This is a genomic window from Pseudoflavonifractor sp. BSD2780061688st1 E11 (assembly GCF_005844125.1).
Lineage (GTDB): Bacteria > Bacillota > Clostridia > Lachnospirales > Lachnospiraceae > Sellimonas > Sellimonas catena.
Genome location: NZ_SPHM01000012.1, coordinates 1 through 90,154 on the forward strand (window position 1 = coordinate 1; position 90,154 = coordinate 90,154).

87 protein-coding genes and 2 tRNA genes are annotated in these 90,154 nt (G+C 47.0%); 82 read left to right on the forward strand and 7 right to left on the reverse strand.

The genetic code is table 11. The annotated features are described in order from the left end of the window. Nucleotides 1–154 precede the first annotated feature (154 nt). The 23 genes from FGQ85_RS07100 to FGQ85_RS18325 all read left to right on the forward strand — a co-directional run bounded on the left by FGQ85_RS07100 (nt 155) and on the right by FGQ85_RS18325 (nt 19,487). Complete coding sequence (locus tag FGQ85_RS07100) at nt 155–646, forward strand: VanZ family protein (RefSeq protein WP_243128503.1); 492 nt, start codon at nt 155–157, stop codon at nt 644–646. Beyond that, nucleotides 636–1,544, forward strand: coding sequence for a 4-hydroxy-3-methylbut-2-enyl diphosphate reductase (gene ispH / locus FGQ85_RS07105; RefSeq protein WP_087169245.1), 909 nt, complete (start codon nt 636–638; stop codon nt 1,542–1,544). The genes FGQ85_RS07100 and ispH overlap by 11 nt, the downstream gene beginning before the upstream one ends. Then, nucleotides 1,525–2,616 carry a 30S ribosomal protein S1 gene (gene rpsA / locus FGQ85_RS07110; protein WP_087169244.1) on the forward strand — a complete coding sequence of 364 codons (1,092 nt, stop codon included), beginning with the start codon at nt 1,525–1,527 and terminating at the stop codon, nt 2,614–2,616. The genes ispH and rpsA overlap by 20 nt, the downstream gene beginning before the upstream one ends. A gap of 118 nt (nt 2,617–2,734) precedes the next feature. Continuing rightward, on the forward strand, nt 2,735–4,054 hold the full coding sequence (rsxC, locus tag FGQ85_RS07115; protein ID WP_138373055.1) for an electron transport complex subunit RsxC: 1,320 nt from the start codon (nt 2,735–2,737) through the stop codon (nt 4,052–4,054). Between the two features lie 19 nt (nt 4,055–4,073). Further along, complete coding sequence (locus FGQ85_RS07120; RefSeq protein ID WP_118635661.1) at nt 4,074–5,015, forward strand: RnfABCDGE type electron transport complex subunit D; 942 nt, start codon at nt 4,074–4,076, stop codon at nt 5,013–5,015. Continuing rightward, entirely contained in the window at nt 5,015–5,623 is a 609-nt protein-coding gene (locus tag FGQ85_RS07125) for an RnfABCDGE type electron transport complex subunit G (RefSeq protein ID WP_087169241.1), read from the forward strand. Before FGQ85_RS07120 ends, FGQ85_RS07125 begins: the two co-directional genes overlap by 1 nt. Next, nucleotides 5,616–6,317: an electron transport complex subunit E gene (locus FGQ85_RS07130; protein ID WP_087252077.1), complete on the forward strand. Its 702-nt coding sequence runs from the start codon at nt 5,616–5,618 to the stop codon at nt 6,315–6,317. Before FGQ85_RS07125 ends, FGQ85_RS07130 begins: the two co-directional genes overlap by 8 nt. Nucleotides 6,318–6,329: 12 nt before the next feature. After that, entirely contained in the window at nt 6,330–6,905 is a 576-nt protein-coding gene (gene rsxA, locus FGQ85_RS07135; protein ID WP_087169239.1) for an electron transport complex subunit RsxA, read from the forward strand. A 13-nt stretch (nt 6,906–6,918) separates the two neighbouring features. Continuing rightward, the gene (locus FGQ85_RS07140) at nt 6,919–7,707 is read left to right on the forward strand and encodes an RnfABCDGE type electron transport complex subunit B (protein ID WP_347563062.1); all 789 of its coding nucleotides are present in this window, start codon (nt 6,919–6,921) and stop codon (nt 7,705–7,707) included. Between the two features lie 73 nt (nt 7,708–7,780). Continuing rightward, the gene (locus FGQ85_RS07145; RefSeq protein ID WP_087252076.1) at nt 7,781–8,239 is read left to right on the forward strand and encodes a DUF2752 domain-containing protein; all 459 of its coding nucleotides are present in this window, start codon (nt 7,781–7,783) and stop codon (nt 8,237–8,239) included. 192 nt (nt 8,240–8,431) lie between these two features. After that, complete coding sequence (locus FGQ85_RS07150; RefSeq protein ID WP_138373057.1) at nt 8,432–8,965, forward strand: hypothetical protein; 534 nt, start codon at nt 8,432–8,434, stop codon at nt 8,963–8,965. Between the two features lie 120 nt (nt 8,966–9,085). Continuing rightward, nucleotides 9,086–9,445 (forward strand): NusG domain II-containing protein, encoded by a 360-nt coding sequence (locus tag FGQ85_RS07155; protein ID WP_087169235.1) that lies wholly within the window; start codon nt 9,086–9,088, stop codon nt 9,443–9,445. 12 nt (nt 9,446–9,457) lie between these two features. Continuing rightward, nucleotides 9,458–9,958 carry a Gx transporter family protein gene (locus tag FGQ85_RS07160; protein WP_242958881.1) on the forward strand — a complete coding sequence of 167 codons (501 nt, stop codon included), beginning with the start codon at nt 9,458–9,460 and terminating at the stop codon, nt 9,956–9,958. Between the two features lie 17 nt (nt 9,959–9,975). Beyond that, a complete protein-coding gene (ruvA, locus tag FGQ85_RS07165) occupies nt 9,976–10,590 on the forward strand; it encodes a Holliday junction branch migration protein RuvA (protein ID WP_087252074.1) in 615 nt (204 codons plus the stop codon). Between the two features lie 62 nt (nt 10,591–10,652). Beyond that, nucleotides 10,653–11,657, forward strand: a complete 1,005-nt coding sequence (ruvB, locus tag FGQ85_RS07170) for a Holliday junction branch migration DNA helicase RuvB (RefSeq protein ID WP_087169233.1) — start codon at nt 10,653–10,655, stop codon at nt 11,655–11,657. A 103-nt stretch (nt 11,658–11,760) separates the two neighbouring features. After that, nucleotides 11,761–12,174, forward strand: coding sequence for a cell division protein ZapA (locus tag FGQ85_RS07175; protein ID WP_087169232.1), 414 nt, complete (start codon nt 11,761–11,763; stop codon nt 12,172–12,174). 49 nt (nt 12,175–12,223) lie between these two features. Next, nucleotides 12,224–14,623 carry a U32 family peptidase gene (locus FGQ85_RS07180; protein ID WP_087252072.1) on the forward strand — a complete coding sequence of 800 codons (2,400 nt, stop codon included), beginning with the start codon at nt 12,224–12,226 and terminating at the stop codon, nt 14,621–14,623. 8 nt (nt 14,624–14,631) lie between these two features. Beyond that, complete coding sequence (locus FGQ85_RS07185; RefSeq protein WP_138373058.1) at nt 14,632–16,104, forward strand: FtsW/RodA/SpoVE family cell cycle protein; 1,473 nt, start codon at nt 14,632–14,634, stop codon at nt 16,102–16,104. A 208-nt stretch (nt 16,105–16,312) separates the two neighbouring features. Further along, nucleotides 16,313–17,581 carry a penicillin-binding transpeptidase domain-containing protein gene (locus FGQ85_RS07190; protein ID WP_330616842.1) on the forward strand — a complete coding sequence of 423 codons (1,269 nt, stop codon included), beginning with the start codon at nt 16,313–16,315 and terminating at the stop codon, nt 17,579–17,581. A 12-nt stretch (nt 17,582–17,593) separates the two neighbouring features. Beyond that, nucleotides 17,594–17,914 carry a hypothetical protein gene (locus FGQ85_RS07195; protein WP_087169229.1) on the forward strand — a complete coding sequence of 107 codons (321 nt, stop codon included), beginning with the start codon at nt 17,594–17,596 and terminating at the stop codon, nt 17,912–17,914. Between the two features lies 1 nt (nt 17,915). Further along, a complete protein-coding gene (locus tag FGQ85_RS07200; protein WP_087169228.1) occupies nt 17,916–18,896 on the forward strand; it encodes a DUF2953 domain-containing protein in 981 nt (326 codons plus the stop codon). Beyond that, nucleotides 18,897–19,295: a GerW family sporulation protein gene (locus tag FGQ85_RS07205; RefSeq protein ID WP_087169227.1), complete on the forward strand. Its 399-nt coding sequence runs from the start codon at nt 18,897–18,899 to the stop codon at nt 19,293–19,295. Nucleotides 19,296–19,349: 54 nt separating this feature from the next. Next, a complete protein-coding gene (locus FGQ85_RS18325) occupies nt 19,350–19,487 on the forward strand; it encodes a hypothetical protein (RefSeq protein ID WP_171027907.1) in 138 nt (45 codons plus the stop codon). Between the two features lie 61 nt (nt 19,488–19,548). On the opposite strand, the gene rpmB is transcribed toward FGQ85_RS18325, so the two are convergent. After that, nucleotides 19,549–19,734 carry a 50S ribosomal protein L28 gene (gene rpmB, locus FGQ85_RS07210; RefSeq protein WP_024732358.1) on the reverse strand — a complete coding sequence of 62 codons (186 nt, stop codon included), beginning with the start codon at nt 19,732–19,734 and terminating at the stop codon, nt 19,549–19,551. A gap of 240 nt (nt 19,735–19,974) precedes the next feature. On the opposite strand from rpmB, the gene FGQ85_RS07215 reads away from it, so the two are divergent. From FGQ85_RS07215 to recG, 3 genes are all read left to right on the forward strand, one after another. Beyond that, nucleotides 19,975–20,334 (forward strand): Asp23/Gls24 family envelope stress response protein, encoded by a 360-nt coding sequence (locus tag FGQ85_RS07215; protein WP_087169226.1) that lies wholly within the window; start codon nt 19,975–19,977, stop codon nt 20,332–20,334. A gap of 18 nt (nt 20,335–20,352) precedes the next feature. After that, nucleotides 20,353–22,023: a DAK2 domain-containing protein gene (locus tag FGQ85_RS07220; RefSeq protein ID WP_138373059.1), complete on the forward strand. Its 1,671-nt coding sequence runs from the start codon at nt 20,353–20,355 to the stop codon at nt 22,021–22,023. Between the two features lie 75 nt (nt 22,024–22,098). Further along, on the forward strand, nt 22,099–24,120 hold the full coding sequence (recG, locus tag FGQ85_RS07225) for an ATP-dependent DNA helicase RecG (protein ID WP_138373060.1): 2,022 nt from the start codon (nt 22,099–22,101) through the stop codon (nt 24,118–24,120). A 39-nt stretch (nt 24,121–24,159) separates the two neighbouring features. On the opposite strand, the gene FGQ85_RS07230 is transcribed toward recG, so the two are convergent. Next, nucleotides 24,160–24,438: a type II toxin-antitoxin system HicB family antitoxin gene (locus FGQ85_RS07230; protein ID WP_087169223.1), complete on the reverse strand. Its 279-nt coding sequence runs from the start codon at nt 24,436–24,438 to the stop codon at nt 24,160–24,162. A 181-nt stretch (nt 24,439–24,619) separates the two neighbouring features. Between FGQ85_RS07230 and FGQ85_RS07235 the strand changes: the two genes are divergently transcribed. From FGQ85_RS07235 to FGQ85_RS07250, 4 genes are all read left to right on the forward strand, one after another. After that, the gene (locus tag FGQ85_RS07235; RefSeq protein ID WP_087169222.1) at nt 24,620–24,826 is read left to right on the forward strand and encodes an alpha/beta-type small acid-soluble spore protein; all 207 of its coding nucleotides are present in this window, start codon (nt 24,620–24,622) and stop codon (nt 24,824–24,826) included. Between the two features lie 216 nt (nt 24,827–25,042). After that, nucleotides 25,043–25,115: transfer RNA gene (locus tag FGQ85_RS07240), tRNA-Thr, on the forward strand. A gap of 105 nt (nt 25,116–25,220) precedes the next feature. Continuing rightward, complete coding sequence (locus FGQ85_RS07245) at nt 25,221–25,451, forward strand: hypothetical protein (RefSeq protein ID WP_087169221.1); 231 nt, start codon at nt 25,221–25,223, stop codon at nt 25,449–25,451. Between the two features lie 145 nt (nt 25,452–25,596). Further along, nucleotides 25,597–28,119, forward strand: coding sequence for a GH25 family lysozyme (locus tag FGQ85_RS07250; RefSeq protein WP_171027908.1), 2,523 nt, complete (start codon nt 25,597–25,599; stop codon nt 28,117–28,119). A 65-nt stretch (nt 28,120–28,184) separates the two neighbouring features. Here FGQ85_RS07250 and FGQ85_RS07255 read toward each other — a convergent pair whose 3' ends face one another. Then, a complete protein-coding gene (locus tag FGQ85_RS07255; RefSeq protein WP_087169219.1) occupies nt 28,185–28,994 on the reverse strand; it encodes an ABC transporter permease in 810 nt (269 codons plus the stop codon). Next, nucleotides 28,975–29,763, reverse strand: a complete 789-nt coding sequence (locus FGQ85_RS07260; protein ID WP_087169218.1) for an ABC transporter ATP-binding protein — start codon at nt 29,761–29,763, stop codon at nt 28,975–28,977. The genes FGQ85_RS07255 and FGQ85_RS07260 overlap by 20 nt, the downstream gene beginning before the upstream one ends. A 98-nt stretch (nt 29,764–29,861) precedes the next feature. Here FGQ85_RS07260 and FGQ85_RS07265 point away from each other — a divergent pair, with 98 nt between their 5' ends. The 12 genes from FGQ85_RS07265 to FGQ85_RS07320 all read left to right on the forward strand — a co-directional run bounded on the left by FGQ85_RS07265 (nt 29,862) and on the right by FGQ85_RS07320 (nt 43,430). After that, nucleotides 29,862–30,509: an epoxyqueuosine reductase QueH gene (locus tag FGQ85_RS07265; RefSeq protein ID WP_138373062.1), complete on the forward strand. Its 648-nt coding sequence runs from the start codon at nt 29,862–29,864 to the stop codon at nt 30,507–30,509. A 63-nt stretch (nt 30,510–30,572) separates the two neighbouring features. Beyond that, the gene (argH, locus tag FGQ85_RS07270; protein WP_087169216.1) at nt 30,573–31,952 is read left to right on the forward strand and encodes an argininosuccinate lyase; all 1,380 of its coding nucleotides are present in this window, start codon (nt 30,573–30,575) and stop codon (nt 31,950–31,952) included. 12 nt (nt 31,953–31,964) lie between these two features. Continuing rightward, nucleotides 31,965–33,050, forward strand: a complete 1,086-nt coding sequence (gene asd / locus FGQ85_RS07275; RefSeq protein WP_087169215.1) for an aspartate-semialdehyde dehydrogenase — start codon at nt 31,965–31,967, stop codon at nt 33,048–33,050. 142 nt (nt 33,051–33,192) lie between these two features. Then, on the forward strand, nt 33,193–35,301 hold the full coding sequence (gene ppk1 / locus FGQ85_RS07280) for a polyphosphate kinase 1 (RefSeq protein ID WP_138373063.1): 2,109 nt from the start codon (nt 33,193–33,195) through the stop codon (nt 35,299–35,301). Nucleotides 35,302–35,319: 18 nt separating this feature from the next. After that, on the forward strand, nt 35,320–37,320 hold the full coding sequence (locus tag FGQ85_RS07285) for a DNA topoisomerase (RefSeq protein ID WP_138373064.1): 2,001 nt from the start codon (nt 35,320–35,322) through the stop codon (nt 37,318–37,320). 13 nt (nt 37,321–37,333) lie between these two features. Then, nucleotides 37,334–37,999: a UDP-N-acetylglucosamine pyrophosphorylase gene (locus FGQ85_RS07290; protein WP_138373065.1), complete on the forward strand. Its 666-nt coding sequence runs from the start codon at nt 37,334–37,336 to the stop codon at nt 37,997–37,999. 110 nt (nt 38,000–38,109) lie between these two features. After that, on the forward strand, nt 38,110–38,583 hold the full coding sequence (locus FGQ85_RS07295; protein WP_087169211.1) for a methylglyoxal synthase: 474 nt from the start codon (nt 38,110–38,112) through the stop codon (nt 38,581–38,583). Between the two features lie 180 nt (nt 38,584–38,763). Then, nucleotides 38,764–39,825: a recombinase RecA gene (gene recA, locus FGQ85_RS07300; RefSeq protein WP_087169210.1), complete on the forward strand. Its 1,062-nt coding sequence runs from the start codon at nt 38,764–38,766 to the stop codon at nt 39,823–39,825. A gap of 3 nt (nt 39,826–39,828) precedes the next feature. Then, nucleotides 39,829–40,443 (forward strand): regulatory protein RecX, encoded by a 615-nt coding sequence (locus FGQ85_RS07305; protein ID WP_087169209.1) that lies wholly within the window; start codon nt 39,829–39,831, stop codon nt 40,441–40,443. 152 nt (nt 40,444–40,595) lie between these two features. Then, nucleotides 40,596–42,149, forward strand: a complete 1,554-nt coding sequence (gene rny / locus FGQ85_RS07310) for a ribonuclease Y (RefSeq protein ID WP_087169208.1) — start codon at nt 40,596–40,598, stop codon at nt 42,147–42,149. A gap of 87 nt (nt 42,150–42,236) precedes the next feature. After that, entirely contained in the window at nt 42,237–42,776 is a 540-nt protein-coding gene (locus FGQ85_RS07315) for an NUDIX hydrolase (RefSeq protein ID WP_118635620.1), read from the forward strand. A 114-nt stretch (nt 42,777–42,890) separates the two neighbouring features. Beyond that, on the forward strand, nt 42,891–43,430 hold the full coding sequence (locus FGQ85_RS07320) for a stage II sporulation protein M (protein WP_138373066.1): 540 nt from the start codon (nt 42,891–42,893) through the stop codon (nt 43,428–43,430). A gap of 94 nt (nt 43,431–43,524) precedes the next feature. On the opposite strand, the gene FGQ85_RS07325 is transcribed toward FGQ85_RS07320, so the two are convergent. After that, the gene (locus FGQ85_RS07325) at nt 43,525–44,859 is read right to left on the reverse strand and encodes a polysaccharide biosynthesis protein (RefSeq protein ID WP_138373067.1); all 1,335 of its coding nucleotides are present in this window, start codon (nt 44,857–44,859) and stop codon (nt 43,525–43,527) included. Between the two features lie 123 nt (nt 44,860–44,982). Here FGQ85_RS07325 and FGQ85_RS07330 point away from each other — a divergent pair, with 123 nt between their 5' ends. The 11 genes from FGQ85_RS07330 to FGQ85_RS07380 all read left to right on the forward strand — a co-directional run bounded on the left by FGQ85_RS07330 (nt 44,983) and on the right by FGQ85_RS07380 (nt 56,627). Further along, nucleotides 44,983–45,486, forward strand: coding sequence for an Rrf2 family transcriptional regulator (locus FGQ85_RS07330; protein ID WP_087169204.1), 504 nt, complete (start codon nt 44,983–44,985; stop codon nt 45,484–45,486). After that, nucleotides 45,479–46,663, forward strand: a complete 1,185-nt coding sequence (gene nifS / locus FGQ85_RS07335) for a cysteine desulfurase NifS (RefSeq protein ID WP_087252059.1) — start codon at nt 45,479–45,481, stop codon at nt 46,661–46,663. The genes FGQ85_RS07330 and nifS overlap by 8 nt, the downstream gene beginning before the upstream one ends. Before the next feature lie 31 nt (nt 46,664–46,694). Then, entirely contained in the window at nt 46,695–47,138 is a 444-nt protein-coding gene (gene nifU / locus FGQ85_RS07340) for a Fe-S cluster assembly scaffold protein NifU (RefSeq protein WP_087169202.1), read from the forward strand. Nucleotides 47,139–47,159: 21 nt separating this feature from the next. After that, nucleotides 47,160–48,212 carry a tRNA 2-thiouridine(34) synthase MnmA gene (gene mnmA / locus FGQ85_RS07345; RefSeq protein WP_138373068.1) on the forward strand — a complete coding sequence of 351 codons (1,053 nt, stop codon included), beginning with the start codon at nt 47,160–47,162 and terminating at the stop codon, nt 48,210–48,212. A 17-nt stretch (nt 48,213–48,229) separates the two neighbouring features. Further along, the gene (locus FGQ85_RS07350) at nt 48,230–49,036 is read left to right on the forward strand and encodes a histidinol-phosphatase HisJ family protein (RefSeq protein ID WP_087169200.1); all 807 of its coding nucleotides are present in this window, start codon (nt 48,230–48,232) and stop codon (nt 49,034–49,036) included. 208 nt (nt 49,037–49,244) lie between these two features. Then, nucleotides 49,245–50,258 (forward strand): type I glyceraldehyde-3-phosphate dehydrogenase, encoded by a 1,014-nt coding sequence (gene gap, locus FGQ85_RS07355; RefSeq protein ID WP_087169199.1) that lies wholly within the window; start codon nt 49,245–49,247, stop codon nt 50,256–50,258. Nucleotides 50,259–50,377: 119 nt separating this feature from the next. Beyond that, nucleotides 50,378–51,571 carry a phosphoglycerate kinase gene (locus FGQ85_RS07360; RefSeq protein ID WP_118635614.1) on the forward strand — a complete coding sequence of 398 codons (1,194 nt, stop codon included), beginning with the start codon at nt 50,378–50,380 and terminating at the stop codon, nt 51,569–51,571. 24 nt (nt 51,572–51,595) lie between these two features. After that, the gene (gene tpiA / locus FGQ85_RS07365; RefSeq protein WP_138373069.1) at nt 51,596–52,345 is read left to right on the forward strand and encodes a triose-phosphate isomerase; all 750 of its coding nucleotides are present in this window, start codon (nt 51,596–51,598) and stop codon (nt 52,343–52,345) included. A 158-nt stretch (nt 52,346–52,503) separates the two neighbouring features. Then, entirely contained in the window at nt 52,504–53,538 is a 1,035-nt protein-coding gene (locus FGQ85_RS07370; protein WP_118635612.1) for a LacI family DNA-binding transcriptional regulator, read from the forward strand. Nucleotides 53,539–53,556: 18 nt separating this feature from the next. Further along, the gene (gpmI, locus tag FGQ85_RS07375) at nt 53,557–55,098 is read left to right on the forward strand and encodes a 2,3-bisphosphoglycerate-independent phosphoglycerate mutase (protein ID WP_087169195.1); all 1,542 of its coding nucleotides are present in this window, start codon (nt 53,557–53,559) and stop codon (nt 55,096–55,098) included. Between the two features lie 239 nt (nt 55,099–55,337). Next, nucleotides 55,338–56,627 carry an aminotransferase gene (locus FGQ85_RS07380; protein WP_138373070.1) on the forward strand — a complete coding sequence of 430 codons (1,290 nt, stop codon included), beginning with the start codon at nt 55,338–55,340 and terminating at the stop codon, nt 56,625–56,627. Nucleotides 56,628–57,111: 484 nt separating this feature from the next. Here the strand turns inward: FGQ85_RS07380 and FGQ85_RS07385 are convergent, their stop codons facing one another. Continuing rightward, the gene (locus FGQ85_RS07385) at nt 57,112–61,377 is read right to left on the reverse strand and encodes a 2-hydroxyacyl-CoA dehydratase (RefSeq protein ID WP_138373071.1); all 4,266 of its coding nucleotides are present in this window, start codon (nt 61,375–61,377) and stop codon (nt 57,112–57,114) included. A gap of 235 nt (nt 61,378–61,612) precedes the next feature. On the opposite strand from FGQ85_RS07385, the gene FGQ85_RS07390 reads away from it, so the two are divergent. From FGQ85_RS07390 to FGQ85_RS07495, 22 genes are all read left to right on the forward strand, one after another. Then, a complete protein-coding gene (locus tag FGQ85_RS07390; protein WP_087168071.1) occupies nt 61,613–62,485 on the forward strand; it encodes a rhomboid family intramembrane serine protease in 873 nt (290 codons plus the stop codon). A 43-nt stretch (nt 62,486–62,528) separates the two neighbouring features. Beyond that, a complete protein-coding gene (gene pyk / locus FGQ85_RS07395; RefSeq protein ID WP_138373072.1) occupies nt 62,529–63,971 on the forward strand; it encodes a pyruvate kinase in 1,443 nt (480 codons plus the stop codon). A 101-nt stretch (nt 63,972–64,072) separates the two neighbouring features. Next, entirely contained in the window at nt 64,073–64,786 is a 714-nt protein-coding gene (locus FGQ85_RS07400; protein WP_138373073.1) for a TrmB family transcriptional regulator, read from the forward strand. Further along, on the forward strand, nt 64,786–66,078 hold the full coding sequence (locus FGQ85_RS07405; RefSeq protein ID WP_087168053.1) for a diaminopimelate decarboxylase: 1,293 nt from the start codon (nt 64,786–64,788) through the stop codon (nt 66,076–66,078). Before FGQ85_RS07400 ends, FGQ85_RS07405 begins: the two co-directional genes overlap by 1 nt. 60 nt (nt 66,079–66,138) lie before the next feature. Continuing rightward, nucleotides 66,139–66,221: transfer RNA gene (locus tag FGQ85_RS07410), tRNA-Leu, on the forward strand. Nucleotides 66,222–66,305: 84 nt separating this feature from the next. Next, a complete protein-coding gene (locus FGQ85_RS07415) occupies nt 66,306–66,512 on the forward strand; it encodes a DUF3990 domain-containing protein (RefSeq protein WP_279233654.1) in 207 nt (68 codons plus the stop codon). After that, on the forward strand, nt 66,509–66,748 hold the full coding sequence (locus tag FGQ85_RS07420; protein ID WP_138373074.1) for a hypothetical protein: 240 nt from the start codon (nt 66,509–66,511) through the stop codon (nt 66,746–66,748). Before FGQ85_RS07415 ends, FGQ85_RS07420 begins: the two co-directional genes overlap by 4 nt. A gap of 4 nt (nt 66,749–66,752) precedes the next feature. Further along, the gene (locus tag FGQ85_RS07425) at nt 66,753–66,962 is read left to right on the forward strand and encodes a DUF3791 domain-containing protein (protein WP_138373075.1); all 210 of its coding nucleotides are present in this window, start codon (nt 66,753–66,755) and stop codon (nt 66,960–66,962) included. 361 nt (nt 66,963–67,323) lie between these two features. After that, complete coding sequence (locus tag FGQ85_RS07430; protein ID WP_138373076.1) at nt 67,324–68,004, forward strand: GntR family transcriptional regulator; 681 nt, start codon at nt 67,324–67,326, stop codon at nt 68,002–68,004. 25 nt (nt 68,005–68,029) lie between these two features. After that, complete coding sequence (locus tag FGQ85_RS07435) at nt 68,030–68,965, forward strand: ABC transporter permease (protein WP_138373077.1); 936 nt, start codon at nt 68,030–68,032, stop codon at nt 68,963–68,965. 18 nt (nt 68,966–68,983) lie between these two features. Next, a complete protein-coding gene (locus FGQ85_RS07440) occupies nt 68,984–69,934 on the forward strand; it encodes an ABC transporter permease (protein WP_138373078.1) in 951 nt (316 codons plus the stop codon). Between the two features lie 12 nt (nt 69,935–69,946). Next, a complete protein-coding gene (locus FGQ85_RS07445) occupies nt 69,947–70,981 on the forward strand; it encodes an ABC transporter ATP-binding protein (RefSeq protein WP_087168048.1) in 1,035 nt (344 codons plus the stop codon). Then, nucleotides 70,981–71,949, forward strand: a complete 969-nt coding sequence (locus tag FGQ85_RS07450) for an oligopeptide/dipeptide ABC transporter ATP-binding protein (RefSeq protein ID WP_087168047.1) — start codon at nt 70,981–70,983, stop codon at nt 71,947–71,949. Before FGQ85_RS07445 ends, FGQ85_RS07450 begins: the two co-directional genes overlap by 1 nt. A 58-nt stretch (nt 71,950–72,007) precedes the next feature. After that, complete coding sequence (locus FGQ85_RS07455; protein ID WP_087168046.1) at nt 72,008–73,690, forward strand: peptide ABC transporter substrate-binding protein; 1,683 nt, start codon at nt 72,008–72,010, stop codon at nt 73,688–73,690. Between the two features lie 72 nt (nt 73,691–73,762). Then, entirely contained in the window at nt 73,763–74,869 is a 1,107-nt protein-coding gene (locus tag FGQ85_RS07460) for an amidohydrolase family protein (protein WP_087168045.1), read from the forward strand. Further along, nucleotides 74,869–76,035, forward strand: a complete 1,167-nt coding sequence (locus FGQ85_RS07465; protein ID WP_138373079.1) for an amidohydrolase family protein — start codon at nt 74,869–74,871, stop codon at nt 76,033–76,035. The genes FGQ85_RS07460 and FGQ85_RS07465 overlap by 1 nt, the downstream gene beginning before the upstream one ends. 87 nt (nt 76,036–76,122) lie before the next feature. Then, a complete protein-coding gene (locus tag FGQ85_RS07470; RefSeq protein WP_087252051.1) occupies nt 76,123–76,761 on the forward strand; it encodes an orotate phosphoribosyltransferase in 639 nt (212 codons plus the stop codon). Between the two features lie 468 nt (nt 76,762–77,229). Beyond that, the gene (locus FGQ85_RS07475; protein WP_138373080.1) at nt 77,230–77,787 is read left to right on the forward strand and encodes a manganese efflux pump MntP family protein; all 558 of its coding nucleotides are present in this window, start codon (nt 77,230–77,232) and stop codon (nt 77,785–77,787) included. Nucleotides 77,788–77,835: 48 nt separating this feature from the next. Then, nucleotides 77,836–80,496: a DNA polymerase I gene (gene polA, locus FGQ85_RS07480; RefSeq protein ID WP_242958877.1), complete on the forward strand. Its 2,661-nt coding sequence runs from the start codon at nt 77,836–77,838 to the stop codon at nt 80,494–80,496. Nucleotides 80,497–80,515: 19 nt separating this feature from the next. Next, complete coding sequence (gene coaE / locus FGQ85_RS07485) at nt 80,516–81,106, forward strand: dephospho-CoA kinase (protein ID WP_138373081.1); 591 nt, start codon at nt 80,516–80,518, stop codon at nt 81,104–81,106. A 24-nt stretch (nt 81,107–81,130) separates the two neighbouring features. Further along, nucleotides 81,131–81,928, forward strand: coding sequence for an MBL fold metallo-hydrolase (locus FGQ85_RS07490; RefSeq protein WP_087252049.1), 798 nt, complete (start codon nt 81,131–81,133; stop codon nt 81,926–81,928). Between the two features lie 29 nt (nt 81,929–81,957). Beyond that, on the forward strand, nt 81,958–82,815 hold the full coding sequence (locus FGQ85_RS07495; RefSeq protein WP_087168039.1) for a DegV family protein: 858 nt from the start codon (nt 81,958–81,960) through the stop codon (nt 82,813–82,815). Nucleotides 82,816–82,896: 81 nt separating this feature from the next. Here FGQ85_RS07495 and FGQ85_RS07500 read toward each other — a convergent pair whose 3' ends face one another. Next, on the reverse strand, nt 82,897–84,186 hold the full coding sequence (locus tag FGQ85_RS07500) for a nucleotidyltransferase (protein ID WP_138373082.1): 1,290 nt from the start codon (nt 84,184–84,186) through the stop codon (nt 82,897–82,899). Between the two features lie 89 nt (nt 84,187–84,275). Here FGQ85_RS07500 and mgtE point away from each other — a divergent pair, with 89 nt between their 5' ends. From mgtE to FGQ85_RS07535, 7 genes are all read left to right on the forward strand, one after another. Beyond that, nucleotides 84,276–85,607, forward strand: coding sequence for a magnesium transporter (gene mgtE / locus FGQ85_RS07505; RefSeq protein WP_087168037.1), 1,332 nt, complete (start codon nt 84,276–84,278; stop codon nt 85,605–85,607). A 113-nt stretch (nt 85,608–85,720) separates the two neighbouring features. Then, complete coding sequence (gene pta / locus FGQ85_RS07510; RefSeq protein WP_087168036.1) at nt 85,721–86,716, forward strand: phosphate acetyltransferase; 996 nt, start codon at nt 85,721–85,723, stop codon at nt 86,714–86,716. A gap of 17 nt (nt 86,717–86,733) precedes the next feature. Further along, nucleotides 86,734–87,921: an acetate kinase gene (locus FGQ85_RS07515; protein ID WP_087168035.1), complete on the forward strand. Its 1,188-nt coding sequence runs from the start codon at nt 86,734–86,736 to the stop codon at nt 87,919–87,921. An 80-nt stretch (nt 87,922–88,001) separates the two neighbouring features. Next, nucleotides 88,002–88,520, forward strand: coding sequence for a DUF177 domain-containing protein (locus tag FGQ85_RS07520; protein WP_087168034.1), 519 nt, complete (start codon nt 88,002–88,004; stop codon nt 88,518–88,520). 3 nt (nt 88,521–88,523) lie between these two features. After that, nucleotides 88,524–88,706, forward strand: a complete 183-nt coding sequence (gene rpmF / locus FGQ85_RS07525; RefSeq protein WP_087168033.1) for a 50S ribosomal protein L32 — start codon at nt 88,524–88,526, stop codon at nt 88,704–88,706. Nucleotides 88,707–88,937: 231 nt separating this feature from the next. After that, nucleotides 88,938–89,327, forward strand: coding sequence for a GrdX family protein (locus FGQ85_RS07530; protein ID WP_087168032.1), 390 nt, complete (start codon nt 88,938–88,940; stop codon nt 89,325–89,327). A gap of 12 nt (nt 89,328–89,339) precedes the next feature. Continuing rightward, on the forward strand, nt 89,340–90,032 hold the full coding sequence (locus FGQ85_RS07535; RefSeq protein ID WP_138373083.1) for a TetR/AcrR family transcriptional regulator: 693 nt from the start codon (nt 89,340–89,342) through the stop codon (nt 90,030–90,032). The last annotated feature ends 122 nt before the right edge of the window (nt 90,033–90,154 follow it).

A 90,154-nucleotide genomic window follows, 5' to 3' on the forward strand; every position in this document is an offset into this window, starting at 1 on the left:
TGAATTGTCTGAAAATAAAAGAAATAAACTGATATCAAAAAAAGAAGAAAAAGTGCCAACGATTACTTGACACATACTCCATGCACCCATTACTTGACTTCCGGATATGCTTTTCGATATAATACACGAAGAAAAACATAAAGGGGAGCAGGGTGTGAAAGAAAAGAAACGGATGTGGACAATCCTCGTGGCTGTCTGGATGGTCGTGATCTTTTTGTTCTCGGCACAGCCGTCTGATGAGTCTTCCAAAGAAAGCCTTTTCGTGGGCAGGATGGTGGGCCAGATCTTCGTAAAAGATTTTGAAGAATGGCCGGAAGAGAAGCAGGAGGCATTTGCAGAGGCAATTAATTATCCGGTCAGGAAGACGGCTCATGCGACGGAGTATGCCATTCTTGGCATTCTTGTGTTTATGAGATGCCGTTGCCAGGACACATGGAGCAGAAAGCGGATGATTGCGACTGCGTGGGGAATCAGTACGGCTTATGCGGCGACAGATGAGTTTCATCAGATTTTTGTCCCGGGACGGGCAGGAATGGTGACGGATGTGATGATTGATTCATCCGGAGCACTGGCGGGAATTCTGCTGGCGGCTTTGGCTGGATTTATTATAATAGGTAGAAACAGGAGAACAGAGTATGGAAGTTAAACTCGCAAAAACGGCGGGGTTCTGTTTTGGGGTAAAACGTGCTGTAGACACGGTTTACGAGCAGGCCCGGCAGCGAAAGGAACGGCTGGACGCCGGCGAAGAAAATGTGCCGGATATTTATACATTCGGTCCGGTCATTCACAATGAAGAGGTCGTAAAAGATCTGGAAAAGAAAGGGGTCAAAGTGCTCCGGTCAGAAGAAGAGCTGATGGAGCTCCGGGAAGGACATGTCATTATCCGTTCTCACGGAGTCGGAAAAACCGTTTATGATATTCTGGAAAAAAATAACATCGGGTACACGGACATGACCTGTCCGTTCGTGAAAAAAATCCACGATATTGTGAAGCGGGAAAGCGAAGCAGGAAAGTACATTATTATCATCGGAAATCCGGAACATCCGGAGGTGAAAGGGATCCGCGGATGGGCCGGAAACCGGGTGAGCGTGATCGAAAGTGAGGCGGAAGCAAGGGAATTTTGCCTTGGGAATACAGAATTAAAAGATGAGTCAGACAATAAAATCTGTATTGTCTCGCAGACGACATTTAATTACAATAAATTCAAATATTTAGTTGAAATTCTTATGAAAACGAGGTATGATATAAGTGTTTTAAATACAATCTGCAATGCCACAAAAGAGCGTCAGACAGAGGCTGAACATATTGCAAACGAAGTGGACGCGATGATTGTGATCGGTGACAAACACAGTTCCAATACCCAGAAATTGTTTGAAATATGTAAGAAGGCATGTGAAAATACGTACTACATACAGACTCTTGACGATTTGAATATGAATCAATTAAAGTTAAAGTCCGTGGAAGCAGTAGGTATTACAGCAGGGGCATCCACGCCCAATAATATAATTGAGGAGGTTCAAAATAATGTCAGACTTAACTTTTGAACAAATGTTAGAGGAATCTTTTAAGACAATACACAATGGAGAGGTTGTAGAAGGTACAGTAATCGATGTGAAACCGGATGAGATCATCTTAAACATCGGATACAAAGCAGACGGAATTATTTCCAGAAGCGAATATACAAACGAACCGAACGTAGACCTGACAACCATTGTATCTGTTGGAGATTCCATGACAGCGAAAGTTTTAAAAGTAAACGACGGGGAAGGCCAGGTATTACTGACCTACAAGAGACTCGCAGCTGAAAAAGGAAATGAAAGACTCAGGGAAGCATTCGAAAATAAAGAAGTACTCAAAGCGCCGGTTACACAGATTCTTGGCGGCGGCCTGAGTGTTGTTGTTGAAGAAGCACGAGTATTTATCCCGGCAAGTCTTGTATCAGATACATATGAGAAAGACCTGAGCAAATATCAGGGACAGGAGATTGAATTTGTAATCAGCGAGTTCAATCCGAGAAGAAACCGTATCATCGGTGACAGAAGACAGCTTCTTGTTGCTGAGAAAGCAGAAAAACAGAAAGAGATTTTTGCAAACCTGCATGCAGGTGATACAGTAGAAGGTGTTGTAAAGAATATTACAGATTTCGGTGCATTTATCGATCTCGGCGGAGTAGACGGACTGCTTCATATTTCCGAGATGTCCTGGGGACGTGTCGATAATCCGAAGAAACTGTTCCATGTAGGAGAGACAGTAAAAGTACTTGTAAAAGATGTTCACGATACAAAGATCGCATTATCTTTGAAATTCCCGGAGACAAATCCATGGCTTCACGCAGCTGAGGATTATGCAGTGGGAAATGTCGTAACAGGAAAAGTAGCCAGAATGACAGATTTTGGTGCTTTCGTAGAGCTGGTACCGGGTGTTGACGCACTCCTTCATGTATCTCAGATTTCAAGAGCGCATGTTGAGAAACCTGCGGACGTTCTGAAAGTCGGACAGGAAATCACAGCGAAAGTCGTTGATTTAAACGAAGAAGAAAAGAAGATCAGTTTAAGCATGAAAGCGTTAGAGCCGGCTGCTGAGGAAGCAAAAGAGGAAGTTGCAGAGGCAGAGTAGTACTACCGGTTGTGATGCATATATAAATGCTGCAGAGTAAAAATAGAGGCTACTTGCTTTAGTCTCTATTTTTTCATGTTTTTACATATGTTAAAAAAAGAACGAGGAGGAAAAAAAGATGGGACTTTTAACTTTCAAGGGTGGAATACATCCGAATGATGGAAAAAGTCTGGCCAAGGACAAGGCGATTGTCGAAGTCCTGCCTGAAGGAGATCTGGTCTTTCCGCTTTCGCAGCACATTGGTGCTCCGGCAGCCCCGATTGTCAAGGTCGGAGATCAGGTTCTGAAAGGACAAAAGATTGCAGAGGCCGGGGGGTTTGTCTCTGCCCCGGTCTATTCATCTGTTTCCGGAAAGGTGAAGGCGGTTGCTCCGTACTTTACACCGACCGGGGGAAAGGTTTCGTCCATTATTATTGAGAATGACGGGACCTATACGGAAGCTGAAAGGCTGAATACCAGATCGCTGGATCTGATTACCAAAGAAGAGATTCTGAATCTGATTTCAGAGGCCGGAATTGTCGGAATGGGCGGTGCCGGATTCCCTACAAGGGTGAAGCTTTCACCGAAGGAGCCGGAGAAAATCGAATACGTCATTGCAAACTGTGCGGAGTGCGAGCCGTACATTACAGCCGACTACCGCAGAATGCTGGAAAATCCGGAAGAGCTTGTAGAGGGGATGCGCGTGATTCTGAAGCTTTTCGATAATGCAAAGGGTATCTTTGCGGTGGAGGATAACAAGCCGGACTGTATCGCGAAGCTGGAACAGCTGACAAGCGGTGAGCCGAGGATGGAAGTGGTCAGACTGATGACCAAATATCCGCAGGGCGGTGAGCGCCAGCTGATCTATGCAGTGACAAAAAGAGCCATCAATTCTTCCATGCTTCCGGCGGATGTTGGATGTGTCGTAGATAATGTGGAGACAATCATTCACATTTACGATGCGGTAGTCAACGGAAGACCATGTATTGACCGTGTTGTGACAGTCAGTGGAGATGGAATTGCCGAACCGGGCAACTTTAAGGTTCCGCTTGGCATCAATCAGCAGGAGCTGATCAAGGCGGCAGGCGGATTGAAAGGGGCTCCTGAGAAAGTGATTTCCGGAGGACCGATGATGGGATTTGCCATGTTTACTCTGGATGTTCCTGTCACGAAAACTTCTTCATCGATTTTATGCCTGACAAAGGATGAGGTGGCAATGTATGAGCCGTCAGCATGTATCAACTGCGGCAGATGTATTGACGCATGTCCGAGCCGTCTGATCCCGTCCAGACTTGCAGATTATGCAGAGCGTCATGACGAGGCGGCATTTGAAAAAGAATTCGGTGTGGAATGTATGGAATGTGGTTCCTGCAGCTATGTCTGCCCGGCAAAACGGCAGCTGAAGCAGGCGATCAGCTCCATGAGAAAGACCGTTCTGGCGAACAGGAAGAAAAAGTAGAAAGTGAGAGGTGGACAAAGTGAACGAACAGTTTAATATTTCGGCATCTCCGCACATACGGGCCAAAGACACTACAGAAAATATCATGCTGTGGGTGATCATCGCGCTTCTGCCGACAACCCTTTTTGGAATCTGGAATTTCCGTGATCAGAATGCGTGGATTCTTGTCGTGGTGACAGTGGCAGCGGCTGTGCTTACGGAGTATCTTTATGAGAAGCTGATGCATAAAAAAGTGACAATCAAAGACATGAGTGCGGCAGTCACAGGACTTCTGCTGGCACTGAACCTTCCGGCGTCCGCTCCATGGTGGATGGGCGTTCTGGGAGCCGTATTTGCGATTCTGATTGTCAAGCAGCTCTTCGGAGGCCTGGGACAGAACTTTATGAACCCGGCTCTTGCTGCAAGATGTTTCCTCCTGATTTCTTTCACAGGAAGAATGACATCCTTTACATATGACGGTGTAACCGGGGCAACTCCGCTTGCAACCATGCGTGCGGACGGCTCCATTGCCAACGTAGACACAATGAAAATGTTCATCGGCCAGATCCCGGGAACAATCGGTGAGACATCCGTTATCGCGATCATGATCGGTGCGATTATCCTTCTTCTGAAAGGAATCATTGATCTGAGAATTCCGGGATCCTATCTTGTGACATTTGTGATCTTCATCACAATTTTCGGCGGCCACGGATTTGACTGGAGCTTCATCACCGCGCACCTTTGCGGCGGCGGTATCATGCTTGGCGCATGGTTCATGGCAACAGACTACGTGACAAGCCCGATCACGAAGAAAGGTCAGATTATTTATGGTATCCTTCTTGGTATCCTGACAGGACTGTTCCGTCTTTTCGGAGGATCTGCAGAGGGAGTTTCCTATGCGATCATCATCGGCAATATCCTTGTTCCGCTGATCGAGAAGGTTACTCTTCCAAAACCATTTGGTAAAGGAGGAGAGAAATAATGAACAAGATTATTAAAAATACAATTATCCTGACAATTATCACACTTGTTTCCGGAGTGGCCCTCGGCGCTGTATATGAGATTACAAAGGCTCCGATTGCCAACGCACAGGAACAGGCAAAGCAGGAAGCATACAAACAGGTATTCGAGGATGCGGATTCCTTTGATGACCTGGAGGTAGATGCCAAAGAGGCGGCGGAAGCTGTCAAGGCGGCAGGCGTGGATGACGGTGCAGAGATCAATGAAGCAGTCGAAGCAAAACAGGGCGGCGAAACGATCGGATACGTGATCACAGCTACCGACCCGAACGGATACGGCGGGGATATTCAGGTGTCCGTTGGAATCCAGAATGATGGAACAGTAAACGGAATCGCGATTCTTTCCATCAATGAGACTGCAGGACTTGGTATGAAAGCTTCCGAACCGGAATTCTACGAGCAGTATTCCGGCAAGCAGACCGATCATTTCTATGTCTCAAAAGACGGAGGCGAGGGAGAACAGATCGATGCCATCAGCGGTGCTACAATCACTACCAGAGCGGTGACAGGAGCGGTCAATGCGTCTCTTGGATATTATCAGAATGTGTTAGGAGGCAGTGCAGATGAATAGATGTGTCGAACGTTTATATAATGGTATTATCAAAGAGAACCCGACTTTCGTCATGATGCTCGGAATGTGTCCGACACTTGCGGTAACGACTTCCGCCATCAACGGAATCGGAATGGGACTCTCCACAACGGTGGTACTGGTACTGTCCAATATGATGATTTCCGCACTTCGGAAAATTATCCCGGATTCAGTCCGTATCCCGGCGTTTATCGTAGTCGTTGCATCTTTCGTAACGATTGTACAGTTCCTTCTTCAGGGATTTGTGCCAAGCCTTTATGATTCACTTGGGCTTTACATTCCTCTGATCGTTGTAAACTGTATCATTCTTGGACGTGCGGAAAGCTACGCGTCCAAAAACCCGATTATTCCGTCTCTGTTCGACGGCCTTGGAATGGGACTTGGATTTACATTTGGACTTACCTGCATCGGTATCGTAAGAGAAATTCTGGGAGCGGGACAGGTATTCGGTTTCCAGATTATGCCGTCATCCTATGAACCGATTACGATCTTTATCCTGGCGCCGGGCGCGTTTATCGTGTTATCCATGCTGGTAGCCACAAGAAACAAGATCATGAACAATATGGAAAAGAAAGGCAAGAAAGTTGTGAAGCCTCAGGGCGGCTGCGCGGAAGGCGGATGCGCTTCCTGCGGCGGATGTGCTTCTTCACTTTCTTCCGGTCAGGACAAGGAATAGGAGGGGGAACAGATGAAAGAATTATTTATCATTGCAGTAGGTTCTGCACTTGTTAATAACGTCGTGCTGAGCCAGTTCCTTGGAATCTGCCCGTTCCTTGGAGTATCAAAGAAGATTGAAACAGCGGCCGGTATGGGCGGAGCGGTTATTTTCGTTATTACGATCGCATCCTTCTGTACAAGTGTTGTATATGAATTTATCCTGCAGCCGTTGAATATCGAATATCTGCAGACGATTGTATTTATTCTTGTGATCGCCGCGCTGGTACAGTTCGTGGAAATGTTCCTGAAAAAGTCCATGCCGTCGCTTTATCAGGCGCTGGGTGTGTACCTGCCGCTGATCACTACAAACTGTGCAGTACTTGGTGTGGCTTTGAACAACGTACAGTATGAATACAACATTTTAAGCAGTGTGGTAAATGGATTTGCGACAGCGGTCGGATTCACAATCGCAATCGTAATCATGGCAGGAATCCGTGAGAAGACAGAACATAATGACGTGCCGGAATCATTTAAAGGAACGCCGATTGTTCTGCTTACGGCAGCGCTGATGTCCATTGCGTTTTTTGGATTTTCAGGTTTGATTTAAGGGAGGAAAATGGATTATGACAGGTATACTCATTGCTGCCGCGATTGTCGGCGGTGTAGGTTTGTTCATCGGTGTCTTCCTGGGAGTCGCAGAAAAGCAGTTCGCAGTGGAAGTTGATGAGCGTGAAGAGGCAATTATCGGGGTGCTTCCGGGAAACAACTGTGGTGGCTGCGGTTACGCAGGATGTTCCGGGCTTGCGGCGGCGATTGTCAAAGGAGAGGCTCCGGTCAATGCCTGCCCGGTAGGGGGCGCGTCGGTTGCCGCGAAAGTAGGAGCGATCATGGGTCAGGACGCAGGAGAGATGACAAAGATGGTTGCTTTTGTGAAATGTGCCGGTACATGCGAAAAGGCAAAAGAAAATTATAAGTACACCGGAACAAAGGACTGTGTCATGGTCAACATGATGCAGAACGGAGGACCGAAAGCATGTACATTCGGATGTCTTGGAGAAGGAAGCTGCGTGGCAGCATGTCCGTTTGACGCGATTCATATTCAGGATGGAATCGCGGTTGTAGATAAGGAAGCATGTAAGGCCTGCGGAAAATGTGTGGCAGCATGTCCGCGGCATCTGATTGAGCTTGTACCGTATGAGCAGAAACATCTTGTACAGTGCAGTTCCCTTGACAAGGGAAAAGATGTAATGAGTGTATGTTCTGTAGGATGTATTGGATGTAAGATGTGTGAAAAAGTCTGCGAATTTGACGCGGTGACTGTTACAAATAATGTGGCACACATTGATCCGGAAAAGTGTACAAACTGCGGAAAATGCGCGGAAAAATGTCCGAAGAAGATTATCAGCTGATGACTACGGTCTGGCGATAGCCGGGACGGAAAAGAGTCACTGATCCCATGAGGGCAGGAAGAGGAAAGAATCAATGAGCAGAAAGAAACGGCTAATGGAAAGCATCAGGATGATAAAAGCGGATCTTTGGAGTATCCGGTATGTCATCCTTGTGCTGGCGGTTTACTTTTTTCTTGCGTGGAACTTCTTTTACTCTTCTTGCCCTTTTGTCATGGTCACCGGCCTGCCATGCCCGGGATGCGGGCTTTCCAGAGCAGGGTTCTGTCTCCTTCGGGGTGAATTCGCGGACGCATGGTATCTGAACCCGTTTATATACGGCATTGCGTTTCTTGCGGCGGCATTTGTAATCCGGAGATACGTGCTTCAAAAAGAGGTCCGGTCTCTTCAAAAATGGCTGATTCTGCTTCTGGCAGGCATGCTTGTATTTTACATTTACCGGATGAGCCGATACTTCCCGGGAGAACCTCCTATGAGCTACTATCCGGGAAATCTGCTGAACCGGATTTATCAGGCCCTGGGACGGATCATGTAAAGTTTACGCTGCTCACACCGAACTGCCGCCTGCATGCACACTCGTCGCGCTGTCTCGCTTCAGTTCCGCACTACGTTCTAAGACTGCTTATACGGGCGTCAAGTTATGCAGATTCTGTGAAATCGGGGATTTCTGTTGTGCTGACGAAAAAAGCATGATAAAATGAAACAAGCGAAAGGGGTAGTCAGACACATGGAAGAGAATAAGAATAATTTTGAAAATACAGAAGAAGTAATGACAGAGCAGACCGGTGCAGGTGATGCTCCGGTGACTCAGCAGCCGGAGGAGCAGCAGGCGGTTCCTATGCAGGAAGAGACAATGCCGAAACAGCCATATACTGCGCTTGATCAGGAACAGCGGGAACAAACTCAGGCTCCGAAGGAAGATATTTCCTATTCTTATGGGGAACAGACGAGAGACGGTATGCCGTACCAGACACAGGGGAATCAGTATCAGGAAGAGTGGGATACGACGCCGCTGACAATGGGTGACTGGCTGTTGACTTTGCTGGCGGCATTTATTCCATGCTGCGGAGGGATTATTCTGTACTGTTACTGGGCGTTTGCCAGAAAGGGAAATATTCACAGGAGAAACTTCTGCCGTGCGGCACTGATAGTAGAGGCGGTACTTATTGTATTACTGATTATTTTCCTGATCCTGGTGGTGATCATCGGAAGTGTATCCTACGGTGAGACAATGAGTGACTATTATTATTACGGATATTAGAAGATGAAAACGGGGCGGCCATTTCGGAAGCTCCGTTTTTCAATGCGGGTTTCACTATCGAACATACGGTTGCAGTGCCGGGGCGGATGTGCTAAAATAAACCGGAAGAAGGAGGTCCCCATGAAAAAGGGAGATATCATTTTGATTCTTTTGATTTTGCTTGTAGCAGGATCGGCATTTGGAATATACAGAGCCTTTACCGGAAGCGGAGGCGGCGAAGCGGTCGTCTATGTAGACGGCGAAGAGGAGGGCAGATACAGTCTGAATGAAGATCAGACGATCGAGATCAATGGAGGGACAAATACACTTGTTATCGAAAATGGAAGCGCCAGTATGGAGAAGGCGGACTGTCCGGATCAGGTCTGTGTCCGTCACAGCGCAATTTCGAGAAATGGAGAAAGTATTATTTGTCTGCCTCACGAGGTTGTTGTATCGATTGAAGATGGAGAATCATCCGGAGCGGATGCGGTCGTGCAGTAAAAGAGGTGCAGTGTGGAAAGAAGAGGAGCGGGCCTGGCGTCATTTGGAGTGTTTGTGGCGCTGGCATTGATTTTCAGTTATATTGAGACGTTGATACCGTTTCAGATCGGGATTCCGGGGGTCAAGCTTGGACTTGCCAATATTGTGATTGTGATAGCACTTTACAGGATGCCTGTCAAAGAGGCATATCTCCTTTCCGTTGTGCGGGTGGTTCTGTCAGGATTTCTGTTCGGTAATCTGATGAGTATTCTTTACAGTCTGGCAGGAGGACTGTTGAGTCTGACTGTGATGTGGGGATTGAAGCATGTGAAATCAGTCAGTGTTCTGGGAGTGAGCATTGCCGGTGGTGTGTTCCACAATATCGGGCAGCTTCTGGCAGCGGCCCTTGTGGTGGAGACCTATGGCGTGTTTTCGTATGTTCCGGTGCTTCTGGTTTCCGGTCTGGTTACAGGACTTGTGATCGGGCTTGCATCCGGGGAAATGCTGAAAAGGATCAGGGGGATCCAGTTTTAATTGACGGAGGAAGAAAGATGATTTCATATATACGAGGGGAGCTTGCGGAGATTGGCGAGAACCATGTGGTTATTGATGTAGGAGGCGTCGGATACGGGATTTTCATGTCCGGAAGTGACATGTCCAGCCTTCCGAAGACTGGACAGGAAGTGAAGATCCATACGTATCTGCATGTGAAAGAAGATCTGATGCAGCTTTTTGGATTCCTGACAAAGGACGGACTGGAGGTCTTTAAGCTGATCATCGGGGTCAGCGGGATCGGCCCGAAGGGAGGTCTCAGCATCCTGACGCAGATGACACCGAATGATCTGCGGTTCGCAGTGATGGCGGGGGACGCAAAGGCCATTTCAAAGGCTCAGGGAATCGGAAAGAAGACAGCGGAAAAGTTGATTTTAGAGCTGAAAGACAAGCTGAAGCTTTCTGATACCATCGGACAGGAGACGGATGCGCCGTCTGTTCCGGGAAATGAAGAAGGAGCAGGGCGGATTCAGAACGAGGCAGTGGAAGCGCTGACAGCGCTGGGATATGGAAGTACCGAAGCATTCCAGGCAGTCAGAAACGTGGAGATCCATGAGGACAGTACCGTAGAAGATGTGCTGAAACAGGCCCTGCGGCAGATGGCACTGTTTTAATGGAGGAGGGCCGGGCAAAAGGGCGCGGTTCATTCAAATAACTATCCGGAAGGCAGAGAAGCATGAAGAAACGAATTATTACGACAGAAACACTGGAGGAAGACCAGAAGATTGAAGGCAGCCTCCGGCCTCAGTATCTGGAAGATTATATCGGACAGACAAAGGCGAAAGAAACGTTAAAGATTTATATAGAAGCGGCAAAGGCAAGAGGGGAAGCACTGGACCATGTGCTCTTTTACGGACCTCCGGGGCTGGGAAAGACGACTCTTGCCGGGATCATTGCCAATGAGATGGGAGTCAATATGAAAGTGACCTCCGGTCCGGCGATCGAAAAGCCTGGGGAGATGGCTGCGATTTTGAATAACCTGCAGGAGCGGGATGTGCTGTTTGTGGATGAGATCCACAGACTTAACCGGCAGGTGGAAGAGGTGCTGTATCCGGCCATGGAGGATTTTGCCATCGATATTGTGATCGGAAAAGGAGCAGGGGCAAGATCCATCCGTCTGGATCTCCCGAAGTTTACGCTTGTGGGGGCGACGACGAGAGCAGGAATGCTGACGGCGCCGCTTCGGGACCGGTTTGGTGTGGTGAACCGGCTGGAGTTTTATACGGCTGAGGATTTGCAGACGATTGTCCTGCGTTCCGCCCAGGTGCTCGGAGTTGAGATTGACCCGAAAGGAGCGCTTGAGATTGCGAGACGTTCCAGAGGGACGCCGCGTCTGGCCAACCGCCTTTTAAAACGGGTGCGGGATTTTGCGCAGGTTAAATATAATGGTGTGATTACCGAGGAAGTAGCAGTTTTTGCGCTGGATCTTCTGGAAGTGGACCGGTTCGGTCTGGATTATGCGGACCGGACGATTCTGACGACCATGATCGAAAAATTCGGAGGCGGGCCGGTAGGACTGGATACACTTGCAGCTGCCATCGGCGAGGATTCCGGTACGCTGGAGGATGTATATGAGCCTTTTCTCCTGAAAAACGGCTTTATTCAGAGGACTCCGAAAGGGAGGACGGCTACGGCTCTTGCATATCAGCATCTTGGATTTTCCATGGGAAAGGAAGAGTAAAATTCCCTTCTACGGAGAATATCAAAGAAAAAGGTTGGTTTTTCCAACCAGATCGTTTATAATGAATAACAGAGACTTCATATAGGAGGAGGAAGCACCGGCTATGGCAGCATCAAGAAATTATACCGAAGTTATCATTGATGGCAGGGTATTTACGCTGAGCGGCTTTGAGAGCGAGGAGTATCTTCAGAAAGTATCAAATTATCTGAATCACAAGATTGCAGAATGCAGTGAGAATGAAAGCTACAAAAAGCAGAGCAGCGACACAAAAAGCATCCTTCTTGCACTGAACATTGCGGACGATTATTTTAAAGCAAAGGAGCAGGGCTCGTCTCTTGAAATTGATATGGAATCGAAAGATAAAGAGATGTATGACTTAAAGCACGAATTGATCTCTGCGCAGATCAAGCTGGAAAATGCGGACAGGGCAATGGATAAGCTGAAGGAAGAAAATCAGGAGCTGCAGATGAAGATTGTGCAGTTGGAAACAGAAATGAAAAATCACCGAAAGAATTAGGGCTGTCGAAGGACAGCCTTTTTTCGAAGTAAGGCAGGAATAGAAAGAGATGAATAATAAGAAACAGAATAAAGAAGTGGAAATTCTCGCACCCGCGGGCACTTATGAAGCCTTTCAGGCGGCGATCCGTTCCGGAGCGGATGCAGTCTATGCAGGAGGGGACCTGTTTGGAGCCAGAGCGTATGCCGGGAATTTTGACCGGGAGACATTGATCCGGGCTATCCGAGAGGCACACCTTTACGGAAAGAAGCTGTATCTGACCGTCAACACACTGATCAAAGAGCGGGAGATGGAAGAACGTCTCTTTTCGTTTTTGAAGCCGTTTTATGAAAACGGTCTGGATGCGGTTCTGGTACAGGATCTGGGAGCGCTTTCCTTTATCCGGGAGCATTTCCCGGATCTTGCGCTTCATGCGAGCACCCAGATGTCTGTGGCAGGGGCTTCCGGAGCAGGATTTTTAAAGAAATACGGTGTGGAGCGGATTGTTCCGGCAAGGGAGCTTTCCCTTTCGGAGATCCGGAAGATGAAAGAGGAGACCGGGCTGGAGATCGAGTGCTTTGTCCACGGCGCGCTCTGCTATTCTTATTCCGGACAGTGCCTGTTCAGCAGCATGCTCGGTGGGCGGAGCGGCAACCGGGGACAGTGCGCGCAGCCGTGCCGTCTGAAATATCAGGTGGAAGGAATGAAGAAGCCATCCTGCATTCTGAGCCTGAAGGATATCATGGCTCTGGATGACATCCCGGATCTGATTGAGGCCGGAGTGGACTCTTTTAAAATTGAAGGACGGATGAAAAAGCCGGAGTATGTATCTGAGACCGCGCGGATGTACCGGAAATACGCAGACCTTTTCCTTGAGAAGGGAAGAGAGGGATACCGGGTGTCAGAAGAGGACAAAATGAGACTGATGGATCTGTATAACCGCGGCGGCAGCTGCAGGGGCTACTACCATATGCAGAACGGCCCGGAGATGATTTCGCCTGACAGGCCAAATCACGCCGGGATTCCGGCAGCCTGTGTGGAGCGGCAGAAGGGAAGGAGCCTTCTGTTAAAAGCACTCGCAGCGGTACAGAAAGGCGATGTTCTGGAAATCTCCGCCAAAGAAAATGTTACACTTGGACAGGACGTAAAAAAGGGCGGCCAGTTCCAGATTCTCGTGGCAAAGGGAACGGCAGTGAAGCCGAGAACGATTCTGTCAAGAGTCCGGAATGAAAGCCTGATCGGGGAGATCCGGGATCATCTGAAAACCGCTGATATCCGGCGTCCGGTGCAGGCGGAGGCAGTGTTCCGTGCCGGAGAGCCGTCCAGGCTGACTCTCAGGATGGGAAGCATCGAGGTCAGCGCCGAGGGCATGGTTCCGGAAGAGGCGAAAAAGCAGCCGCTGGACCGGGCGAGAGTGGAAAAGCAGCTTGGCAAGATGGGGAATACTCCGTTCAGGACAGAGAAGATGGCTGTTGAGATGGACGAAGGGATTTTCTTCCCGATGCAGGTTGTCAATGAGCTTCGCAGACAGGCGGCACAGAAGCTGGAAGATGCCATTCTGGGACAGTATGAAAGATCCTGTCCGGAGATACCGGAGAAAAAGGAGACCGGTACAACTGTCCGGGATCCGCATGCGAGGATGCTTTCTGTTCTTGTGCAGACAAGAGAACAGTTAGCTGCAGCGGTACAGGAGGAAGACGCAGGCCGTATCTACGTGGAAAGCCATCTGGCGGCCGACCTGTTTGCGTCCGGATCGGGAAGAGCGGAGATCCGGGCACTTTTTGAAACAAGGAAAGCCGAATGGTATCTTGTATTTCCTCACATTTTCAGAGAACAGGCCGAACGGCTCTACGACAGAATCTGGGGAGATCTGGAAGCGTTCCCGTGGGATGGTGCGCTCGTGAGAAATCTGGAATCTTTGTCATATCTGCAAAAAAAAGTATGGAAAAACAAGGTTCAGGCGGACCATCATTTGTATACATTGAACAAAAAAGCTGTAGAATTCTTGAAAAATGCAGGGATAAATGGTACAACAGTATCATTAGAGCTGAACAGCCAGGAGATTCGTGAAACCGTTTCCGGAGAAGAAGAGATGGTCGTATACGGATATGCTCCGATGATGATCAGCGCGGGATGCGTAAAAAAATCTACGGGACACTGCGATGGAAAAGCAGCTGTCACAAAACTGAAGGACCGGTATCAGAAGACATTTTATGTAAAAAATTATTGTGATACATGTTATAATATTATCTATAATACGGCGCCGCTTGTGCTGCTGGATCTGCTTCCGGAGATCGAACGGATCGGGATTGACAATGTCCGGCTGGAATTTTCGCTGGAGGACGCCGATGAGACAAGGAGAGTAATCAGGCTTTACGGGGACGGCTTCCTGAGAGACGGAGGGTATCCGCAGGCAGCAGAGCAGTTTGATGATTTTACGCGTGGACATTTTAAAAGGGGAATAAAGTAGGTGGCAATTTGTTTAATATTATAATGGAAATTTCAAAATATCTGATTCTGCTGATGATGGTAATCTATACTTTTGAGTGTTTCAGCGTGTTCGGATATCACGATGCTTATACGAAGATGTGGATTTTAAGGAGGCAGAGCATCTGGATCTTCATGATCCACTTCCTGGCATTTCTGACCCTGTTTCTGCGTATGCAGGAGGCCAGAATTCTCGTGTTTTATGTCATACAGGTAGCGCTTTTGGGATCAATTATTCTGCTTTATGGTTTTCTGTACCCGAAAGTGTCCAGACTGGTTGTCAACAATATGTGTATGCTTCTTGCGGTAGGATTTATCATGCTGACAAGGCTTTCGTATAACAATGCGGTTAAGCAGGTAATTATTGTAGCGGCATCCGGTGTCATTTCGCTGTTTGTTCCGGTCATTATCCGGAAAGCCAGATTTTTAAGCAGACTGAAACTGGTCTATGCAGTGGTCGGTGTTGCGGCACTTGCCGCGGTTATTGTTGTAGGACGGGTATCAAACGGAGCCATGCTTGGATTTGAAGTGGCGGGAATCAGTGTGCAGCCGTCAGAACTCGTGAAGATTGTATTTGTATTTTTTGTGGCATCCAGTCTCTACAGGGCAAAGGATTTCAGAAATGTAGTTATCACAACGATCGTGGCGGCGCTGCATGTTCTGATTCTGGTCGCTTCTACAGACCTGGGAGCGGCACTGATTGTTTTTGTAGTGTACCTTGTGATGCTGTATGTGGCCACACGGCAGCCGCTCTATATTGCGGCAGGCGTGGGAGCCGGAAGTGTTGCTTCGGTAGCCGCATATTTTCTGTTTTCTCATGTGAGGACGAGGGTAACGGTTTGGAGAGACCCGTTCGCGGTCTATAATGAAGGGGGATATCAGGTGGCGCAGTCGCTGTTTGCGATCGGCACAGGAGGATGGTTCGGCCTTGGACTCTGCCAGGGACTTCCGGACAAGATTCCGGTTGTTACGACAGACTTTATTTTCTCCGCGATTGCGGAGGAACTGGGAGCTGTCTTTGCGATCTGCATCATTCTGATCTGTGTCAGCTGCTACATTATGTTTCTGAATATTGCGATGCAGTTAAGAGACAGCTTTTATAAACTGGTAGCGCTGGGACTTGGAACCTGTTATATCTTCCAGGTATTTCTTGCGATCGGCGGAGTAATCAAATTTATCCCGTCTACGGGTGTGACCCTGCCGCTTGTGAGCTATGGAGGAAGTTCCCTTTTAAGCACGATGATCATGTTTGCGATCATCCAGGGGCTGTATATTTTAAGAGAAGATGAGGAAGAGGATATTGAACGACAAAGAGAGAGACAATTACGGGCGAAGAGAAGACGGCAGGCACAGCAGACCGGAAGACCTCGATCAAATGGAACGAGGCCTTCAGCGGGAGCTCCGTCGGGAGATCGAAGAAGAAACTCTAAGAACCGGAACTCACAGCGTGTACGGAGACCGTAAGCCGGCTCCAAGGAAGCCCGGAAAGGCAGAAAAGAAGAAAGAACAGCAGGAAGAAAGGCGACGTGCCAAAAAGAAGAAAAAGGCGAACCGCCAGTATGTTTTTGTAACTTACTTTTTTGTTCTTCTTTTTGTGGGAATGATCGGCTATTTTTCCTATTTCAACGTGGTACAGGGAAGAGAAATTATCAATGATTCCAGAAATCCAAGGATGGATCTGTATGAAAACCAGGTGCTCCGGGGCTCGATTCTGGACAAGGATGGAAATGTCCTTGCCGAGTCTGTGGAAAATGAAGACGGCACCCAGACGAGAACCTATCCGTACGAAGAGCTTTTTGCCCATGTCGTCGGATATTCGGACAAAGGAAAGACCGGTCTGGAGTCCTCGCAGAATTTCCAGCTTCAGACTTCAAATGTTTCGTTCCGGACAAAGCTTCTGAATGAATTCAGAGGGCGGAAAAGCGCAGGAAACAATATTACCACGACACTCGATACGGATCTCCAGCAGGCGGCTTACGATGCGCTCGGAAACAACCGGGGAGCAGTCGTGGCGATTGAGCCTAGTACGGGAAAGATCCTTGCGATGGTTTCCAAACCGTCCTACAATCCGAATACCATTGTGGAGGACTGGGAAAGCTTAAACGCAAACACGGAAGGAATTCTTGTCAACCGTGCGACGCAGGGACAGTATGCTCCGGGATCTACATTCAAGGTAGTGACAACTCTTGCGTATATGCGCCAGAATGCAAATTATCAGGATTATACCTACCGCTGTACAGGAGAAATCACAGCAGGGAAAAATGAAATTCACTGTTTTGGAAATGATGTGCATGGAACGGTCGATCTGGCAGATTCCCTGGCATATTCCTGCAACACATCGTTCTCCAACATCGGACTCAGCCTGGATATCGATGAGTTCCGCAATACGGCAGAGGATCTTCTGTTTGATTCAGAGCTTCCGTGTCCGCTTGTCTATAATGAAAGCAAATTCAATCTGCAGGACGATGATGGAGACGCTGCCATCGCCATGACGGCTTTTGGACAGGGAAAACTTCAGGTGAGTCCGTACCATATGGCGTTGATTACATCTGCCATCGCCAATAATGGAATTCTGATGCAGCCGTATCTGGTAGATCAGATTACAAGTGCAGAGGGCGAGACGGTAGAGAAATACGTTCCGGAGTCTTACAAAGAGCTGATGACCTCCGAGGAGGCAGCTCAGCTGACAGAATATATGCAGGGAGTTGTGGAATACGGAACAGCCCGTTCCCTGAATTCTCTTGGGGTTTCCATCGCAGGGAAGACAGGAACAAGTGAGTACAGTGATGATAAAGAGAAAACACACTCCTGGTTTATCGGATTTTCCAACGTGGACAATCCGGATCTTGCACTGGCTGTTGTGATCGAAAACTCCGACAGTACCGGTGATGTTGCGACGGATGTTGCGGGAGACGTCTTCGAGGCATTCTATGCGGAATAGAGGTGCTTTACAATGCGGTATTTGAAAGATCTGTATGTAAGTGAAGAATTAAAAGGCAGGGAAGAGGAGATAATGGAACATCTGGAAAAGAAAGAATTCCAGTTCCGGGTCTACCTGATTGCCCTGCCGGAAAATGAGAAAAATCAGCTGGAAATCTATCACAGCGGGATGCTGAATCAGGAATGGTACCGGGATAAGGATGTGTTTGTGGTAGGCCTGGCAAAGGGATATCTGCAGGCGCTGGAGCTTGTCCGGAAGATTGCCGAAGAGACAGTGGACAAGACAGGGGATGCGGATATCCGGCAGTATATTTTGAAGCGGCAGGGAAATTAGAATGATAATCGTACATATTTTACTGTGGATTCTAAAGATAGCAGGGATTTTACTTCTTCTTGTTCTGGGACTTCTTCTGCTTGGAATTCTGACGGTTCTGTTTGTACCGGTCCGGTATGAACTGAGTGCGTCCGGGGACATTGAGGAGCCGGAAAAGATTACAGGAAAGATTTCCATCCGGTATTTTTTCCGACTGATCCGTTTTCAGGCAGCCTACGAAAATCAGAAATTTCACTGGATGGCGGGAATTGCATGGAAAAAGATCGGGCAGGATAAGAACGAGGAGCCGGAGGAAGAAATTCAGGAAAAAGAGACTCCTGAAAAGTACAAAGAGGATAAAAAAGTCCCTGGAAGACCTGAGGACGGTACAAGAGAACCGGAAGAGCAGGAAGGCAGAGGAAAAGAGAATGATTCCCGGAAGCGGGAAGCTGTAAAAAAAGAAAAGCCGGATCCGGAGAAGAAGCAGGAAGAAAAGAGCGCAAAAGAAAAGCCGCAAAGCCGGAAAGGCGAGAAAAAGGAATCCGGATGGCAGCGGATTTCCGGGAAAATCAAGTATACATTTCAAAGAATCTGTGATAAGATAAAGACGCTGTCCAAAACAAAAGACAGGATAGAAAAGTTTATCAAAGATGAAGTACATCAGGCTGCCTTCAAAAAGGGGAAGATAGTTCTGATTCATTTCATAAAGACATGGATGCCAAAAGAAGCGCGAGGGTATGTGGAGTATGGGTTTGACGATCCGTATTATACCGGGAAACTGCTTTCCTGGCTTGCGCTTTTCTACCCGTTCTTCGGGAAATGGCTTCAGATTGCACCTGATTTTGAAAAACCTGCATTAAATGGCAGTATATTTATCAAGGGACATCTTCGGATGAACCATCTGGCAGCAGCGGCTGTCAGGCTTGTGGCAGATAAGAATATCCGCAGTACCGCAAAAGAAGTACTGCATCTGTTAAAACGCCAGAAGAAGGAGGAATCATAAATGGCAGAGAGTAATTTCAAATCAACGATGGAAGCATTGTTCCACGGAATGGATAATGTGATTTCATCCAAGACGGTGGTCGGTGAGGCGATCCATGTAAAAGATACGATCATCCTCCCGCTTGTGGACGTGTCCTTTTCTGTAGGGGCAGGTTCTTTTACCGCAGATAAGAATGAAAAGGGAGCCGGTGGACTGGGAGGCAAGATGACTCCTTGCGCAGTGCTTGTGATTCAGAACGGGACGACAAGACTGGTTAATATTAAAAATCAGGATACGATCACAAAGATTCTGGACATGGTACCGGATCTCGTGGAGCGTTTCCGGACAAGAGACGAGAATAAGGTAACAGAAGAAGAAGTCAACGAGATTCTGGACGAAGGGAAAAAAGAAAACGAATAAAAGGCTGAAAAACTGCATATATAAAATCAAGAAACAAAACGGCAGGGATATCGAATGAAAAGAGTGATTGGATTTGCATGCTTTATGATCGCGGCAGGACTGATTCTTTCGATGTTCCTGCCGGGTCTGGTTTGGGATATCTGCATAACGGCAGTATTTCTCGTACTGGGCTATGTTCTTTTCTGCTGCTGATAAAAAATAAGAAACAAAAAAACCAGGATAACAAAATTCCTGGTTTTTGTGTATGCAGAACTTATGCTCTTTCTACTTTTCCGGATTTTAAGCAGGATGTACATACGTACATTCTCTTTGCTCCGCCTTCTGTTTTAACACGAACAGATTTTACATTAGATTTCCACATTTTTGGTGTTTTTCTATGAGAGTGGCTGACATTGTTTCCAAAATGAGCCCCTTTTTCGCAAATAGCACATTTCGCCATGATTACACCTCCTAACGCTCTTACTAGTCCTCAAATTGAGGACTCACAACACTAACTATGATATCAGATATATACCGGAAATGCAAGAGTTTATTTCCCGGAAATCATAATTTTTTCACTGTTTTACAGATAACATGAAGAGATGATGTTGTAAAATGTGTGTAAACAAGGTATAATAAAGCAGAATACTTCATGGAAAGAACTGAAAAAAGTATAGATAAGAATTGGAGGTATCTTAGTATGAAAGGCAGCATGAGTACGGAACTGGGAATCATCACCATTTCACCGGAAGTGATCGCCAAATATGCAGGCTCTGTCGCAGTAGAGTGCTTTGGAATCGTGGGGATGGCGGCAGTCAACATGAAAGACGGACTTGTAAGACTGCTGAAAAAAGACAGCCTTACACACGGTATCCAGGTAGAGCTTACGGAAGATAACAGAATCCGCCTTGATTTCCATGTTATTGTTGCATACGGGGTCAGTATTTCGGCTGTTACGGATAACCTGATCAGCAATGTAAAATATAAAGTCGAAGAATTTTCCAATATGCCGGTTGACAAGATCAATGTCTATATTGAAGGCGTACGGGTAATCGATTAATGTGGGAGGAACTTTGAGGTGGAAATTAAAACGATAAATGCAGACATGCTTGCGAAGATGTTCTTGGCAGGCGCACAGAATATTGAGTCAAAAAAAGAGTACATCAATGAGCTGAATGTATTCCCTGTTCCGGACGGGGATACCGGTACGAACATGTCCATGACCATCATGTCGGCGGCAAAGGAAGTACGGGCGCTGGACAATCCGGGAATGAAGGAGCTGTCAAAGGCGATTTCAGGCGGTTCGCTGCGCGGTGCCAGAGGAAACTCAGGGGTTATTCTCTCTCAGCTTCTTCGTGGATTTACCAAGTCCATCCAGGATGAGACGGAGATTGATGCTGCGGGGATTGCAGCTGCATGCATCCGTGCAAAAGAGACCGCATACAAGGCGGTTATGAAACCCAAAGAGGGTACGATCCTTACCGTGGCAAGAGGAATTGCGGAAAAAGCGGAGGAACTTGCTTTTGAGACCGATGATCTTGCGGAAATCTTCCCGAAGATTCTGGATCATGCACAGGAAGTACTGAATCAGACTCCGGAAATGCTCCCGGTATTAAAAGAGGCGGGAGTTGTGGATTCCGGCGGACAGGGACTTCTGGAAGTCTTAAGAGGAGCGTATGACGCATTTCTTGGGAAAGAAATTGACTATTCATCGATTGAGCCGTCTGCGGCGCCGTCAGCGTCTGCTGTGCGTAAAGCGCCGATGGAGGAGACGGATATCAAATTCGGCTACTGCACAGAGTTTATTATCTTGACAGGACGGGAGTTTTCTGAACAGGAGGAGCAGGACTTCAAGGCATATCTGGAGTCCATCGGTGACTCGATTGTCTGTGTGGCAGATGACGAAGTTGTGAAAGTGCATGTACACACAAACGATCCGGGACTTGCCATTCAGAAAGCGCTGACTTACGGACAGCTGACACGGATGAAGATCGACAATATGCGCGAGGAGCATCATGAGAGAGTCATTCAGGAAGCGGAAAAGCTTGCAGCGCAGGAAAAAGTGAAAAAGCAGGAGAAAAAAGAGAGAAAGAAAACCGGTTTTATCGCGGTCTCCATTGGCGAGGGCATGAATGAGATTTTCAGAGAAATCGGAGTGGATTATATCATTGAGGGCGGACAGACCATGAATCCGAGTACCGATGATATGCTTCAGGCGATTGATGAAGTGAATGCCGACACGATCTTTATCCTGCCGAATAATAAAAATATTGTACTTGCCGCAAATCAGGCAAGAGATCTCACAAGAGATAAAGATATCATTGTGATTCCGACCAGGACAGTACCTCAGGGAATTACAGCAGTGATCAGCTTTTCGCCGGAAGAAGACGTGGATACGAATGAGCAGATGATGCTTGAGGCTATCCAGACTGTAAAGACAGGTCAGGTGACCTATGCAGTGCGTGACACCAGAATCGGAGAAAAGGAGATCCATGAAGGAGATATTATGGGAATTGGCGATGAGGGAATTCTCTCCGTAGGTTCTTCTATCTCCGAAACATCCAAAGAACTTCTGGAGAAACTGGTGACAGAAGATTCGGAACTCATCAGTATTTATTACGGTGAAGACATTTCCGAGGAAGAAGCGGAGCGTTTTGTTTCTGAAGTTGAGGAAGCGTATCCGGATCTCGATGTCGATGCACACCGTGGCGGACAGCCGATTTATTACTATGTGATGTCGGTCGAATAAGTAAAGATAAAATAGAAGAAACAGAAAAGGATACTTCGAAAAAGTATCCTTTTCCTGTATAAAGGAGAGAAATACATGAATGAGCATTCTCCAGTCAGAGAAATCAAAGGGATCGGAGAAAAAACAGAAATGCTGTTTCAGAAGATGGGAGTTTATACAGCAGGAGATCTTCTGCGCTATTATCCGAGAACCTATGACATTTATGAGGCCCCGGTTCCGGTGAGTGAACTGGAGGAAGGGACAGTTGCTGCCGTGGAAGGCTGTGTTTTTGGGAGTGTCCAGGTTTCACCGAACAGGAAGCTCCAGACTGTAAGCGCCCTGATCCGGGATCTGACGGGAACTTTGAAAGTCCTCTGGTTCCGGATGCCGTTTCTGCGCAATACGCTCCGGTCCGGAAGCCGGATTATTGTCAGAGGCAGGGTGGTGAATAAACGGGGCGGACTCGTGATGGAGCATCCGGAAATCTTTCAGCCTGTGGAGAAATATCAGGAAAAGCTCAATACGATGCAGCCGGTGTATCCGCTGACTGCAGGGCTTTCCAATCTGACGGTCATGAAGGCGGTCCGGGAAGCGCTGGAACATATTCATCTGCAGCGGGAAACGATTCCCGAAAGCATCAGGCAGAGATACCATCTGTGCGAGTACAATTACGCTCTCAGGGGCATCCATTTTCCGGCAGATAAAACGATGTACATGTATGCGAGAAAACGGCTTGTCTTTGAAGAATTTCTGGAATTCCTTCTGGCCATCCGCCAGATGAAAGAAGAAAAAGAGACGAGTGTGAATGGCTGTCGGATGGAAAAAAAGCAGGAAGTGGACGATTTTCTGTCACAGCTTCCGTTTGAACTGACAAATGCGCAGAAAAAAGTCTGGAAGGAAATACGGAAGGATATGCAGGGGGATTACACCATGTCCCGTCTTGTACAGGGCGACGTAGGATCCGGTAAGACGATTGTGGCCGTGCTTGCGCTTCTGGAAGCGGCCTGCAACGGGTATCAGGGAGCGATGATGGCTCCGACGGAAGTGCTTGCAAGGCAGCATTACCAGTCCGTCTGCGAAATGTTTGAGAAATATGGAATTCCGTTTCGCACGGAGCTTCTGACCGGTTCCATGAAGGCAAAAGAGCGCCGGGAGGCGTACGAGCGGATTGAAACAGGAGAATCACAGATTATTATCGGTACCCATGCGCTGATTCAGGAGAAAGTAAATTACCGCAATCTGGGACTTGTCATTACGGATGAGCAGCACCGGTTTGGAGTCAGACAACGGGAGGCTCTGGCAAAGAAGGGAAACATGCCGCATATTCTGGTTATGAGTGCCACTCCGATTCCGAGAACACTTGCGATTATCATCTATGGAGATCTGGATCTTTCTGTCATCGATGAGCTTCCGAAAGACCGTCTGCCAATCAAAAACTGTGTGGTGGATACCGGATACCGGGAGACGGCCTACCGCTTTATGAAAAAGCAGGTGGAAGAGGGAAGACAGTGCTACGTCATCTGTCCGATGGTGGAAGAAAGCGAAGCCATGGAGGCGGAAAATGTCATTGATTACTCCACGATGCTGTCCGAACGGATGGGGCCGGAGGTGACGGTAGGTTATCTTCACGGGAAGATGAAACAGACGCAGAAAGATGAAATCATGGAGAAGTTTGCCCAAAACCAGATTCAGATTCTTGTCTCTACGACAGTTGTGGAAGTGGGGATCAATGTACCGAATGCCACGGTGATGATGGTGGAGAATGCGGAGCGTTTCGGCCTGGCACAGCTTCACCAGCTGCGCGGACGCGTTGGCCGTGGGGCGTTTCAGTCCTACTGCATTTTTATGACGGCATCCAGGGCGAAAGAGACGAAAAAACGGCTGGATATCCTCAATCATTCCAATGACGGATTTTATATCGCGGGGGAAGATTTAAAGCTGAGAGGCCCGGGAGACCTGTTCGGAATCCGACAGAGCGGACTGATGGAATTTAAACTGGGAGATATCTTTCAGGATGCAGGGATTCTTCAGATGGCGGCAGAAGCCGCGTCATCGGAAGAAATCAGGGAATTTCCTGTATATGGAAGGGCAGACCGGGATAATATTCATGTACTGTAAGACGGCCAAAAAGGCCGTCTTTTTCTGATTTACATACGGTTATTCATCCCAGCCTTCGTAAAAACGTATATTGACAGCGATATTCCGGACGATATCTCCATCCTGTGTCTTGATATCTTCCGGATCGGTAATCGGCGGCAAAACAGGATCGTTCTCCTCCAGCTCTACGCTGATCCACGTTCTGGCAGCTTCGTTGGCATTGTCAACGGCATCGTCCAGAGTATCTCCGGATGCTTCGCAGCACTCCAGATCCGGAAAAAACGCATGATAGCGTCCATCTTCTTTTTTACGGAAAACCGCAGGGTATATAAATATCATGATAGTTGTCCTCCTTTTTTCAACATATTTATATAATAGTAGATCGGGAGGAAAATGCAATACATTTCGGGAACAAATTGTTTTTCCTGTTTTTACCAGAGTATTTCACAAAAATGTTCATATACTATGAATGTAACAAAAAGTTACAAAAAAACACATGACGATAAAGGAGGACATTATCATGACAAATCGTTCATCTAATAAAGCAGCCGTACCAGAAGCAAAAGGTGCTTTAGACAAATTCAAATATGAGGTGGCAAACGAACTCGGTGTTCCGTTAACAGACGGATACAACGGAGACCTTACTTCCAGACAGAACGGATCTGTCGGCGGTTATATGGTCAAGAAGATGATCGAAGAACAGGAAAGACAGATGGCTGGTAAATAACTCTTTCTGAACAAAAGAATGTGACATGTGAAAAAGGCATCCCTGCTTCCCGAACCGGAAAGGAAGGATGCCTTTCTTCCTGTATGTTAAAAAAGAATCGACTACCAGAAAAAATGTATCAAAACCAAAAAAAGTGGTTGCATATTTTGAAAAAATGTATATAATAATATTTGTGCCTGTTGGAGAGACATCATGGTAAGGCATCGTGCAGGACAGGCCGGAATAGCTCAGTCGGTAGAGCACTTCACTCGTAATGAAGGGGTCGTCGGTTCAAGTCCGATTTCCGGCTTACAGAAAAAAGAGTCGTAATTTCAGGAGATTCACAGAATCCAGGGAGTTACGGTTCTTTTTTGCTATTAAGAGGAAAAGGCAATATAGAAAAGAGGAAACAAAAATGAGAACAATGGAATTTAAAATGGAACGTCCGGGACTGATCGAAGAAGGTCAGGAAGCGGAAATCACGGAACTGCAGGCACTTGGAGGATACAGTTATCTGATTGAACCATCGGTTGCCATGAGCGGCCTGTATAAAAGCTGGGACCGCCTGAAGTCAAGAAAAGGAACGGTAAAAGAAATTAAAGAAACAGACAGGGGTTACTATGTAACAATGGAATTTCAGGAATAAAGGTGCAGTGAATCACACTGGCAATGATTGGAAGGACCGGATCCATTGTTGATTTTGACAGTGATTATGAGGTGTGATAAGATAGAGAACGTAGTATGCGTAAAATGAATCAATGAAAGGAATGAAAGTACAGATGAGGAGGAATGTGCATAAGCTACTGGGGCTCGGCCTCAGTCTATGCTTGATTTTAGGAGGTTCCCTTGGCCCGGCATCGACAGGATACGCGGCAGATACCTCCGGAGAAGAGATTGCAACGGTAGAAGCATCAGAGCAGTCACAGGATATACAGGAAGATACTGTACAGCCTGAGACGCAGAATGAAGATGCGGAGCCGGATGTGCAGGAGAGTGATGCTTCCGGGCAGGAGCAGCAGACACAGCAGGATGCTTCCGGAGAGCAGGAAACGACTCAGCCGGCAGAAGGAACAACAGAAAGTGAAAGCACAGAGCCGGAAAAGGCAGATACGGCTGAAACAGCTGATACAGAAGTGCCTGAGACACGGGAGACAGAACCGGAAGAGTTAAAGGAAAACAGTTTCCGGTATCAAAACGGAGAACCGGTTCATCAGCCGCAGGTTTACTCCAGAGCTGCATCCTATCCGTATGCATGGGAGAAAGTCAACGGAAAATATATGAACAGCATCGGACAGGTGATTGAAGGTGCGACAAAGAAAGGAATTGATGTCAGCCATCATCAGGGAACGATTGACTGGCAGAAAGTGAAGAATGACGGGATTGATTTCGCCATTATCCGCTGCGGATACGGTGGAAATTACACATCCTACGATGACAGGCAGTGGCTGCGGAATGTATCCGAATGTGAACGTCTGGGAATTCCATACGGGGTTTACCTGTATTCCTATTCGGAAAATACAGAAGATGCAAAAAGCGAAGCGGCTCATGTGCTGCGGCTTTTAGAAGGTCACAATCCGGCATATGGAGTGTACTATGATCTGGAAGATGAGAATACGACCGGAACGGTAAGCAATACCACGATCGGAACCATTGCCAAGACATTCTGTGATCAGGTTTCCGCATCCGGATATAAGGTGGGAATTTATGCCAGCAAATACTGGTGGCAGTACAAACTGACCTCTTCTGTTTTCAAAAATGAAAAATGGTCCAAATGGGTTGCACAGTATAATACTTCCTGTACCTATGAGGGGACCTATGATATGTGGCAGTGTACTTCCGAGGGAAGTGTCAGCGGCATCAACGGGTTTGTAGACTTGAATTTCTGGATGAGCGATTCAGAACCGGATGAGAATGCAGTGAGTGTATCCGACAGAAATATCATCTCCGGCAGCGCCCATATGCAGGACTATGGCTGGCTGAATTCAGTAAAGAACGGAGTGCAGATCGGCGTGACGGGCGAGTCCAGGCGGCTTGAGGCATTTAAGCTCAGCATCGGAAGCGGTTATGGAGATCTGGGTGTACGCTATACGTCCTTTGTGGAAGATAAAGGATGGCAGACTTACGCCGCAGGCGGACAGGTATCCGGTACGACAGGACAGAACAGAGCCGTTCAGGCAGTGAAGATTGAGCTGACCGGAACGCAGGCAAAAAATTATGATATTTATTATCGTGCCCATGTACAGGACTATGGCTGGCTTGGCTGGGCAAAAAACGGTGCCGCAGCGGGAACAACCGGCTATGAGAAACGGATGGAGGCTCTTCAGATTGCAGTAGTTCCAAAAGGATCCGCTGCGCCGGGATCTACTTCCAATGTCTACAAAGAGAAGGCGGTAACCGGAGGAGTCGGTTATGAGACTCACATGCAGACATACGGCTGGAGAGCGATGACGCTTAACGGTGCAACAGGCGGTGTCGTTGGCGAGTCCAAACGAATGGAAGCCTTCAAGGTAGATCTTCTGTACCCGCAGTACAGCGGAGATGTCGAATACAGATCCTATGTGCAGAACAAAGGCTGGCTTGGCTGGGTGAAAAACGGTACAATGAGCGGAACTTCTGGACAGGGACTCCGCATGGAGGCGGTTCAGATCCGTTTAACCGGCGAGATGGCAAAGAAATATGATATTTACTATCGCGTACATACACAGGACTTCGGCTGGCTTGGCTGGGCGAAAAACGGAGCAGGTGCAGGATCGTCCGGATACAGCAGACGGATTGAAGGAATTCAGATCAAGCTTGTGGCAAAAGGAGCAGCAGCTCCTGGAAGCACCTCCGGGGCATTCAAAGACAGAACTACGATTCAGAACGTAGTATACCAGGCTCATATGCAGGATTATGGCTGGTATACAACCGCGTTTAACGGTTCAACCGGCGGTGTGACCGGCGCCGCAAAGCGGATGGAAGCTTTGAAAATCAGCCTTGAAAATACAGCATACACCGGTGGAATCCAGTACCGGGCACATGTCCAGAATATCGGCTGGCAGAGCTGGAAGAGCAATGGAGCTGTTTCCGGAACAGAAGGGAAGAAACTTCGGATGGAAGCGGTTCAGATTCAGCTGACCGGTGAAATGGCAAAGAAATATGACATCTATTACCGGGTGCATGTACAGGATTATGGCTGGCTTGGCTGGACGAAAAACGGAGCAAAGGCCGGCACGGAAGGACTAAACAGGCGGATGGAAGGAATTCAGATTCAGCTTGTAGAAAAAGGAAAAACAGGTCCGACAGGCGGCGGAACTGCATTCCGTACAAAATAAATGGATAAAGAAAAGGAAAGGGCAGGATCACAAGAGAAGGATCCTGCCCTTTCTGCAGGAGTTCTTCACAGGACTTTCCGGCAGAGACGTTCCAGAAGCCCGATGACCGCATACAGGACCATCGCCATGATACAAAGAAGGATGATAGACATTAACAGCCAATCCATTTTAAATACCTGGCTGGAGTAGATGATCAGATATCCAAGCCCTTCTCTGGCTGCCAGAAATTCACCGATGATGACACCGACAAGGCAGAGACCAATGTTTACCTTCATGTTGCTGATAATGGCAGGTACGGCAGACGGCAGCACGACTTTGGTAAGGGCATGCAAGGATGTACCATGGAGGGTGTAGATCAGCTTGAGTTTATTTTTATCCGTCCCTGTAAAGCAGGTGTAAAGTGTCATAATGCTTCCAAAGACAGCCACAGACATTCCGGCCACAATAATTGTTGTCCGGTCTGCGCCAAGCCATACAATGAGAAGCGGTGCAAGAGCAGACTTTGGAAGACTGTTTAAAACGACCAGATAAGGCTCCAGAACCGCGGAAAGTTTTCTGGAAAACCAGAGCAGGACAGCAGCAAGGATGCTGATGCCGGTGACAAGAAGAAAACTGACGATCGTTTCATACAGCGTGACCGAAAGATGCGGGAAAATACTCTTATCCGCTGCCATAGATAAGAAACAGGTTAGAATTTTGGATGGGCTGCTGAAAATAAAAGAATCGATGATTCCCTCGCCTGCAGTCCATTCCCAGAGAACAAGAAAGAGGACCAGAACGGCGATGCGGAAAAACAGGACAAGGCGCCGTTCTTTTTTTCGGGCGGCAAGATAAGATGACTGGGAAGCAGAAAGATCAGTCTGTTTGGTTTTCATGTTGATTCAGCTCCTTCCAGATCAGATTAAAATAGGTTTTAAACTCCGGTGCGTTCCGACGGTTCAGCGGGGTATCGTCTGCAGGTTTTGGAAAACCGAAATGTAAGCTGACTGTGGTTTTCAGAGAAGCAGGGCGGCTGGAAAGTACAAGGATGCGGTCTGCCAGACTGATGGCTTCGGAAAGATCATGGGTTACCAAAAGGGCGGTCTTTCCTTCGCGGCGGATGATCTGGCCGATGTCGTCACTGACATTGAGCCGCGTCTGGTAGTCGAGAGCGGAAAACGGCTCATCAAGCAGGAGAACTTCCGGATTCAATATCAGCGTGCGGACAAGTGCGGCTCTCTGCCGCATCCCGCCGGAAAGCTCGGAAGGGCGGGAAGACTGAAACTGTCCCAGACCATAAGCATCCAGAAGTTCATGGGCCCTTTTTTTCACTTCCGGATTCAGGGAATGCTGAATTTCGGGACCGAGGAGCACATTCCGGTAAATGCTGCGCCATTCAAGCAGCTCATCTCTCTGAAGCATATATCCGATTTTATCCTTTTGTTCCTCAATCGGCTTTCCGTGCAGGAGAATTTCCCCCTTTTCAGGCTGTAACAGACCGGAAATAAGAGAGAGAAGGGTGGACTTGCCGCATCCGGAGGGCCCGACAACAGCAAGAAATTCACCCTGGTTTACGGAAAAAGAGATATCGTAAAGAGCAGGAGTCTCCCCTTTTAATGTATGATAGGAATGGCTGATATGATTGATGCTCAGGATGGTATCCATATTGCTGACCTCCTTCTATTTATATCATAATGTATGTTGACAGAGAAAAAGATGTGAATTATAACTATCAGTAGAATAAAAGCCGAAAAGGAGAAACCATGCAGGAGCAGAAGAAAAACTATCAAAAAGAACTGGAAAAAATACTGGAAAAAATCGGGAAGGAAGAGCAGGTTCCGACCCTTTTGCTTCACAGCTGCTGCGGGCCGTGCAGCAGTTATGTGATGGAGTATCTTTCAGATTTTTTCCGGATCGCGGTTTTTTACTTTAACCCGAATATCACAGAGGAAGCGGAGTACCGGAAGCGGGCAGAAGAGCAGAGACATCTGATTGAGCGGATGAATGAGAAACTGAAGTATCCGGTTTCTTTTCTTGAAGGAGACTATGATGCGCATGTTTTTTTTGACATGGCAAAGGGAATGGAACAGCTTCCGGAAGGAGGAGAGCGCTGTTTTCGCTGCTATGAGATGCGGCTTCGCCGGACGGCCGAAGAGGCAAAGAACAGGAAGATGGATTTCTTTACGACGACTCTTTCCATCAGTCCGATGAAGAATGCGCAGAAACTCAACGAAATCGGACAGAAGCTGCAGGAAGAATACGGGGTTTCCTACCTGTTTTCTGATTTCAAAAAGAAGAACGGATATAAGCGCTCCGTGGAACTTTCCGGGGAATACGGACTCTACCGCCAGGATTACTGCGGGTGTGTCTTTTCAAAAAGAGACAGAAATAATTCTTTACAAACAGAATAAAATTTGGTAAATTATGTTTTAATAGTTTAACTCACTAAAATAAGAAAGAAACGGGGAACGCAGATGGCACAGTTATGGGGAGGACGCTTTACGAAAGAGACCGATCAGATGGTATATGATTTTAATGCCTCCATCGGATTTGACAAGCGTCTGTACAGACAGGATATAGAGGGAAGCATGGCACACGTCAAAATGCTGGCAAAGCAGCAGATCCTGACAGAACAGGAGCGGGATCAGATTCTGGAAGGCCTGGCCGGAATTTTAAAAGATGTGGAAGACGGCACGCTTCTGATTACGAAAGAATATGAGGATATTCACAGCTTTGTAGAGGCAAATCTGATTGACCGGATCGGGGATGCAGGGAAGAAGCTGCATACCGGCCGCAGCCGGAATGACCAGGTAGCCCTTGACATGAAGCTTTATGTAAGGGAAGAAGTTCAGAAGACAGACGCGCTGCTGAAAGATCTTCTGACGGTGATTCTGCATATCATGGAGGATAATCTTGATACCATTATGCCGGGATTTACCCATCTTCAGAAAGCACAGCCGATTACCCTTACGCATCATATGGGGGCATATTACGAGATGTTCCGGAGAGACAGAAGCCGTCTTTCGGATATTTATAAAAGAATGAATGTCTGCCCGCTTGGAAGCGGCGCACTTGCGGGAACGACCTACCCGCTTGACCGGGAATATACGGCAAGTATTCTTGGATTTTCCGGAGCTACACTGAACAGCATGGATTCTGTATCCGACCGGGACTATGTGATTGAATATCTGTCGGCACTTTCAACGATTATGATGCACCTGAGCCGGTTTTCGGAGGAAATCATTATCTGGAATTCCAATGAATATCAGTTTGTGGAGATCGACGATGCGTACAGCACCGGAAGCAGCATCATGCCGCAGAAGAAAAATCCGGACATTGCGGAGCTTGTAAGAGGAAAGACCGGACGGGTTTACGGGGCACTGATGTCGATGCTGACAACGATGAAAGGGATTCCGCTGGCATACAACAAAGACATGCAGGAAGATAAGGAGATGGCGTTTGACGCGATGGATACGGTCAACAGCTGCCTTCCGCTTTTTACCGGCATGCTGGCAACAATGAAGTTCAGAAAGAATGTAATGGAGAGAAGCGCCCGGAGAGGATTTACCAATGCTACGGATGCTGCAGACTATCTGGTGAACCATGGCGTGCCGTTCCGGGATGCCCACGGAATTATCGGCCAGCTTGTGCTGACGTGCATTGAGAAGGAGTGTGCACTGGATGATCTGCCGCTTTCCGAATACAAGGCGGTCAGTCCGGTATTTGAAGAAGATATTTACGACGCAATCAGCATGAAGACATGCGTTGAGAAACGTCTGACAAAGGGAGCGCCGGGAAAAGGTGCCATGCTGGAGGCAATTCAGGTTTATAAACAGGAACTGGAAACAGAGTAGGAGGACCATACAATGGAAAAGAAATTACGTGTTGGAATATTAGGAGCAACAGGGATGGTAGGACAGAGATTTATCTCTCTTCTGGAAGGCCATCCGTGGTTTGAAGTTGTGACGGTGGCTGCATCTCCAAGATCAGCCGGTAAAACATATGAGGAAGCGGTAGGAGACCGCTGGAAAATGAAAAAACCGATGCCGGAAGGAGTCAAAAAGCTGATTGTACATAATGTAAATGAAGTGGAAGAAGTTGCTTCCACGGTAGACTTTGTATTCAGCGCGGTTGATATGAGCAAAGAGGAGATCCGCGCGATCGAGGATGCTTACGCAAAGACGGAGACACCGGTTGTTTCCAATAACAGTGCACACCGCTGGACGCCGGACGTACCGATGGTCATTCCGGAGGTAAATCCGGAGCATTTTGAAGTGATTGAGGCGCAGAAGAAACGTCTCGGAACGACACGCGGATTTGTAGCTGTAAAACCGAACTGCTCCATTCAGAGCTACGCCCCTGTTCTGACTGCATGGATGGAGTTTGAACCGACAGAAGTGGTGGCAACGACATATCAGGCTATTTCCGGTGCCGGAAAGACATTTAAGGACTGGCCGGAGATGGTGGAAAACATCATTCCGTACATCGGAGGCGAAGAGGAAAAGAGCGAGCAGGAACCGCTTCGGATCTGGGGAAAAGTGTGTGATGGAAAAATCGAAAAGGCATCCGCTCCGGTAATCACGACTCAGTGTATCCGTGTGCCGGTGCTGGACGGACATACGGCGGCAGTATTTGTCAACTTTAAGAAAAAGCCGACGAAAGAGCAGCTTATCGAGAAACTGGTAAATTACCGCGGACTTCCGCAGGAACTGGAGCTTCCAAGCGCACCGAAGCAGTTTATCCAGTATCTTGAGGAGGATAACCGCCCGCAGGTTGCTCTGGATGTGGACTATGAAAACGGCATGGGCATTTCGGTAGGACGTCTGAGAGAGGACAGCCTGTACGACTTTAAATTTATCGGACTTTCTCATAATACGGTAAGAGGGGCTGCAGGAGGCGCCATCCTCTGTGCGGAGACGCTGGCTGCACAGAAATATATTCAGGCAAAATAGCAGAAAGCCTTGGAATGGAATTTTTCATCAGGGACGGGAAATTTTACCCGTCCCTGATTGCACGTTTGTAGAGAACCATGTAAAATAGAAAGGACGACAGACTGACAAACTGATTTCAAAATATAGAATAAAGGAGCGAAAAATGGACGGGGAACTTCTGAAATATACGCAGAATCGGGAACTTTCATGGTTGAAATTTAATAAAAGAGTATTGGAGGAAGCGAAAGATCCGGATGTGCCTCTGATGGAGCGGATGAAATTTGTAGCGATTTTTACAAGTAATCTGGATGAGTTTTTCATGATCCGGGTGGGAAGTCTTTACGATATGGCTTCCATGAAAGTACAGACGACGGACAAAAGGTCAGGCATGACAGCGCAGCAGCAGCTGGACCGGATTTATGAGGCGGTGGCTCCGCTTTACAAAGAGCGGGATAAAACTTATGCGGAGATCAAAAAGAAACTGAATCCCTATGGAATCTGCGGGCTTTCTTTTAAGGAGCTTCAGGATCCGGAAAAGAAATATGTAAAGAAGTATTTTAAGGATCAGATTCTTCCGGTTCTTTCCCCTCAGATTGTAGATGCGAACCATCCGTTTCCGCATCTTCTCAATAAGGAGATCTATGTCGTTGCAAGTCTGAAACAGGATAATAAAAAAATGATGGGAATTGTTCCGGTGCCGCAGTATATTTCAGAGATCCTTTTTCTGCCCGGACACGATATCCGGTATATCCGGATGGAAAAGATCCTGATGGAATATCTGGAGGTTATTTTTGATAAATATGAAGTATCCGACAAGAATTATATTTGCGTGACGAGGAATGCGGACATTTCACCGGATGACGAATCACTGGATATCAACGATGATTTCCGAGTCCTGATGAAAAAGACGCTGAGTAAGCGGAGAAGGATGGCGGTTGTCCGGCTTGAGACGGCAAATCCGCTTCCGGAGAGCATGGAAACCTATTTTTGTGAGAAGTTCCACATTACACCGAAACAGATTTTCCGGACGAAGATGCCGCTGAAGCTGTCCTATATTTTTTCCGTAGCGGAAAAGGTGCCGGAACACCTGAGGAGAACACTGGTATATGAGCCGTTTTCCCCGCAGAAGGCAGCTATGGTGGAGGATGAGACTTCCATCATGAAGCAGATCAGAAGAAAGGACATTCTCCTTTCTTATCCGTACGAATCCATGGAGCCGTTTTTAAAGCTTCTGAAGGAGGCGGGGGCGGATCCGTCTGTCGTGACGATCAAAATTACTATCTACCGGCTTGCAAAGAAAGCAAGACTTGTGGAGTATCTGTGCGCTGCGGCGGAAAACGGAAAAGAGGTTACGGTTCTGATTGAGCTGAGAGCCCGGTTTGACGAGCAGAATAACATTGAGTGGTCCGAACGGCTGGAAGAGGCAGGATGCCGGGTGATTTACGGGTTTGAAAACTACAAGGTTCATTCCAAAATCTGCCTGATTACCTGTAAGACACGAAACGGGTATCAGTATATCACTCAGGTCGGAACCGGAAATTACAACGAAAAGACAGCGGCCATGTATACGGATGTGTGCCTGATGACAGCAGACCAGGAGATCGGGCAGGATGCGGCGGTCTTTTTCCAGAATATGTCCATGGGAAATTTAAGAGGCACCTATCGGCATCTGATTGTCTCGCCGAATACGTTGAAGAAAAAGGTTCTGGAATTGATTGAGGAAGAGACAAAGAAAGGTACAAACGGCCGGATTATCATGAAGATGAATTCAGTGACGGATGTGGAATTTATTGAAAAGATTTCCATGGCCAGCCGTGCCGGGGTGGAGGTCGACCTGCTTGTGCGTGGAATCTGCTGTATCCTTCCGGGGATAAAGGGGTACACGGACCATGTGCGTGTGACAAGTATTGTCGGCCGCTTTCTGGAGCATCCAAGAATTTTCATTTTTGGAAGGGGAAGTTCAGAAAAAATGTATATCGGTTCGGCCGATATGATGACAAGAAATACAGAAAAGCGTGTGGAAGTTGCATGTCCTGTTTACGATCCTGAAGTGAGGGAGAGGCTGAATCATATGATTCAGGTTATGCTTGAGGACAATGTAAAGGCGAGGGCGCTGGATTCATCCGGCAACTACCGGAAGAAAGAACAGACGGGACAGCCGGTTGATGCCCAGGAGGTGTTCATGCAGGAAGCAGTGCAGGAGGCGGCAAGGGTGAAAAAACAGACAAAAAGGCCGTTTCTTGATTTTCTGCTTCGTATCTTCCGCAGGTAAAAGAAGGAGATTGTAAATATGGGGAAATCTCTCTACATAGCAGAGAAGCCGAGTGTGGCGCAGGAGTTTGCAAAGGCGCTGAAACAGAATATGAAGCGGAGGGACGGATGGCTGGAATCCGATGAGAGCATTGTTACATGGTGCGTGGGGCATCTGGTGACAATGAGCTATCCGGAGGCCTATAATCCGAAATATAAAAAATGGAGTCTAAGCACCCTCCCGTTTCTTCCAAAGGAATTCAAGTATGAGGTGATTCCGAATGTGAAGAAGCAGTTTGACATCGTAAGCGGACTTCTCAACCGAAAGGATGTAGATACGATCTATGTCTGTACGGACTCCGGGCGGGAAGGGGAGTATATTTACCGCCTGGTGGAGCAGATGGCAAAAGTAAAAGGGAAAACGAGAAAGCGTGTCTGGATTGATTCCCAGACAGAGGAAGAGATCCTGCGGGGAATCCGGGAGGCAAAAGATCTGTCAGCCTACGATAATCTTTCCGCTTCCGCTTACCTGCGGGCCAAGGAAGACTATCTGATGGGAATTAATTTTTCCAGAATTCTGACATTGAAATACGGGAACAGCATTGCCGGATTTTTACATAAAAACTTTGTGGTGCTCTCGGCGGGCCGGGTCATGACCTGTGTGCTTGGGATGGTGGTAAGAAGAGAACGGGAGATCCGGGAGTTCGTCAAAACCCCGTTTTACCGTGTGCTTGCGAATATGGACGCGGACGGGGCCGCATTCCAGGGAGAATGGAAAGCAGTCAAAGGGTCCCGTTATGAGATGTCTCCGAAGCTGTACCGGGAAAACGGGTTCAAAGACCGGGAAACAGCACAGGAGCTGATCGATGAGCTGATGGACAGCGACCGGATGGGCGCGCTTGTTTCCGTGGAAAAAAAGAAAGAAAAGAAAAATCCGCCGTTGTTATTCAACCTGGCGGAACTGCAGAATGAATGCTCGAAACGGTTCAAGATCAGTCCGGATGAAACCCTTCGGATTGTGCAGGAGCTGTATGAAAAGAAGCTGGTCACCTATCCTCGTACCGACGCGAGAGTCCTTTCCACAGCGGTGGCAAAAGAGATTCACAAAAATCTGAACGGGCTTGCGAAATATGAACCTACGGCAGAACTGCTTGGGTTTATCGCAAGGGAACGGACGCACAAAGGACTGGAAAAGACGAGATATGTTAATGACAGTCAGATTACGGATCACTATGCCATCATTCCGACCGGGCAGGGACTTCCGGCGCTGAAGTCCGTATCTGCAACCGGTGCGAAGGTATATGATCTGATTGTGAGGCGTTTCCTTTCGATTTTCTACCCGCCTGCAGTGTACCAGAAACTATCACTGGAAATGGTGCTGGGAGGAGAGCATTTTTTCTCCGGCTTTAAGATTCTGACGGAGGAAGGATTTTATAAAGTGACGGGCATTCCGGGTAATAAGAAAGGAAAGTCAGAGGAGGACGAGGAGACGATTCCGGATGCGGAGCTGTTTGCCCGGATTCAGAAGCTGAAGAAGGGAGACCGGATCCCGGTGAAGGGATTTGAAATCAAAGAAGGCGAGACATCGCCGCCAAAGCGGTACAACTCCGGTTCCATGATTCTTGCCATGGAAAATGCCGGACAGCTCATTGAGGATGAAGAGCTCAGGGCCCAGATCAAAGGAAGCGGTATTGGAACGAGTGCGACGCGGGCGGAAATACTCAAGAAGCTGATTCATATCAAATACTTATCTCTTAATAAAAAGACCCAGGTGATCACTCCGACGCTGATGGGAGAGCTGATTTACGATGCGGTGGATCATTCGATCCGCTCCCTTTTGAATCCGGAGCTGACGGCCAGCTGGGAAAAGGGACTGACCCTGGTGGCTGAAGGGCAGATCACCTCAGAAGAATATATGCAGAAACTGGAACATTTTATCGCGGTCAGGACGAACGGCGTAGTCGGACTGAACAATCAGTACCAGCTGAAAACCTGCTACGATAAGGTGTCCCCTTATTATAAATCAATGAAAAAGTCATAGAAGGAGGAACAATATGAAAGAATTAACAGTACAGGAGCTTTATGATCTCAACGAGACGATCGCAGGAGAACTTTTTGAGGGAGTGACCTATCCGTGGGAAGTCCTTCCGAAAATCGGGGAATTTATTATAAAACTTGGAAACACACTGCCGGAGGACGAGTATGAAAAGAAAGGCGAGAACATCTGGATTGCAAAGTCTGCAAAGGTGGCTCCAAGTGCATACATTAACGGTCCGGCAATCATCGGCAAAGACGCTGAGATCCGGCACTGTGCATTTATCCGTGGAAACGCGCTGGTAGGAGAAGGTGCAGTAGTCGGGAATTCTACAGAACTGAAAAATGTTGTGTTATTCAACAAGGTTCAGGTGCCTCATTACAATTATGTCGGCGACTCTGTCCTTGGATTCAAGTCCCATATGGGTGCCGGCTCCATCACATCCAATGTGAAATCTGACAAGACACTTGCAACAGTCAGTACACCGGAGGGTAAAATCGAGACCGGACTGAAAAAGTTCGGCGCCATGCTCGGAGACAATGTGGAGGTAGGATGCGGCAGTGTCCTGAATCCGGGGACGGTTGTAGGAAGAAATACAAATATTTACCCGCTTTCCATGGTGAGGGGTTATGTGCCGGCCGGAAGTATTTACAAAAAACAGGGCGAAGTTGTAGAAAAACAGTAGTAACCTGTGAAATTTTACTGTGAGAATCCGGAGAAATATTGTATAATAAAAGAGAAATTCGTTGACGGGACAAAGAAGGAATGACGGATCGGGAAAGGAGACGAAACACAATGGGAAAGCAGTATGTAGATTTTGAAATTGGAAAGCAGAAACATATCGCACTGGTGGCGCATGATGGAAAGAAAAAAGAAATGGTGGACTGGTGCGATAAGAATAAAGATATTCTGAAAAATCACTTTCTTTGCGGTACCGGGACGACAGCCAGACTGATTGCGGAAAAAACGGGGCTTCCGGTGCGCGCGTACAACAGCGGTCCCCTCGGAGGGGATCAGCAGATTGGAGCAAAGATCGTAGAAGGTGGCATTGACTTTATGATCTTTTTGTGGGATCCGCTGGAAGCACAGCCGCATGATCCGGATGTCAAGGCGCTTCTTCGAATTGCGGTCGTATATGATATTCCGGTAGCCAATAATCTTGCTACTGCGGATTTCATGCTTACATCCCGGTATATGAATCAAACATACTCCAGAAAAGTTCTGAATTTCTCCGCGGAAGTAGAGGAGAGAGTCAGACAGATGAAATAGGAATATGATCTGTTTTTATGAAAGGCCTGCCGCAGCCGGACTGTGGCGGGCATTCTGTCTTGTTTCCGGTCCGGGCATTTCTGCCAAAACTCAAAAATCAGCTTGACAACAAAATAAGAATCGGTTACTATTAAAATCACAGGCGAACATTTGTTCGGATTCAAAAAAGGAGATCAGAGTATGACAAATAATGAAGATAAAAAGAAGGCCCTTGAGGCCGCGATAGCCAAACTGGAAAAGGATTTTGGAAAAGGAACGGTGATGCGTCTCGGAGATCCGAAGGCACAGGTGGCAGTTGAGACCGTTCCGACAGGAGCGCTGAGTCTGGATATCGCCCTTGGACTCGGCGGCGTTCCAAAGGGGCGTATTGTAGAGATTTACGGACCGGAGTCAAGCGGTAAGACGACAGTTGCCCTTCACATGATTGCAGAGGTGCAGAAAAGAGGGGGAATTGCAGGATTTATCGATGCGGAGCATGCGCTGGATCCGGTTTATGCGGGGAATATCGGCGTGGATATCAATGAGCTTTACATTTCCCAGCCGGACAGCGGAGACCAGGCGCTTGAGATTACGGAGACGATGGTCAGATCCGGGGCAATGGATATTGTTGTCATTGACTCGGTAGCGGCTCTTGTTCCAAAGCAGGAGATTGAGGGAGATATGGGAGACAGCCATGTCGGACTTCAGGCACGACTGATGTCCCAGGCGCTCAGAAAGCTTACTCCTGTCATCAGCAAGTCAAACTGCGTTGTGATTTTCATCAATCAGCTCCGTGAGAAGGTCGGTGTCATGTTCGGCAACCCGGAGACGACTACAGGAGGACGTGCGCTGAAATTCTATTCCTCGATCCGTCTCGACATCAGACGGACAGAGACCCTCAAGCAGGGAGGAGAGATGGTCGGAAACCATGTCAGAGTCAAAGTTGTAAAGAATAAGATTGCGCCTCCGTTTAAAGAGGCGGAGTTCGATATCATGTTCGGAAAAGGCATTTCCAGAGAGGGAGATGTGCTGGATCTGGCAGCAGGCCTGGATATCGTCAATAAGAGCGGAGCATGGTATGCATATGAGGGAAACAAGATCGGTCAGGGCCGTGAGAATGCGAAGGGCTATTTAAGAGAGCATCCGGAAGTGATGGATGAGATTGAAGCGAAAGTACGCGCTCATTATGGACTGGACGGCAGTGCAGGACAGGGGCAGGAAGCTGCGGATAACGGCAGCAAAGAGGCCGAAAGCGAAGAATAAGCGATGAGACAGGTTGGGATTGAGCCGGTTACAAAGACAAAATTTCGGATTTATCTGGACGGACAGTTCGCTTTTGTATTATACAAAAGCGAACTGTCCTCCTGCCATCTGAAAGACGGGGAAGCTGTGACAGAGGATCAGATAGAAACGATATTATCGGAGATTGTACTGAAGAGGGCAAAGCGCAAGGCAATGTCTCTTCTTCAAAGTATGGACAGGACCGAGAGCGAACTGCGGGACCGTCTTCTGCGCCAGGATTTTCCGGAGGAAACAGTGGATCAGGCTGTCCGCTATGTAAAGTCATTCGGCTATGTGGATGACAGAAGATATGCGGAGAGTTTTATTCTTTCCAGAAAAGGACGCAAAAGCAGACGGGAAATCTATGCAGAGCTTTCCGGAAAGAAAATAGATGGAGAGATTGTAGACGAAATGATGGAGAGGTGCTATGAGGAGAGCGATTCCGGCGAGGCGCTCCGCCACCTTCTGAGAAAAAAACATTATGACCCTTCCCGCGCCTCTGTGGAGGAAAAACAGAAACTGTATGCTTATCTTGCAAGAAAAGGATTTTCCTACGGAGAGATAAAAAAAGCGCTGAATCTGGAATTTCCGGAAGATTAGCCGGGAATTCCGGAAAAGCCGAAAGATCTTCCGGTGCGGGGATTCCGCGATTTCAACGAAAGGAAAGAGTCTGTGCTTGACATATTTGTTAAAACAGTATAAAATTTAAGTGTTGTAATTGTACAATGAAAATTAAATAAGGAGGTGCTCCTGTGCAAATTTTCTATATTATCGTTGCAGTAGTGATTACGCTTGTCGTAACAGCAGCAGTTACTTACAATGTGACGGTTTCGAACTTGAAAAAAAATGCGGAATCCAAAATTGGAAATGCAGAGAGTAAAGCCAGAGAAATCATAGATGATGCACTGAAAAAAGCTGAGACGACGAAAAAGGAAGCCCTTCTGGAAGTGAAAGAGGAATCGATCAAGACCAAAAACGAACTGGAAAAAGAGACAAAGGAACGCAGGGCAGAGCTTCAGCGTTATGAAAAACGCGTCCTTGCAAAGGAAGAAGCGGTAGACAAGCGTTCTGACGCGGTCGAACATCGGGAAATGAATCTTGCAGCGAAGGAAGAGCAGATCAAAGAGCGTGAAGCGAAAGCGGACGAGTTAAACAGACAAAGAGTACAGGAACTGGAAAGAATCTCAGGACTAACCTCCGAACAGGCAAAAGAATATCTGTTAAAAACTGTTGAAGACGATGTGAAGCATGATTCAGCCAGAATGATCAAAGAGCTGGAAAATCAGGCCAAGGAAGAAGCAGGAAAGAAAGCGAAAGAGTACGTAGTCAATGCGATTCAGCGGTGCGCTGCGGATCACGTGGCAGAGACGACGATTTCGGTAGTCCAGCTTCCGAGTGATGAAATGAAGGGACGTATCATTGGACGAGAGGGAAGAAATATTCGTACACTTGAGACACTGACTGGTGTCGAACTGATTATCGATGATACACCGGAAGCAGTCGTACTTTCCGGCTTCGATCCGATCCGGCGTGAAGTCGCAAGGATTGCACTGGAAAAGCTGATTGTAGACGGACGGATTCATCCGGCCAGAATTGAAGAGATGGTTGAAAAGGCACAGAAAGAAGTGGAGTCCATGATCCGGGAAGAAGGAGAAGCTGCTGCGCTGGAAGTCGGCGTACACGGTATCCATCCGGAACTGATCCGTCTGCTTGGACGTATGAAATTCCGTACAAGCTATGGACAGAATGCGCTGAAACACTCTATCGAAGTGGCACAGCTTGCAGGACTTCTTGCAGGAGAAATCGGACTGGATGTCCGTGTGGCAAAGAGAGCCGGACTTCTGCATGACATTGGAAAGTCTATCGATCACGATGTGGAAGGATCACATATTCAGATCGGTGTGGATCTGTGCAGAAAATATAAAGAATCAGCAGTTGTTATCAATGCGGTAGAGGCACATCACGGAGATGTGGAACCGCAGTCACTGGTTGCATGTGTTGTACAGGCGGCTGACACGATTTCAGCAGCCCGTCCGGGTGCAAGACGTGAAACATTGGAAACATATACAAACAGGTTAAAACAGTTGGAAGATATCGCAAACCAGTTTAAAGGTGTCGATAAATCTTTTGCTATTCAGGCGGGAAGAGAGATTCGCGTTATGGTAGTTCCAGAACAAATATCAGACGATGATATGGTATTACTGGCGAGAGAGATTTCAAAACAGATTGAGTTCGAACTGGAATATCCGGGCCAGATTAAGGTAAATGTAATCCGGGAGTCAAGAGTCACGGATTATGCAAAATAGATATTAGAGTCGATAATGTAAACGTAAGAATCCCTGATTTACTGAAAAGTAGGTCAGGGATTCTTTTATCATGAGGAGGCGGTAATGATGAGTGAGAATATCAGACGTGTGGGAAGAGAACTGAAATATAAAGGAGCAATTCTGGATGTATATACCGATCATATGGAATTTGCAAATGGAAATACAGCAGAGTGGGATTTCATCAAGCACAAAGGGGCTGCCGCAGTTGTTCCGGTTACAGAGGACGGGAAACTGGTCATGGTGCGGCAGTACCGGAATGCACTGGACCGCTATACGCTGGAAATTCCGGCGGGGGCACTGGACTATGCGGAAGAGCCGGGAATTGTCTGCGCGGGAAGAGAACTGGAGGAAGAGACCGGATATCGGTGCGACAGCCTGGAGTGGCTGATCAATATCCGCACAACGGTCGCATTCTGCAACGAGAAGATCGAGGTATTTGTCGCCCGGAATCTGATTCCGTCCCACCAGCACCTTGATGAAGACGAATATATTGAACTGGAAACATATACAGTGGAAGAACTGAAAGAAAAGATTTTTAGAGGCGAGATCGAGGACTCCAAGACAATTGCGTCGATTCTGGCCTACGATGCCAAATACTGCCGTTAAAATTCTTCGTGCAAAATCTGACTTCTGACAGGAACCGGATGCGAACGAATTTGTGAATACAGAAAGGGACAGCCGAATATGTATTAGTATCTGTTTGATGAGGAGGCTTGTCTTGTGAGAATAGAAAGAGCAAAGCAGTATTTTGCAGCAGCATTTATGGCAGGGTTTATCGGAGGAATCTTATTTGCCAATCTGACAGTGAAAGATTACGTGACCACATCAGGTATCTTCAACCCGTATTTTCTAAAACAGTATGCGCAATCGGAAATTGAAGCAGGAGAATATATCCTGTACTTGTGTGGTATCCGCCTTATCCCGCTGCTTCTGATCGTGTTTTTGGGACAGACCAGGGTCAGAAGGATTGCCACCGTTGCAGTATTTGTCTGGGCCGGTTTTTCGACCGGAACAATTGTGTGTGCGGGGATTCTGAATATGGGAATTCAGGGTATTGTGTTCTGGGTGATTGCGATGGTGCCGCAGTTCCTTTTTTACGCACTGGCCTATCTGATTGTTCTGTGGCATTTTTTCATTTTTCCGCAGGCCAGATGGAATATGGGAAAGACCTTCGCGGTACTTGTTTTTATGACGGCAGGACTGATTACGGAAGCGTATGTCAATCCGATTTTGATGCAGATGTTTCTGGATACATTGTAAAAAGACAGAAGAAAAATAAAGAAGACAGCTTAAGTTCCCGGGAAAAGGAATTTAAGCTGTCTTTTTGATGTACAAAATTATTTTACCTGCCGGTTCATGTGCGCTGTACGGTACGGAAGAGTACCCGGACAGATGCCAGGAATACGAAAATCTGGCTTGAGAGGAGACCGGTCAGATATCCGCTGATTCCGGTCTGTGGGATCAGAAAGAAGACACCGGCAATCCGGATGCACAGGCCGGTAAAATTAATCAGAAAGGCCAGACCGGTATGTCCCAGCCCGTTCAGCATACTGATGTAGGTCGAATTTGTATAGAGAAACGGGCAGATAAAAGCCAGCACCCGTATGTAGGAGGCGGCCTCCGGACTTTGAAAGACAAAGGAGCCGAGAAAGTCCGCGGTCAGAAGAAAACCGCAGGTACAGAAAAAGCCAAGCAGAAGGCAGGAGATACTTACCTTCCGGATCAGCTGCCTCAGAGTCCGGTTCTGGCTTGCTGCCTGAATCTCGGCCACAGTGGGGAGCATCATCATGGAGATGGAATTGGTGATGGCAGACGGAAATAAAATACAGGGCATGGCGATCCCGTTCAGGATTCCGTAATGGCTCAGGGCGGCGGAGCGGGAGAAGCCGTAAAGCATGAGGCACTTTGGAATGGAAACGACCTCGATGCTCTGCAGAATATTCAAAGAAATCCGGTTGGCCGTGATAGGTACGGCATGTTTTAAAATATCGCCAAGACACCCGGCATAGCAGGAAAAGCTGCATTTCTGTGCTGCCTTTTTTGTATAAAGAATCCGCCGGACGGCAAAAATGCTGTAGAAGGCACCTGCAATTTCTCCAATGACCAGTCCACAGACGGCAAGGATGATTCCGGCCTGCCCGGATTCCTGTATGGCGGCGGTATAGAGGAGGTAGACGCCGAGGACACGGGTGCATTGTTCAGCGAGCTGTGAAATGCCGGGAATCCGTGTCTGCTTGAGCCCGAGGGAGTATCCGCAGATGCAGGAATGGACACTGGCAAAAGGGAGCGCGTAGGACATGACTTTTAAAAGCGGTTCACAGCGTACATCGCCTAAAGCCGAAACTGCAATATCATGCGCGAAAATCTGGATGAGCGCAGTACAGATCAAAGACATGCCGGCAGACAGAAGAAGAGCCATCTGGAAGGATACCTTTGCAAGTTCCGGTCTGCCAAGAGAAGTGTACCGGGCGGTCAGACGGGAGAGGGAGGTTTCGATTCCGGCGGCCGACAAAGAGATACAAAGTGCAAAGACAGGAAAAATCAGATGATAGATACCGATTCCTTCTGTGCCAAACGCACGGCTTAAAAAAATACGGAAGAAAAATCCGATCACACGCGTGACCAGACCGACAAAAGTCAGCATAAAGGCTCCTTTTAAAAAGATTTTTTTTCGGGTGGAAAGATGCATAAGATACCTGACTTTGTTTTTACTAGTATGATATTCCGGAATATGGGTTGACAGAACCAGATCCGGATGCTATCCTACAAAAGGAAACCCTAGTAAAAAAGTAGGATTAAAAGAGGTGACAGTGTGAAATTATCAACTAAGGGAAGATATGGGCTGCGGGCGATGATCGATCTTGCAGAATTTTCAGAGGCGGAGCCTGTCTCGATCGCCAGTATTTCACAGCGTCAGGGAATTTCAGAACGATATCTGGAACAGTTGATGGCAAAGCTGAAAAAAGCGGGGCTTGTGGAGAGCATCCGGGGCGCCGGAGGAGGATATATCATCCATGGAGATGCCGGAAAGATCTCGGTTGGAGACATTCTGCGGGCGCTGGAGGGAAGCCTTGAGGCAGTGACCTGTGCCGCTTTTCATGCGGACGAGTCCTGCCAGGCTCAGGATATCTGTGCCACAAAATATGTCTGGCAGAAGATCAACGAAAGCATCCGCACGACAGTAGACGGCATTTATCTGGATCAGCTTGTAGAAGAAAGCAGAAAAAATAAAGCCCGTTGCCGGAAGGAGATTCAGCCGGAGGCACTGTGCGGAAGTTCCAGAAAAGAGAAGAGAAAGGAAGAAGACAATGAGTAAATTGATCTATTTAGATAATGCGGCGACGACAAAGACGGCGCCGGAAGTTGTGGAAGCAATGCTCCCGTATTTTTCAGAATATTACGGAAACCCGTCCAGCGTATACAGTTTTGCGGCAAAGAGTAAAGAGGCAGTGACGAAGCAGAGAGAGATCATTGCGGATGCCATTGGAGCCAAGGCAAATGAGATCTACTTTACAGCCGGCGGAACAGAGAGCGACAACTGGGCAATCAAGGCTGCGGCAGAGGCATATGAGTCAAAAGGAAAGCATATTATCACATCCAAAATTGAGCATCATGCAGTGCTTCATACATGTGAATATCTGGAAAAGCATGGATTTGAAGTGACATACCTGAACGTGGATGAAAACGGAGTGGTAGATCTGGAAGAGCTGAAAAAAGCCATCCGTCCGGATACGATTCTGATCTCCATCATGTTTGCGAACAATGAGATCGGAACGATCGAACCGGTCAGAGAGATCGGAGCGATTGCAAAGGAACACGGAATTTTATTCCATACCGATGCAGTGCAGGCGTTTGGACAGATTCCGATACAGGTAGACGACCTGAATATCGACATGTTAAGCGCAAGCGGACACAAGCTCAATGGACCGAAAGGGATCGGATTTTTATATATCCGTAAAGGACTCCGTCTGAAAAACTTCATCCATGGCGGAGCACAGGAGAGAAAACGCCGTGCCGGAACCGAAAATGTTCCCGGGATTGTCGGACTTGGAACTGCAGTGGAGCGGGCTGTCCGTACGATGGAAGAGAGAACATCCAAAGAGAAAGAAGTCCGGGATTATCTGATTGACCGTGTACTCAAAGAAATTCCGTATACGAAGTTAAACGGACATCCGGCAGACCGGCTTCCAAACAATGCAAACTTCAGCTTCCGCTTTATCGAAGGCGAGTCCATGCTGTTAAGCCTTGATATGGCAGGTATCTGCGGCTCCAGCGGTTCTGCGTGCACATCCGGCTCTCTGGACCCGTCCCATGTGCTGCTCGCCATTGGACTTCCGCACGAGATTGCGCACGGTTCACTGAGACTGACATTAAACGAGGAAATTACAAAAGAAGACATAGACTACGTGGTGGAGAATCTGAAACAGATCATTGAAAATCTCAGAAACATGTCTCCGCTTTACGAAGATTTTATAAAGAAACAGGCAAAATAAAAAAGAACGGATTGAACTTAGGAGGAAACATATGTATTCAGAAAAAGTAATGGATCATTTTCAGCATCCAAGAAACATGGGAGAAATTGAAGGGGCAAGCGGCGTCGGAACAGTCGGAAACGCAAAATGCGGGGATATCATGAGAATCTATCTGGACATCGATGAAAACCAGATCATCCGGGACGTGAAATTTAAGACTTTTGGATGCGGCGCGGCTGTCGCGACAAGCAGCATGGCAACGGAACTTGTAAAAGGGAAAAACATTCAGGAAGCAATGCAGGTGACAAACAAAGCCGTGATGGAGGCTCTGGACGGACTGCCGCCGGTTAAAGTGCACTGCTCCCTTCTGGCGGAGGAAGCGATCCACGCAGCACTGTGGGATTACGCACAGAAAAACGGTATTGAGATCGAAGGTCTCGAAAAGCCAAAGTCCGATATTCATGAAGGTGAAGAAGAGGAAGAAGAGGAATATTAAAACAGATTTGAGGAAGAAAGCATGAAAAAAGAAAAAATCGTCATCGGCATGTCCGGGGGAGTCGATTCTTCCGCAGCGGCATATCTGCTGAAAGAGGAAGGATACGATGTAACCGGCGTGACAATGATCACGTGCGATGAAGCGCAGTGCGGACAGGATCCGTCCAAAGATGCCAAAAAGGTAGCAGACGAGATCGGGATTCCGCATTACACGGTGGACTTCAGGAATCAGTTCAAGTCCAATGTCATGGACTATTTCTGTAGAGAATATCTGGAAGGCCGGACGCCGAATCCGTGTGTTGTCTGCAACCGGTTTGTGAAGTGGGAGGCCCTTCTCGGATGGGCGAAAGAAATCGGGGCAGACCTGATTGCCACCGGGCATTATGCGAATATTGTGAAGCTTCCAAACGGACGTTACGCAGTGGCAAATGCGGACGTTTCCAGAAAAGACCAGACGTATGCGCTTTACAACCTGACACAGGAGCAGCTGGTACACACCCGGATGCCGGTCGGAAAGTATGAAAAGGATACGATCCGTGAAATTGCGGCAAAAGCAGGAATTTCCGTGGCACAGAAAGCGGACAGCCAGGATATCTGCTTCATTCCGGATGGAGACTATGCATCCTTTATCAAAAGCCATACCGGGCAGGAACCAAAAGAGGGAAATTTTGTCGATGTAAACGGCAACATTCTCGGGAAGCACAAAGGAATTATCCATTACACGGTAGGACAGAGAAAAGGACTTGGAGTGGCCCTTGGTTATCCGGTTTTTGTCCTTGCGATCCGTCCGGAGACAAACGAAGTGGTACTTGGAAATGATGAAGAGTCACTGAAACGGGAAGTGAAGGCACGCCTGCTCAATCCAATGGGAGCGGCAGACTTTAAGGAACTGGAAGGAAAGAGGATCTTCGCCAAAATCCGTTACAACCACCGGGGTGGCTGGTGTACGCTCCAGAAGACAGGGGATGACGAAATCACCTGTACATTTGAAGAACCTCAGCGGGCGGTGACACCGGGACAGGCACTGGTTCTCTACAGTGACGGCTATATTCTTGGCGGAGGACGTATCATCTGATACGGGAAGGAGAAAGTATGATCACAGCAGATTATCACATGCACACGAATTTTTCATCGGATTCGGACGCATCTCCGGAATCGATGGCGCTTGGCGCAGTCAGAAAAGGATTAAAACAGATCTGTATTACAGACCATCAGGACTGGGATTATCCGGAAGACGACCAGCAGTTCCGGATTGACATGGACCGCTATATACCGGCAATCCAGGAGTTAAAAGAGAAATTCAAAGATCAGATTTCCGTCGGACTTGGGGTGGAAATCGGATTTCAGCAGCATCTGGGAGAATACTATCGGAATTTTACAGCCTCCTATCCCTTTGACTTTGTGATCGGAAGCACACATGTTGTGGAGGGGAGAGATCCGTATAACCGGGTACTGTTCGCAACCCGTTCAGACGCGGAAGTATATGAAAAATCATTTGTAGAGACATGGGAAAACATCCGGATCATACAGGATTTCGATGTGCTCGGCCATATGGACTATATCGTGCGGTACGGCAGAAACCAGGCAAGAGATTACAACTGGAAAAACTATTCAGACCTGATTGATGAAATCCTGCGATGGCTGATTGAACACGGAAAGGGAATCGAGATGAACATGGCAGGCTTTAAGTACAAACTTGGATTCTGTCATCCGTACCCGGAGATTATCAGGCGTTACAGAGAGCTTGGCGGAGAGATCATCACAGTGGGATCTGATGCCCATCAGCCGGATCACATCGCATACCAGTACGAGGATGCCGGAAGGATTCTGGAGGAATGCGGATTCCGGTATTATACAATATTTATAGACAGAAAGCCGAAATTTTTGAAAATCATTTAAAATGTCTATCGAATATAAACAAAATTCTTGCAGGGCAGGAATCGATATAAGAGAAATGGCAAAAACTTGGATAAAAATATGTAAAGATACTTGAATTCCTGTCTTTTTTTTAGTACAATCAGTATGGTTGATGAATCTTTAACAAGGAAGAATCACCATCTGCATCATGCAGAACAGAAACTAAATTAAACTTTAGGAGGAATTAATCATGGCAGTAAAAGTAGCGATTAATGGTTTTGGACGTATCGGACGTCTTGCATTCAGACAAATGTTCGGAGCAGAAGGATATGAGATTGTTGCAATCAACGACCTCACATCTCCGAAAATGCTTGCTCACTTATTAAAATATGACTCAACACAGGGAAAATACGCATTAGCAGATAAGGTTACAGCAGGCGAAGATTCCATCACAGTTGACGGACAGGAAATCAAAATCTATGCAAAAGCTAACGCTGAAGAACTTCCATGGGGAGAGATCGGAGTAGATGTAGTTCTTGAATGTACAGGTTTCTATACATCCAAAGAAAAAGCTTCCGCTCACATCAAGGCAGGTGCTAAGAAAGTTGTTATTTCCGCACCGGCAGGAAATGATCTTCCTACCATCGTTTACAATGTAAACCACGACAAACTTACAAAGGATGACAACATCATCTCCGCAGCATCCTGTACAACAAACTGCTTGGCTCCTATGGCTAAAGCACTGAACGATCTTGCACCGATCAAATCCGGTATCATGTGCACAATCCACGCTTACACAGGCGACCAGATGACACTTGACGGACCGCAGAGAAAAGGTGACTTAAGAAGATCCCGTGCAGCAGCATGCAACATCGTACCAAACTCTACAGGAGCAGCAAAAGCCATTGGATTAGTTATTCCTGAATTGAACGGTAAATTAATCGGATCCGCTCAGCGTGTACCAACACCTACAGGATCTACAACAATCTTAACAGCTGTTGTTGAAGGAAATGTTACAAAAGAACAGATCAACGAAGCTATGAAAGCAGCATCCAACGAATCTTACGGATACAACGAAGACGAAATCGTATCCAGCGATATCGTAGGAATGACATATGGTTCCTTATTCGATGCTACTCAGACAATGGTATTACCATTAGATAACGGAACAACAGAAGTTCAGGTTGTTTCCTGGTATGACAACGAAAATTCTTACACAAGCCAGATGGTAAGAACAATCAAACATTTCGGAACATTATTATAATTTCTGATATTCCGAATCATAAGCGGGCAGGCTGTCCTGCCGGAATAAGACTCAACGCAGGGTCCGGTCTTTTATGGGACCGGACCCTTTTTGTCAGAATAATAAGGAGGCAAAAAACAATGCTTAACAAAAAATCCGTAGATGATATCAATGTAAAAGGGAAAAGAGTCCTTGTAAGATGCGATTTCAACGTACCGTTGATCGACGGCAAAATCACAGATGAAAACCGTCTTGTTGCAGCACTTCCGACCATTAAAAAGCTCATCGCCGACGGCGGAAAAGTGATTCTCTGCTCCCACCTTGGAAAACCGAAAGGAGAACCGAAACCGGAATTATCTCTGGCACCGGTTGCTGTAAGACTTTCTGAATTACTTGGACAGGAAGTGAAATTTGCAGCAGATCCGGAAGTAGTAGGACCAAACGCAAAGGCTGCAGTGGAAGCAATGAATGATGGAGATGTTATTCTTCTTGAAAATACACGTTACCGCGCAGAAGAGACAAAGAATGAAGATAAATTCAGCCAGGAGCTTGCTTCTCTCTGCGATGTATTCGTAAACGATGCGTTCGGTACTGCTCACAGAGCGCACTGCTCCAATGTAGGTGTGACAAAATATGTAGATACAGCTGTTGTAGGATATCTGATGCAGAAAGAAATCGATTTCCTCGGAAACGCAGTGGAAAATCCGGAGAGACCGTTTGTTGCCATCCTTGGCGGAGCGAAAGTATCCAGCAAGATTTCCGTAATCGAGAGACTTCTTGACAAAGTTGACACTCTGATCATCGGAGGCGGAATGGCTTATACATTTGCAAAATCCCAGGGTGGAAAGATCGGAATTTCCCTCTGTGAGGATGATTATCTGGAGTATGCGGCAAACATGATCAAAAAAGCAGAAGAAAAAGGTGTCAAGCTTCTTCTTCCGATTGATAATATTATTGGTGATCAGTTCTCAAATGATGCAAACACCCAGATTGTAAAAACTGGAGAAATTCCGGACGGATGGGAAGGAATGGACATCGGACCTGAGACTGAGAAAATTTTTGCCGAGGCTGTAAAAGATGCGAAGACAGTTGTATGGAACGGACCGATGGGATGTTTTGAAATGCCGAAATTTGCTCATGGAACAAAGGCCGTGGCAGAAGCACTTGCAAATACAGAAGCTGTAACAATCATCGGAGGAGGAGACTCCGCAGCAGCTGTCAACCAGCTTGGATACGGAGATAAGATGACACATATCTCTACAGGCGGCGGTGCATCTCTGGAATTCCTTGAAGGAAAAGAATTACCGGGTGTAGCAGCAGCGAACGATAAGTAGAACACAGAAAAGAGGGTAAACAAAATGGCAAGAAAGAAGATTATCGCCGGAAACTGGAAAATGAACATGACTCCGTCCCAGGCAGTTGCTCTGGTAAACGAGTTAAAGCCTCTCGTAGCAACAGAGGAAGCAGATGTTGTATTCTGTGTACCGGCAATTGATATTATTCCGGCTATGGGAGCAGCAAAAGGCAGCAATATCGTAATTGGTGCCGAGAACATGTACTTTGAAGAAAAGGGTGCATATACAGGAGAAATCGCTCCGGAAATGCTGACAGATGCAGGAGTGAAATATGTCATCATCGGACATTCCGAAAGAAGAGAGTATTTTGGAGAGTCAGACGAAGATGTTAATAAGAAAGTACTGAAAGCATTTGAACACGGCATCACACCGATCATTTGCTGTGGAGAAACTCTTACGCAGAGAGAACAGGGCGTGACAATGGATTTCGTTCGTATGCAGATCAAGATTGCTTTCCAGAACGTGACAGCAGATCAGGCAAAGACAGCAGTGATCGCTTATGAACCGATCTGGGCAATCGGAACAGGAAAAACAGCAACAACAGAGCAGGCACAGGAAGTATGCGCAGGCATCCGTGCATGCATTGCAGAAATCTATGATGAAGCAACTGCGGAAGCAATCCGGATCCAGTACGGCGGCTCTGTAAATCCGGCAACAGCTCCGGAATTATTCGCACAGCCGGATATCGACGGAGGACTTGTTGGAGGAGCTTCTCTCAAAGCTGATTTTGGTAAAATCGTAAACTGGAAATAAGGAAGAGAAACCCTGCGGATTCAAATGTCCGCAGGGTTTTGCTGTTACCCGGCACTTTCCCTGAAAATATTGCAAAATGCAGCTGAAAATAGTACAATAGAAAAAGTCAGAAGAAGATCTGAGAAGCGTGAAACACAAATGCGGGAAGGGAAAGTAGAATGGTTACGATTAAAGATATCGCACAGGCAGCGAATGTCAGCGCCATGACAGTGTCCAATGTTATACACGGAAGAACCAAAAAGGTCTCCAAAGAGACGAAAGAGCGGATCGAACGGATTATGGAAGAGATGCAGTACGTCCCGAATATGGGAGCGCGCATGCTTGTCCAGAATCAATCCAGAATTATCGGAGTGATTTCCAACGTTCCGGCAGGTTCCGAACGTGAGACACTGTATCATCCTCTTGCCGCTGAAATGATTGTAGAGATTGAAAAGGAAGTGCGGTCGCGTGGATACTATATGATGCTGTACGCCGCATCTACCGAGAGAGAAATCCGGGATCTGATTCATACGTGGAATGTAGACGGTCTGCTGACGATCGGTATTCCGACAGAAATCTGCAGAGAACTTGGAAAGGACATGAAAATGCCGGCAGTTTTTACCGACTGCTATTTCCGGGAGGATGAAATCTTCAGAAATGTTGGAACCGAGGATGAAGAGGGAGCTTATCAGGCAGCCTCTTATCTGATCGGGAAGGGGCACCGGAGAATTGCCTATGTTGCAGACGGGCCATACGATCCGGACGGAACACCGGGCGATGTGTCTGAAAGACGTCTGGCCGGGTATAAGCGGGCTCTCAAGGAGGCACACCTTCCGTTTGCGCAGGAGCACATTTATATGGGAAGTATCCATGAGGACAGGCAGCTTGCCATGCTGCAGTCTCTGGCGGGGCATATTTTTGATTATACAGCAGTCATTTTCAGCAGAGATTATTATGCTCTGGAAGCCATGGATTATTTCCGGCATCACGGGATCTGGATTCCGAAAGATATTTCGATCATTGGATTTGACGATCTTGGCATGTCAAAATTTGCATATCCAAGACTGACGACAGTCAGACAGGGCGCGGCGGAAAAAGGGCGCAAAGCCGCAGAACTGCTGTTTCAGGCACTGGAAGAAAAGGAAGAGAAAAAGGTAGATATCCGGATTCCGGTCCGGCTCATGGAGCGGGAAACGGTAAAAGAAATTTTATAGTAAAAAGGAGAGAAAACAATGAGTAAGAAACCAACAGTATTGATGATCTTGGATGGTTATGGGCTGAGCGAGAAGACCAACGGGAATGCGGTTGCAGAGGCCAAAACTCCTGTTATGGATAAATTAATGGCAGAGTGTCCGTTTGTCCGCGGAAATGCAAGCGGCATGGCGGTAGGACTGCCGGACGGACAGATGGGAAATTCAGAGGTCGGACACCTCAATATGGGTGCAGGCCGGATCGTATATCAGGATCTGACAAAGATTACAAAATCCATTCAGGATGGAGATTTCTTTGAAAATGAAGCACTGCTTGCAGCATGTGAAAATGTAAAGAAGAATGACAGTGCACTGCACATGTACGGACTTGTCTCTGACGGAGGTGTACACAGCCACAATACACATATCTACGGACTTCTGGAACTTGCGAAACGTCAGGGAATCTCCAAAGTCTATGTTCACTGCTTCCTGGACGGACGTGACACACCACCGGAATCCGGAAAAGATTATGTGCAGGAACTTTCTGACAAGATGAAGGAGATCGGCGTCGGTGAGATTGCTTCCGTGATGGGACGCTACTACGCAATGGACAGAGATAACCGCTGGGATCGTGTAGAACTCGCATACAATGCCCTTGTAAAAGGCGAAGGAAATACATGCGAAGATGCTGTAGAAGCAGTACAGAAATCCTACGATGACGGAAAGACGGATGAATTTGTTGTTCCGGCTGTCATTACAAAAGACGGAAAACCGGTCGCAACAATCAAGAACAACGATTCCATCATCTTCTTCAACTTCCGCCCGGACCGTGCAAGAGAGATCACAAGAGTGTTCTGTGCGGATGAATTTGACGGATTTGACAGAGGAGACCGCATCTGCACAACCTATGTATGCTTTACAGAATATGACGTGACAATCCCGAATAAGCTGATCGCGTTCCATAAGACAGAGATCACAAATACGTTCGGAGAATTCCTTGCCGCAAACAATATGACACAGGCAAGAATCGCCGAGACAGAGAAATACGCGCACGTTACATTCTTCTTCAATGGCGGTGTGGAAGAGCCGAATCCGGGAGAAGACCGTATTCTTGTAAAATCACCGAAAGTTGCGACCTATGACCTGAAACCGGAAATGAGTGCGTACGAAGTGTGTGACAAGCTGGTTGAAGCAATCCGTTCACAGAAATACGATGTCATCATTATCAACTTCGCAAACCCGGATATGGTAGGCCACACGGGAGTAGAAGCAGCTGCCATTAAAGCGATCGAAGCGGTCGATGAGTGCGTAGGAAAAGCGGTAGATGCCATTAAAGAAGTGGACGGACAGATGTTTATCTGCGCAGACCACGGAAATGCAGAGCAGCTCATCGATGAGACGACAGGCGAGCCGTTTACGGCCCACACAACCAACCAGGTGCCGTTCATTATCGTCAACGCAGATCCGGCATACGGACTGAGAGAAGGAGGATGTCTGGCAGACATCGCACCGACTCTGATCGAGATGATGGGAATGAAACAGCCGGAAGAGATGACAGGAACATCCCTTCTTGTACGTAAATAGAAATTGAATGTCAAAATGAGCGGGGCGGCTTCGGCTGTTCCGCTTTTTTTCAATCTGTTCACAACCGGATCTTGCAGGATAGGCTGAAAAATGAATAAAATCAACATAAAAAATTCATTTTCAACCTGATTTCCCGTGAAAATTAGAAAAATAAAGAGAAAATTGCAAGAAACAGTTGACGAAAAGTCAAAAGCCCGATACAATAGAAACCAGTGAAAATGAAGAAGGGCGGTAGAACCATGACAGCATATAAAGATCTGAGCAAAAATGAGCTGAAAGCTCTGAAAAAAGAGCTTACTAAAAAGTTTGAGGATGTAAAGGCGAAGGGACTGAAACTTGATATGTCCCGTGGAAAGCCTTCTACAGAGCAGCTGAATCTTTCTATGGGAATGATGGATGTTCTGACCAGCAGTTCCGACCTCGTATGCGAAGAGGGTGTTGACTGCAGAAACTACGGAGTATTAGACGGGATTAAAGAGGCAAAGCAGCTTCTGGCAGATATGATGGAAGTTCCGAAGGACAATATCGTTATTTTTGGAAACTCCAGTCTGAATGTAATGTACGATACGGTAGCGCGTTCCATGATTCACGGTGTTATGGGAAGTACGCCATGGTGTAAACTTGACAAGGTGAAATTCTTATGTCCGGTTCCGGGATATGACCGACATTTTGCGATTACAGAGCATTTTGGAATCGAGATGATCAATATCCCAATGACTCCGACCGGACCGGATATGGATATGGTAGAAGAGCTTGTAAGCACAGACCCGGCAGTAAAAGGTATCTGGTGTGTGCCGAAATATTCCAATCCGCAGGGAATTACCTATTCTGACGAAACAGTACACCGTTTCGCAAAGCTGAATCCGGCAGCAGAAGATTTCCGTATCTACTGGGATAACGCTTACGGAATCCACCATCTCTATGAAGATAAGCAGGACTACCTGATTGAGATTCTGATGGAGTGTAAGAAAGAAGGCCATCCGGATATGGTCTACAAGTTTTCTTCCACATCCAAGATCAGTTTTCCGGGATCCGGTATCGCAGCGATTGCCGCTTCAGATGCCAACCTGAAAGAGATCCGTGAGCAGATGAAGATTCAGACAATCGGACACGATAAGCTGAATCAGCTCCGTCACGCAAGATATTTTAAAGATATTCACGGAATGGTAGAACATATGAAAAAACATGCAGCAAGCATGCGACCGAAATTTGACACGGTGCTTGCTTCTCTGGAAAAGGAACTTGACGGACTGGAAATCGGAAGCTGGCTGGCTCCGCGGGGAGGATACTTTATCTCCTTTGATTCCATGGACGGATGCGCGAAGGCGATCGTCGCAAAGGCGAAAGAAGCCGGACTTGTGATGACAAACGCAGGAGCGACCTATCCATACGGAAAAGACCCGCATGACAGCAATATCCGTATTGCGCCGTCTTATCCGACACTGGATGAAATCAAACTGGCAATGGAAGTATTTACACTGAGTGTCAAACTTGTAAGCATTGACAAACTTCTTGAGCAGGCTAAATAATCAGCCCCTTCTTAAAAATTATTATATATGCCCTATGTGAAATACTGTATGCAGGATACCGGACGTATCTGGCATACAGTATTTTGCGTTGTGCGCGATTATATAAAATTGACAAAGCAAATGATGACAGGTATGATGAATATAACATATAAAAAAAGAAAGGCGGGGATCAGAATATATGAAGATATTAATTTTAATAGCTGTGATTCTGTTAGGATGCAATGGGTGTGCGTCGAAAAAAGAGCATATCGGCAATAGCGAAACGACCCCGGCAGTATTATTAGAACTTTGTTCGGACGAAAAAGGAATTCCTTCTTCAAGCTCACAAATCGAAGTAAAGAATATGCCTATGCAGAGTTTCGAATAAGTTCGGATAAAACAGAAGGTTAAAAAATGGCTCTCGTTTATCAGGAAACGAGAGCCAAAGCTGTTTGCTCATTGAAGCAGAATGTATTCGTATTGTTAAATGATGATCCGGCAGGCATCAAATGGATGCCTGCTGTTCTTTTTCGAGATTTTTATTTGCGGTAGAGAGCATCAGCTTGATACGGTTCAGCTGATTTACCTCGCTGGCACCCGGATCGTAGTCGATCGCAACAATATTGGATTCCGGGTGAAGCCGTCTAAGCTCTTTAATAACACCTTTTCCGACCACATGGTTTGGAAGGCAGGCAAACGGCTGTGTGCAGACGATATTCTTTGCGCCTGTCTCGATCAGCTCCAGCATTTCGCCGGTCAGGAACCATCCCTCACCGGTCTGGTTTCCAAGCTGAACAACTTCACTTGCCATGGAGGCAAGATGTTCAATTCTGGACGGCGGAGTAAAACGCTTGCTCTTTTTATATGCGTCCACAGCCGGCTTCCGGAACCATTCGATCACCTTGATACCGAGATTTGCGAGCCGGGCGGAAGACTTCTTCATTCCCAGATGGGTATGCTTGAAGTTGGAGTTGTAGAAGCAGTACAGCAGAAAGTCTACAAGATCCGGCACAACCGCCTCTGCGCCTTCATGCTCCAGAAGATCAACCAGATAATTGTTTGCCGCCGGAAGGAATTTGACAAGGATTTCTCCTACAACTCCTACACGGGGCTTTTTCTCATCCGTGATCGGCAGAGTATCAAAGTCATGAATGATCTGCCGGCAAAGTTTTTTGAACCGGCGTCTGGAAGGATATCCTTCAGAGACAAATTTCCGGCAGACAGCAGCCCATTTTTCATAGAGCGCATTGGCAGATCCTTTTTCAGCCTCATACGGACGAATCCGGTAGAGACACCGCATAAAGACATCTCCAAGGACTGCGGCATACACACCGCGCAGCGCCAGCATCGGCGTAATCTTGAATCCAGGATTCTTTTCCAGTCCGCTCAGGTTGATGGAAATAACCGGGATATGGGCATATCCGGCTTTCTTCAGAGCGCGGCGGATAAATCCGATATAGTTTGAAGCACGGCAGCCGCCTCCCGTCTGGGAAATAATCACCGCAAGATGATCGGTATCATATTTTCCGGAAAGGATCGCATCCATGATCTGGCCTACAACCATCAGAGACGGATAGCAGGCGTCATTGTTGACATATTTCAGGCCAACATTGACCGCATCCCGGTTATCATTTGGAAGCACTTCAATCTTGTAGCCGGAAGCCCGGAATGCAGGCTCAATCAGATCGAAGTGGATCGGTGACATCTGCGGACAAAGGATGGTATACGTTTCCTTCATCTCTTTTGTAAACGGAATTTTTTCAATTGCAGCACTTCGAACTTCACGTTTTTCTTTTTTTACATCTCTTGCGCGGATAGCCGCAAGAAGAGAACGGATACGGATTCTGGCTGCGCCCAGATTGTTGACCTCATCAATTTTCAGCGAGGTATAAATCTTTCCGGAACCGGTCAGAATATCTGCCACCTCATCGGTGGTTACCGCATCAAGTCCACACCCGAAAGAGTTAAGCTGGATCAGATCCAGGTTCTCAGTTGTCTTGACATAGTTTGCAGCCGCGTAAAGACGGGAATGATACATCCACTGGTCCATGACATTAAGCGGCCGTTCCACCGGATTTAAGTGAGAGATGGAATCCTCTGTCAGCACGGCAATTCCATAAGAAGTAATCAGTTCCGGAATACCGTGGTTGACTTCCGGGTCATAATGGTACGGACGACCTGCCAGCACAATTCCATGGCGGCCGGTTTTATCCAGATAAGCGAGGGTCTCCTCGCCTTTTTTACGGATATCGTCCCGGCAGTTTTCCAGTTCTACCCATCCTTTGTGGGCAGCATCCCGGATTTTTTCCTCCGGAATCCGGAATTTTTCAGAGAAGATTTCGACCAGGCGGTCCGCCATGATCTCTTCGCTTGTCAGTGCAAGGAACGGATTCATGAAATCAACCTTTCCCTGTACGATCTCGTCCATATTGTTTTTGATGTTTTCCGCATAGGATGTAACAATCGGGCAGTTGTAGTGGTTGTTCGCATCCGGAAATTCATTCCGTTCGTATGGAATGCAAGGGTAGAAGATCCGGTCCACATTCTGACGGATCAGCCACTCCACATGGCCGTGGGCAAGCTTTGCCGGATAGCACTCGGACTCGCTTGGGATGGATTCGATTCCCATCTCATAGATCTTTCTCGAAGAAGAAGGAGAAAGAACAACGGAAAATCCCAGTTCTGTAAAGAAGGTAAACCACAGAGGGTAATCTTCGTACATGTTCAGTACTCTTGGAAGTCCGATCGTTCCGTGAGGAGCCTCTTCCTTTGGAAGCGGCTTGTAGCCAAAATACCGTTCATTTTTATAGGAGAAGAGGTTTGGAATATCGGTGTTGGTCTTTTCCTTTCCAAGACCCCGCTCACAACGGTTTCCGGTGATGAAACGTCTTCCGCCGGTAAACTTGTTGATTGTCAGACGGCAGTGGTTGGCACATCTCTGACATTTTGCCATGGATGTTTCGTATGTCAGATTTTCAATATCTTCGATAGAGAGCATGGTTGTCTCTTTGCAGTCATATGTATGGTACCGTTCACGGGCAATCAGTGCTGCTCCAAATGCTCCCATGATTCCGGCGATATCCGGGCGGACAGCCTCGCAGTTGGCGATTTTTTCAAAGCTGCGCAGTACAGCATTATTATAGAAAGTACCGCCCTGGACAACAATGTTCTTACCAAGTTCCGATGCGTCGGAAACCTTGATAACCTTGAACAGCGCATTCTTGATGACGGAGTAGGCAAGACCGGCGGAAATATCGGCAACAGAAGCGCCTTCTTTCTGGGCCTGCTTTACTTTTGAGTTCATAAATACCGTACACCGTGTTCCGAGGTCAATCGGATGTTTGGCGTAAAGTGCCTCGTCCGCAAAATCCTCTACAGAGTAATTCAGCGACTTGGCGAAGGTTTCAATGAAAGAACCGCATCCGGAGGAGCAGGCTTCATTGAGCTGTACGGAATCTACCGTATGATTTTTGATTTTGATACATTTCATATCCTGGCCGCCGATGTCGAGAATACAGTCCACATCCGGTTCGAAGAAAGAGGCCGCATAATAATGCGAGATCGTCTCGACTTCTCCCTCATCCAGAAGGAACGCAGCTTTCATCAGCGCCTCTCCGTATCCGGTGGAGCAGGAGTAGGCAATCCGTGCATCTTCCGGAAGCCTGGAATAAATATCTTTCAGCGCGGTGATCGTTGTAGCAAGCGGATCTCCGTCATTTCCATGGTAAAAGGAATAAAGAAGTGTACCATCTTCGCCTACAAGCGCAGCTTTTGTCGTAGTGGAACCGGCATCGATTCCAAGATAAACATTCCCTTTGTAGGTGGAAAGATCCTTGACAGGGACCTGATGTCTGTCATGCCGTTCCTTAAATTCACGGAACTCCTCCTCGGAAGCGAAGAGAGGGTCAAGACGCTCCACTTCGAAATCCATCTGGATATGATTTGCCAGACGTTTCTGCAGCTCAATAATCGGAACATCCAGATCTTTTTTGGAATTCAGTGCGGATCCAACAGCAGCAAACAGGTGGGAATTCTTCGGAGCAATCGTATGTTCGTCATCCAGCTCTAGTGTCCGGATAAATGCCGCTCTCAGCTCGGAGAGGAAATGCAGCGGACCGCCGAGGAATGCAACATGTCCGCGGATCGGCTTTCCGCATGCCAGACCGCTGATTGTCTGATTGACTACCGCCTGGAAAATAGAGGCTGCCAGGTCCTCCTTTGCGGCACCGTCATTGATCAGAGGCTGGATATCTGTCTTGGCAAACACACCGCAGCGTGCGGCAATATCATATAAGGCATTATAATTTTTTGCATATTCATTCAAACCTGTGGCATCCGTTTGAAGAAGAGAGGCCATCTGGTCGATAAAGGAACCGGTACCTCCGGCACAGATTCCGTTCATTCTCTGTTCCACATTTCCGTTTTCAAAATAGATAATCTTTGCGTCTTCGCCGCCGAGTTCGATGGCGACATCGGTCTGAGGAGCATAATCCTGTAAGGCAGTGGACACAGCAATTACTTCCTGGACAAAAGGAACACCGAGGTGCTTTGCCAGGGTAAGGCCGCCGCTTCCGGTAATGACCGGAGATACATGAATGGCCCCGAGCTGGTGGACAGCTCTTCCAAGCAAGTCAGAAAGGGTTTCCTGAATGTTGGCAAAATGTCGTTCATAATCTGAGAATATCATCTCGTTCTTTTCATCAAGAACCGCAATCTTGACAGTGGTAGAACCGATGTCAATTCCCAGAGTGAAAATATCCCTTTGGCTCATATTGTGTTACTCCTTTTCTATCTTATATGTGCAGATGTATTTCTTCTTATAATTAATATATTTTTGCAACATCGTTTATTATACGACAAAAAGGAGCAAGATACAATAAAATCTTCCTAAGGAAAAATGAATTTCCTGTAAAGTCCGGGAAGAATTCCTGTAAAGTCTGTGAAGCCGATTGACAAAAAAACAGGGAGAGGATACAATGAAAAACGAGTATGAAAGGAGAAAAAAGATGAATTGGATTTCACGTTTAGAGCGTAAATTCGGCAGATATGCGATTCCGAATCTGATGTATTTTATTATTATTCTGTATGGAATCGGATTTGTGCTGGACTACATCAATCCGTATTTTTATATCCAGTATCTGTCATTGAACGCAGCTGAAATTCTGCACGGACAAATTTGGAGAATCGTTACATTTTTGATTCAGCCGCCGTCAAACAACCTGATCTTTCTGATCATTGCTCTTTATTTTTATTATATGATTGGAAGAACGCTGGAGCAAACGTGGGGATCATTCCGGTTCAACCTTTATTTTTTTACCGGTGTGCTGTTCCACGTGATTGCCGCCCTTTTGATCTATCTGGTTACAGGTCAGGTCTACATGCTGGGTACGTCCTATCTGAACCTTTCCCTGTTCTTTGCTTTTGCAGCGGTATATCCGGACATGGAGTTCCTTCTGTTTTATATTCTGCCTGTCAAGGCAAAATGGCTGGCATGGATCGACGGGGCATTTTTCATCTGGACGATCATTCAGGGTTTTCTTCCGTCATACGGCGGAACATACACCAGCTACCGGGCAAGTGCTTTTGCGGCGGCAATTTCGATTCTGAATTTTGTGATTTTTTATGTTTCAACGAGAAACTACGCACAATTTTCTCCAAAGCAGCAGAAGCGCAGAAGAGAATTCAAAAAACAGATGAAAGCAAGGCCGCAGAATCATTATTCCGCGCAGCCTGACGGCAGAGTGCCGAAGCACCGGTGTGCAGTCTGCGGACGGACGGAGCTGGACCATCCGGAACTGGAATTCCGCTACTGCTCAAAATGTAATGGAAACTATGAATACTGTCAGGATCATCTGTTTACACATGAACATGTAAAATAGAAAGGCACATCAAGAGGTTACGACCAGAAAGGAATGGAAGAAAATGAAGAAGACGAAGATTGTATGCACAATGGGACCAAATGCAAATGATGAGAATCTGATGAGAAATCTTGTGAAAAACGGGATGAATATTGCGAGATTCAATTTTTCACATGGTGACTATGAAGAGCATAAGTTCCGTATGGATATGCTCAAGAAGATCCGGGAAGAGGAGAAACTGCCGGTTGCAATTCTTCTGGATACAAAAGGACCGGAGATTCGTACAGGTGTCCTGAAAGACGGAAAGAAAGTGATATTACAGGAGGGGGCTGAATTCACATTGACTTCCGAGGACATTGTCGGAGATGAACACAAAGTTTCCATCACTTACAACGGGCTGACCGAAGATGTAATGCCTGGACGGAAAATCCTGATTGATGATGGACTTATAGAGTTGGAAGTTGTCAGAATTACAGAAAACGATATTATCTGTAAGGTAATCAACGGAGGAGAACTCGGGGAGAAGAAGGGGATCAATGTACCGAATGTACCGGTACGTCTTCCGGCTATTACAGAGAAAGACAGAGAGGACATTAAATTCGGCGTCAGCCAGGGCATCGATTTTATCGCAGCTTCCTTTGTAAGAAACGCAGAGTGCATTATCGAAATCCGAAGCTGGTTAAGAGAATGTAACGCCCCTTATATTCCGATCATAGCAAAAATTGAAAATGCGGAAGGAATCCGCAATATCGATGAAATTATCCGCTGCGCGGACGGTGTCATGGTTGCAAGAGGTGATATGGGTGTGGAAATTCCGGCACAGGAAGTTCCGTATATCCAGAAGGAAATTATTAAGAAATGTAATGACAACTTCAAACCGGTTATTACAGCGACACAGATGCTTGACTCCATGATCCGGAATCCTCGCCCGACACGTGCAGAGGTAACCGACGTGGCAAATGCGGTATATGACGGAACCGATGCTGTCATGCTTTCCGGGGAGACAGCACAGGGTAAATACCCGGTAGAGGCACTCAAGATGATGGTGCAGATCGTAGAAAATACGGAGAGCCATCTGGACTATGATGTGCTTCTGAAAAAAGCACAGCAGCACAGAAGACAGAGCATCTCCAGTGCTATCGGATTTTCCACTGTAGCAACAGCAGACAACCTGGATGCAAAATGTATTGTCGCGCCGACCATGTCCGGAGCAACCGCGAAGGTGGTATCCAAATTCAAACCGAGAGCAGATGTCATCGGTGTCAGTCCGGATGAGGCGACACTCCGCAGAATGCAGATTTACTGGGGCGTACGTCCGCTGAAATCTATTCCGCTGAAGTCTATGGAAGATGTCTGTGAAAACGCGCTTGAGATGGTAAAAGCGAAACAGTACGTGGAACCGGGGGATATCGTTGTATTGACGGCAGGGCTTCCTGCGCCGATGGGATCTTATTCTTATGCGGGGAACAGCGGAAGCAATATGATGAGAATTGCGGTAATTGAATAAAAAATGCAGTCAGGGCGGACAGAATTGTCTGTCCTGATTTTTCTTGACTTTCCGGGAAAATGTGCTATAGTAGTACCATAAAGAGCTACTAAGGAGAAAATATGGGTACAGAACAGTTTAAAGAGCATTTAATGAAATTTGATTTAACGAGACAGGAGGCTTCCCTTTATGAGAGCCTTCTTGAGAATGGAAAGCTGACCGGATATGAGGCGGCAAAACTGACGGGAATTTCCCGTTCGAATGTCTATGCCTCGCTGGCTTCTCTGTGCGAGAAAGGAGCAGCTTATCTGGAAGAAAATGAGACAGGCAGAAAATATCTTGCAGTGCCGGTTCAGGAGTTCTGTGAAGAAAAGATTGACCAGCTGAAAAATGAGGAGGACTGGCTGCTTCTCCATGCGCCTGTTCAGAAAAAAGAAGAGGAAGGCTACATCACTATTTCCGGGCAGGAGGCAGTGGAGTCAAAGGCAAGAGGTCTTCTGAAAAAAGCAGAAGAAAGAGTTTATATTTCAGCCGGACAGTCTTTCCTGAAAGTAGTGCTTCCGGATCTGCAGACTCTTTCCGATGCAGGAAAGAAAGTCGTCATCATCACAGACTGGGAAGAGTTACAAGAACCAGGGACCATTTACCGTGCCGGGGACAAAAAAGGGCAGGTGGGAATGATTGTGGATTCCTCCTTTGTCCTGAGCGGAGAATATGGAGAGCGGTCCGGAAACACCTGTCTGTATACAAGCCAGCGCAATTTCGTTGAGATTTTCAAAGAGGCGATGGCAAATGAGATAAAAGTGATTGAACTTACGAAAGGAGAAAAGAACTGATGGAAAAGAAACCATTTGTTTCCAAAGAAAAACTGGATGAAATTATTCAGGAATTTCCGACCCCGTTTCACCTGTACGATGAAAAGGGGATTCGGGAGAACGCAAGAGCTTTAAAGGAGGCCTTTGCATGGAATCCGGGATATAAAGAATATTTTGCAGTAAAGGCGACGCCGAATCCGTTCCTGATTCAGATTTTAAAGGAGTATGGCTGCGGCTGTGACTGTTCCTCTTTTACGGAGTTGATGTTATCCGGGGCAATGGGAATGAAAGGAGAGGACATCATGTTTTCATCCAATGATACTCCGGCAGAGGACTTTCAGCTTGCCGACCGTCTCGGGGCCATCATCAATCTGGATGATATCACGCATATTGATTTCCTTGAAGAAGCGATCGGACACATTCCGGAGACGATCAGCTGCCGTTACAATCCGGGTGGAGTTTTTCAGATTACCAATGACATCATGGACAACCCGGGAGATGCCAAATACGGCATGACAACAGAACAGATCACAGAAGCATTTAAAATCCTGAAGTCAAAAGGAGCAAAAGAATTCGGAATCCACGCATTTCTCGCAAGCAACACGGTGACGAATGAGTACTACCCGATGCTTGCCGAAGTGCTTTTCAAAACAGCGGTCAAGCTGAAAGAAGAGACCGGTGTTCATATCAAATTTATCAATCTTTCCGGCGGAATCGGAATTCCATACCGTCCGGACCAGGAGCCGAATGATATCCGCGTCATCGGAGAAGGCGTACGAAAAGTATACGAAAAAGTGCTCGTTCCGGCAGAAATGGGGGATGTGGCAATCTACACGGAACTTGGAAGATTTATGATGGGACCGTACGGATGTCTTGTGACAAAAGCGATCCATGAAAAACATACGCATAAAGAATATATCGGCGTGGATGCCTGCGCGGTCAATCTGATGCGCCCGGCCATGTATGGTGCATACCATCATATTACAGTAATGGGAAAAGAAAACGAGCCGTGTGATCATAAATACGATGTCACCGGATCTCTCTGCGAGAATAACGATAAATTCGCGATCGACAGGATGCTTCCGAAGATCGATATGGGAGATGTGCTCGTGATCCACGATACCGGAGCACACGGATTTTCCATGGGCTACAATTACAACGGAAAACTCAAATCCGCAGAAGTCCTTTTGAAAGAAGATGGAACAGCACAGCTGATCCGCCGCGCCGAGACTCCGGCAGACTACTTTGCAACCTTCGACTGCTTTGAGATCGGAAAAGAACTGATCGCGGAATCAGAAAAAATCTGGAAATAATTCCTTGCAAACAAAGAGTTGCTGTGATATAATAATTCTCGGCTTAATCAGCCGGGAAAAGCCGGCGTGTCGGAATGGCAGACGAGGCAGACTCAAAATCTGTTATGGGCAACCATGTGCGGGTTCAAGTCCCGCCGCCGGCAGTACTTTATCAAATAAAGAGATACGAAAAGAGCGGGAAAACCACAGGGAAAAGGGGTTCCCGCTGTTTTTGAATAATTGGAAATTTGAAAGGGCAGCAAGAGGTAGATTCTTTTTTGGGGGCAGTGGCAAATGATGATGTATACCGTACGATCACTCTCTATATGACAGGGGTGCTAAGTAAGGAAAAAACACTGGAGGCACTAAAAATTCGCAAATTATTCAATCAGATGGTATTTGCAACGGAACATTCATTGCAATATCTTCATTTCGAAACAAGGGAGTTTGTATGAATCAGGATCAGTTCAGCGCAATGTTGGCTATTATTATACCGCCTATTATCGATCAAATTGTAAAAAATAGTAATATAGATGAAAAATCGGCAATTTCATGTTTTTATCGATCGAAATTATACAAGGAACTTTCTGATGAACAATCGAAACTATGGCATTACAGCCCCCTGACATTTTATACGATGTACCAGGATGAACTTTTAACAGGATCCTATGATTATCCGGAGGAGGCATAAGAAGATGAGCAAAGAAGCCGGTTTTTTGATTTATTGCATGGAGAGATATCGTCATTTTAAAGGGCTCTCTGGTTCTAAAGTTGCAGATCTGTTCGAAAGCTGCAAAGTGGATGAGTATATTATGAAGTATTTTGAGTCTCTCCATACAATGGGAGAGCAGTATATCATAAAGGATATTGATGATTATATTGCCGAAATGAAAAAAGAGAATTAAATATTTGGAAACATGAAAGATCAGAGCTGTTGCTCCAACAATGCGGTCGTATCGTTGGATGATGAACGGCTCTTTTTTATTTGATAAGGAAATTTGTCGTTAAAATCACATTTGAATAAAGAAATCTCCATTCTGTCGAATTTTGGTCTTTTTTTATCTATCTCAAATCCACGTAAAATAAGCAAAACATACAAAAATAGAAAAAATTAATACCTGTAATAGACAAAATGCATAAAAAATAAAATGAAATTTTGGCGGTTATTTTTGTATAAAGTCGATTGTCAACAATTGACTTTATACAAGGGGGAGGGGTATAATAAACTCAATAATTTCGCAAAGTAAAGTGAAAAAGGAGACGACTATGGCCAAAGCATCAATATCACGAAAAACACTGAGGGAACAGGTTGCGGAAGTTTTGCGAAAGAAAATTTTAAATGAAGAAATCAAACCGGGAGAAAGGATGATTGAAGCCCAGATTTCTGAGGAGTTTCAGACAAGCAGAGGGCCGGTCCGGGAAGCATTAAGACAGCTTGAAGAGGAAGGGCTGCTTAAATACGAATCTCATAAGGGATGTATTGTAAGAACAATGACTTATGCAGAAATGCAGGAAGCCTATCTGATTCGTTCGACGTTAGAAGAACTTGCGGTTAAAATGTGCTCCGGAAAACTGACGGAAGAACTGGACAGAAAAATGGAGAACAATCTCAGAAAACTTGGCGAGGCGGCCGGTAGGAAAGATCTTTATCAGATCATTGAACTGGACGAACAGTTTCATTCTTATGTGGTAATGGCATCTCACAGTGATAAGCTCTACAAAGTATGGAAGTCGTTGGAAAGCGGGAACACGGCAGCTTACTATACGATGGGATCGGAAGCACTGGTGCCATTTGATTATATCCAGTATAACCACCAGAGGATTCTGGATTCGTTCCGGATGCAGTCAGTGGAGCAGATCTGCGAAGAGATCCAGCAGCATTACATGATTGTGCCGGAAGTATTATTCCAGGAACTTCAAAAGAAAAAGCAGTCAGAGGAAAGCTGACGGGAAAAAGAAGGGAGAGAAAAAGATGCTGAAATTTATTGGGAAACGGCTGGCATATGCAATTCTGACATTGTTTTTGATTGCAACAGCTACATTTTTTCTTGTAGCGGGGGCACCTGGAGATCCGATTGCAGCAAAGGTCGGACAGATGCCGGAGCAGGCACAGGAGATTATTGAGAAAAAGTACGGACTGGACAAGCCGGTATTTCAAAGGTATCTCACATATATGAAGAACCTTTTGACAACCGGGAATTTCGGAGAATCCATTGTTTACACCGGAAAAACGGCGAATGAAGTAATCAGGGAAAATACATGGACTTCGGCCAAAATAGGATTGCTTGCTATTTTGTTCCAGGTGACCATCGGAGTGGCGCTTGGCATGATAGCGGCGCTGAACCGGGGAAGGCCGGTGGATCATGTGATACGGGTGCTCGTCGTGCTGGCGATCTGTGTGCCAAGCTTTGTGTTTGCAGCTGTTTTGCAGTATTTTCTCGCATTCAAATGGAAACTGGTTCCGGTATTTGGATGGGGAGAGTTAAAGCACTACATTCTCCCGGTTGCGGCATACGCCATCGGAGGAATCGCTTCCTATACGAAATATACACGAAGCAGCATGATCTCCGTGATCGGGGAAGACTATATCGTTACGGCTCAGGCGAAGGGCTGTAACCGGAAGAGAGTCGTCAAAAAACACGTTCTTCGGAACTCCATGATCCCGATTATTACCATGATCGGACCGGCGGTTTCAGGAGTGTTTGCAGGATCCTTTATTCTTGAGAAGATGTTTTCGATTCCGGGGCTTGGTTTTTACTATGTAAAAGCAGTTTCGGACAATGACTATACGATGATTATCGGACTTACCATTTTCTTTGCAATCCTGTTTGTGGGAGCACTGATTGTTGTGGATATTCTGTACGGCATCGTGGATCCGAGGATCCGGGTCGCAAAGGGAAAGAAGTAAAAGCGAGGTGAGCAAGTGATGGAAATGAGAGAGAACATCAATATTTCAGACTCTGTGAATGATACAGAGGATCTGTTTGAACGAATCGGCACAGAAGGATTGTCGGGAGAAGAACTGGGAGCGAAGTCCCTTACATACTGGGCGGATGTCTGGAGAAGATTCAAAGCCAACAAGCTTGCAATCTTCGGACTGATCCTCCTGATTGCGATTATTCTGCTGTTGTTTTTGGGCCCGACGATTTCGGGAAAGGATTATCAGTATATCAATGCGGAAATTAAAAATCAGGGACCGAGTGCCGAGCACTGGTTTGGAACAGATGATATGGGAAGAGATCTGTTTACCCGTGTCTGTGTCGGCGGCCGGATTTCGATTTATATCGGTCTTTGCTGTACCGCAGTAATGTTTGTCATCGGGGCTCTGGCCGGAGCACTGGCCGGATTAAAAGGCGGGCTGGTAGACGATATCATCATGAGACTTTGCGAACTGATCGGAAATCTTCCGTATCTGATTATTGTCACGATTCTGTCCATGGTCATGGGAAGAAGCCTGTTTTCCCTTGTGTTCGCCATGAGCCTGACAGCCTGGGTAGGAACAGCGCGTATGGTCCGGGGCCAGATTCTTCAGATCAAGGAACAGGATTATGTACAGGCGGCAAAAGCACTGGGAGCGTCCACAGGCAGAATCATTATCAAGCATCTGCTTCCGAACACCCTTGGAATTATCATGGTAGATATCACCATGTCGATTCCAGGATTCGTATTCAGCGAGGCGTTTTTAAGTTATATCGGGCTGGGTGTGAGACCGCCGGAGACAAGCTGGGGTGCGCTGGCATCCGCAGGGCAGCAGCAGCTGATGTTCTATCCGCACCAGTTGTTCTTCCCGTGTTTGATGATTGTCCTTACGATGCTGTCATTCCATCTGATCGGTGACGGACTTTCTGACGCACTGGATCCAAAACTGAGAAAATAAGGGGGAATCATGATGAACGAAAATATATTGGAAGTAAAGAATCTGCATGTTTCCTTCAAAACCTATGCCGGGATATCACATGCAGTAAGAGGAGTGGACTTCAGTCTGAGAAAAGGAGAAACACTTGCGATCGTAGGCGAATCCGGATGTGGAAAGACCGTGACATCCAAAGCGATTATGGGGCTTCTTCCGGCCCAGAATACGATGATTGAAAAAGGCGGCGGGGCACAGATCCTGTTCCAGGGAGACAATCTTTTGGACTATACGGAAAATCAGATGACCCAGATCAGAGGAAGCAAGATTTCCATGATTTTTCAGGATCCGATGACATCGCTGAATCCGACCATGAAGATCGGAGAGCAGATCGCGGAAAGTATCCTGATCCATACACAGACGTCCAAAGAACATGCAATGAAAGAAGCCGAAAAGATGCTGGAACTGGTAAAAATTCCAAATGCGTCAAAGCGGATGAAGCAGTATCCGTTCGAATTTTCCGGAGGAATGAGGCAGAGAGCCATGATTGCAGTTGCCCTTGCGTGCAAGCCGGAGATTCTGATTGCCGATGAACCGACCACTGCGCTGGATGTTACTATTCAGGCTCAGATCATGGATCTGATCGGAGACCTGCAGAAAGAACTGAACATGGCAGTAATCCTTGTTACACACGACCTGGGAGTCGTGGCGAGCGTGGCGGACTATATTCAGGTCATGTATGCAGGTAAGATTGTGGAAAGAGGAACGGTAGATGAGATCTTCTACCAGTCCACTCATCCGTACACAAGAGCGCTGCTCAACTCGGTTCCGAAAATTCATTCGAACAACAAAGAAACCTTGTATTCTTTAAAGGGAACACCACCGGATCTGATTAACCCTCCTAAGGGATGTTCTTTTGCACCGAGATGTGAATACGGCATGAAGATCTGCAGAATGCAGTATCCTGAGGAGACGAAATTCAGCCATTCCCAGAAATGTTCCTGCTGGCTGCACCATCCGAAGGCGGATGTCAGCGGACTTCCGGAAAATATGATCAGAAGGGGGAATCAGTGATGGACGAGAAAAAGGTTCTGATTGAAGTCAAAGACTTAAAAAAGTATTTTCAGGTGGGACGCCATCAGACATTAAAAGCGGTGGATGGAGTCAGCTTTAAAATCTATAAAGGCGAGACGCTGGGGCTTGTAGGAGAGTCGGGCTGCGGGAAAACGACGTGCGGCAAAACCGTAATGGGACTTTATGATGCCACCGGAGGAGAAGTGATCTTTGACGGGGTGGAAATTCACAGCCTACATAAAAAAGAGAAAAAGGAATTCACAAAGAGAGCACAGATTATTTTCCAGGACCCGTATTCCTCTTTGAATCCGAGAATGACGGTAGGGGATATTATCGGAGAAGGGATCGACATTCATAAGCTGTATACAGGAAAAGAACGTCAGGAAAAAATTTATGAACTGTTGGAACTAGTGGGCCTGAACAGGGAACATGCCCTCCGTTTCCCGCATGAATTTTCCGGAGGTCAAAGGCAGAGGATCGGAATTGCAAGAGCGCTTGCCATTGAACCGGAATTTATCGTATGTGACGAGCCGATTTCCGCGCTGGACGTATCCATCCAGGCGCAGATCGTCAACCTTCTGATTGAGCTTCAGAAGAAAAAGAATCTGACCTATCTTTTCATCGCCCATGATCTTTCCATGGTAAAGCATATCTCCGATCGGGTCGGCGTTATGTATCTCGGAAACATGGTGGAATTCGCGTCCAGCAATGAGCTGTATGACAATCCGCTGCATCCATACACGAAGGCATTGATGTCGGCGATCCCGATTCCGGATCCGAAAGAGGAAAAGAAAAAGACCCGGATCCCGATTGAGGGCGAAATTCCAAGTCCGGTCAATCCAAAGCCGGGATGCCGGTTTGCAGCACGGTGCCGGTATGCGACGGACCTCTGCCGCAGCGAGACGCCAAAGCTTGAGGAGATAGAGAAGGGACATTTTGTAGCATGCCACAGGGTAAAAGAGATCTGACAATCCATGGATACATGGATTTAGGATAGAGAACAAAATTTTAAAAAGGAGGAATAGTATGAAAAAGAGAGTACTTGCATGTCTGCTTGCAGCAGTCATGACAGCAGGGCTTCTCGCAGGATGCGGGGGCGATGAAAAATCAGGTGGAGGCGGATCTTCCGAACAGGTGCTGAACATTTCCACCAACAGCGTGGTAGTCGGATTAAATCCACTGGTCAATACAACAGCGCCGGACAATATCGCCCACAACATGATTTATGATCCTCTCATAAGAGACCGTTCCGCAAAGGACAATACGGATGAGATTGTGCCTGCAGCAGCCGAAAGCTGGGATGTCAGCGAGGATGGACTGACCTACACATTCCACATGAATCCGGACGCAAAGTGGAGCGATGGATCCAAGGTGACAGCCAACGATTTCGAATTTACGTTCAAACAGATGGCAGATCCAAATACAGCGGCAACGAATGCATGGCTGTTTGACGGAGTCATTGTCAATTTCTCAGAGGCACTGTACAACAATGGAAAGACACCGGATGAAATCGGTGTCAAGGCATTGGATGAGGAAACTCTGGAAATCCAGCTGGTACACCCGGCGTCCTATTTCTTACAGCTGGTAGCAGGTTCCGCATATCCGGTCAACCAGGCCAAATATGAGGAATATGGATCCGAATATGGAACTGCTCCGGATAAGACAGTCTACAACGGACCGTTAAAAGTGACAAGCTGGAATCAGAATACCGAGATGGTTCTGGAGAAGAACGATCAGTACTGGGGACAGGAAGACATGCAGCTGGACAAAGTCAATTACAAGGTTATCCAGGAATCTTCCACAGCAGTGCAGGCGTTTATCAACGGCGAGCTGGATGTTGTCAGCACATCGGACACCAACTGGGGTAAAACCATCACGGCGGCCGGCGACTCCCAGGAGATGACGGTTCCGTCCAGTGCACCGGATTTCTTTATGTTCAATCTGAAAAATGAATATTTGAGCAATACGAAAATCCGCCAGGCACTTTCCATTGCTTTTGACAGGCAGGAAATGGTAGATACGCTCCGGGATGGTATGTCTGTACCGATTTACTCTATGATGCCGGATACGATGAAGGTGGGAGATAAAACCTATACAGAGCTTGTAGACGGAAAGAATTACTTTGTAACTCAGATGCAGGAAGAATACACAGATCCAAAGGCACTTCTGCAGGAAGGTCTTGCAGAGCTTGGAAAGAGTACAGATCCGTCTCAGATGACGATCCGCTACGCAAGCCGCGGAACATCAGAGCTTTCCAAGAAGATCGGTGAGTGGATGAAACAGGTATGGGAAGAAAAGCTTGGTATCAATGTGCAGATCGATATGATGGAATGGAACATCATGTGGGATAAAATCGATGCCGGAGATTATGACATTGCCTGCGGAGGCTGGGGACCGTACTATAATGAACCAAGTGCACTTCTGCAGCTGTTTGAACCGGTCAATGGTTATTTCAACGCGGACAAGACAGGATGGAACAATGAAGATTCCCAGAAGTTTACAGAACTTCTGAATCAGGCAAAAGATGTCGTAGATGACAAGGAAAAGGCGGAGATCTATCTTCAGGCGGAACAGCTTGTGGTAGGAAATGCCCTGATTGCTCCAATGTACCTGGAAGCATCACCGACTTACGTGAAAAACCATGTAAAAAATTATTATGTAGCAACAAACGGTCTGGTAGACTTTTCACAGGTTTCCGTGGAAAATTAGAATACCAGTCAGCAAAAAGGGCCGGTCGCTTTTGTGATCGGCTTTTTTCAGAAAAGGAGGGACAACAACAGCATGTACCTGATAAAAAACGGAAGAATCCATGTAGGGGACGGGACCGTCCTGGATGGATGCGACATTTTGACGGAAGGGCGGGTGATCCGGGACATCGCGCCTGGCATCTGCTGTCAGGAGGCGGAGGTGATCGATGCGTCCGGCTGCGAGATTTTCCCTGGATTCATTGATCCTCATTCCTCTGTGGGAGCCATGGGGATGCCGTCCAGATATCTGGACAATCAGGAGAAAACCGATCCGCTGACTCCGCAGCTGAATGTGAAATATGCCATTGATCCGGATGAGATCGATGCCCAGGAGTTTTATAAGAGCGGGATCACGGCAGTGGGCCTGACTCCTGGAAATGCCAATGTGATGGGTGGACAGATTGCCGTATGCAAAACTGCCCATATGAAGATGGCAGACAGGCTTGTCAAAGAAAAGGCGGCACTCAAGTGCAGCGTCACATCCGAGGTGAAATCGGTCTATGGCGGACGAAACCAGATGCCAAAAACAAGAATGGGAGCATTCTGGATTTTTCAGGAGGCCCTCAGAAAGGCAAAAGCTCCGGAGGAACAAGAAAAGGGAAAACTGATTTGCGAAATCTTTGAAAAGGGCAGCATGCCGGCCTTTGTGGCGGCCCAGACAGCGGGAGAGATTCAGGGTGTACTGGAAATGATGAAAACGGAACATACATCCCTTGTCCTGGTGGACGGGTACGAGTTTGACCGGGCGCTGGAGGAGATCAAGCGGCAGAATGCCGGACTGATTTTGGGAAATGTCAGCGACTGCTCACAGGTAACCAAGCACGGAATGGATCTTGGGAAAATCTGCGATCTGAATGAGAATGGAAATCTGGTTGCGTTTACCGCTTCCAACGGAGGTTTTTCAGAGGGAAGAGAAGTGTTCCTGTGGACCGCCATTGAAGTGTACCGGGCAGGAGCGGACGCGGAAGAAGTGGTGAAGATGATGACGCTGAATCCGGCAAAAATGCTGGGCGTATCTGACAGAATCGGGACACTGGAGACCGGAAAGGATGCGGATCTTTCCATCTATACCGGACATCCGGTGAAAACTTATGCGGCAAGAGTCAGAACCAGCATGATCAATGGGGAGGTGGTATTCTGATGGCACAGACTCTGATTCAAAATGGAACGATTTACACAATGGAAGATGGAGATACTGTTTTCACAGGTGAGATTCTGGTGGAGGACGGAAAGATCAAGAAGATCGGCACCCGTATTCCGGAAGAGGAACTTTCCGGGGATGTGGAAGTGATCGATGCGGCAGGACTCAATGTCATGCCGGGGCTGATCGAGGCGCATTCTCATATCGGATTATTTGATTTTAACGGAGAATCCTCCGTGGATGACGCAAATGAGATGACAAATCCGGTGACGTTGCCCATAGATGCAAGATACAGCGTAAATCCGCAGGCAAGAGAATTCAAGGCAGCGTATTCCCACGGAATTACGACGATGCTTTTGACTCCTGGAAGTGGAAATGTGTTCTGCGGACTTCCGTTTGCGCTGAAGACATATGGAAATAATGTGTTTGACATGTCAATTAAGGCTCCGTGTGCCGTAAAAATAGCTCTTGGAGGAAATCCGAAAGGAACCTATGGAGAGAGAAACCAGCTTCCGATGACCCGGATGGGTGTGGCTCAGGTGCTGTGGGACACCTTCCGAAAAGCAAAAGATTACATGGAAGCAAAAGAATCCGGAGATCATCCGGCATATGATGCGGACATGGAGGCGATGATCCCGGCGCTGAAAAGGGAGATTCCATGCAAGATTCACTGTACCCAGCATGATATGCTGACCGCTATCGAAGTGGCAAACGCATATGGAGTCCGGTTCTCGCTGGAACACGCCTGGGGCGCATCCGATTATATCGATGAGATTGTGGAAAGCGGATGCGATGTCTGCTACGGGCCGATCGGAACATACCGGGCGGCAGGAGAGCGGCGGAAAGTAGACATCGAAGCGGTCAAAACGCTGGATGAGCGTGGCGTGAATGTGGCGCTGATCACCGATTCGCCGATTCTCAGCGAAGAGTCTTTGTATCATCATATCGGGGAAGCTGTCAGGGAGGGCGTACCGTATCTGCGGGCCCTTCGCATGGTGACCATCAATCCGGCGCACGTCCTTGGAGTGGAAGACCGGGTCGGAACACTCCGGGAGGGGAAGGACGCGGACCTGATCCTGGTGAAAGGAAGGCCGGGACTCGATACGGATGCCAGCGTGTGTAAAACAATGATTGATGGAAAGGTCATCTGGCAGTCTGTTTCATAAGATACTCCTGTCAGGGAAAATGTGGTATAATGACTTTATCAAAACCGTTACCGTATCAGAAAGAAATGAAAAAGGAGGGACAGTCCTATGGATGAACGTTTAACCAATCTGCGTTCCGGGAAGAATCCGAAGGCGCGGATTAAGATTCTGAAAGGTCATTTTGCCACAAGTAATTCTCATATCAATACCTATATCGATATGTCCACAGTCAAAACAAGACACCACAATGCGCGGGAGACAGCCAGGGTTCTGGCGGGGGAATACACGCATACGTACATTGACACGATCGTATGCCTGGATGAAACGGAAGTGATCGGTACATTTATGGCAGAGATTCTGGCGGACGAGACAAATATGTCCATGAGCCACGACAACAATATTTCTGTTGTGACGCCGGAGTTTGATACGATGGGACAGATTTTGTTCCGTGATAATAAGATCCGGATGATTGAAAACAAGCAGGTACTGATTCTGGCGGCTTCGATTACAACAGGAAAGACGATCTTAAAGGCAGCGGAGTCTGTACTGTATTACGGCGGGAAGGTGTGCGGCGTTGCAGGAATTTTCAGTGCTGTGTCCAGGATCGCGGATATGGAAGTGAAATCTATTTTTACTAGCGCGGATCTGCCGGACTACAAAGCATACACTCCGCAGAGCTGCCCGATGTGCAGGGAAGGAAAGCGTGTTGAGGCGCTGGTAAACAGTTACGGATATTCCAAATTATAACAAAGAGTTCCGCTTGCGGAACTCTCGCGCCGGGCGCGGTCGCTTTAGCGGCAAACTTCTGCTTTGCGCGAGTGCGCATTCTGCGGAGCATTTTTATTTAACAGTTTTCTGTCAAATAAGAAAAAACGGCAGTTACCCGGGTGAGGAGGACTGCCGTTTTTGACGCAGTGAGAAAGAAAGTGCTCAGATCATGAAAAAAATGTTGAAAGAAGGCAGAATGTCGGTTATAATACAAAACAGCGATGAACGCTGGCGCGGAAATGACAAAGAAAGAATGAGCATAAGGGAGTAGTTGGCACTTTCGGTGTGACAAAGTCAACATATTGGAGCGATCCTGGCTTTGTATGAAACAACGAGACTTATCTGTATCAGAAGATGATATGGGTAGGACTCGATTTTTTTTTGCTCTTTTTACGGAAGTTCTGCGCAGATTTTAAGGGAAGAAAAAACAACTAGGAGGAAAAAGAAATGGGATTTTTGGAACTGTTTTTCATAGCAGTGGGCCTTGCCATGGACGCATTTGCAGTATCTATCTGTAAAGGGCTCTCTGTGGGAGTGGCGAAGCCGAAGTACATACTGTGTGTGGGACTTTATTTCGGAGGCTTTCAGGCATTGATGCCGACCATCGGATATTTTGTAGGTGTGAATTTTAAGGGAGCTATTCAGAGTGTGGATCACTGGATCGCATTTATTCTGCTGGCCATCATCGGAGGAAATATGATCCGGGAGTCCAGAGGAGAAGAGGAATGCGTGGGTGCACGGTTTGACGTGAAGGAAATGACTGCGCTGGCAGTGGCGACCAGTATCGATGCTCTGGCAGTCGGCGTGACATTTGCGTTTCTGGATGTCAATATTGCCCCGGCAGCAGCGTTTATCGGCTGCCTGACATTTGTGATTTCAGCAGCCGGCCTGAAAATCGGTACGGTATTCGGAACAAAATACAGAAATAAATCGGAATGTTTCGGCGGAATTGTCCTGATTCTGATCGGACTCAAAATTCTTCTGGAGCATCTTGGCATATTTTAGCATTGTAAAAGAGGGCAAAACGAAGTAAAATAAAAGAAGTATTTTGACATGGAACGGGGTTTGACAATGAATGAAAAACAATTTCAAGACCAGAAAATTGTCCTGATTGACGGACACAGTATTCTGAACAGGGCATTTTACGGACTTCCGGATCTGACCAATGCCGAAGGACTTCATACGAATGCAGTTTATGGATTTTTAAATATTCTTTTTAAAATACTCGAGGAGGAAAAGCCGGAATATCTGACGGTTGCCTTTGATGTTCATGCGCCGACATTCCGGCATGAGATGTACAAGGAGTATAAAGGCACGAGAAAGCCGATGGCGGAAGAGCTCCGGCAGCAGGTTCCGGTGATCAAAGAGGTTCTGAAAGCGATGGGGATCCGACTGATTGAACAGGCAGGACTCGAGGCGGACGACCTGATCGGGACACTTTCCAGACGCTGCGAGGAGGCGGGCATGCAGGTCGTTGTCCTTTCCGGAGACCGGGATCTTCTTCAGCTTGCCACAAAGAAAGTAAAAATCCGTATCCCGAAGACGAAGCAGGGACGGACTGAAGTGGAAGATTATCTGGAAGAGGATGTAAAAGAAAAGTACCAGGTGACGCCGAAAGAGTTTATCGATGTCAAGGCGCTGATGGGAGATACTTCTGACAATATTCCGGGCGTTCCGAGCATCGGAGAGAAGACAGCGACGAAGATTATCGTGGAGTATCAGACGATCGAGAATGCATATGCCCATGTGGACGAACTTAAGCCTCCGAGGGCGGCAAAAGCATTGAAAGAGCATTACGATCTGGCACAGATGAGCAAGGAACTTGCGACGATCAATGTCCATGCGGATTTTCCGTATGAAGTGGAAGAAGGAAAGATTGGAGAACTCTTTACTGCTGAAGCATATGAGTGGTTCCAGAAGCTGGAATTTAAAAATCTGCTTGGAAAGTTTGAGATTCAGGCTCCGGCTTCCGAAATTGAGGACAGTTTTGTGACCGTAACAGACCCTGCCGGCATGGATGCTGTATTTGAAAAGGCGGCAGGGGCCGGGACTGTAGGTGTTGTTCTGGAGCGGAATACGGAGAATGTTCTTCCGTTATTTGCCGCAATGAGCGGTATTTCCGGAGCGGTGCTTGCCTTTTCAGCAGACGGGAAGGACGAGATCGTTTCCATTCAGACCGGAAACGGGATTTCCGCGGATGCTCTTATGGAACGTCTGTCCGCTCTGACAGAAAGCCGGGCGCAGATTTCCATGTTTGACGTAAAAAAAGAACTGCCGCATGTCCGGACATGCAGACGGGAGAATTTCTTTGATGTTCATGTGGCCGCCTACCTGTTAAATCCGCTCAAGAGCTCCTATGAGCCGGACGATGTGGCAAGAGAATATCTGGATCTTACGATTGATGCGAAGCTTTCTGAAGAGAAAAAGAGCTGTTATGAGGCGTATACGATGTACCGGGCAGCAGACGTACTCCGGGAAAAGCTGAAAGAATACGGCATGGAAGCACTTTTTGATGAAATCGAGATGCCGCTTGTGTTTGCGCTTTTTGATATGGAGCAGGCAGGCGTGAAAGTGGAAGCGGAAGCCCTGAAAGAATACGGACAGGATCTTGGCGTCCAGATCGAAAGACTGGAGGCGGAGATTTTTGAACTGGCAGGGGAAACCTTTAATATCAATTCTCCGAAACAGCTGGGAGTCGTTCTTTTTGAACACCTGGAGCTTCCTCATGGAAAGAAGACGAAGACAGGATATTCCACAGCGGCAGATATTCTGGAAAAGCTGGCGCCGGACTATCCGGTCGTATCGAAGATTCTGGAATACAGGCAGTTGGCCAAGCTGAAATCCACCTACGCGGACGGACTGGTGAATTTTATTTCGGAGGATCACCGGATTCACGGTACTTTTAACCAGACTGTTACGGCGACCGGCCGGATCAGCAGTACGGAGCCGAATCTTCAGAATATCCCGATCCGGATGGAACTGGGAAGACAGATCCGGAAAGTTTTTGTGCCGGAGGAAGGATTTGTGTTTGTGGATGCGGATTATTCCCAGATTGAGCTTCGGATTCTGGCGCACTGTTCAGATGATGAGGCGCTGATTCAGGCATATAAGGAGGCGAAAGACATCCATAGAACGACGGCATCCCAGGTATTCCATACACCGTTTGACGAGGTGACGGACCTGCAGAGAAGAAATGCGAAGGCGGTTAATTTCGGGATTGTCTACGGGATCAGTTCCTTTGGACTTAGTCAGGACTTGAGCATTACAAGAAAAGAAGCGGCAGAATATATTGACCGCTATTTCGAAACCTATCCGGGTGTCAAAGCATATCTGGACGGAGAAGTGGCTTTTGCAAAAGAGCACGGATATGTGACAACGATTTTTGGAAGAAGAAGACCGGTTCCGGAGCTTTCTTCCAGCAACTTCATGCAGAGAAGTTTTGGAGAACGTGTGGCAATGAATTCCCCGATTCAGGGGGCAGCGGCAGACATCATGAAGATTGCGATGATCCGTGTCAATCAGCGGCTTCGTGAGGAACAGATGGAGTCCCGCATTGTCATTCAGGTACACGATGAGCTTCTGGTAGAGGCCAGAATCGATGAAGTAGAGAAAGTTAAAGAGATACTGAAAGAAGAGATGGAACATGCCGCAGATCTGAAGGTTCCGCTGATTGCAGATATGAGCGTCGGATCAAACTGGTATGAGGCCAAATAGAGAAAAGTCAGGAATTCAGATGAAAACAATAGGAATTACAGGAGGAGTCGGGGCCGGAAAAAGCACGGTCCTCGGCTTCCTGGAGACAGACTTTCAGGCAGTTGTCTGCGAAGCGGACAAGGTGGCGCATAAGCTTCAGGAGCCTGGAGAGGTCTGCTATGAGGAAATTATAGAGAAGTTTGGATGCGGAATTCTTGACGGGGATGGAAAGATTGACCGGAAAAAGCTGGGAAACATTGTGTTTGCTGATGAAAAAAAGCTTCAAATGCTGAACCGGATTGTACACCCCCGGGTCAAGGAATACATCCGAAAGAAAAAAGAGGAAGAAAAAGAGGCTGGTACGCGGATTTTTGTCGTCGAGGCAGCGCTTCTGATCGAGGATCATTATGAGGAGATCTGTGATGAACTCTGGTATATCCATACGCCGGATGAAGTCCGCAGAAAGCGGCTGAAAGAAAGCCGGGGATATACGGACGCAAGGATAGACGGAATCATGAAGAACCAGAAATCGGAAAAACAGTTCCGGAACGCATGCAGCGTAGTGATTGAAAACGGAGAGGATTTTAAAGAGACTTGCATCCAGATCAAAGAAGCGTTAGAATCGTACTAGAAACTTTGAAGGAGAAAGGAAAACATGAGAATTTGCAGTATAGCCAGCGGAAGCAGCGGAAACTGTATTTATGTAGGAGATGAACATACACACGTGCTGGTCGATACCGGGATCAGCAAGAAGCGGATCGAGGAAGGACTGAAGGATCTGGATGTGAAAGGGGACGAGCTGGACGGGATTTTTATTACCCATGAGCACGCCGACCATATTCAGGGGCTTGGAGTTTTCAGCAGAAAGTACGGCATTCCGATCTACGCCACAAAAGGAACGATCGAAGGAATCCGGAATTATAAAAGTCTTGGGAAAATGCCGGAGGGACTGCTCCATGAGATTCGCGCGGATGAGCCGTTTACTTTAAAAGAGCTGACAGTACGGCCATTTCGGATTTCACACGATGCAAATGAACCGACAGGATACCGCTTCGAAAATGGAAAGAAAGCGGCCGCTGTTGCGACAGATCTGGGGATCTATGATGATTATACTGTGGAGAATCTGAAAAATCTGGACGCGGTTCTTCTGGAGGCCAATCATGACATACATATGCTGGAAGTCGGTGTCTACCCGTATTACCTGAAACAGCGGGTGATGGGAAACCGGGGACATCTTTCCAATGAATCTTCCGGCAGACTGCTGTGCGACATCCTGCACGATGATCTGAAATGCGTTATGCTTGGACATCTGAGCAAGGAGAATAATTATGCCGAGCTGGCCTATGAAACAGTGAAACTGGAAGTCACTCTCGGGGATAATCCATACAAAGGAGAGGACATTCCGATTATGGTTGCCAAAAGAGACACCAGATCGGATATCATTACCGTATAGGAAGAAAACAAAGAAAAGGAGAGGATGGTATGAGTCGTGTTGCCGTTTTGACGGACAGCAACAGTGGAATTACACAGGCAGAAGGGAAGGAACTTGGAATCGGAATCCTTCCGATGCCGTTTTTTATCGATGGGGAAGAATATTTTGAGGAAATTACCTTATCCCAGGAAGAATTTTACGAGCGCCTGAAAGCAAATCATGATATTAAAACTTCCCAGCCTGCGCCGGGGGATGTCATGGGATTGTGGGACAAATATCTGGAAGAGTACGATGAAATTGTCTATATTCCGATGTCCAGCGGGCTGAGCAGTTCCTGCGAGACTGCCATGATGCTGGCGGATGATTATGACGGACGTGTGCAGGTAGTCAACAACCAGAGGATTTCCGTGACGCAGCGGCAGTCTGTCAAGGACGCCATCTGGCTTGCATCCGAAGGAAAATCCGCAGCCGGGATCCGGGAAATTCTGGAAAAAAACAAATTTGAATCCAGTATTTACATTACTGTGGACACGCTGAAATATCTGAAAAAGGGCGGAAGAATCACACCGGCCGCTGCAGCAATCGGAACAGTCCTGAATCTGAAACCGGTTCTGCAGATCCAGGGAGAAAAGCTGGATGCCTATGCCAAGGTCAGAGGATGGAAACAGGCGAAGAAGACAATGCTCGACGCCATGGAAAAAGACCTGCTTCACCGTTTTGGAAATCAGCCGGTACACCTCGAAGCAGCATACACCTGCTCTGATGAGGAAGCGCAGAAGTGGAAAGAAGAGATTGAGGACAGATTCCCTCAGTATAAAGTGGAGATGGACCGCCTTTCCTTAAGTGTTGCCTGCCACATTGGACCGGGGGCGATGGCCATTGCATGTTCCAAAGTGATTACACTTTAAAATCAGAAAAAGACTCTCTTTTGAGACGGAAGATGAAAAGAAATCATCTACGCTCCCAAAGAGAGTCTCTTTTTTATACGACTATACAATCACAAGCGGATGACTGTATTCATTGCAGAACGGAGTTTTAAATTTGTTGCTGATGACAGATTCATACAGGTTGGATGCAAAAATATCCAGATGAAGCATCTGTTCGCCGCGTTCAGACAGTGCGTCCATATCGCTGAGTTTGGGAATCAGCGGAACTGACGAACGATTTTTGATCAGGGAAAGGACTTCCCTGTCTTTCCGTACGAATCCAAGCATTCTGGCATAATGAACCATCCGGTCTTCTCTTAACTGTTCAAAGAGGGAGGAACGGATTCCGAGGATGACGTGCAGAAGCGCCCGGCTGATCCTGGAATACGTCACTTCTTTTGTCTTTAACAGGTCGCAGAACTGGTCAAAATTCTGAAAGTCATTCAGATGTTTCATGATCCGGTTGGCAAGCTCTTCGGAAATATCGGCATAGTGGGTCAGGGTCCCGCGGCTTTCCTGCATCAGCTGGTATTTGACGAGCAATGAAAAATCATTGCTGTATACCGGATAGCGGATCAGGTGGGTCCGCTCAAGCAGGGAGACACATTCCGGCGGCACATGGTCTTCCAGTCTTGTCAGAACAGAGGAAAGCTTTGGCTCATCGTAAGGAGTATCCATGTCTGTCCGAAGGGAACTGCCGGAGAACAAAAGAAGTTTCCGAATAGCGGTAGCGGAGCTGAAACCGCCGTCCGTCTCCAGTGTGTCCGCATGATACCGGGAATCTTTCCGAAGAATCGTATAGGGCCGTATGGAACTTTTTAGACGGATCAAAGCCTTGATGTACTCCACCCCAAGCGTATTATTCGGACTGGAAAGAATCCGGGAAAGGGATCTGTCCTGCAGATAATCGGTCAATGCCTTTTCTCTGGCGAGAGGAAACGCAAACCCCTCTTTTAAGTAAGAACGCAGAATTGTGCGGTACTCTTCAGGCTCATCCGCAAGTACCCGCGCAATCCGGGTTAAAGAATCAATCTCTCCGCATTCGCTTCCAAAACAAAGGGAATCAACACAGCCCAGACTGTCCAGAAGCGCAACGGCACCCTGTGCAAAATACTCGGCGCTCCCGGTGGAAAAGCAGACCGGAAGCTCCAGAACAAGGGATGCCCCGGATTTCAGAGCCACTTTAGCCCTGAGATGTTTGGGCATGATGGCAGGAGCGCCTCTTTGTACAAAATTTCCGCTCATGACGACGATCACAGCGTCTGCTCCGGTCACTTCTTTTGACTTCTGTATATGATATTCGTGCCCATTGTGAAATGGATTGTATTCTGTAATTAAACCAACTATTTTCATAATTTTCTTGTAATATCCTCCTTGTTGTGATTATACTATAAAAGGAATCCGCTTGCAAAATAATATGGCGGCAGGAAAGGAGGATACACATGAACGAAACAAATCTGCTGGAGCTTTTGGATGAACGAAAATTTAAAGAACTGAAAGAAGAACTTGGGAATATGTATCCTGTCGATATTGCCGCACTGCTGGAGGAGGTAGATGAAAGGCAGATTGTTCTGATTTTCCGTCTCCTCGGCAAGGAAGAAGCGGCAGAGACCTTTACCTATATGAGCAGCGAGACAAGAGAATTCCTGATTAATGCGCTGACGGATTCCGAGCTGGAAGAAGTCATGGATGAGATGTACCTTGATGATACAGTCGACGTCCTGGAAGAAATGCCTGCCAATGTGGTAGACAGGCTTCTGATGGCGACTGATGAAGAGACGAGAAAGCAGATCAACGCGCTTTTGCAGTATCCGGAGGACAGTGCCGGAAGTGTCATGAATATCGACTACGTCAGTTTCCGGAAAGAAATGACGGTAGAAGAGGCGATTTTGAAGATCCGCCAGGTCGGTATTAACCGGGAGACGATTTATACCTGTTACGTGACAGAAAAGAAGAAGCTGATCGGATGGGTGGATATCAAAGATCTTCTGACATCCAGTGAAAGTAAGACGATTGAAGAGATTATGGATACGAACGTCCTTTACGCGCATACCCATGATGATCAGGAAGACGTAGCCAGTATGATCCGGAAGTACGGTCTTGTGGCAATCCCGATTGTGGATAACGAGATGTGCATGGTCGGTATCGTTACCGTTGACGACGCGATGATTGTCCTGCAGGAAGAAGCAACGGAAGATATCAGTATGATGGCCGGTGTCAGTCCGAACGATGACTCGTACTTCGGAACGAGCGTCTGGCGCCACGCCCTTTCCCGTATCCCGTGGCTGCTGTTTTTAATGCTTTCTGCGACGGCAAGCGGACTTTTGCTTGCCTACTATGAAAATGCCATGTCAGCCATGCCGATTCTGATTACGCTGATTCCGATGCTGATGGGAACGGGCGGAAACTGCGGCTCTCAGAGCTCCACATTGATGATCCGCGGACTTGCGGTCGGGGAAATCCGTTTTAAAGATATTTTCCGGGTGATTTTCAAAGAACTCCGGATTGCATTGATTGTCGGCGCGGTCCTTTCTGTCGCGAATGGAATCAGGATTTATATTATGTATAATGATATCAAGCTTGGTATCGTGATCGGTGTGACGATCATAGCCATTGTCTGTATGGCAAAAGTGGTGGGATGTACCCTGCCGCTGATCGCAAAGAGAATCGGACTGGATCCGGCTCTCATGGCGACACCTTTGATCTCCACGCTTCTTGACACAGGGACAATCCTTGTTTATTTTGCGATTGTCACAATGATGTTTGAATTATAAACGCTTAAAAAGGGAAATTGTACTAAAAAAGAGACAGATTATCTCTTGTATACAATTTCCCTTTACGTTATAATAGTGATATCTGAGAATATATGGAAAGGAGTCATTAAATCATGGGATTTATTGATGAAATCAAGGCAAAGGCCAAAGCAGATCTCAAGACAATTGTACTTCCGGAGACAGAAGATGCCCGGACCTATGAGGCTGCCGAGGCAATTTTAAAAGAGGGGACAGCCAGACTGGTTCTGATCGGAAGTGAAGAAGAAATCGCGAAGAATAAGGGAAGCTTCGATATCAGCGGTGCACAGATTGTAGATCCGGCAAAGAGTGAAAAGACAGAGAGCTATATTGCAAAGCTGGTGGAATTAAGACAGAAAAAAGGTATGACTGAGGAACAGGCAAGAGAGCTTCTTCTGACCAACTATCCATATTACGGAGTAATGATGGTAAAGATGGGCGACGCAGACGGAATGGTTTCCGGAGCATGCCATTCTACAGCTGACACACTTCGTCCGTGTCTGCAGATTCTCAAGACGAAACCTGGAACAAAGCTTGTATCCGCATTCTTTATCATGGTAGTACCGGACTGTGATATGGGAGAAAACGGAACATTTGTATTCGGTGACTGCGGTCTGAATCAGAATCCGACACCGGAAGAGCTTGCAGCAATCGCAATTTCCTCCGCAGAGAGCTTCAAACAGCTTGTAGGAGCAGAGCCGAGAGTGGCAATGCTTTCTCATTCCTCAAAGGGAAGTGCAAAGCATGATGATGTCACAAAAGTAGTAGAGGCGGTTAAGATCGCGAAAGAACAGGCTCCGGATCTGATGCTGGATGGAGAACTTCAGTTAGACGCGGCGATCGTTCCTTCCGTAGGAGCTTCAAAAGCTCCGGACAGCCCGGTTGCAGGAAAGGCCAATGTCCTGATCTTCCCTGACCTGGATGCAGGAAATATCGGTTATAAGTTAGTGCAGAGACTGGCAAAGGCAGAAGCATACGGACCAATGACTCAGGGAATCGCGGCTCCTGTAAATGACCTTTCCAGAGGATGCAGCGCCAAAGATATCGAAGGTGTTGTTGCAATTACAGCAGTGCAGTGCCAGTCAAAATAGAAAGGAAGAAAAGAAAAATGAAAATTTTAGTTATTAACTGCGGAAGCTCTTCATTAAAATACCAACTCATCGATATGGAAAATGAGAGTGTTCTTGCAAAAGGACTTTGCGAGAGAATCGGGATCGACGGATCCAAACTGACACACAAACCGACAGGAAAAGAAAACTACAGTGTAGAGACTCCGATGGAAGACCACAAAGTGGCTGTACAGCTTGTGCTGGACGCTCTGATGGACAAAGAACACGGTGTTATCGAAAGCACAGATGATATCACAGCAATCGGACACCGCGTACTGCATGCCGGAACGATCTACAGCGACGCAACTTTGATCAACGATGATGTTAAGAAAGTTATCCGTGACTGCTTCGACCTTGGACCGCTCCACAATCCGGCAAACCTGATCGGAATCGAAGCATGTGAAGCAGCAATGCCGGGCAAACCGAACGTTGCAGTATTCGATACCGCTTTCGGTATGAAGATCCCGGAAAAAGCGGCAATGTACGCAATTCCATATGAATATTATGAGAAATACAGCATCAGAAGATACGGTTTCCATGGTACAAGCCATATGTTCGTATCCGGCGAGACACTGAAATGCCTCGGAAAAGACGATGCAAAAGTAATCGTATGCCACCTTGGAAACGGAGCCAGCATCTCAGCTTCCATCGGCGGAAAATGCGTTGATACAAGTATGGGTCTGACACCCCTTGAAGGACTGATCATGGGAACAAGAAGCGGTGACCTTGATCCGGCTGTCCTGCAGTTTATCTGCAACCATGAGAATATCGATATCAACGAAATGCTCAACATCCTGAACAAGAAATCCGGTGTTCTCGGAATGAGCGGTGTATCTTCCGATTTCCGTGATGTAAGAGCAGCAGCAGACGAAGGAAATGAACGTGCGATCATGGCACTTGACGCTTACAGATACCGTGTGGCAAAATATATCGGTTCCTACACAGCTGCAATGAACGGTGTAGATGCAATCACATTTACTGCAGGTGTAGGCGAAAACGATACTCAGATGAGAGAAGAAATCTGTGAATACCTTGGATACCTTGGTGTGAAGATTGATAAAGAAAAGAACGCTCAGGCGCGCGGAGTGGCATCCGAGATTTCTACGGAAGACTCCAAAGTCAAAGTATATGTCATCCCGACAAACGAAGAGCTTGCGATTGCACGTGAGACAAAAGCACTGGTTTAATCTCCTCAGACAGTAAAAAAACTGTTGACAAAATGAAATGACATGATATAATAGTCAAGGTATGAATAGGAGCAATGAATATGCTGTTAAACCTATCCGATGTACTGTCCGAACAGCACAAACCGATTGATGCCGTCCTTCCGCTTGAGATGGAGGCGATGAAACTGCCAGGCGGTCCTTTCCCACTTGTGGAGAAGAGCAGCGTGCAGATTCATATTGAGCATGTAAAAGGAAAAGAGATTTCTGTCTCCGGTTCCTGCAGTCTGACTGCAGTGATTCCGTGCGACCGTTGTCTCAGTCCGGTGAAAGTTCCGATGGAGATTTCTTTTGAGAGACATGCCGTTGTCGGTGGAGAGACTGCAGAGACAGACGAAGAATCAGATTATATTGACGGATATCATCTTGACGTCGACAAATTACTCTATTATGAGATTTTGATAGGATGGCCGACAAAAACCCTGTGCAGGGAAGACTGCAAAGGACTTTGCAGTGTATGTGGTCAGAACCTAAACGAGGGTACCTGCGATTGTGAAGATCCGGGTCTTGATCCAAGAATGTCAGTTATCCGCGATCTGTTTAAGAATTTTAAGGAGGTGTAACCGATGTCAATTTGTCCAAAGAATAAAACTTCTAAAGCAAGACGCGACAAGAGAAGAGCAAACTGGAAAATGAGCGCTCCGAATCTTGTAAAATGCAGCAAATGCGGCGCACTTATGATGCCTCACAGAGTTTGCAAAGCTTGCGGAAGCTATAACAAGAAAGAAATCATTTCCGTAGAAGACTAATGGAAATACCGAAAAACGGGGATTTGCAAATATGCAGATCCCTTTTTTCATGCCGGCTTACGTTACTGTTCACACCGAACCGCCGCCCGCATGCGCACTCATCGCGCTGACGCGTTCCCGAGACGGTGTGAACAGTAACCAATTTACCACAAATTTGCAGCAATTTATGGAGAAAAATTAAGAACTGTGTTAAGATGAAAAGAAACCAATCAGAAAAGAGGCTGAGATACGATGTGGAATTTGGAGAAAGTAACTCTGGTGACGAACAACGATAGAGTGTACCGAAAATATAAAGATGACATGGAAGTCGTTCTTCTGGGATCATACAGGGACGTACTGATCAAGGTGAGAGATCTTGTGTATGACCGGCATATCCTTCTGACCCACCCGCAGGCATCGAGCCTGAAGCCGAACCAGACACCGTTTCGTTCGGTTATGGTATACCCGAAAGGGGAGGAGGACAATACGAAAGACATCATGCTGATTGAAAAATGTATTGAGACCTTTGAACAGTGGCAGGAGATTGCCCCGACGCCGGACCATTACCAGAAAAATGTAGAAGAAGATTTTAAAACCATCGACCTTTCGGTAATCGAAAATATCGTTCCGAGGCTGATGTAAGGATAATGGTATATGAAGAGGAATGAAAAGTACTTTAAAGGGCTGACAAGAAGGGATTATATTGCAAAGGCAAATGAAATTATTCATCGGGAAGGAATCAGTGCGGTGACGATCCGCCGTATCGCAAAAGAGATGGACTGTTCCACCGCAAGCTTGTACCGCTATTTTGACAGCAGGGACGAACTGCTCTACTATGCGGAGCTTGGGGAGCTGAACTATTATATCCAGCGTCTGAACTCGGCGGAGAAGCACTGGAAAAATGTGTGGGATATCTATGTTGGGGTATGGTACTGCTATTCCATGGAGGCATTCCGGAAGCCTGAGGCATATAATCTTCTCTTTTTCGAAAATAATAATAACAAGCTGCGTGTTTCCATCAGAGAGTATTATAAGATGTTTCCGGAAAACCTGATGCTCTCCAACAGGGTCTTCCACGAGATGCTTCAGACAGGGGACTTCATGGGGCGTGATTTTGAAATGTGCAGAAAGTGTATCCGTTCCAATGCGATTGGATACGATAATGCGGTATCGTTGAACCGGATGGTCTGCCTTCTGTTCAAAGGATATTTCAAGACGGTCTGTGACGATGGAATTGAGGAAAAGGATGTAAACGGAAGGGTAAGACTCTTTATTCGTGATATTGAAAAGCTGGTTCGAATGTTTGCGAAAGACTTGAAAGGATATAAGGCATATCAAATTCAATAAGAGGCGTCTTCAGACGGGAAAACTGTCTGAAGGCGTCTTTTTTTGCTTTATAGGAAATTGCGTTTTTGGAGCAGTCAAAAAAAGAACGCATGTTCATCGAACATATGTTAGATAAACATGCG

Coding starts and splice junctions, on each gene's coding strand:
- ispH (WP_087169245.1), top strand. CDS start 636: ATGGAAGTTAAACTCGCAAAAACGGCGGGGTTCTGTTTTGGGGTAAAA.
- rpsA (WP_087169244.1), top strand. CDS start 1,525: ATGTCAGACTTAACTTTTGAACAAATGTTAGAGGAATCTTTTAAGACA.
- rsxC (WP_138373055.1), top strand. CDS start 2,735: ATGGGACTTTTAACTTTCAAGGGTGGAATACATCCGAATGATGGAAAA.
- FGQ85_RS07125 (WP_087169241.1), top strand. CDS start 5,015: ATGAACAAGATTATTAAAAATACAATTATCCTGACAATTATCACACTT.
- FGQ85_RS07130 (WP_087252077.1), top strand. CDS start 5,616: ATGAATAGATGTGTCGAACGTTTATATAATGGTATTATCAAAGAGAAC.
- rsxA (WP_087169239.1), top strand. CDS start 6,330: ATGAAAGAATTATTTATCATTGCAGTAGGTTCTGCACTTGTTAATAAC.
- FGQ85_RS07145 (WP_087252076.1), top strand. CDS start 7,781: ATGAGCAGAAAGAAACGGCTAATGGAAAGCATCAGGATGATAAAAGCG.
- FGQ85_RS07150 (WP_138373057.1), top strand. CDS start 8,432: ATGGAAGAGAATAAGAATAATTTTGAAAATACAGAAGAAGTAATGACA.
- FGQ85_RS07155 (WP_087169235.1), top strand. CDS start 9,086: ATGAAAAAGGGAGATATCATTTTGATTCTTTTGATTTTGCTTGTAGCA.
- ruvA (WP_087252074.1), top strand. CDS start 9,976: ATGATTTCATATATACGAGGGGAGCTTGCGGAGATTGGCGAGAACCAT.
- ruvB (WP_087169233.1), top strand. CDS start 10,653: ATGAAGAAACGAATTATTACGACAGAAACACTGGAGGAAGACCAGAAG.
- FGQ85_RS07175 (WP_087169232.1), top strand. CDS start 11,761: ATGGCAGCATCAAGAAATTATACCGAAGTTATCATTGATGGCAGGGTA.
- FGQ85_RS07180 (WP_087252072.1), top strand. CDS start 12,224: ATGAATAATAAGAAACAGAATAAAGAAGTGGAAATTCTCGCACCCGCG.
- FGQ85_RS07190 (WP_330616842.1), top strand. CDS start 16,313: ATGGATCTGTATGAAAACCAGGTGCTCCGGGGCTCGATTCTGGACAAG.
- FGQ85_RS07195 (WP_087169229.1), top strand. CDS start 17,594: ATGCGGTATTTGAAAGATCTGTATGTAAGTGAAGAATTAAAAGGCAGG.
- FGQ85_RS07200 (WP_087169228.1), top strand. CDS start 17,916: ATGATAATCGTACATATTTTACTGTGGATTCTAAAGATAGCAGGGATT.
- FGQ85_RS07205 (WP_087169227.1), top strand. CDS start 18,897: ATGGCAGAGAGTAATTTCAAATCAACGATGGAAGCATTGTTCCACGGA.
- FGQ85_RS18325 (WP_171027907.1), top strand. CDS start 19,350: ATGAAAAGAGTGATTGGATTTGCATGCTTTATGATCGCGGCAGGACTG.
- rpmB (WP_024732358.1), bottom strand. CDS start 19,734: ATGGCGAAATGTGCTATTTGCGAAAAAGGGGCTCATTTTGGAAACAAT.
- FGQ85_RS07215 (WP_087169226.1), top strand. CDS start 19,975: ATGAAAGGCAGCATGAGTACGGAACTGGGAATCATCACCATTTCACCG.
- recG (WP_138373060.1), top strand. CDS start 22,099: ATGAATGAGCATTCTCCAGTCAGAGAAATCAAAGGGATCGGAGAAAAA.
- FGQ85_RS07230 (WP_087169223.1), bottom strand. CDS start 24,438: ATGATATTTATATACCCTGCGGTTTTCCGTAAAAAAGAAGATGGACGC.
- FGQ85_RS07235 (WP_087169222.1), top strand. CDS start 24,620: ATGACAAATCGTTCATCTAATAAAGCAGCCGTACCAGAAGCAAAAGGT.
- FGQ85_RS07245 (WP_087169221.1), top strand. CDS start 25,221: ATGAGAACAATGGAATTTAAAATGGAACGTCCGGGACTGATCGAAGAA.
- FGQ85_RS07255 (WP_087169219.1), bottom strand. CDS start 28,994: ATGAAAACCAAACAGACTGATCTTTCTGCTTCCCAGTCATCTTATCTT.
- FGQ85_RS07260 (WP_087169218.1), bottom strand. CDS start 29,763: ATGGATACCATCCTGAGCATCAATCATATCAGCCATTCCTATCATACA.
- FGQ85_RS07265 (WP_138373062.1), top strand. CDS start 29,862: ATGCAGGAGCAGAAGAAAAACTATCAAAAAGAACTGGAAAAAATACTG.
- argH (WP_087169216.1), top strand. CDS start 30,573: ATGGCACAGTTATGGGGAGGACGCTTTACGAAAGAGACCGATCAGATG.
- asd (WP_087169215.1), top strand. CDS start 31,965: ATGGAAAAGAAATTACGTGTTGGAATATTAGGAGCAACAGGGATGGTA.
- ppk1 (WP_138373063.1), top strand. CDS start 33,193: ATGGACGGGGAACTTCTGAAATATACGCAGAATCGGGAACTTTCATGG.
- FGQ85_RS07285 (WP_138373064.1), top strand. CDS start 35,320: ATGGGGAAATCTCTCTACATAGCAGAGAAGCCGAGTGTGGCGCAGGAG.
- FGQ85_RS07290 (WP_138373065.1), top strand. CDS start 37,334: ATGAAAGAATTAACAGTACAGGAGCTTTATGATCTCAACGAGACGATC.
- FGQ85_RS07295 (WP_087169211.1), top strand. CDS start 38,110: ATGGGAAAGCAGTATGTAGATTTTGAAATTGGAAAGCAGAAACATATC.
- recA (WP_087169210.1), top strand. CDS start 38,764: ATGACAAATAATGAAGATAAAAAGAAGGCCCTTGAGGCCGCGATAGCC.
- FGQ85_RS07305 (WP_087169209.1), top strand. CDS start 39,829: ATGAGACAGGTTGGGATTGAGCCGGTTACAAAGACAAAATTTCGGATT.
- FGQ85_RS07315 (WP_118635620.1), top strand. CDS start 42,237: ATGAGTGAGAATATCAGACGTGTGGGAAGAGAACTGAAATATAAAGGA.
- FGQ85_RS07325 (WP_138373067.1), bottom strand. CDS start 44,859: ATGCATCTTTCCACCCGAAAAAAAATCTTTTTAAAAGGAGCCTTTATG.
- nifS (WP_087252059.1), top strand. CDS start 45,479: ATGAGTAAATTGATCTATTTAGATAATGCGGCGACGACAAAGACGGCG.
- nifU (WP_087169202.1), top strand. CDS start 46,695: ATGTATTCAGAAAAAGTAATGGATCATTTTCAGCATCCAAGAAACATG.
- mnmA (WP_138373068.1), top strand. CDS start 47,160: ATGAAAAAAGAAAAAATCGTCATCGGCATGTCCGGGGGAGTCGATTCT.
- FGQ85_RS07350 (WP_087169200.1), top strand. CDS start 48,230: ATGATCACAGCAGATTATCACATGCACACGAATTTTTCATCGGATTCG.
- gap (WP_087169199.1), top strand. CDS start 49,245: ATGGCAGTAAAAGTAGCGATTAATGGTTTTGGACGTATCGGACGTCTT.
- FGQ85_RS07360 (WP_118635614.1), top strand. CDS start 50,378: ATGCTTAACAAAAAATCCGTAGATGATATCAATGTAAAAGGGAAAAGA.
- tpiA (WP_138373069.1), top strand. CDS start 51,596: ATGGCAAGAAAGAAGATTATCGCCGGAAACTGGAAAATGAACATGACT.
- FGQ85_RS07370 (WP_118635612.1), top strand. CDS start 52,504: ATGGTTACGATTAAAGATATCGCACAGGCAGCGAATGTCAGCGCCATG.
- gpmI (WP_087169195.1), top strand. CDS start 53,557: ATGAGTAAGAAACCAACAGTATTGATGATCTTGGATGGTTATGGGCTG.
- FGQ85_RS07380 (WP_138373070.1), top strand. CDS start 55,338: ATGACAGCATATAAAGATCTGAGCAAAAATGAGCTGAAAGCTCTGAAA.
- FGQ85_RS07385 (WP_138373071.1), bottom strand. CDS start 61,377: ATGAGCCAAAGGGATATTTTCACTCTGGGAATTGACATCGGTTCTACC.
- FGQ85_RS07390 (WP_087168071.1), top strand. CDS start 61,613: ATGAATTGGATTTCACGTTTAGAGCGTAAATTCGGCAGATATGCGATT.
- pyk (WP_138373072.1), top strand. CDS start 62,529: ATGAAGAAGACGAAGATTGTATGCACAATGGGACCAAATGCAAATGAT.
- FGQ85_RS07400 (WP_138373073.1), top strand. CDS start 64,073: ATGGGTACAGAACAGTTTAAAGAGCATTTAATGAAATTTGATTTAACG.
- FGQ85_RS07405 (WP_087168053.1), top strand. CDS start 64,786: ATGGAAAAGAAACCATTTGTTTCCAAAGAAAAACTGGATGAAATTATT.
- FGQ85_RS07420 (WP_138373074.1), top strand. CDS start 66,509: ATGAATCAGGATCAGTTCAGCGCAATGTTGGCTATTATTATACCGCCT.
- FGQ85_RS07425 (WP_138373075.1), top strand. CDS start 66,753: ATGAGCAAAGAAGCCGGTTTTTTGATTTATTGCATGGAGAGATATCGT.
- FGQ85_RS07430 (WP_138373076.1), top strand. CDS start 67,324: ATGGCCAAAGCATCAATATCACGAAAAACACTGAGGGAACAGGTTGCG.
- FGQ85_RS07435 (WP_138373077.1), top strand. CDS start 68,030: ATGCTGAAATTTATTGGGAAACGGCTGGCATATGCAATTCTGACATTG.
- FGQ85_RS07440 (WP_138373078.1), top strand. CDS start 68,984: ATGGAAATGAGAGAGAACATCAATATTTCAGACTCTGTGAATGATACA.
- FGQ85_RS07445 (WP_087168048.1), top strand. CDS start 69,947: ATGAACGAAAATATATTGGAAGTAAAGAATCTGCATGTTTCCTTCAAA.
- FGQ85_RS07450 (WP_087168047.1), top strand. CDS start 70,981: ATGGACGAGAAAAAGGTTCTGATTGAAGTCAAAGACTTAAAAAAGTAT.
- FGQ85_RS07455 (WP_087168046.1), top strand. CDS start 72,008: ATGAAAAAGAGAGTACTTGCATGTCTGCTTGCAGCAGTCATGACAGCA.
- FGQ85_RS07460 (WP_087168045.1), top strand. CDS start 73,763: ATGTACCTGATAAAAAACGGAAGAATCCATGTAGGGGACGGGACCGTC.
- FGQ85_RS07465 (WP_138373079.1), top strand. CDS start 74,869: ATGGCACAGACTCTGATTCAAAATGGAACGATTTACACAATGGAAGAT.
- FGQ85_RS07470 (WP_087252051.1), top strand. CDS start 76,123: ATGGATGAACGTTTAACCAATCTGCGTTCCGGGAAGAATCCGAAGGCG.
- FGQ85_RS07475 (WP_138373080.1), top strand. CDS start 77,230: ATGGGATTTTTGGAACTGTTTTTCATAGCAGTGGGCCTTGCCATGGAC.
- polA (WP_242958877.1), top strand. CDS start 77,836: ATGGAACGGGGTTTGACAATGAATGAAAAACAATTTCAAGACCAGAAA.
- coaE (WP_138373081.1), top strand. CDS start 80,516: ATGAAAACAATAGGAATTACAGGAGGAGTCGGGGCCGGAAAAAGCACG.
- FGQ85_RS07490 (WP_087252049.1), top strand. CDS start 81,131: ATGAGAATTTGCAGTATAGCCAGCGGAAGCAGCGGAAACTGTATTTAT.
- FGQ85_RS07495 (WP_087168039.1), top strand. CDS start 81,958: ATGAGTCGTGTTGCCGTTTTGACGGACAGCAACAGTGGAATTACACAG.
- FGQ85_RS07500 (WP_138373082.1), bottom strand. CDS start 84,186: ATGAAAATAGTTGGTTTAATTACAGAATACAATCCATTTCACAATGGG.
- mgtE (WP_087168037.1), top strand. CDS start 84,276: ATGAACGAAACAAATCTGCTGGAGCTTTTGGATGAACGAAAATTTAAA.
- pta (WP_087168036.1), top strand. CDS start 85,721: ATGGGATTTATTGATGAAATCAAGGCAAAGGCCAAAGCAGATCTCAAG.
- FGQ85_RS07515 (WP_087168035.1), top strand. CDS start 86,734: ATGAAAATTTTAGTTATTAACTGCGGAAGCTCTTCATTAAAATACCAA.
- FGQ85_RS07520 (WP_087168034.1), top strand. CDS start 88,002: ATGCTGTTAAACCTATCCGATGTACTGTCCGAACAGCACAAACCGATT.
- rpmF (WP_087168033.1), top strand. CDS start 88,524: ATGTCAATTTGTCCAAAGAATAAAACTTCTAAAGCAAGACGCGACAAG.
- FGQ85_RS07530 (WP_087168032.1), top strand. CDS start 88,938: ATGTGGAATTTGGAGAAAGTAACTCTGGTGACGAACAACGATAGAGTG.
- FGQ85_RS07535 (WP_138373083.1), top strand. CDS start 89,340: ATGAAGAGGAATGAAAAGTACTTTAAAGGGCTGACAAGAAGGGATTAT.